This window comes from Lacrimispora sphenoides (genome assembly GCF_900105215.1).
Lineage (GTDB): Bacteria > Bacillota > Clostridia > Lachnospirales > Lachnospiraceae > Lacrimispora > Lacrimispora sphenoides_A.
Window position 1 is genome coordinate 576,714 of sequence record NZ_FOIP01000001.1, and the last position, 115,343, is coordinate 692,056.

Genomic DNA, 115,343 nt, shown 5'->3' on the forward strand with positions numbered 1-115,343 from the left:
CGGTCGGATAACCTTCTTTGTCAATCAACGCCAATACGCAATATCCCTCGTTTCCTCCACCGGTCTTTCTTTCAATAATTTCTCCGGCTCTGGTAATAACTTCTTCATTCATCATATTTGCCTCCTGTTTTTTATTTGAAACAAATATATCACATCAATTAAGACAACAGTATGTCATGTTCCTACTTTAATAATATCATATTGTTAAAAAACTACCAACTATCAATCGCTAATCGGATATTTAAAATTTTCATTATGTTTATAAAGCACACCTTGATGCTGCATACTGTAAGTGATATAATCTCTTCAATGCAAAGAAGGAGACAAATTTATGAGGTTCCATTTGGAGGTATAGATGAAACATATTACTAATGGGCAGAAAGATCTCGTTCATATCAGTTTTGAAATCGGGCTGCTTTTAAAGGGCATTCATGGCCTGATGGAAATTGTTGGTGGGGCATTCCTGATATTTTTAAACCCTACCCGGTTGAACTGGCTGACGCGTTTTTTGACCCGGCATGAATTATCGGAAGACCCTAAGGACATCGTGGCAAATTTCCTGATAAGTTTAAGCAACGGCTTTTCAATCAGTACCCAGCATTTTGCTGTATTTTACTTAATGTCTCACGGGGTTATAAAATGCATCCTGATTCTTTTACTTTGGCGCAAAAAGCGATGGGCATATCCGCTGACCATCATCTCTTTTCTTCTTTTTATGGCATATCAGATATACCGCTATACGCTGACTCAATCTGCATTTCTCATCGTGCTCACCATTTTTGACGCGGTTATGATTGCATTAACCTATTTGGAATACAAGAGAATCAAATCCTGATTTATAAAAGTTTAATTGGAAAGGTGGTTAAATAACATGTGCGGAAGATATTACATTGAAATAGATGACAGCGAATTACGTTCTATTGTTGCCGAAGTAGAGAGAAAAACTGCGGTAAAAACCGGAGAAATATTCCCGACTAACCTTGCACCTGTATTATCCCCGGATGGAATCATGAAAGCAATGCGCTGGGGATTTCCTAAATATGATGGCAAAGGTGAGATAATTAATGCCCGAAGCGAGACGGCAGCAGAGAAAAATATGTTTCGGCGTCCGATGATGGAGGGACGCTGCCTGGTTCCTGCTAGCTGGTATTTTGAATGGGAACGCCGGGGAAAGCAAAAGGAGAAGTATGCCCTGATGGCTCCGGAAAAAAGTCCGGTATGGATGGCGGGATTGTCAAAAACAAACTTACAAACAGGAGACTCCTCTTTCGTTATCCTGACTCGTCCGGCCTGGTCCGGCATTTCATTTATTCATGACAGAATGCCGGTAATTCTCCCCCAAAAAAGTCACGACGAATGGCTTTATGGACATAACCCAGTTAGTACAATGAATCAGGCAATCAGTGAAGTACAGTATAAGGCTATATAAAAGATTGGCTCTCCATAGCAATTTTAAAAATCTATGCATATAATATAACGATTATATAAAATCTCTAAGAGGCCATAAATGTACATGAATGATTTAGGTACAATCACGCAAATGGGACGAATCCTGCAAGTTAATAATGCAATGGTTACAGAGGTTTTTACCCGTAGCAGAGCCACTGGATATATAGACATTATCTATTCTCAGTCTGTACAAAATGAAACGATATCCGAACCATTAAGGCTTAATGCAAGCTTTTACACAGATGTTCTGAATCTATTCGGTCAGCATATATGCTTATGTGACATCGAAGAAGGCATGGTGGTGGATGCATTATTTTCACCGATTATGGAATGGCGCATTCCGCCACAAGCTAACGCTTATTTAATTGTTGCAAAAGAATACGGTCAGCCATCATTTAATTCTACCACAGCTATAATCACAGAAGTGGACATCGATAAGTTTCTTTTCTATACTTACGATCCGGATAACCCCGATAATCAAATAGAATTTCATATTGCCACTAAGGCTACTGTTCGCGATACAAATGGCAACCCTGTTCCTTTCCGTACACTTTACCCTGGTTTATTAGTAAACGTGATCCATTCCGAAATTCAAACCGCGTTTATCCCATATCAAGCGATTGCTTTCCATATTCAAATATTATAGTTTATTGGAACTTGCAAAGCAGGTTTTGATAAAAGGGCTGCTCGCTAATCCAATTATAGAAAGCATCATTTGCTATCGGTAATATAAATTTTACTTAATAATATCAGCAGGTCTCAGTCAGCCTGCTGTTTTTTTGTCTTCCCTTCCCTTTTATTTCCACTATTAATCGAACATATATTCGATTATAATATAGCCGAGGTGATTCCATGAATAATGTCATATTTCATATCGATGTAAACTCCGCCTTTCTAAGCTGGGAAGCAGCATATCGAATCCATCATTTGGGAGGAACTTTAGATTTGCGGGATATACCGTCTGCGGTTGGCGGAGATACTACAAAAAGGCATGGTATTATACTTGCAAAAAGCGTACCGGCAAAGAAGTATCATATAAAAACCGGGGAGTCCGTGACTGAGGCACTAAGAAAGTGCCCTGACCTGGTTTTAGTTCCCCCAAACTACAATCTCTACCAGAAATCTTCATCTGCATTTATTCATATCCTGAAACAATATTCTCCTATTGTGGAGCAGTATTCCATTGATGAGGCGTTTATGGATATGACTGGTACTGAAGTCTTGTTTGGAGATCCTTATCAGGCAGCAAATGATATAAAAGAGCGTATACACAAAGAACTTGGCTTTACCGTAAACATTGGTATTTCAAACAATAAAGTCCTGGCCAAGATGGCATCCGACTTTAAAAAGCCTGACAAAGTGCATACGCTGTGGCTAAGTGAAATAAAAGAAATAATGTGGCCATTATCTGTAAAAGAATTATTTTTCGTGGGCAGGGCTACCTTTCAGAAATTACGGAATCTGGGAATCAAGACCATAGGAGAATTGGCGCAGACTGATTTATCAATCATTAAAAGTCATTTCGGCAAGTATGGGGAGGTCATATGGTCTTTTGCAAACGGAATCGATGTTTCAGCAGTGGAACCTGCTCCCCCGCCTAATAAAGGTTATGGGAATAGTACAACCACTGCATTTGATTTAGTGGATGCAAGTACAGCCAGGTTAGTACTGTTATCATTGGCTGAGACCGTATCTGCCAGATTAAGAGAGGACAATGTGAAAATCAGCGTGATTTCCGTGGGAATAAAGGACTATAACTTTATATATTATGGTCATCAAAGAACCCTTGATACGCCAACAAATATCACTTATGAAATCTATGAAACTGCTTGCCGGATTTTTGATGAGATGTGGAATAAGATTCCTATCCGTCATTTAGGAATCCATACAAGCCATGTAACCACAGAGAACAGCCGTCAATTAAATATATTCGATAAAATAGATTATGAAAAAATGGAGCGGATGGATAAAGCAGTGGATGAAATCAGAAAGCGTTTTGGAATTGACTCAATTAAAAGAGCAAGCTTTTTAAATGATAAAGCAGTCGATCACATGAGCGGCGGAATCAGCCGGGAGAAACGGACCGTAGACTACAGCAAACAACATATATTGTAGGTGAAAGATATGGGAGTATTTGGAATTGGGACTAATGTAAAAGATATTAACAGCGGAGAACTGCAAGGTAGAATGTATCATGTCGCCTGCAAGGTATGGTTTACCGCCAGCTGCAGCCCCAGGCCTTTAAGTCTTAAGTTTGAAGGCGATGATGGTATCATACAAACAGTATCTGATATAATCATAAAATGTTCAGAAGATAAAAATTATAACGGAATTCCATCAAAAGAATTTCAATGTGATGCAATCATTGGGGGCCTGAAAAGAGAATTTAAACTGATCTTTTATATGGAATCCTGTAAATGGGTTATGATAATATAAATAGGTGGGGCCGGAATCCCGGGTACCCACCTGTATTATTTACACTGATAGTCCCGGATCCTGCAGTACCCTGCTATCCTTTAGTAATTATTACCACCACCAGTTACATCTGTTACATCCAAAAAAGCAATTACAAAAATTGCATCTGCAATTTCTACGGCAGCCCCTGTTAAAGCAACACATATATTTCCCTCCCTTCTAAGTAACGTTATACTATACTTTATGGCATCAATAGACAAGATGTGAAAATCGTGTTCCATGCCAGGCCTTATTTAACGGTTTATAAAGAAAGAGGGAGCATTGCACATGGCTAAAACTCAGCCATGGAGCAACCTCCCACAATCAATCAATTATACATGGAGCACTTCCCCGGCATAAAGCCTTTCTCCTTCTTTCCTGTCACTGACATTGAAAACGCAGACATTTCCTGTAGCAAAACATTCCTCTGCTATTACAGCATCTGAAGTATGGAGGACTTCATCGTTGCAGAGAATTACAACATAGCTTCGATTTCCGACCGTGATTTTCACAGCCTGAGCTTCGCTCTCTGTCAGTGGTTTATGAAGTGTATGGCTGTATGTCTCCACAACCTTCACTTTGGCCGGTTCTGCTGCAGAAGAATTCCCTCCATTTATGACTGTAATCATACTGGCAAATCCCTTCTTTTTCAAAACTGCAGTAACTACATCATTTTCTTCCCACTGATTATAATGTCTTGAAGTCACACCTCTGCTGCTTTCAAGTAAGGCATCTTTTGTCAAAAAGTTCAGAAATACTCTGGTTTCTTTTCCCTGGAAAGTCACTGAATTTACTTCTGTGAAAACCTTTCCTTCCGGCGCGAAATGAAAATACTGCCGGTATTCATGTTCTCCTTCTGCATAAAACTGATCATGAATCAGATAAATATCCGGTTTGATCCAGATGATACGCCGGTTCACAAAGATACCCTTTTTCATATATCCCAGATGACCACCCTGGACAAATTCTGCAATCTCTCCGGCTCTGTATGTTCTGTTTACAGGAAGAGAAAGCTTATTTGTATACCAGGAATCTTCAAATGAAGTAAAGGATTCTCCATCTACGGTTGTGGTATTATGGCCTGGATTGTCTTTCAAAGTAAAACGAAGAGGAACGTTCATATAGGTTGCTCTGCCGCCATCAACCAGTACATCTTCTCCATTCACAACTAAATCCACATGCATTTTATCCCCATGGCAATGACCGGTACTCATTGCACCGCAGGTAAAATGAAGAAGATTGGAATCCCGTTTCCAGCTTTCCCTTAAATAATAGTTCCCGCTGTTCTCCAGACATGCCGATATAAAATCCGGTTCTCTTGCAGGAAGAGAGGTATAGTCAGCACAGGCATTGCTTCCAAAGTCCCAGGCTCCTTCATAATCCATAAGCTCATAACCGCTCCATTTTAAGACAGGATCCTGGAACAGCCAGGCTCCCATGGTGATTTTATCCCGTAAATCGGTGTCATCAGAATCTCCATGAGTAAATTGATGGCTGTTTGGCTTTTTCCAGATAACATTTGCCAGTGCCATGCGATGAACCGCATCCTCTAAATCCGGCTTAAGTGGTATCCCGTTCGCTCTTGCAAGGAAAATCACGCAGCACAGGCAATGATATACTTCATTGTGATACATAGGGGATTGCTCCCACTGGCTGCCATCCTTGTAAATCTGCACCTTTACGGACTTATAGATCCTCTCTAGAGCAATGGACGCCCACTCCTTTGTTTCATCGCTCTGAGGAAGTCCCATCGCAATCTCAAAAAGTCCGCTGTTCTCCAGAATGCACCAGTTACTCTGCAGTCTTTCGTCTCCGCCCTTTTCCACCAGTCTTCTGGCATGGAGCCTCAGTGATTCTGCAAATCGGTCTAAAAAGTCCTCTGTTATTAAGCTGCTGTCTTTAAAATAGCGGATCGCTTTCGTCCATGTCTCTCCCCGAAGCCCTGTTTCCAACAGGCGCCACGGTCCCATCACTGTCTTTTCATCAAGTGGAACCCTGTCTATCCAATCATTCACCAGGCGCAGAAAGCATGTTACATACGTTTCATCTTTTGTCATCTGCCAGGCCTGCCCCAGGCAAATGAAAAACCTGTGTCTGTTAAACTGCCAGACAAATTCCGGATCACCGGAAGGCATATAGCTCCAGTCAATTTCCCCGGAAAATACCACAGGTTCATAGGTACGCTCCATATCCCAGTTTAAATCAAACAGAAATGTATTTTCACATACCTCATTTGCTATCCGTAAAATATGCTCCACATCAGCATTCCAATGTTCTTTACAATAACAGGCTGAATTCCCCGGGTCAGGGACAAAATAAAAAGCATCCGGTCTGTCAAAATATTGTTCGATTGTCATTTCCAATTCTCCATTAATACCAATATGGCTCCCAGTCTGTAGAAAGCCGGGTCAATGCCTCCATATAAAAGTAGTCGCCCCAAAGAACACACTCATCAACTCCGTGGTTTGGACATGTGTTATATGGAGAACTCTTTGCATAGGTTCCATGTAATAGAAGACCATTTGATACAGCAGGATCAGTCACCGCGCACTCCGTAACCAGTGCATGCAGAAGCCTTTTCGCCATACCTGTATAATATTCTGCTTTTTCATTTGGAAGATATTTGCTCATCTCAAGCATACCGCAGGCTGCAATTGCGGCTGCAGAAGAATCCCTTGGTTCATCGCTTCCGTCACTAAAATCAAAATCCCAGTAAGGAACCATGTCTTTAGGCAAATGCTCCAGAAAATAATCCGTTACTTTGCAGAAAATATCAGCATATTCCTCATTTCTAAGAAATTTATAAGCAAGTGCAGATCCGTAGATTCCCCATGCCTGCCCTCTTGCCCAGGCAGAACCATCCCGATACCCCTGATGGGTGACGCCCTTCTTTGGTTCTCCTGTCTCAATATCAAAGAAAAAAGTATGATAAGTGGAATGATCTTCTCTAATAATATTTTTCATTACAGTTTTAATATGTGCTTCTGCTTTTTTTATGTAATTTTCCTCTCCAGTCACTTCACCCGCCCAGAAAAGCAGAGGCATATTAAGAAGGCAATCGATAATCATACGGTAATTGTTCTCTTCCCCCAGTTTCCCCCAGGCCTGAAAAAACTGGCCTTTTTCATGAAATCTCGTCATCAGATTATCTGCTGCCATAATAGCAGCTTCCTTACCAGTCGTATTACCCGTAAGTTTGTATGCAGCTACACAGGAGGGGCAGTATAAAAATCCCATGTCATGGTGATTCACCCCTTCCTTTTCTTTGATCCTTCTATAAAAATCCTTTACTTCGATTTCAGCTGTATTTCTTAATGCCCCATCTCCTGTTTTCTCATAAGCCAGCCATACCTCACCAGTCCAGAACCCAGGTGTCCATTCGTAGTTGGTCCCCTGCTGGTAGAAATTATTCACACTGGCCTCCTGGGGAAATTGTTCCGTAAACTGATTCGTCGCTACTTTGATCAGTTCTGCCGCCTTATCATAGGCCGCTTTTAGTATTCCATCATCAATTTCCTTGTGCTGTAATAGTTCTTCTCTTGTTTGCATATACCGTTCCTCCTCAAGTCAAGTAAATAATACCCTTATTCCTTCACTGCTCCGATCATAACTCCCTTTGTAAAGTATTTTTGTAAAAATGGATATACGAATAAAATCGGAACAGTAGCCACCATGATTGTGGCATACTTAATGCTCTGCGCAATGGCCTCCGCATCAGCTCCCGCGCCTCCATTCATCCCCTGTAAATCATTGGATATAAGGATTTCTCTTAAGATAACCTGAAGGGGATATAATTCCCGGTCTCTTAAGATCGCAGAAGCCCAGAACCATGCATTCCATATGGAAACGCCATAATACAGAACCATAACTGCCATAATTGCTTTCGATAGCGGCAAAATAATCTTAAACAAAATGGTAATATGACCAGCCCCGTCAATTCTGGCTGCTTCCGTTAAGCTGTCTGGAATGGACTCAAAGGATGTTCTTAAGATAATCATATTATAAGTACTGATCATAAAAGGAATGATGAGTCCCCATCTGCTGTTAATCAAATGCATATCCTTTAGATTTAAATAAAACGGAATCATTCCTCCTGAGAAAAACATGGTAAACAACACAAACAGCATCAAAGGCTTTTTAAACATAACGCCCTTCCTGGAAAAGAAATAAGCTGCAAGTGCAGTCATTACCAGATCCAGAGCAACACCTACCACCAGAATAAACAGAGTATTTGCATAACCTTTTAAAATCATAGGGTTTTCAAACACCTTCAAATATGCCTGAAGATTAAATCCCAAGGGCTTTAATAAGAAACCTGAATGTGCGATCAGCTGGCTGCTGTCGCTGAACGAAGCCATAGCCACAAACCACATGGGATATAAACAGATTAATGCAACAATAGTCAAAATAATATAATTGACTACATGAAATATTCTCTCTCCGCGGGAAATTTTAACTTTCATCTTTCTCCTCCTTTACCACAGGCTGTTTTCTGTTGTTTTTTTAGAGACCTTATTCGTAATATACAACAGAACACAGTTGATCACAGAATTAAACAGACCAATAGCGGTTGAATAACTCCAATCCTGCTCAATTAAACCTGCACGGTATACATAAGAAGAAATAATATCTGCAGTTTGATAGGTAGACGGATTATATAGCAGAATCGTTTTCTCATATCCCATACTCATCAGGGAACCCATTCTTAAAATCAGCATGATAATAATCGTAGGTGCAATTCCAGGTAACGTTACATTAAGAAGCTGTTTCCATTTCCCTGCACCATCAATAGAGGCTGCTTCATATAACTGACTGTCAACACCAGATAATGCAGAAAGATAGATAATCGATCCCCAGCCAATCTCCTGCCATATACTGGTGGCTGTATATATTGTACGGAAATACGCAGGATTCTGAAGAAGAGGATTCCGCGTTCCCCCAAACAGCGCAACTATATCATTAAAAAGGCCGGTTGTCAGACAGAAATCCTTAATCATACCACAGGCAACTACCAGTGAAATAAAATGAGGCAGATAGGTAATTGTCTGAGAGAATTTTTTAAATTTAGCATTTTTTACTTCATTCAGCAAAAGGGCCAGAATAATAGGAGCCGGGAACCCAAATAGAATACTATAAATACTTAGCAACAGAGTATTTTTCAAAAGCCTTCCAAAATAAGGACTTGTAAAAAATCTGGTGAAATTTTCAAACCCCACCCACTCACTGCCAAATACTCCTTTGGCAGGCGTAAAATCTTTAAATGCAATAATTGCACCATACATCGGTTTATACATAAAAACAGCATAATAAATAAGGACAGGAAGCACCAGCAGATATAACGTCCAGTTTCTCTGTAAATCTTTCCTGATTCTATTGCTCAACGAATTTCCCATCATTCCTTCCATCCCTTCCTTTCATCTGAATACTTGATCCAAAAACTTTGATTTGAAAACAGCCGGGGACTGACTATGCAATCGCCCGGCCATATTTAAATTGGAAATCAACCAGAGTTATCTAGCTTCATAACGCTCTAAAGCTGCGTTTTCAATCTCAAGTGCACGGTCCAGTTTCATATCCTTTAATGTCTGGATATAATTATCCCATTTATCAAAGCTTTCTGTACCAAAGATAAATTTAAGGGACATTTCATCTATATAAGTAGTAAGCTCATTTGTAATAGTGGCCAGTTCCTTAGATTCCTCCTGGGTTGGAGTGATATTTGGAACTGTATGTTTGTTTGCATTTGCAACTTCCCATACCTGTGGGCAATCCTTAACGGTAGGAAGCTGTAAATACTGCTCAAGATAGTTAAGATCCTGTACAAATGGACCGTTATAATTAGCACGGACGTATTTGGATAAAGACTGTGCCAGTGGCCAGCCATCCGGGTTATTCATAACCAGATCGGTATAAACGGCTTTCCCATCCTTCATCTCATAAGATACACCTTCAACACCATAATTAAATAAGTTATGCCCTGCCTCAGAATAACCGTAATCCAATAATCTGGCTGCCAGTTCTACATTTTTACAGCTGGTGGTAATGGCTGCTCCCACATCGGGGAACTTATTTTCCATATAGCCATATTCAGGTGTAGCACCCTTTTCTAACGTTGGAGTTGGAGTCGGAACCAGCAAATAGTCAGGATTGGTCTTCTGTACGCTTGTCATAAACAGCTGCATACGGCTTGCTGCCCAGCCTACAGAAACACCTGATTTATCACTGGTCATCTTAGCCGTTACCTGATCACCGTTAAGAGTAGCAATATCCTTATCAATTAACCCCTCCTGATACCACTGGTTCATAGTCATCAGATAATCCTTATATCCGTCCTGAGCAGGTGCAAAAGCGATCTTGCCCTCATCATCGATGATAAACCATGTAGAGTTTGCAGCTCCTACATGATAGGCGAATGCAAATGGGTTGGACTGTTTGAAGTTGGTCCAGTCAAAACTGATAGGAGCCTCAGCACCCTTCTTTTCCTTAAATGCAGTCAGTACCGTATGCCACTCGTCGATGGTTGTAGGCACTTCAAGTCCCAGTTCATCCAGCCAATCCTGACGGATGAACCCACCTACTGTATAGCGCAGCTTATCTTCGCCGCGGATGAATGGGAATGCAAAATAGTGGCCGTCATCTGTCTTAATCATCTTATCTACATCAGGGTTTTCCGCCAGGTATTTTTTAAGGTTTGGACAATACATATCAAAAACATCATTTAAAGGAATGATAACTCCATCCTTAATTGCTTTTTCCGGACCGCCTGGATACATCTTTACCCATTGCCACTCCATAATATCAGGGAGATTTCCATCAGCAACAATTAAATTAAACTGTTCCTTTGCCTGGTCCGCACCTGCTGCGGGATGCTGGAACTTAATTGTAACACCGGTCTGTTCCTGTAACGCTTTTCCTAATTCAGTTTCACCTAAATTAGTAAAGTTAGCTGATGCGTTAGGATTTAGCGCAAGCCAATAGGTAAGATCCCCTCCCTTTGTCAGAGGATAAGATACCTCTCCCCCTGCTTCCGCATTCGAACTGCTTTCCCCGGTATTTGCTGCTTCCTTTGTCTCCCCTGCCCCTGGGGCTGCCCCTGTTTTACTTCCACACCCTGCCAGCAGAGAGATGGCAGTCGCCGTTGCTACTAATACAGCAATTGGTCTTTTTAAATTTCTCTTCATAATACTTCCTCCTTCTTTTTATGCACATTGCACTTATTTGCTTATATTCTACATGGTACTATGTGCATTTTATATACTCAAATATTGAAAAAGGTTGACAAAATCACATGATCTCATCAACCTTTCTTGACTAAAACTAAAATTCATTTACAATTTATCGAATCTCTACCGTCCATTTTTTAATTGTCCAGGCGTTGCTCCTGTAAATTTCTTAAAGGTTCTGATAAAAGTGGAGCTGTCCCGGAAACCTACTCTCTCCGCTACCTCAACCACATTAATCCCCTCTGCCAAAAGTTTCTCTGCTTCATCGATCCGTGTTTGATTGATGACCTTTAAAAGGCTTTCCCCTGTGTACTTTTTATAAATAGAGGATAGATAAGCAGGGGTCATATGAAAATGAAGTCCTGTCTGAGAAATATTTAAGTCAGGATCGCTGAAATTCTCCCGGATATATATCTGCAGCTTTTCGCACAATTGTTGATTTTGTCCGCACTCTTTGGAGTTATCCGAGGATTTACACAATTTTTCAACGGCTCCTCCAAACGTTTCCTTGATTTTCTCAAGAGGCATTTTTACAGAAATGCGCTTTAGTCCTAAATCTTCACCTGGAATCTCCTCTACTTCCTGTACTCCTTTCATAATTGTTCCCATTAAGTCATACAGAAGGCATTTTAACATATCCAGAGATGCTTTATTTTCCAGAAAATTGACATCTAAAATTTTATTAATATAAGAAGAAGCCAATGCGCTGTTGCGGCTTTTGATTGCCGCTATGATTCGTAGTTCCTGATCAGTTGAATAATCGTATTTTTTATGGGTACTGTTTTTAATTTCCCGGTAACTGATATAATCAGGATCCAGAACAGCCACAAACTCCTCTGCTTCTCTTGCTTCCATATAGGATAAATGAATCCCCTCAAGCCCTTTATGAGCTTCTCCTGCCAATACAACTGTCATAAATCCAAAATTCTCATAGATATATTTCTGCATTGCATCGATAATTTCCTCTAACTTCTCATCATACCCTTCAGAAAGTTCAGGGATATTGACAATCATCGCGACGGCATCTCCCAGCTCCACCTTCTCCAGACTGAAGCTGCCTTCAACTCCTTCTCCAAACACATTTCCAATAATAAACTTTCTCAGACTGTTTATTTGTATGTATTCTTCCTGGTTTTCCTCCCGCCCGGAAGCGTCCTTTCCTGTAATAAGCAGTACAAGGTTGCTTTCTTCCCGGAACTTCTTAACAATTGCATCCCGGTCCGGTGTATCTTTACTTTGTTCAAAGGAATTTATCATCAGATCCGTTAGATAATACTGTTTTACCACTTCCTGGCTCCTGCTCACCATATGTTTAAAATCCGATCGTTCAGCCAGAAGTGAAATGGTTTTTTCCTCCAGATATAAATATTCATTGTCAACAAATATCTCCTGAGTATTATCGTGTTTCCGGAACACTTCCATGAGAACCTTTAAGGGACTGTAGTTGATTTTCATCATCCTGGAGGCTGCTCCGAAACCGGTAAACAGGCAGATAAATATGCCAATAACGAAAATATTCCGCATCTTTCCTGCTGAACCGCTTATCATTTTCTCTGGCATCAGCAGAACATATTTCCAATTAAACGTATCGGAAAATACAGTGCGTATAATATAATCTTCCCCATTCCACCTTATTTTCTGATCCCCATCCTGATTTAGATGGTCATATTGGATTCCAATGCTTGAATAATCCTCAGACCGGTTCATAATCTGATTATCCTCATTTATAATCAGCCAATCCAAGCCCGACTCCCAGGAAGCCATTTCAATGCTGCTGTTTAATGCATCCATATCCAGCCAGATTCCGATCATTGCAGTGGATTCTCCGAATTCTCCTTTTAAGTTGTTCATGGTCAAAAGGAGGGTAGGTCTTCTCTGAGTCCATTTGGAGTTCATTGGAATCGAATCACGAAAGTGATATTCAGACAAATGATTTTTCAAAATCTCAGCTGATTTTGTATCTTCCGCTCCAAAACAATAAAGATCACTATACATGGGAAAATCCATGTTGCCAAAGGAAGAGACCACTTTGTTACAGTTCTTAAAATAAACCATGATATCTTTGCAGTAATCGCCGCTTTTATTGATCGTTACCTTAAGATCCATAATTTCATTCTGAATCGTATAAAGCTGATAGGAATTGTCGGACCGAAATTCTCCCTTCACCACAGACAGCTGCTGTACGTTCTTGTTAAGAGCCAATTGTGTTAAAATATTCTCATAGTATTCCAGCTCTCTGTCACAGGTGTTTTTCACAGTCTGAATCAAACTCCGGTTAGAGGTATCCGCCTGTTCCTTTGCAATATAATAAGCATAAAAATAAAACAAAATCCCCATGGAAATTGGGATTAGAAAAATGAAGCCATAAGATAAATACAGCTTTTTATAAGCTTTACCCTTGTTTATCATACTTTTTACTTCCTTTAATCGTATCTTCTTATGGTATATTTTATCATAAATATGCAATTAAATATAGATGTTATGGTCGTTCTTTATAATTTGGCCAATTCCTTCCTTAAATTCCATCTTTTATATGTTACAATTCTATTACATAAGTGTTACAATGAAGTTGTTCAAAAGACAAATAATAATAAGGAGGTTACGTATCATGTTCTTTGATTTAAGCTCATGTAACTTAAGCGATTTATTAGATTTAATTTCTCAGTTCTGCAAATAATATTACGAAAAGGTTCAGCCGCCCTCACGGTTGAACCTTTTTTCTGCTATTCTTTATTCTTATTTCCTGCACAAGCAGAAAGGATGCCCTGACGGGTCAAACATTGTGATAAAATCATCACCGCCGTATTGATCCTCCGCCATAACGGCCCCTAATTCTTTTGCTGCTTCTGCCATTTCTAAAACATCGTCAACCTGGAAATCAAAATGCATTTGCTTTTGCTGCTTTTCATTTTCTTCCGGCCATATTGGCGGGATATACCCTGGTTCTTCTATGAATAAAAATACAATTCCAGTGGAGCTGCGGACAGCTGGCCGGCCAAATAACTCACACATTTCCCAGCCTAGCAATTCACCATAAAACTTCTGTAACTTTCTTTCATCATCACAATCAACCATTACATTACCTAATAATACTTCCTGTCTCATTTGCCCTCCATAAACTCTCATTTATTTCATTATAGCAAAGGTATGGTTAAAATACAGACCTGGATTTTCCCGTACCTTAAGGTCAAGTTCCGCATATGATATAACAATAGAAAAAGCAAAGGAGTTTCTTATATGTGCAGCCCATGCATTTTTACCCCATACCGCGATGTAAACTGCAAAGACCTGGCGATCTTCTATGAGGCCACAAGGGAATTACGGGGCGCAACCTATAAGCCCTACCTGGTATCCATTCAAGAGGCCAGGGGAATCAACTTCCGTTTTATCTGCAATTCCTTCATTATGACCCGCCCTCCCCAGAATGCCATAACCATGGTATGCATTTTCAAACCCTTTTGCAAAGAGGGGGAAAAGGAGGAGTTAAGGGCGGTTGTAACTAGTATATGTAAAATGGGATGCTATAAAGGTTAGTGAAAATAAGGTGATTTTATGAAAGCGAAAACCAAGATCGGAGATTGGATATATCCTGCCCCGGTTTTCTTTCATTGGAAGCGGCCTGCCAGATCATGATTTGTACTGATCAAAGCAGGCCGCTTAAGCTTTAATAAGCAAGCCGGTATACATCAATCATCTCTGGTTTCCCCAGTGACCGGATTCCGGGCAAAGTTCTGGTTCCGTAAAAGGAGCATTTATCCGCCAGAATTTCTAAATCCGCTTCCTTTATTCCCGCATTCAGCTCTCTAAGGCTGACAGGCATTCCAAGACTCTTAAAAAATCCTTCCAGTCTGTTGATCCCATTAAGAGCCGTTTTTAAAGGCTCTTCAAAGTTCATTTCCTCATTCAATACCCGGACAGCCAGCTGGGCAAACCTCATAGGATCAACTTCGCATACGTACCTGGACCAGGAACAAAACAGGGCAGACAGACCGGCACCATGGGCAATGGCCGGATACATCCCTGACAGCTCGTGCTCCAATTGGTGAACCTGCATCATATATTCCCTTCCCAGACCGGTAAGCTCATTATGAGAGAGGCTTCCTGCCCACATAAGGGTTGCACGTGCCTCATAATCCTCTGGATTTTTATCTGCCACAGCTCCCGCTTCCATAACAGAGGTTAAAAGCCCTTCCGCGATCCGGTCCGTTAAAGGCGTATCCTTTGTCGTCCCTCCCAGATACCGTTCCAGCGTGTGCATCATAATATCTACGGTTCCGCATCCAGTCTGGAATTTGCTGACAGTAAACGTCAGCTCCGGGTTGCAGATGGCAAACAGAGGACGATGGGTCGGGCTGTTAAACCCTCGCTTTAAGTCCCCCTCTTCATTTGTGATAACGCAGGATAAGCTTGTCTCACTCCCTGAAGCAGACAGGGTTAGAATGTTTCCGTGGGGAAGGGCTTTTGCCGGAACCTCTTCCTTTAAAAAGAATTTCCAGGGATCAATTTCAGGATTAAGTGCTCCGTCGGCAATGCACTTGGCTGAGTCAATAACACTTCCGCCACCCACTGCCAGAATGAACTCCACATGTTCCCTTCTGCATAGCTCCATGCCTTCTTTTGCCAGGGATAAAACCGGATTAGGCTGTACTCCGCCAAAAAGAACATATTCGATTCCATGCTCTCTTAAGGATTCTTCCACCAGCCCAAGCAGGCCGCTTTTTCTTACGCTGCCTCCACCATAATGAATCATGATTTTATGAAATCCATATTCAGAAATGATGGCACCTGCCTTTTTGTGGGTATCACGGCCGAATATCACCCTTGTAGGTACATAATACTCAAAATTATTCATTCTGTCCTCACTTTCCGCTGCGGTTTAATCCTCATGTTCCGCATCATTTTTATTCTTAATAGAAATTATACCACGAACATTTCTTTTTTCCAATATGGACTATACTCACCTGTTTCCCTTCATATTTTTTATTATCACAGCATATCTTATAAAGGAAAGCCTTAGTAATCTGCTTTCCTTTTTCATATGTAAGTAGTTCGATTCACCTGGCGGCTTATCGAACGGCTGATCTGCTTTTTTCAGTCCGGGCCTGGCTTGCCTTTATTTAAGTAAATCATGCCATGGAATGACAAGGAGAACGCTTATGAACCTATTAAATAAAGATATCAGATTTTCTCATGTATCCAGACACCATATCATCATTTACATAGAAGTCATTATTCTGACATTTCTGCTGGTCTCCTTGTTTTTCATATCCCCAGGCGGGAAGCTCTCATTTCCGGTAGTCAATCAGGACAGTAACGCCAGTCCCTCGGAGGCAAAAAAATTTATAAAATGGGTGGATTTTGATGTGACCGCAAGGGCCATGCAGGAGGCCTTCCGATACGATGTTAACACCTGCCAGTCTGAGCCCCATTTAAACTGGGTGGATTTACTAGCTTATCTTGGTGCCAAGTACGGGGGGGATTTTTCCAGATATTCCACCAAAGATTTAGATGGGCTGGCGGAGCAGCTTCTATCCGGTAAAACCATGGAAGAACTGACTGCAAAAATGACCCACTATTCCTATTACAGAGAAGCCTATGGAGCGGTGCTTGATGGCCTTGTCGGCCAGTATGATATTCAGATTTCCTCTCAAAATGCACCCCTGTACGCCACTCCTGCCCTCCTTCCCGACGGCACCCAGGATCCGGATAGGGTCTGGGTAAAGAAGTATGGGCTGAAAAGCTTTTCCCCCATTGCCAAGGGCTTCCCCTATAATGATTTTGACGATTTTGGAGTTGCACGCTCTTATGGCTACAGACGACAGCATCTGGGGCATGATATGATGGGCCAGGTAGGGACTCCCATCATTGCAGTGGAAAGCGGCTATGTGGAGGCCATCGGATGGAACCAGTATGGAGGATGGCGTTTGGGAATACGAAGCTTTGATGGAAAGCGGTATTATTATTACGCCCATTTAAGAAAGAATTATCCTTATCATAAATCCTTAAGCCAGGGCAGCATCGTTACGGCAGGAGATGTGATCGGTTATCTGGGACGTACCGGATACAGCCGGAATGAAAACACCAATAATATCAATGAACCTCATCTCCACTTTGGACTTCAACTTATCTTTGATGAGTCTCAAAAGGAAGGCAACAATGAGATCTGGGTCAGCTGCTATGAGCTAACCAAATTTCTTTCCATGAACCGCTCCGAGACTCTTAAGAACCAGGAGACAAAAGAATACAACCGGGTTTATGATATGACGGATCCAGGAATCCCTGATAATTTCATTCCGCCTGAACCTCCTAAAGTAGAAAATTGACCTCTAACTATGACAGGGGCTGTTGCGGCAAGTGCAACAGCCCCTGTATCTGCATACATTCGAGGAGACAATGTGATAACGCTTTATTTTACTTTTGGCTGCTGCTGGGTGATGCAGTGGATATTTCCGCCGCCAAATGCAACCTCTTCCGTACGTACCCCAACCACTTTGCGGTCCGGATACATTTCCTGGATCTGCTGTAAGGCCAATGCATCATTTTCATCGCCATACTGGGGAACGATCACTCCCCCATTTACGACCAGGAAATTCATATAGGAAGCGATGGAAATCTCGCCATCTTCTCTTGGAAGGGTACCCTCTACCATATCAATCGCGCCTGCACCATGAAGCAGAACGGGGTTCTTGGTCAGGCAAAGCTTATGTACCTTTAATTTACGGCCCTTTGCGTCTACTGCTTCGGATAATGTATTATAAGCTTCCTGCGCTTCTCTATAGAAAGGATTCTCTTCATCTTCCGTCCAGATACAGGCAACTTCCCCCGGTCTTACATACTGGGCAACATCATCAACATGTCCATTGGTTTCGTTTGGATCAATGCCATCCTTAATCCAGATAACCTTCTGGCAGTTTAAGTATTGATCCAGCATATCTTCGATTTCTTCTTTTGTCATATGAGGATTTCTTCCCTCACTTAACAGGCACATCTCTGTGGTAATGATGGTTCCCTCTCCATCTACATGGAAGGAACCGCCTTCCAGAACAAAGCCTTCGGTACGATAGGAATCGACACCTTCGATTTCACATACCTTTTGTGCCACAAGATCATCCTGATCCCAAGGGAAATAAAGTCCGTCTACCAGGCCCCCCCATGCGTTAAAGGTCCAGTCACAGCCTCTGATGCCGCCTTTATCATTGATGACAAAGGTCGGTCCACAGTCACGGATCCAGGAATCATTGCTTGTCATCTCAACCACCTTTATTTCAGCTGGAAGATGGGCACGGCAGTTCTGATATTGTGCCGGAGATACACAAACAGTAACCGGCTCAAACTGGAGGATCGCTTTCGCAACCTCAGTAAATACAAGCTGTGCCGGCTTTGCGCCGTTTCTCCAGTTATCCGGCCTTTCCGGCCATAACATCCAAATCTGTTCCTGCTCTTCAAATTCTGCAGGCATACGGTATCCATCCTGCTTTGGTGTTGTGTTCTCAATTCTCTTTGCCATAATTTATCCCTACTCTTTCTTATTTATCTCTTTTTCTGTTTACAATCAGCTCACCAAGTATGAGGAATATCACTGCCCCGATGGTGATCGGAAGGACTCCTGCCAGAGTTTCCGGATCAAAGCTTAAAGGAACTGCGGTGAAGATCAGCGCAACGATGATCAGTGTCATTGGAACGAATGCCAAAACCCTTAAGAAACCATTGCTTCCCGGAACCTTAAAGGGCCGTTCTGTATCCGGGTCTATCATTCGAAGCTTTAAGAAGGCCGGAAATACAGGGATATAGGAAAGCAAAAACATAACCAGATTCAGTGCGAAAAAGCACCAGAACAGATCCTGATTAGGAATAAGGGGAGCGATGATAAGAACTGTGCTGGCTACCAGTCCATTCATAATGGCAGCACCAATGGGCATATCATTCTTTTTGCTTCTTATCTTAAATACCGCCGGCATGTCCCCATTCTCTGCCGAATAAGCCGCTACATTGTTTACTCCAAGTGACCAGGAAACCATATTTCCAAAAAGCGTAAGCAGGAAGCCAATGGCAACCACCGTCACAATGATTCCTCTGGTGCTTCCGGTCAAAAGCTGGACGCTTGCAACCAAACCGGTACTGGTACTGATCTGATCAGCCGGAATCGCAACACCGATTCCAAATGCCATAAAGATATAGATCGCTGCAATGACAATTCCGCCTGCAATAATCGCCTGAGGAATCTGCTTCTTAGGATTCTCCATATCATCCGCAAAGGTACAAACAACTTCAAATCCAAGGCAGTTAAATAAAATAACTGATATGTAGGATAAGCTGTTTAAATTAAAGCTTGGAATCAAGGAGGCTAAGGTGTATTCATTGGCAACTCCGTGAGTGACCGCACCGTAGATGCCAAGGCAGCCCAGGATTACTGCGATGAGGATTTTAATTACTGCCGCTCCGTTTAAGATCCAGGTACTGTCACAAACGGAAAAAAAGCTGATGAAAACAATGATCCATACAAACGTAAGCTCTATGATCAAGGACGGGAAAAATCCCAGTTGTCCTCCGGTCAAAAGATTAATGACCTCGGGGAACATAAGCGCCAAAGAAGCCATCCAAAGCGGAAAGTTGATCCAGTAGTACCAGGACACCCTTCCTCCCCATTTTTTACCAAAGGCTTTTGACACCCAGTCATATAATCCACCGTCACCCTCATAGGTTGTCCCCAGTTCTGAGGAGATCAAGCCATATGGTAGCAAAAATGTTATTAAGAGGAAAATCCACCAAAAATACTGGGAATTACCAATCGCTGCCACCGGACTTGCTGCTTCTGCCACAAATACAACGCATATAACCGTCATTATGGCATCAATTAACCGAAACTTCTTCTTTGGCGCGTCTGACATCATTCTCCTCCTATCTGATATCTCTATCATCCATGAATTTCTCTAACTGTTCCTTTGCTACTGCGATCTGAAGCTCGCTTGGAGCCTGATCTCTCTGATACTGGGTAAAGTAAACAAGCAGACCTCTCATTGCTGTCAGGCGGTTCCCTGCCTCTAAGAATGCAATGGAGCTGTCGCTGTCAAGTACTTCATCGGTCACGTCTTCTCCCCTGGTCGCAGGCAGGCAGTGCATGAATTTGCAGCCGATATTTCCAAGAGACATTAAATCTCTGTTTACCTGATAATCCTTAAATGTAGCAACACGCTCTTCCTTTGGAGTCTCATTTTCATACAGTCCATACCATACGTCTGTGTAAATGAAATCTGCTCCCTTGACGCTGTCACGGTTGTCGGTTACTTCCCATGTACCGCCGGAAATCCTGCAGTTTTCTTCCATGATCTTTTTGTGCTCTTCCAAAAGCTGATTGTTCTTTGGTCCGTAATGAACGAAATGCATACCAAGCTTTGTGGTGATAAATCCGAGAGAAGCGCATACCTGGGTTCCGTCGCCTACGAAAACAACCTTGCAGTCTTCCAGATTTTTGCCTCTTGGAAGATGCTCTACGATTGTACAAAGATCTCCGATTTCCTGGGTCGGGTGATTGTAATCACTCATACCGTTTAATACCGGGATTGTACATGCTTTGGCTAACTCCACCACGGAGTTGTGTTCAACCACTCTGGCCATTACCACATCAATCAGCTGGGAAAGCACTCTTCCGGTATCGCCGATGGTCTCATGACCGCCAAGCTGAATCATGCCAGGTCCTAAATACTGGGCATGTCCGCCAAGCTGTTCCATCGCTGTTTCAAAAGAAACACGGGTTCTTGTGGAAGACTGCTGGAAAATCATTCCCAGTGTTTTTCCTTTTAACAGAGGGGGATTATAACCTGCCTTGATGCTTCTTTTAATTGCCAGAGACAGTTCAATTATGTCTAACAACTGCTCCTTAGTAAAATCGTTGGTGTCAATAAAATGTGTAATTCCGTTTGCTTTCATGGCAAAGTCTCCTTATATAAATTTTTATTGTTAATTAGTTAAATGTGATTATGGTGCCTGTCTTTCCGTCCAGTGCTTCAACTGCATTGTCAAGGGAAGTGATGATCGCCCGTTTTGACGGATTGGATCTTACAAATTTCATGGCTGCCTGAACCTTGGGAAGCATGCTTCCCGGAGCAAACTGTCCTTCCTCACAATACTTGTTCGCTTCCATCAGGCTAAGATGATCCAGATTCTTCTGATCTGGTTTATTGTAATTGACTGCCACCTTTTCCACTTCTGTTAAAATCACCAGGATATCTGCCTCCACCTGTTCTGCCAGGAGTTCAGCTGCAAAATCCTTATCAATTACTGCTGCCGTTCCATGAAGAGCGCCGGCTGGATCTTCAATGACCGGAATTCCTCCTCCTCCGCAGGTGATGACAATTGCCTTTGGCCACAACTCTTTTACCGCCTCAATCTCCACAATCTTTTTAGGAATCGGAGATGCAACCACTCTGCGGTATCCCCGGCCGGCATCTTCTTTCATAACGTATCCTTTTTCCTCTTCCAGAGCGTGAGCCTCTTCTTTGGTATAGAAAGGTCCGATGGGTTTGGTCGGATTGTGAAAAGCCGGATCGTGTTCGTCTACAATCATCTGGGTAGCGATGGTGACAACAGGAAAGTTCTGATTCCTCTTATTCAGCGCATATTTCAGACCCTGCTGCAAATGATATCCGATATAACCCTGGGACATTGCCCCGCACACATCAAATGGCATAGGCGGTGTTACATCTTTTGCAGTTTCAGAGGCAAGCAAAATTCTACCCACCTGAGGTCCGTTCCCATGTACAATAGCCATCTCATAGCCACGTTCATTTAATTCTGCTATATACTCGCAAGTCTTATGAACGACTTCAAGCTGTGCTTTGGCAGTTGCTTCTCCTTTTCCTGACTGCAGTGCATTTCCGCCTAAAGCGAGGACAATTTTCTCTGCCATCAGTAAAACCTCCTTTTGTGATTTTTGATTTGCTGTGATTTGCTTTTGCTGCGTCGTCACAAGATGAAAATAGCAGTTTTCACGCCGGTTGAGAATTCAACCAGGGGGTAGATATTTATAACACTTTTAACTCTAATCCACATAAACTTTCCTAAACTTTTGTGCAACATGCACTAAAAAGTGAGCTTTTCAAGAAAATTAGGAGTTGAAAAAACTTTTTTATTTGCTATACTGATGATGGGCAGCTTGAGGACGAACAAAAGTCAGGAGGAATTATGGGAAAAGGTATCTTATTCATTTACAATCTGGTTTTGATCATGATCTACTCCGGAGTCTTTTGGACGTCTTTTTCGCTCTTTATTAATGGAAAAGAAAAGATCCTGTTATGGATAGGGATTATATTCGGAGCAGTTTTAACGGATGATATTGTGATTTTTGCATCAGAAATGTTTGGGAATTTTGCAGAATCTTATAATAGGATTTTTATGATCGTTCCGACCCATAAGACCATGATCTACCTGATCCTGTCACTGGGATACTTAACCATCTTCAAACGGCTGTTAAACAGGATGATAACCTATCGTGATTATGGAATTTTAGCAGTATACGTGACTTTCATGCTGTTTGTTCCGGCCATGGATAACAGTGCCTGGAAAATATGGCTCTATTTCCTCCCAAGCCAGCTTTACAACGCTTATATAGGAGCGGAATGTCTAAGGATATTAAAAAAGAATCCTGAGGAATATCAGGACCCTTTCTTTAAATGGTGTAAAAGACTTTTTTATATCACTGTTATCATGAATATACTCATCATTGCGGAAGATACCATTGTAATCTTTAATTTTGATACTTATTCAAAATATTATATTAATATGAATAACAGGAGTTTAACCTCTGATATTCTATATCTCATTTATGCCTTATTTTCTGCCGGATATCTTATGTACTACCTGATGATATTGTTAAAGAATAATACCATTGTTTCGGAAGTAACCAGCAATACCAGGGGAAACCTGCCCTCTGATATAGAAGAAAGTGTTCTGTACCGTTTCAGCGAAGCGAACCATCTTACCGCAAGGGAGAGGGAAATACTGAGAGTGCTTCTCATGGATAAAACCAATCAGGAAATAAGTGAGGATTTATACATCTCACTGGGAACAGCGAAAACGCATGTTCATAATATCTTTCAAAAAATCGGGGTTGTAAAACGCCCTCAGCTTCTCGAGGTTTATGCCGCTTACCGGGATGAACAGCTAAATAAAGAACCAGAAAAAGAAACGCCGTCCCCATAGGCTTTTGCCAGCCGGGGACGGCGTGTTTTATTTTAGAAGATGGATAAATAATCCGCTGCGGAGCTTTGGCTCGAACCATGTGGATTTAGGAGGCATCAAAAGCCCTGCATCCGCCACGGCAAACAGCTCCTGAATGGAGGTGGGGTACATGGAAAATGCCACTTTCATATCCTGGCTGCACCGTTTCTCCAGTTCGTTAAGCCCACGGATCCCTCCGATAAAATCAATTCTCTTATCCGTTCTGGGATCTCCGATTCCCAAAACAGGACCAAGCAGATAATCCTGGAGGATGGATACATCCAGGCCCTTTACCGGATCTGTGGATTTTAAGGAATTGAAAGCTTTTAAGCAGTACCACTTCCGGTTTAAGTACATACCAAAGGATCCTTTGTCCATAGGTGCAAAGGCCTCGGTTCCCATACAGGATACTTCAAAGGACTGCCCTGCCTTTTGAAGAAACTCATCTTCTGTAAGGCCGTTTAAATCCTTTACCACCCGGTTATATGGCATGATCATCAGCTGGTCATGGGGAAACAGCACGGAAAGGAAATAGTTAAAGGGTTCTTCTCCTGTATATCCCGGATTTTCCATGCGCCTCTTAAGCCCAACCTTTACAGCGGAAGCCGCCCTGTGATGGCCATCTGCGATATAAGTAGAGGGGATCGTCTGGAAAGCCTTCTCGATCAGGGAGATGCTGTCTTTGTCATGGATCTGCCATACCCTGTGGCTGATCCCGTCTTCTGCCGTAAAATCATACAAAGGCTCAGTGTCTGTTATTAAATTCACAATTTTATTGACCGTTTCATTGGAACGGTAGGCCAGAAAAATGGGGCCTGTCTGTGCATCGGTGGTATCCACATGGCGGATCCGGTCCACTTCCTTTTCCTCTCTGGTGTTTTCGTGTTTTTTTATGACTCCATTCACATAATCATCAATGGAAGAACAAGCCACGATTCCCGTCTGGCGCCTTCCATTCATCGTAAGTTCATAGATATAATAGGCTTCCAAACAATCTTTTTTAAGAGTCCCGTCCTCGATCCAGCTTTTCAGCATTTCCCCGGCTTTTTCATAAACACGGTCATCATAGGTATCCACGTCATCAGAAAACTGGGTCTCCGGCCTGTCAATGTTTAAAAATGACCTTGGGTTGGCTGCCGTTACCTGGCAGGCCTCCTTACGGCTGTATACGTCATAGGGAAGGGCTGCCACCTGACTGGCATACCGTTCATCAGGTCTAACGCATTGAAATGGTTTTACAATTGCCATAGTATCTCCTTTATTTGCTTACAGTTCAGTCATGCAGAAACATGTATGTAATTTGTGCGGCGAGCTAGCTTACTAAGCACAAATCACATACATGTTTCTATAGGGCTGACGCCCGGCATGAATCATTTAGCGGCCCATATCTTTCCCCTTTGGAAATACATCTACCCGCTAAATGATGAATGACATGGCTAAACTCCTACTCTATTTAACTACCCTCACCCGGAGTACGCCCTTGATTTCACTTAGCTTCCGTATGCTCTCTTCATCCGGAACGCTTTCCAAGTCGAGCAGAGTATATGCGTACTTTTCACGGCTTTTGTTGGTCATATCAGAGATGTTCATATCTCCTGCTGCCAGTGTTCCTGTAATCTGCCCGATCATGTTTGGAATATTTAAGTGAAGCACTGCGATACGGCTTGCTGCCTTGCACACTCCCATATCACAGGCAGGAAAGTTTACGGAATTGCGGATATTCCCGTTATCAATGTAATCCACGATCTCTTCTACCGCCATTTTGGCACAGTTATCCTCGGATTCCTCGGTAGAAGCCCCTAAGTGAGGGATAACGATGGCTCCTTCCATATGAACGGATTTTGGATTGGGGAAATCCGTCACATATTTTTTCACCTTGCCGGTTTTTAAGGCATCTGCCATATCATCTTCATTCACCAGGACATCTCTTGAGAAGTTTAAAATCACAACGCCATCCTTCATACGTTCAAGAGCAGCCTTATTCACCATTTCTTTTGTGGAATCAATTAACGGCAGGTGAAGGGTTATGTAATCGCATTCCTGGTAAATGGTATCTACGGATGTGATGTGCTTGATATTTCTGGAAAGCTTCCATGCCGCATTTATGGAAATGTAGGGATCATACCCATAAACCTCCATCCCTAAGGAAGTGCAGGCATTGGCCACTTCCGCGCCAATGGCTCCAAGTCCGATGACGCCCAGCTTCTTTCCTTTAATTTCATATCCTGCAAAGGCTTTTTTAGCTACTTCCGCAGATTTTGCAATATTCTCATCATCCTTATTGTCTTTACACCAGCGGATGCCTCCTTCAATATCCCTTGAAGCCAGCATAAGGCCTGCAACGACCAGCTCCTTGACTCCGTTGGCATTGGCTCCCGGTGTATTGAACACCACGATTCCCTTTGCGGCACACTCATCCAGGGGAATGTTATTGACTCCTGCCCCAGCTCTTGCAATGGCTAAAAGATCCTCAGGGAATTCAAGCTCATGCATGGAAGCGCTTCGGACAAGGACACCATCCGCTTCTTTTATGTCATCTGTTAAGGTATAATCTTCTGTCAGCAATGCGGTTCCGCAGCTGGAAACCGCATTGAGGCAATGAATTTTTCTCATCATGTCTCCTCTCTTAACTGTATGGTCATTTCCCATGCTTTGCTTCAAAATCCTTCATAAAGGAAACCAGCTTCTCCACACCTTCTATGGGCATGGCGTTATAAATGCTGGCACGCATACCGCCTACGCTCCGGTGGCCTTTTAAGTTTTCAAAACCTGCTGCCTTTGATTCCTTTACAAACAGTGCATCCAGTTCCTCGCTTCCGGTCACAAATGGCACATTCATCAGAGAACGGTCTTCCTTTACTACAGTACCGGTAAACATATTGCTCTGGTCCAGATAATCATATAAAATGGCTGCCTTCTTTTCATTGAGTTCTTTCATGGCTTCCAGACCGCCAAGGTTTTTTAACCACTTAAATACCTTTCCGCAGATATAGATTCCATAAGCCGGCGGTGTGTTATAAAGAGATTTCTCATCGGCATGAGTCTTATATCGGAGCATGGTAGGCGTTCCCGGAAGCACATCCTCTGTGATCAAGTCTTCCCGGATGATGGCGATGACCACGCCTGCAGGCCCTACGTTCTTCTGGGCGCCTGCAAAAATCAGGCCGTATTTTGAAATGTCAATAGGTTCCGATAAGAAACAGGAGGAGAGATCGGCAACAAGTGTTTTTCCTTTTGTATTTGGCAATGTTTTATACTTAGTCCCGTAAATTGTGTTATTTTCACAGATATAAACGTAATCCGCATCATCAGAAATCGGCAGATCCGAAACATCCGGGATATAACTGAAGGTCTTGTCGGCGCTTGACGCAACCGCATTGGCCGTACCGTAAAGCTTTGCTTCCTGGTATGCCTTCTTAGCCCACTGTCCCGTAATGATGTAATCCCCTACGCGATTCTTGAATAAGTTCATGGGAACCATAGCAAACTGCTGGGAGGCTCCGCCCTGTAGAAATAATACCTTGTAATTGTCCGGAATCTTCAATAAATCCCGTAAATCCGCTTCTGCATTACCGATGATGGATTCGAACATCTTAGACCTGTGGCTCATCTCCATGACTGACATACCACAACCTCTGTAATCCATCATCTCCTCTGCGGCTTCTCTCAGGACTTCTTCCGGCAGCACAGCAGGCCCTGCGGAAAAATTGTACACTCTGCTCATAATCTTCCTCCTCATACTTTTGTCTTAAATCTTTAAGTCTTCTGCATCAAACGCATCCTGGATGGGCGCTCCCGGTGATACCATTGGGAATACCTTGTCATCACAATGAATCTGACAATCTATAACAACAGGAACGTTTAACTCTATAGCTTCTTTAAGGACAGGCTCAAAATCGTCCTTACTGGTCACACGGTAAGCCTTAGCTCCCAGCCCTTCCGCTACCTTTACAAAATCCACCTGATCATTTAGAACTGTATGTGAATATCTCTTTCCATAGAACAGGGTCTGCCACTGACGGACCATGCCTAACACGTGGTTGTTTAAAACCACCTGAATGATGGGAATATTGTAGCGGGTAGCCGTGGCAATCTCATTCATATTCATACGGAAACATCCGTCTCCTGCCACGTTAATGACTACCTTATCCTTGCAGCCAAGCTTGGCACCCAGGGAAGCCCCCAGGCCATAGCCCATAGTTCCAAGACCACCGGAGGAGAGGAAGCTTCTGGGATATTTATACTGGTAGAACTGGGCAGCCCACATCTGATGCTGGCCTACCTCTGTTGTAATGATGGCGTCTCCCTGTGTGATCTCATAAATCTTTTCAATGATATAGGGACCGGTCAGCGCGCTCTTATCAAAGCGCATGGGATACATATCCTTCAACCGGTCAATGTGGGCCAGCCACTCTTCATGATTGATGGGATCCAAACGGGCATTCAGCTTTCTTAAGATCACTTTTACATCACCGACGACGCTGGCATATGTCTTAACGTTCTTATTTATCTCCGCCGGATCTACATCAAACTGAAGAATCTTTGCCCTCTTGGCAAACTTGGCGGCATTACCAGTCACCCGGTCACTGAACCGGGCACCCACTACGATCAATAAGTCACATTCCGTAATTCCAAAATTAGAGGTCTTGGTCCCGTGCATTCCTACCATTCCGGTATACAATTCATCAGTTCCGTCGAAAGCTCCTTTTCCCATAAGACTGTCCGCCACCGGGGCCTGAATCTTGTGGGCAAAGGAAGAAAGCTCCTCCGAGGCATTGGCAGCAACCGCCCCTCCTCCTACGAAGATATAAGGCTTCTGGGATTTCCGGATCAGCTGCAGCGCTGTCTCTAAATCCTCCTCGGTTATGGTATCCTCCTGCCTTTTTACAAGCTCCGGAGTCTGGGATTCATATTCAAAGGTGCCGGCGGTTACATCCTTTGTGATGTCCACCAGCACAGGTCCCGGTCTTCCGGTCTGTGCGATCTGGAAGGCCCGGCGGATGGTATCAGCCAGCTTTGTTATATCCTTAACAATAAAGTTGTACTTTGTGATAGGCATGGTCACACCAGTGATATCGATCTCCTGGAAGCTGTCTCTTCCCAGGAGGCTCACTGCCACGTTGCACGTAATGGCAACCATTGGGATGGAATCCATAAATGCGGTGGCAATTCCGGTTACCAGGTTGGTGGCTCCAGGCCCTGAGGTGGCCAGACAAACTCCCACCTTGCCGGTGGCTCTTGCATATCCGTCTGCCGCATGGGCTGCGCCCTGTTCATGGGAGGTCAGGATATGGGTAATCTCGTCCTGATGTTTATAAAGTGCATCGTATATATTTAAGATCGTACCGCCCGGATATCCAAAAACAGTATCCACTTCCTGTTCTTTCAGGCATTCGATCACAATCTCTGCTCCTGTCAATGTCTTCATAGGCTGCTCCTTTTTTTATATTTCGAGAATCGCTCCCCGGCTTGCCGGGGCGGCCATGGCCGCATAGCGTGCCAGATATCCAGTGGTCACCTGTGGTTTCCTTGGCTGCCAATTGGCCTTTCTTCTGGCCATTTCTTCATCAGATACCTTCACGTCTAACCGATGGTTATCAATATCAATGGAAATGATGTCTCCCTCTTCCACCAGACCAATGGGACCACCCACCGCTGCCTCCGGACATGCATGCCCGATGGATGCGCCTCTGGAAGCGCCGCTGAAACGTCCGTCGGTAATGAGGGCCACTGAGGAACCTAACCCCATGCCTGCAATGGCTGAGGTGGGATTTAACATCTCCCTCATGCCCGGGCCTCCCTTGGGACCTTCATAACGGATAACAACCACATCTCCTGCCACAATCTTTCCGCCCTTGATGGCTGCTATGGCGTCCTCCTCACAATCAAACACTCTTGCCGGGCCTTCATGCTTTAGCATCTCAGGCGCTACGGCGGATCGCTTTACCACTGCGGAATCAGGGGCCAGGTTTCCCTTTAATATGGCGATTCCGCCAGTCTGGCTGTAAGGATTTTCTAACGGCCGGATCACTTCAGGGTTCTTATTTACACAACTCTTAATATTCTCTCCAACCGTTTTACCTGTTACTGTCATACAGTCTAATTCCAGAAGTCCCAGCTTGCTGACCTCATTCATAACAGCGTAAATGCCGCCTGCTTCATTTAAATCTTCCATATAAGTGGGTCCTGCCGGAGCCAGATGGCAAAGGTTCGGTGTCTTTGCACTGATCTCATTTGCAATTTCCAGATTTAAATCCACTCCTGCCTCATGAGCAATGGCAGGAAGATGAAGCATGCTGTTGGTACTGCATCCCAAAGCCATATCCATGGTCAGGGCATTGCGGAAGGCTTTTTCCGTCATGATGTCACGGGGGCAGATGTTCTTCTTAAGCATCTCCATAACTGCCATTCCCGCATGCTTTGCTAACTTAAGACGTTCCGAATAAACTGCCGGAATGGTTCCGTTTCCTTTCAGTCCCATTCCCAAAACCTCGGTCAGGCAGTTCATGCTGTTGGCCGTATACATACCGGAACAGGATCCGCAGGTAGGGCATGCCTTTTGCTCGTATTCCCTTACATCCTCTTCTGTCATGTTTCCTGCGGTATAAGCACCCACCGCCTCAAACATGCTGGAGAGGCTGGTTTTATGGCCGTGCACACGCCCTGCTAACATTGGTCCGCCACTGACGAACACTGTGGGTATGTTAATGCGGGCTGCTGCCATTAAGAGTCCAGGAACATTCTTATCACAGTTGGGTACCATGACCAGAGCGTCAAAAGCATGGGCTCTTGCAAGGCATTCTGTGGAATCTGCAACCAGGTCCCTGGTAACCAGGGAGTATTTCATGCCAATGTGTCCCATGGCAATTCCATCACATACCGCTATGGCCGGAACCATCACCGGTGTACCGCCTGCCATGGCGACTCCCATTTTAACGGCATCCACTATTTTGTCCAGGTTCATATGGCCTGGTACGATTTCATTATAAGAACTGACAATACCGATCAGAGGTCTATCCATCTCTTCCTCTGTCATTCCCAGTGCGTGAAACAGGGAACGGTGAGGCGCCTGCTGCATCCCTTTTTTTACTGAATCACTTTTCATGTGCTGCACACTCCTTTTCTTTTCCAATCCGTTCCGCAATCAGATCTCCCATCTCTGCGGTTGAGACTTTTTTACACGTTTCCGAATATATGTCTGCCGTCCGGTATCCTTCCTTAAGCACCTGCTCCACGGCTGCCTCCACGGCTGCCGCTTCTGTATCCAGATCAAAGGAATAACGAAGCATCATAGCGGCGGAAAGAACGGTTGCTATAGGATTTGCAATATTTTTACCCGCAATATCCGGGGCAGAGCCATGACTTGGTTCATACATTCCAAATTTGCTTTCATTCATGCTGGCCGAGGATAGCATTCCAATGGAGCCTGTGATCATGCTGGCTTCATCGGATAAGATATCGCCGAACATATTCTCTGTAAGGATCACATCAAACTGTCCCGGATTCATGACGAGCTGCATCGCACAGTTATCCACCAGCATATGGGTTAAGGCCACCTCCGGATAATCCTTTGCCACCTCTTCCACCACGTTTCTCCAAAGTCTGGAGGAATCCAGCACATTTGCCTTATCAACACTGGTTACTTTCTTCCGGCGTTTCATGGCAATATCAAAAGCCTTAACGGCAATTCTTCTTATTTCAATTTCATTGTAGGTAAGGGTATCCACGGCAGTCATAACGCCATCCACCGCTTTGGTATACCGCTCTCCGAAATACAGACCGCCTGTCAGTTCTCTCATGATGACCATGTCAAACCCGTCTCCAATGATCTCCTTCTTTAAAGGACAGGCATCCGATAGCTCTTTATACAGATAGGCCGGGCGGATATTGGCAAATAAATTAAGACCCTTACGGATGGCAAGTAGCCCCGCTTCAGGTCTCAGATTCGGTGCCACATCGTACCATCTTGAATTTCCTACATTTCCGCCAACTGCCCCAAGGAGAACGGAATCACTGTTTTTCGCTGTTTCAAGGGCTTCATCTGTTAGGGGAACTCCATATGCATCAATGGAAATGCCGCCCATCAATACCTCTGTATACTGGAACTTATGACCGTATACACTTCCCACTTTATCAAGGACCTTTCTCGCCTCTCCAATGATTTCAGGCCCGATCCCGTCGCCGGGAATCACTGCAATGTTGTAATTCATCTCTTCCACTCCCTCTATGACACTGTACTATGCTAATATATTTCTTCTCATAATAGAACATTTATCGGGATTTTTCAACTAAAATAAAATAATTTTCGGGAAAAGAATATATGAGATTGGAATCGATACTATAAATTTAAGTTATAAGATAAAAAAATGGGAACCGATTATCCGGTTCCCATTGGCTGTTTTTCTTCCTAAATCTCTTCTGGGCTCAATGCCTCAATTTTCCGGGCAATGTCCATTTCTTCCTGGATCAGTTCCTGGAAATGCCCGCATACTTCCTGGATGATTTCCCGGTTGTTCTGCCTGAAAGAAGCCTTATATAACCCATGTTTCACTGCCGTCCACTTTATGAAGTATTCCTTATGGAAATACCTGTCATATGTTTCTCTGAACAATGGCATGTTTTGAAGATAATGAAGATAGAGAAATCGGTTGTTAATCAAAGCATCTATGTACTTTGCAAGCAGTTCCCCATTCTTCTGTTTTCCATAAGCGCATTCTCTGATTTGCTCAAGGAGATTATCCTGTGTTTTCTGATGAGTGCACAAAATTTCCTGTGCCTCCTGCCGGATTCCCTTACAAAATTGTTTTTCCGAAGCCTTCTGGATCTGGCAAATATCAGAGACGTGGGAAATCATATCTTCCTCTGTTAATTCCATATATTGATTATCATACGTAGGATCAAAACAGGAAAAAACCCCTTTTTCCTCCTTCCGGGCAACAAAATAATGGAAACTGTGTAATGTATGATAATAAGGAACCCAGGGAATGAAAAATGCATCCATTTCAACTACATGATATTGTCCTAAGGTAAGACTGGATATATTTTTCTCCATTTCCTGTTTGGAGCAGCAATTCAAAAATTTCAGGTTTACACCCAAGGCTTCCAGATTCGCAGGCAATCTTCTGGATAAATATAAGTGGTGGATCTGGTCATAGGTAAAGTCTGTTTCCGACCATAAGTCAGCAAGCGCATTCCGGTAATCCACTCCTATGAGAACAGCAGCATTTAACATGCTGCTGGTATAGCAGTTTAATCCCTGAAAATAAATCAGATTCATAGTTGCTCCCCTTTTCTCCTTTCATTTTTTCCAGATACAGTTTTTCTGATCGCATCAACTATTTGAATTTTCCGGGGCTGTTTAAATCCTGACAAATGCACTTTGCAGTAAGCCCTGATTTCTTCCTCGATTTTTTCCTGACTGACCAAAGGATCGGCCGGAACCATATCTGCGCATACGGTTTCAATTCCTAAAGGATCCGTTTCACCATAAACAACACAGTCATTTACTAGCAGACTGTTTAAGATACAGGCTTCCACTTCTTCCGGATATACGTTGAATCCTCTGACAATAATTACGTTTTTCTTCCGCCCGCAGATATACAAATAGCCGTCTTCATCCAGGTAGCCAAGATCACCCGTATACAAATAGCCATGTTTCAGAACCTTCTTTGTTTCCTCTTCATTTCTAAAATATCCCGACATCACATTGGGTCCCTTTACAAGAATTTCCCCATTGGTATATGGAATATCCGTAATCACCCCGCCAGCTTCTATGGATATTTCAATCCCCTTTATCGCCTTTCCTACAGAATCCAGTTTCTCCAAACTGATTTTCGAGCATTTTGTTATTAACGGGGCTGCTTCTGTCATCCCGTAGCCTTGCCACAGCTGGATTCCCGGATAAGCTGTTAATAGCTTTTTCAATGTGGTACCGGAAACTTTGCTTCCTCCAAATCCGAAATATTTTAACAAATGAATATCATAAGGAATGGGCCTGCCCGCTGTCTGCTCCATCAGAAGGGGAACCAATGCCCCACCCTCATAGTGGGTCACTCTATTCTCCTGAACCGCTTTATAAAAGGAGTCCAGCGTAAAATCTTCCTTGAGAAAAACCATAGGGAACGCTTTCATGAGACATGCACACAGGATCATCATTCCGTATGCAGAAGAAAAAGGAGCTACAAGGATGTACCTGATATCCTTCTCATCCATCTCCTCAAAACACATTTTATCGATATATCCCAAAACGGAAGTCTCAACATTCCTTTCTGAAAGAGGTACAATTTTCACCCTGCCGGTAGAACCTGATGTTGTTAAGAGAATTATGGGTTCATCGGGTCCCAGGTTGTTTTCAAAAAGAACCGGCATAGATTCCCCCAGCAGGCATTCTTCAACGTAAGTCACCCGTAAATCAGGTACATCCATGGATTTTATTTCATCAAAAAACGAACGGTATCTTATGGAAGTAATGATTATATCTGTGGATGTCTGGTCCAGGAGAGGAGTAACTTCGTGTTTTGTCAAGCGGACACTTATAGGAAAAGCTGTTTTCCCCAACAGGAATATTCCGAAAAGAGCAGCGATATAATCGCTCCCATCCGGTAAAAATATTGCGGCAATTTTCCAATCATTCTTGGGCAGGGAAGCCTGTATTGCCGCGGCTTTTTGAACCAGGTTCTGGTACGTTATACTTGTTTCTCCGTCAATAATCGCTTGTTTTTCCAGGTTTGTTTGATTCATGAACAAATCTCTGATCATTTTATATCTTTCTCCTTTACTTTCTTCTCAGCCAGTTCAATCATCCGGCCGACTTCCAGACAATATTCCATTTCCGTAATATCAAAGGTAATGGAATACGTATCTTCTATCTTAAGTAAAAGATGGATAAAAGAAAGGGAGTCAAGCCCCAGATCCTTATACAGATTAATCTTTCTGTCAGAAACCGGAAACTGGGCCGCTTCCTCTATCATACGGATAATTTCGTCATTGATCATAACTGCCGGTTTTCCCTCCTTATTCTTCCTGATATTCCTATTTACAAAGCAAGGCCTGTATCATGCTGCAAAGCTGGATACAGGCCTGCTTCTATTGCTTACTCAAGCAAAATCCCGCCGCTTACTGAGAACCTGACGAATAGTTCCGAAGTAACACCTTCTGCTCTGCATCCGACAATAATTCCTACAAGGGAACCCGCCGGGATCGAGGCATTGATGTCTGTCAGGGAACCTCTTTCAAGTGTATATTTGGGAACCTGCCCTCCACCTACCGGCGCTATAAACGGATCCGAAAAAGTCAGGGTATCCTGAAGAATGGTAAATACCATCTCACCTGTCATCTGCCCAGGTATATCTGAAGTTAAAACTGCAAGGGCAGCAAACGGGAACAGCGTAGATCCTTCCGGTAAAAATAGTGACATCTTAGCCCCAAATAGTACATAAATATTTTTTACGACTGCATCATAAGGCATAACAAAACAACTACGGTAAAATTGATCATAGTTAACGAAGTTAAATGTAATCGTTCCAGCTGCCCAGTCACCCTCTTGAAGCTGTGTAGGCCTGCCTGAATTAATTGCATTTGCTTCAAATCCAGCAAATTGAATAATTGACGGATTGCCCAGGTCATCCGTGGAAACCTCGGCATATTCATCGTCAATGGCAAAAGGAATTACTCCTGACATATTGGTGCCCGTTCCTGCAGGCCCAGTAGGTCCGGTAGGCCCAGTTTCTCCTGTAAGACCGGTGGGACCAGTCGGGCCTGTTGCTCCGGTAAGTCCTATGGGGCCAGTAGGTCCGGTCGGGCCGGTGGATCCGGTCGGGCCGGTCGGACCTGTTGCTCCGCTAAGTCCGGTAGGACCAGTCGGGCCTGTTGCTCCGGTGAGCCCTATGGAGCCAGTAGGTCCGGTCGGACCGGTTGCTCCGGCTGCTCCGGTCGGGCCGGTTGCTCCGGTAAGCCCTATGGGGCCTGTCGGGCCAGTAGGGCCGGTTGCTCCAGCAAGACCACTAGATCCGGTGGGTCCAGTAGGACCAGTCGGTCCTTGAGATCCTTGGGCACCAGTCGGGCCGGTCGGGCCAATAAATCCCCGTGGTCCCATTGGTCCCATCGGTCCAACAGGTCCTTGTAGTCCCATCGGGCCTTGAGCGCCAGTTGCTCCGGTTGGTCCAGTAGGTCCGGTAGGCCCTGGTACGCCTTGTGGTCCTGTTGGTCCCACGCAGCATCTGCAGCCTTGCGACCCTGTTGAGTTACAGCAGCGTTTTTCATCAAGGCAGCGATTTTCATTACAATTTCTACAATTATTCATTATAATCCTCTCCTGTTAGAGCGTAAATTACGGTGTTTACTTGTAAGACCTTTGTACAAAGCTGAAGTCATATAAAGGGGTTTTCGCCTCTTTATACATTAATATATGTATCTAACCTCTTACTGTCTAATCCCCTTACTGCGCCCCTTCCATAAAGGTTTTACCGTCAGTCATAGCATTTGGCATATCACAAAAACGATTCTGTTGCAGCAAAAAAGTACCTGCCAATTTGGCAGGTACTTAACCTAAAAATGAAACCATTATTTACTGATGAATCATATCCTGATAGAACTCAAAAGCCTCTTTCGCAGTAAATCCTTCGTGTACAATCTTACGGACTGCCGCACTCATCTCCACAGGGCTCTGACTCTGGAAGATATTTCTTCCCATATCAACCCCTTTTGCCCCCTGGCTGATGGAGTTATATGCAAGCTCCAGAGCTTCTTTCTCCGGAAGTTTCTTACCTCCTGCTACCACAATGGGAACAGGGCAGGCAGATACCACTTCTTCAAAGTTTTCACAGTAGTAGGTTTTTATGATATTGGCACCTAACTCTGCCACAATGCGGGTAGCCAGCTTAAAGAACCGGTCTGTACGCTCCATCTGCTTTCCGACTGCCACAACTCCCATGGTGGGAATGCTGTAACGCATACCCAAATTTACCGCTTTTGACAGATTATCAAGGCTTGAAAGCTGTCCATCCCCTCCAATAAACGTCTGAACCGCCATACAATCCGCATTCATACGAATCACATCCTCTATATCAACGGCAAGGACTTCATGGGACAAGTCCTCGTCGAGCATAGAAGAACCGGAGGTCACACGCAGTGCAATGCCTTTCCTTCCTTCTGCCGGCACACAGCTCCTGATTGCCCCTCTTGTCCCCATTAAAACATCGATATTAGGAAGCAGCTTAGGCACCACTATATCAAGTCTCTCCAGGCCAGATACAGAACCCATAAAATATCCATGATCAAAAGCAAACATCACCGTATTTCCGCTGTTCTCATCAAAAATATTCGATAAATGCTTCTTCATTCCCCAATCCAGATGACCAGCACCCTTTACGTAAAAAGGCTTATTGTTTGCAAATGGTTCATCCAGGTGATAATCATGTTCTACTTTCATTCCATCCAAATCTGCCATATTCTTTCTCCTTTTGCTTCTATATTATTTACTGTCATGATTCCCGGCGTTTCAACCGTACTAGAAATCATAGTTGTTCATGTTATCTTTATTAAATACCGTACGCTCTGGAAGGAGAACAACTCCATTATTTACCTCACCGGTGGTTGCCCCCTCTACCAAACAGTCATTTGGCATTACTTCCACGGTACCAATTTCCGGAATATCAATCTTGTCTCCTACTTTTACCTGATTCCCTGCGGACAGATAGGCGGCAAGATAGCAGCCAATCGCTCCCTGCACCTGGCAGTCCCAGAGCCCCCACTGTTCAATCACACCCGCATTGCAGTAATCCTTAATGGACATGGGGGAAGCAAAACCGGTAATGGTTACATCTTCTTTTGTAAGACCCTTGTTCTGAGCTGCCTTACACTGGCCTGGAAGTGCTGTAGAGTCATTGCAGATAATCAGGTCAATATCCGGGTTGGCTTCCAGAATAGAAGCACCGATCGAAACCGCTTTTTCCGCATCCTGTTCGGAATAATAATTATTAGGAGCCACATTCACCCAGTTAGGATAATTCTCTTTGATATAGGCTTCTCCCGCAACCTGCCAGGAATTCTGATCCGCTACCGTTGCCTGGGAATAATGCCAGCAGTATTTCACCGCATCAGCTTTGACATCCTTCCCACGTTTTGTTAAAGAATCCACTCCCATATCTACCAGCATTTTCCCAAGCATCTCAGGAGTTCCTTGTGAAACCATTAACGTACGCACTGTATCAGAAACATCAGAATCCCATGTGACCACAGTCAGACCTGCGTCAGCCGCTTCCTTTAACGCGGAGTCAAGCCCTGTTGCATCTACGGAAGAAACACAAAGGGCATCCACGCCGCTTGCCACCGCATTGTTGATTACCTGAACCTGGTCTGCTACAGCCGCATTAGCGCTTCCCTGATAGTCAACGGTAATATCCCAGGTCTTTCCATACTTCTGTGCTCCCGCATTGGCGGATTCAAAAAATGCATTTCCCGTCAGCTTAGGAATAAATGCAACTGTTTTTCCAGAAATACCGGAAGAACTGGTATTGTCTTTGCTCTCTTCTGCTTTTGATTCTGTTTTCGTTTCCCCAGCTGGTGCATTAGATGCCGCAGCCGGTTTTCCTGAGCTACCACAAGCAGTCAGCGATGCCGCCATCAGTCCTGCTAATACAAGTGCCATTGCTTTTCTCATAAATAAAATCCTCCTTATATGTTTTGATCGTTTTATATTAATGAGGTTTACACCCCATGTTACCAATCACTTTTGTTCTCTTTTCAGAAAACGTGCTTTGAGAGCCGGATTATTCAGGACAGCCCTGCCCGTCACCACTGCCAGTAATAGAAGCCCTGCCGGAATGTCCAAATACTGCTGGCTCACCTTAAAGCACAGAGGAAGCCCAAATCTCAAAGTACCGATCACTACCGCAGCAAGGGCCGTTCCAGGTACGCTTCCTTTTCCTCCTGTACTTAAAGTACCGCCTAAAACCACCGCAGTGATGATGGGAAGGGTCAGGGTAGAGCCAATATCGCTTTTTGCCGTACCAAGATAAGAAGTCAGGATGATTCCTGCAACCGCCGAACTGATTCCAGAAAGAATATAAGTGCTCATAATAATGAATTTGGCGTGAATACCGGAATATTCCGCTGCATCGGGATTTACCCCTACCAGAAATACCTGTCTGCCATATCTGGTTTTATGTAGAAGAAAATAAGCCAGCACTGCCAGGATAAGAAAAATGATCACCTGACTTGGAATTACACCAAATAGCTTTACTTTAGAAAGCCTTAAAAAACCATCCGGGAAACCGCTGATTCCTTTGTAGCTCTCCGTTGCTGACAAATTGGACACCAGAAGAGCAATCCCCGAGTACAGAAAACTCCCTCCAAGAGTGACCACCATAGGCTGTACGCCGCAGAATGCAATAAAATAGCCGGAAAGGGCGCCGCAAAACCCGGCTGCAATCATAGCGATCAGGGAGGCAACCCAAATGTTCACTCCTCCATCCTGCCAGGCAACTCCCAGAATAATGGAAGAAAGCCCTACAATGGAACCAGCCTGGATATCGATTCCTCCTGTGATCATTACAAAGGTGACAAACAGTGAAATAATACAAATGGAAATGATATCATTCATACTGCCAAACAGCACTCTCGGCATAAGGAACTTACTGTTCTTTGATGCAAAAACAACAATTTCCAGAATTAATATCAAAGAGAGTACAAATTCCCATTTTTTCCAGATATGAGATTTCATTTCTTCTCTCCTCCTTTTTCTGCAGTTCTTGCGGACAGGATCCGGTGACGGTTTTTCTCTACTGCCCGGTTCTGAGATACAGTATTAATTACAACAATGGTCAGCAGCATGACACCTGTGATCGTATTGTCATAATCGGAAGAAAATCCAAGAAAGACAAGAATTCTGCTGATGGAGGACATGATGACCGCACCGATGGAGGCTCCGGCCAGGCTTCCAATCCCGCCGCTTAAACTTAAGCCTCCCAGAACGCAGGCAGCAATTGCCTTCATCTCATATCCATTCCCTGCTGTGGGCGTAATAAAGCCAATGCGGGACGCATAAATCATACCTGCGGCGGAAGCAAACACTCCGCACAGGACATAAGCTGCAATCTTTGTTTTATCTGCCGGTATTCCCACCAAGGTTGCACCAGCCGCATGATCTCCGACTGCGATAAAATATTTTCCCTTTTTCGTTTTCGTCAAAATAAGATGGCCGATCAAGATCACAAGAACTGCCAGCGCATAAAAAACAGTTAAGTTTCCAATCAGGATGCGGTTTGACATTCTGGTAAAATCCGCCGGAAGGTTTTCAACCCAGGCCCCCTTCGTGTATACATAAATCATCCCACGCACAACACCGTTAACACCCAAAGTAAAAATCAGAGAGGGAATGTGAAATACCGCCACGCCGACTCCATTGACCAGTCCGGTAAGAATACCGATGGCCAGAGCAGCTGCCGTAGCCATCACCACCCCATATCCATCTCTTAAGAGAGCGGCTCCTACGGCTGCCGATAAGCCCAGCACAGCCCCAATGGAAACATCGATTTCTCCCGTTAAAATAACAAAGGCAATTCCTGCCGACAGAAGGGTAAATACAACGCTGTCATTAAAGCAGTTCCATATGGCTGCCGGCTGCCAGAAACTCCTGTTCACCAGGCCTACCAGAAAAATCAGTCCTGCCAGAAACAGAAAACTATTTAACTCACGGATTTTTCCAATCTTTTTCATGCTTCCACCTGCTTTCCTTCTGTCACGCCAAAAGATGCCGCCATAAGGCTTGCCTGGGAGATCTCATGTCTGCCTAATTCTCCTCTAAGCCGTCCCTGAAAGACCACAACTGCCCGGTCTGAAAGCTCTACAATCTCTTCCATATCAGAAGAAATCAGCATAACCGCCACTCCCTGTTTTTTCAGTTCGTGGATAATTGCATACACATCTCCCCGTGCCGCCGCATCAATACCACGCGTAGGCTCGTCCAGAATCACCAGCTTTGGATTGGTAGACAGAGACCGGCCGATTACGATCTTCTGCTGGTTGCCTCCGGAAAGGCTTCCCGCAATCTGATCCTGACCAGTGATCTTGATGCGGAAATCCTCCACATATTTCCGGGTGATCAATTGCTCCGCCTTCCTATTTAAAAATATACGCCCAAGGGATTTCCCCGGAACCAGAGCAGAGGTGATATTAGCCGCAACATCACTGATACCAAACAGGCCATTTAAGCGGCGGTCTTCCGGTACATAATTGATACCGGTTTTTAAAACCTCCCTGGTGGAAAGACCTGTCACATCTTTTCCATCCAGAAAAGCCTTCCCTCCAAGAACCTTATCTTTTCCAAAAATCGTAACTGCAAGTTCGGTACGCCCGGCTCCCACAACTCCTGCGACCCCAAGAATCTCTCCAGGATAAATCTTAAGGTTTATGTCCCGGAATCCGTAACCGGAGTAACCTTTCAGTTCAAATACCGGCTCCAGCGCAGAGTAATCCAGATGACTGGATTCTTTTTCCCCAGTTCTCTGCTGCCCATCCATATTGGGAGGAAGCAGCCCCTTAACCAGCATCTCCCTGGTAAAGTCCGAGGTCTTTCCCTTCAATGTAATCACGCCGTCCCTCATAATTGCCACATGAGTAGCGATCTGGAATACCTCAGCCAGACGGTGTGTAATATAGATGATCCCAATGCCCTTCTTCTTTAAATCCTCCACAATCCGGAATAGGCTCTCTACCTCATCAAAGGTCAGTGCACTGGTAGGTTCATCTAAAATCAGAAGCTTCGCCTGCCTTAAGAGCCCTCTTAAAAGCTCCACCAGCTGCTGTTCTGCGATAGAAAGGCTCATTGCCTTCCGGTCCGTATCCAGATGCCAGCCGATCTCATCCATGATGTTTAGCAGCCGCTTCCTAAGAACAGCCGTATTTTCACTAAAACCGATCAGGATATTCTCTTCAACAGTCATATTAGGAAACAGCATGGGTTCCTGGGGAACCATATATATCCCTTTAGAAAGAGCAACAGACGGTTTGAATACCGAAAGCATGTCCCCAATAACCGTTACATTTCCGGCATCCGGTTGGTAGATACCCATAATGATTTTCATCAAGGTGCTTTTTCCCGCTCCGTTTCCGCCAATCAGGGCAAGTACTTCCCCCTCTCCTACGCTTAAATCGATGCCTTTTAAAACAGCATTGGAGCCGAATGATTTGACAATACCTCTGACTGAAAACAGTGTCTGTTCCGAACGGGCTGCTTCTGATTGTTTCATATTTCCTCCCACCCATCATGTTTGATATATTTGTTCGCATAGCTAACTTTTGTTCATGCCCATATCATACATGACGCAAAACACGTTGTCAATAGTTTTTTCAGAAATATATGGTGTTTTTGAACTAATTTAAGTGATATAATATGTATTATTTATGATATTTTACTCATCAATTGCAGGTTTTTATTTTTTAATCCGTCACTATTGACATATGAAATCCCATTTGTTATACTAAAGAAAATTCAAAACATTTGATTCAACTCGAAACATTTGTTTAGAACAACAAAGAACAGGAGACCTAAAAATGAACTATGAAGATTCCCTTATTATTAAAACAGCATGGTATTATTATATAGAAAATATGACCCAGCAAAAAATTTCCGAAAAATTGGGAATATCCCGAATGAAAGTGATTAAGCTTTTGGAGAAAGCCAGGCAGGATGGAGTGATCCAGTTTCAGATTTCCCAGGAACGAAGCCGTCACTTAAAAGTCGAACAGGAATTAATCCGCAGATGGAATTTAAAGGATGCATTTGTAGTTCCTTCTGTACCAGGCAGTTCCTCTCTCAACGATACCATTGCCAAAGCCGCCGCCATGTATATCAGTGACCGGATTACAGAAAACACATACATCAATATAGGATACGGAGATACTCTTGGACGGGTTATCAATCATCTGGCCACCATAACGGAAGCACCTCTGTCTGCCGTATCTTTAACAGGAGGAGTCAGCTATTATCTTCCAAATACATTTTCCAGCAAATTTAATGCAAAACTGTTTCTGTATCCTGCACCGCTCGTTGTTTCAACCAAGGAGCTTTGCAGTGCCATGCAGAACGAGCCTTCCGTACAGGAAATTTCCCGCATGGTGAATCTGGCTTCCATGACCGTCGTAGGCATAGGAGGGATCAGAGAAGATGCAACCATAATCAAGAATGGAATTTTCACAAAGAATGACTTTCTCTATTTGGCCATGCAGGGAGCCGTAGGTGATATCCTGAGCCATTTCATCGATCAGGACGGAAATCCCATTCATACTGATATCGAAGACCGGCTGTTAAGCACATCTCTTGCAACCCTGCGCACCCTGCCCAATGTCATTGGAGTTGCCGCAGGTGACAGCAAAGTAAAAGCTATACGTGCTTCTTTAAAGGGAGGCTACTTAAATGTGTTAATCACAGATGAACAAACGGCAATAAACCTGATGGAGGAAGATCCCGACTCACCGATATGAAAATAGAATGGAGGAATGGAGATGTCATCAAATTACCTTTTAGCAATTGATGCAGGCACCGGCAGCATCCGTGCCGTACTTTTTGACAGCATGGGCAATCAGATCTCTTGTATTCAAGAGGAATGGGAACACAGGGAAGATCCCCGGTATCCGGGGAGTATGGATTTTGACTGGGTACATAACTGGGAGCTTGCCGCATCCTGTATCCGAAGGGTCTTATGCACAAGCTCCATCGATCCTTATGAGGTAGCCGCAATCTCCACCACCTGCATGAGAGAAGGTATCGTTCTTTACGACAAGGAAGGAAAAGAAATCTGGGCCTGTGCCAATGTAGATGCCCGGAGCAATGAGGAAGTTGAAAAACTGATCCGCAGTGATCCGGAGCTTGAACGTCTCCTCTATCAGGAAACAGGACAGTCCTATGCACTGGATGCCCTTCCAAGGCTTCTCTGGGTAAAGAATAAAATGCCTGATATTTATAAACGGGCCGCATACATTGGAATGTTCAATGACTGGCTCATATTTAAGCTGACCGGGATCATTGCCGTAGAGCCAAGCAATGGATCAACCACTGGATTGTTTGATTTAAAAAACCGCTGCTGGAATCCGGAGATTGCCGGACGGTGCGGACTCCGGAAAGATATTTTTCCCCTTGTAAAGGAATGCGGGACCGTAATCGGTAAAACCGCTTCCTGCTGCAAAGACCAGACTGGACTGCCTGAAGGAATTCCCGTCGTCGTTGGCGGAGGAGATGCCCAGCTTGGCTGTATTGGCGTAGGTGTGGTACATGCCGGGGAAGCCGCGGTATTCGGAGGCAGCTTCTGGCAGTACGAGTACAACACTGATAAGCCGGACACGGATCAGGACTGCCGTGTCCGTGTAAACTGTCATGCCATACCAGGTATCTGGCAATTTGAAGCCCTTGCCTTTCAGCCGGGCCTTGTCATGCGATGGTATCGGGACAGCTTCTGCCATGCAGAAAAAAAGCTGGCAGAGGAAGCAGGTATGAGCATCTATGATTTGATGAATGAGGAAGCAGAGAAAATACCGGCAGGGTGCTATGGAATGATGTGCACTTTTTCGGATGTAATGAACTTTATTAACTGGAAACACGCCGCACCGACCTTCTCCAACTTTGGCCTTGATCCCGGGAAATATAACCATTATACCTTCTACCGGGCAATTTTAGAGAATGCGGCTCTGGTTACAAAAGGACATCTGGATCTGGTCCAGGATGCCATCGGCCATCTTCCAAAAGAAATCACTTTTGCCGGCGGAGCCTCTAACAGTTCCCTCTGGGCCCAGATACTGTCTGATGTTCTTGGGCTTCCGGTAAAGGTTCCTAAGGTAAAGGAAGCCACTGCACTGGGCGCTGCGATCCTGGCCGGATATGGAATCGGCATGTATCAGGATATAGCTGAAACTGCAAAAGAGCTGGTAACGATAGAGAGGCAGTTTATGCCTAACATGGAGAATCATAAGATTTATGGGGAAATCTATGGGAAATGGAGAGAATTTTATCAGGTTCAGCTGGCTCTCTGTGACCGTAAGATCACTAAGAATATGTGGATAGCACCCGGTTTATAAGGGAAGAAAAAGGAGAAGAAAATATGTTCATTACCAATGAATCAGAAAAAGAATTCCGTTTTGGCGACAGCGGCCCAAAATATTTGATGAAAGGACCGCGCATGAATTTTGCAGTCGTACAGTTCCAGCCAGGTGAGGATTTCACCGCTCACTATCATAACGTAATGGAAGAAGATTTCTTCATTCTGGAGGGAGAGATCAATATTGTTGTAGATGGAGTTGTCCACCATTTAAAACAGGGAGATTTCATTCACATTGAACCTTCCGAAGTTCACTACTGCTTTAATCCATACAAGAGCAGAGTAAAGATGATATCCACTCTGGCACCGTATCAGCAGGTAGATAAGGTGGAAGTAGAGGACTATTCGTTTTAGATTTCGAAAATGGTACCCTGAAGAATCAGGGTACCATTTACTATTTTTATGAAATGCCTTTGTCTACCGTCAAACACTTATCAATAGAAGCCTTTTCTATTTCATTAATATTGGAAGATCCTTCCGTACGGGTGTAATAGCAGCTGGAATCGCTGTTTAAGGAACCCACAGACAGGGTAAAGGATTCTTCCGAACCATTCTTATCATAAGTATAGGTAATGACCGCAGCAGGCTGATCAAGACCGTAGCCAGCCAGTTCGCTATCCTGTACCTTATAATTGGAGCAGCTCTTTACCTTCAGACCGCTTAAGGAATCTGCTAGGACATTCAGGCCGGAATTATCGGAAAGCTTGTTGTCCGGTAAATCCGCAGAGTCCCTGAACCATTCGATCGTCCCATCTTTCTCATCCAGCTTCTTTTTTACATAATGTTCACTGATGCCTGCCTTTGTTATTGTAATGCTCTTTATGTCAGCTCCGGAAACAGCAGGGAACTCCTCCAGGGCCATCAGATCATTTAGTCCGTTGCCGGTTTCATTGTACAGGTCAGAGCTGATGAGATACGGGGTATCCTGCCCTTCCAGTGCTGCATAATAATCCCCGTCACCGGTAGCATTGCCAAGGAGGATTACGGATTTCGTCCCATCCTCCGCTGCTGCAGCGATCTTTCTTATGGGCTTATCCAGACCATAGGCACTTAGACTGTCTCCGCCTTCCAGCTTCCGCAGGGCTTCAAGCTTTGAAACCGTGGAAGCAAGGGAATCCATTTCCTCCTGTTTTACCGGAAAAAGATCATCTCCGTCATAGCTCCATTTGCTATCCTTTTTTGTAAAGGACAGCTCCTGTCCGTCAATATCATAGGAAAGGCTGGAAACACTTGAAAGGTCGGTGAGATAGACTTTCTCACCCTCCTCCTTCTCCTTCGCCTGTTCTTTGGAGTGGTTCATATACTGGCCCACCCCCACATAGATCACACACAGGGCCGCCAGAGCGGCCGTTCCATATAAAAGGCCCTTTTTCTTTTTCATGTTTCAGCCTCCTTTTACAGACGTCTGCGCTTCAGCCAGATTACCAGTCCTGCTGCCAGTGTCATTACCGGGATAACAAATATAAACAGGATTCCCCACATGCCTCCGTGGGTAACGGTGTTATAGGTCACATCCAGGCTTTTGGCAGGAATGGATACATTGGAAACGTCATCAAAATTAGCCGTAACTGCATTCATGAAAAGATTTAAATTAGTTAAATTGGTAAAGCTGGTGTTCAGCCCCTCATCGATAAGGGAAGGGGTAGTGAATACGGTCAAACGTGCCGTTCCGGAGCTTAAAGTCTTCTCTGATACGGCTCCCAGGATATAGGTTCCTTCTGTCTGCTTATCGGCCGTTACCAGCATACCTCCATCACTGGTCTCCATAAAAGGAGTTACTTCCACGCCTTCCGGCAAAACCTCTTTCTGGGTCATGGCTGCGGACTGAAGGACAAGGGCTGAGCTTTTTCCATCAATGCCGTTCGTCACTTCGCTTCCTGCCTGAATGGTCGGGAAGATATAATAGGGATTGTTCTGATAAAACTTCTTGGTATCTGCTGCAAGTCCGTTTTCCAGGTTCAGGCCGTAATCGCTCATTAGGGCACTTAAGTTCGGGCGGTCCTTTTCCGCATAGCCGGCGAGGATCAGAACCCTTCCCCCTTTATCCAGGTAATCAGAAATCATCTTCTTTTCATCATTCGCCAGGTCTGATGTCGGAGCATTGATAAGCAAAAGTTCACAATCCTCAGGAATGCTTCCTCCTGTCAAAAGATTCAGGGAGTTTACGGTCAGATTGGACTTTTTCAACATATCAGAAGCAGTAGCTCCAAGAGCCGCCTCTCCATGGCCTTCTGTCACGTAAACTGTTTTCTGCACATCGTTAATCACATGGGAGATGGCCCCGGTAAGCTGACCCTCTCCGTCAAATTCGGTCTCCTTAGACTGTCCGTAATAATAGTAGGACATTTCATCCATTTTAATGATATCGGTCAGGGCGATGGATTCTGTCCTTCCTGTGGAATCGCAGCTTACCAAAAGCGTGTTATCCTGTGCCTTGAGCTTTTGTACCTGGTCCGGATGAAGAACGGAGTCCACGGTCACGACCTTGATGTGGCCGGATAAATCCTCGTAACGTTTTATAAAGCTTGTGATCCGCTTATCCACCGAGTCCGGATCTGCCACCACATAAATCGTAACATCCTTATCAAGCGCCTTAAGAAGATCCTTTGTGGTTCCGCCCAGGGTATAGATCTGGCTGCTGCTCATATCCCATTGCCGTACCTTCTCTGGAAGACGGCCTACGATAAGGTTTAATATTACCACGGCTGCTATGACAATCAACGTTAGGATTGCCGTGTAGCCTCCTTTTTTTAATTTTCTGGTCATCTCCATCCTCCTAACTCCATCTGCGTTTCTCTATGGACTGCACGGTCAAGAATACCAGCAGGAATATGATGCTGATATAGTAAACCAGGCCGCCTGCATCAAAGATGTCATGACTGGCAAAGTTCTGAAACACATCGGTCACTGCAATCTTTTCCAGAACATTGGTCAGTGCGCGCTCAAAAAGGCCCTTTTTTACAAGGTACAGCACTGCGATGCAGATGACTCCAGCTGCCTCCAGAACGGCTGCAAGAGGACCATGGCTCGTTATTCGGGATACCGCAAAAACGATCCCAGACCAAAGAATCAGAAAACCTGCTGCAGAGCCGATCGCCGATGTGGGTAAAAATCCCACAAGGCTGGGCCATAAAAGCAGAAGAAGGATGATTCCAAAGGTCCCTACCGCAGCAATGATCTGGCTTTCTGTTAAGGAAGAAATAAACATTCCGATGGCAATATAGACACAGCCCAGCAGGAAAAAGGCCAGTAAAGAAGCATAATCCGCTTTTAAATTTGCATTTCCGTTCAGCTTGATGATGAGAGGACAGATTCCGGAAAGCAGCACCGGGACGGCAAAGACGGTTATCATGGAAAGATACTTTCCAAGAACCATCTGGGCAACGGATACCGGAGAGGTGAGCAGAAGCTGGTCCGTTTTGGTCTTCCGGTCATCTGCAAAGCTTCTCATGGTAAGCACTGGTATGCCGATCATGATTATAGTCACCATGCCAGACAGAGTATAGGAAAAGTAGGGGTATCCGCTCATCATGTTATAAGCCATAAAGTAAATTCCTATGAACAGCACCATAAAGGCGATAAATACATATCCGGTCATGGACTGAAAATAGGCTTTCAGTTCTCTTCTATAAATTGCTGCCATTATTCTTCATCCCCCTCTCCGTCTTCTGTTTCTTCCTTAAGGTCTGCCTCTGAAGGCTCCCCTTCAAAATCATCTGTTTCAAGGTTTTCACTTGTCTCTATCCCCTCTGCCGTTCCTTCCCCTGTCAGTTCAAGGAATACCTCTTCCAGGGACGCCCTTATGGTCTGCATGGAAAGAATGGGAATCCTCTGGTCAGCAAATGCAAAGAAAATAGTTTCCCGGATATCCTCTCCATCTTCTGTCCCTTCCTCTTCTGTGCAGATGCGGAAATCTGCACTGTTTATTCCTTCTTCTCCGCTCTCCCGTACCGACACATTGGCTGCCTGGGGAATGGCTTCCAAAATTTTAAGGATTTGTTCTTCTGTCCCTTTTACTAAAAGCTCCATTCCGGCAGTCCCGGCCATCTGGCGTTCTAGATTCTCCGGCGTATCGCTGGCAATCAGTTTTCCCTTGTCAATGATCATGATATGATCGCATACTGCGCTGACCTCGGAAAGGATATGGGAGCTTAAAATAACCGTATGTTTCTGCCCAAGCCTGCGGATGGTATCCCTGATTTCGATGATCTGCTTAGGATCCAGTCCTACCGTAGGCTCATCCAGAATAATAACCGGCGGAAACCCTAAAACTGCCTGGGCCAGGCCTACACGCTGTCTATAGCCCTTTGATAAGTTGCGGATCAAACGGCCTTTTACATCCACCAGTTTGGCAAGCTCCATGACCTCATAAACAGCCTCATTCCTCTCCTTTTTCGGTATTTTCTTTAATTCCGCAGCAAACTGCAGCTGCTCTTCCACAGTCATATCCACATAAAGCGGCGGAAGCTCCGGCAGATACCCAATACATTTCTTTGCTTCCTCCCCGTCTTCCAGTATATTATGGCCATTGATCAGCACATCGCCCTCCGTAGCTCCGATGTACCCGGTCATAATGTTCATCGTGGTGGATTTTCCGGCCCCGTTTGGTCCTAGAAATCCATAGATCTGTCCATCGTTGATCGTAAAGCTTAAATGGTCCACAGCCAGATGACCGCCGTAATCCTTTACCAGATTTCTGACTTCAATCAACTCTCTCTCCTCCTGTCTATTATGCATTTTGCATCCTTACTTAGGGTAAAAGGGAATTGTGAAAATTGTGTGATATATATTTGTTGATTGTGTGATAAAAGTATGAAATATTTCGACAATCTCAAAAATAAAAAAACCTGGGCAGCTTTTGCTGCACAGGTAATCAAAATTTCGGGTCAAGTTCCCCGCAGTTTGCTGCGAGGTATCTGATTTATCTTATAATAAAACATATACTGCTGGAGGATCCCGGCGTATCCCTGATACCGCTCCAGGGGAAATCCCTGAGGATAGTGAAGCTCCAAGATCTGCTTTACGTGGGTATCCACAGGAAAAGCCCCCACATGGTGAAGCCCGAACAGGCAGATACAGTCTGCCACCTTTCTTCCGATCCCATACTGCTCCATCAGTATGCTGTGGGCGCTTTTATAATCTGCTTCCTTTAAGTGTAAAAGCCATTCCTTTCCTTCTGGACCGCTGCACATTTCCGCGATTGACAGGATGTATTTATCCCGGTAACCCAGACCCAGACCGGACAATCCCTTAAGGCCCGCCAAAGAAAGGCTCTCCGGCTCCGGAAAGGCATCATAGCTTCTTACTGTTTCTTTCAAACTCCCGTCAGGGGACATGGTAAGGCCCATCCCCTTCCTTTTGTCTCCGAACCGTTTACACAGCTCCTTAACACTGCCTGTGATGCGGGTGATGTTGTTATTCTGGGAAATCAAAAAGGTCACCAGCATTTCCCATAGATCCTGATGAAGGATCCGGACACCCCAGCCCCATTCCATGGCTTCTCTAAGATATACATCTTCAGAGTCCACATGTTTTTTATAGCCGCCGTAATCGGTCTGTAAGTCAAAATAGCCGGCCCATGTTTCTTTAAACTCCCTCTCTCCGCAGGAAAATAAGAAATAGTCTCCATCTTTGACTGCCTCCACATATTCTCCCGCAGCTGCGATCGACCAGACTCCGTTTTCGCCCTCCCGGCCTTCCATACGGAAGCACTGGCCGGACCTTGCGATCTGTTCAAAATCCATATCCTTTATCTGAATCCGGTACATAATAAGCGTTTCTCCATTTCATTGCAAAGCTATAAGACCTAATGTTTCCAGGTCATTCTTAGTTATCATTCAAATGGGCCAGAAATTCTTTCAACCGTTTCACATCTCCGTCCTCAAAACAGTACCCATCCATGCCGCAGGCCCTTGCTCCTTCAATATTCATGGGCAAATCATCGATAAAAAAGCATTCCTCCGGCTTTAAGTGAAACCGCTCAAATAAATGGCTGTACATTTCCTTTTGAGGCTTCAAACACTTTACCTCCGCGGAAAATAAGATCCCGTCAAAATGTTCAATTCCCGGAATGATTTTATAACACGTCAGCAGACGAAGGGAAGCATTGGAACAAAGATAGATACCATATCCCCTCTCCTTAAGCTGCCCTACCAGTTCCCCCATCTCCTGATCAGGCCACATATTATATTCATGCCAGTGCTCAAGGCAAAGAGCTGCCATTTCCTTTGCATGGGCAGTATCCAGACGCGCCTGCATCTTCTTTAAGGCATCTTCCTCTGAGATCAGACCCATATCCAGAAACAGCCACTCCTGAGACTCGAATACAGCGATTCTTACTGCCTTCCGCTCTGCCTCATCCTCGATAAAATGCCTGCAGACAATATCTCCATCGTAATGTACCAGCACTCTGCCCATGTCAAATACTATATTTTTAATCATGATTTTTCTCCTGTAATAATTCATTTTTCTTTTTAAACCAGAAATAATAAGGAACCTCATAAAGCAGCATACAAGCCCAGCCGGCCAGGCACGCATATGGAACGCCATTCATTCCCATAGACGGAACCAGCAGGATGACCAATGCCACACGGACGGAAATCTGGATCAGGGTGGAGATTAAGGTGATGGACATATTTCCCATTCCCCGGAAAAAACCCTGAATCCCATTGGTAAATGCCGGCAGCAGATAGAAAAAAGCCATAAGGTGTAAATATTCCGCCCCAATCCTTACCATGGTCCCATCCCCATTGGGCACAAATAATCTCATAACCGGTTCCTTCACCAGCAGGATGACAATGCATATAATCACCCAATAGCCTGCTTCTATAAAAAGTCCGGTCCGAAAACCTTTCTTTACCCGTTCTCCATTACCGGCTCCCCGGTTTTGTGCCACAAAGGTCATCATACCGCTGGAAATACTTTGTTCCGGAGTAAAAGCGAAATCATCCACCCGGTTCACTGCCTGGAACGCGGCTATGGTGCTGACTCCCAGAGGATTTATGACTCCCTGTATCAAAAGCTTGCCAATAGGTTGGCAGGATTGCTGTAATGCCGTGACCGCTCCCTGCTTAACCGTAAGGCTTAAAAGCTCCCGGTCTATACGGAATTCCTTTGGCTTAAGTTTAAGAAGGGGAACCTTTTTATATATGTAGAATATACACAGAAGCGCGGAAACCGCCTCCGCAATGACCGTAGAAAATGCAGCCCCAAAAACTCCCATATGAAACCCTGCCACAAATACCAGATCCAATAATGCATTTAAAACCGAGGCCATAGCCAGGAAGTGAACCGGAGTCTTTGAATCGCCCACACTACGGAGGGCAGAAGCCACTCCGTTATAAAAAAAGGTAAAGGGCGTTCCTATTAATATGACCCTTAAATAAACAGCCGCATCTTCTGAGATTTCCTCCGGTACACGGAGAAGCCTTATGATCCCGCCGGAAAAAAACACCCCCAGGCCCACAATGACCAGGGAAAAATAAAAGCCAAATAAAAGGGTGGTTGCTATCTCCTGCTTTAACTTTTCATGGCTTCCTGCTCCAAAATACTCACTCATCAGCACCGAAGCCCCGATGCAGATCCCTGTAATTCCCAGGATCACAATGTTCATGACCGGGCCTGCGGCACCAACTGCTGCCAGCGCCTCTTCTCCCGCAAACCGTCCTACCACAATGGAATCTACCGCGTTATAAGTGAGCTGGAATAAATTTCCCAAAACAAGCGGAATGGAAAACCGTATCAATTGAGATGAAATATTTCCTCTTGTCATATCCTTCATCATATCATCCTGCCCCTTTGGCGGATCAATAGCTCCTTAGCTTCTCACTGCCATCATCCGTTGTATTTTCCAGGCGTTTTACCACTACGTAGTAGCCTGTATTGTCATTGACCTTTACATAAACCCGGTCGCCTACCTTATGTCCCATAACAGCCTTTCCCAAAGGAGACTCAGAGCTGATAAGGCCTTTCATAGAATTTCCTCGGACGGTTGTTACAAGCTTGTAGGTCTCCTCCTCGTCATCATCCTCAAAATACAAGTCAACCGTATTATAGAGCCCGATCTCATCGTCTTTGGATTCATCGGATATGACCTGGGCCGTCTTTATCATCTTCTCCAGATAACGGATCCTGCTTTCATTCTGGTTCTTATCCTTTTTTGCGGCATGATATTCAAAGTTTTCACTTAAATCCCCATGAGCTCTTGCTTCTTTTACCGCTTCCAGAGCTTCCTTCCGAACGACCAGCTTCCGGTGGTCTATTTCTTCCTGCATTTTCTTAATATCAATTTCCGTTAATTTGTCAAACACGTTGTTCCTTCCCTCTTTCTACATTCTCCTATAGGATCCGTCATTCCTTCTTCTGGGCAATTACTTCAATACGCCCGGAAGCAGTCCCCACATGACGGTATGATCTTATGGAAAGTCCGCATTTTTCCGCCAGAGCCTCTATGCCGCTGTCCGTGAGGCAAACCTCTGCCGCTTCTCCCTTCCACATGGAAGCTCCCTTTTTTTCCAGATTTTTAATGGATTTATCGAGATCCGGACCATCAAACCAGAGAATCCCGTCCTCTGCCAGATACTCCGCCGCCCGGATCAGGATTAGCTTCAAATCCTGAGTACGGGAGATCCGGTCAATGAGGACGATCCGGTACGCCTCCTTACCGCCTTCTATCTGTTCATCGGCTTCCTCTAAGGACATGGCCTGAGGATTATATCCGGCCTTTCTGGCCTCTTTATATAATGGGCTTTTCTCTTCTCCGAAAAACAGCATGGTTCCTTCTGCTGCAACTTCTCCGATGTCGGCTAAAAGCCGCTCGCATCTTGCTTTTGTGCGGTGAGAGCCCTTCTTTCTGTTTACAAACCGGCTTTCTTCCCTTGCAAGATAATAATTCCCGCAATCCATGCACTTCATAAAGACCCTGACAGGCTCCAGCACATATTCATCCGCCTCTCCGCCTTCCATATAGAGAACTGCACCATAATGGGGGACACCCTTTCCTGAGCAGACGGGGCACCGCTCTACTTCTGCCGTCATTAAGTTCCGAAGTTCTTTTAACGCTGAAAAATACCAGCGGTACAGTCTGTTTTTAAATTCCTGGTCGAAAACAAACAGCCGGGTCTTTATGACTTCCGCCATCCATTTCGTTTCATGGATCACCGATTTATCTGCCATAAATCCCTTTAAACTCTCCTCCAGAGTGAGAAGCCCTGTGACAGTATCCTCTTTCAGTCGTTCATTTTCCTTATAGGCCATAAGGTGTTCGATTCCTTCCACAACACTGCTGCATAAATTGACCATTACCAACAGCTGATTCATTCTGCCTGTTGCCATATCATTTCCCTTCTTTCAGTTGCCTGTCTTGTCCATGCATACTCTTTTATATTATCATTTTTAAGGGGTGAAAAGCAAGATGCAAACAAGAAAACCGAAAATCAGTACCCGGGAGCCGCCAGCCATGGTTCCCAGGTACTGATTTTACTGAAATTATAGTCAATCGGATATTCGCAATCCGCGATCCTGCTTGCTTAAGTTAAGCTTTTGAAAACAATTTGCCTTACGTTATATTTCTGCTGAATAAATCGGTTTCTTCCAGCAGGCTTTCAATGCTGTCCAGATTCAGACGGTGCAGCAGCTCGATCACATATGGATTCTCTGCCGGATGCAAATAAGTCGCCTTTTCCCCGTAATCATTGACCAGTTCTGTTCCCTGCTCCACTCCTAAAATGGCCCTTGGTCCGCCGACGCAGCCGCCCTTACAGCCCATGCCTTCGTAAAAGTTTGCTTCTATCTTCCCATCCATAATATCCTGGATCATCTTCCGGCACGCAGGTACCCCATCTGCCTGTTTGGTACGGATTTCTGTTTTTTTATTGGGATTAATGGCTCTTACCGTACTCTCTACCGCTTCACTGACTCCGCCCTTTCTGGCGTAGATCCTTCCGGCCCTTGAAGAATGGTCTTTTTCACTTTCTTCCATGACAGCCGGGTCGATTCCCAGGGCATCAAATATATTCTTTACCTCCTGGAATGTAAGAACAAAGTCAACCGCACCGGCCAGATCCTTTTCCCTGGCTTCCGCCTTTTTGGCAAGGCATGGTCCAATGAATACGGTCAGAGCATCGGGATGGAGTTCTTTTACGACTCTTGCGCAGGCTACCATGGGCGATACCGAGCCAGGCACATGAGGAACCAGCTGGTGATAGACTTTACGGATCATACCGATCCACATGGGACAGCAGCAGCTTGTCAGCTGGTAATCATTGATATCATTGATATTTTTATCAAATTCAAGTGCTTCTTTTAATGTAAGGATGTCCGCAAACAGGGCAACCTCCAGCATTCCATCAAACCCTACGGCTTTTAATGCCGACCTAAGCTTTCCGGGAGTAACCTCCTTTGAAAACTGGCCTAAAAATGCGGGAGCTATCATTGCATATACCAGTCCCTTGGAGCTTCTTATCGCTTTTAAAGCCGGGATAATATCCGTACTGGCTGTCAGCTTTTCCGGTGCGCAACCTTCAATGCAGTTTTCACAACCCAGGCACAGCTCCGGATCAACAGTGACCCCATCCTTTCCGATCCCCAATGCCCCGAAAGGACATCGCTTTAAGCATTCCTCCCGTTCCTCTTTGGAACAGGTGCAGGTTCCGGTACGGATTACTACCGGGTGCTTCGTAGGATTCAAAAGACAGTCCAGATGATGAGGATCGTACGAGGTTTCCAAATTCATCTCCGGATCCAAATTGTCATTTAGTACGGACTTTACCAAACTTTCATACAACTGCTTAAATGTCTGCATAAGATACCTCCCGCAAGTACGTTTTGATTTTCTTTGTAGTACTGATATTTTTATCAATTCCGGTGATTCTATGATAGTTATTATTATAATACTTTTTCTTCTTCCTTACCATACCATACATGGGAAAGATGCTAATTCCAGGAAAATTATGGTTTGGCGGAAAGAATCATTGTTTTATATTCATTTTTTATTTTCACAAAAATTCCTTTTTTATATGCAAATGCTCGATTTTATCCGTAAATTCTCCGTCTACAAAATCAAGCTCTATGATATAAGGCATCCAATCCAGAATCCGCAGGAAAGAATCACAGTCATAGTCTGTATCATAATAATTTAAGATACTGCTAAGTGCTGTTCCATGGGTTCCAATGACAATATTCCTGCCATCATTGTTTCGAAGAATTTCCTTTAATGCCGCCACATTCCTGCCCTGTACCATGGTAATTGATTCTCCGCCCTCCTCATGAAAGTCATGATCTTCCCAACGTTTTCGAAACAATTCATGATGATTCCCGTTTCTCCCGCTTTCACGTTCACGGAGACGTTCATCGGTGATGATTTCCTTACCATAATGCGCTGCCGTTTCCCCTATGGTGTCCAAACTCCGCTTATAAGGACTGCAATAAAACGATTCAATATTTTTATCCTTCAAAAACTCAAGCACCTTCCTGGAGTCTTTTCTGCCTTCCATTGTCAAGGGCCTGGTCCTGTCATCCTCCCAAGCATGGTCCGGCTGTGAGTGACGTACAAAATATACTCTTGTCATTATTCTTTATCCTCCCCCACTGTCTGTTATTTATCATATAAAATCCATTTCATCATTCTATGGAATCAGCCGGTTAATATCTCTTGGAAACAAGGTGGAATACCGCACATTCTCCTGTTCAAGCAGCTTGCTTGTAAAACGTTCCAGACCCAGGCCCAGTCCTCCATGTGGCGGCATCCCATATTTATGCATCATAAGATAACTTTCAAATAATTCAGTATTCATACCTCTGCGTTCCATTTTATCAATCTGTTCCTTATACCCATGAATTCTTTGACCGCCTGTTGTTATTTCCAGTCCACGGAATAAAAGGTCAAAGCTTAAGGTTTCATCCTCATTCTCCATGCTATCCATAGCATAAAAGGGTCTCTTTTTGCTTGGATAATGGGTCACAAATACAAATTCACTTCCTGTTTTCTGCTTTATCAGCTCGCAAAGAAGTTTTTCTTCTTCCGGCTCAAAATCATCAAAATCTTTTATAGGTCTATGATACTCCATTGAAATCAATTCTTTTGCTTCTTTAAATTTAATTGCCGGAATCTCTTTGATTACAGGCAGCTTCACTTTTAACAGCCTTATTTCATCTCCATATTGTTCATTTAAATATTTCATTACATATTTTAGCATCATCGTTTCCATCTGCATAATGTCTTCAAAACTGCAAATGTACCCCATTTCAAAATCTACGCTTGTATATTCATTCAAATGCCTGGAGGTATCATGTTTTTCCGCCCGGAAAACCGGAGCAATTTCATACACTCTTTCAAAAACGCCTACCATCATCTGCTTGTAAAATTGCGGGCTTTGAGCTAAATATGCCTCTCTGCCGAAATAGTCTAAGCGGAAAATATTTGCTCCGCCTTCAGCGCCTGCATAAACGATTTTAGGCGTACGGATTTCTGTAAATCTTCCCCTTTTTAAGAACTCACGTATTCCATAAGTGATCCCTTCCTGCAGCTTAAAAATAGCACGTTCTTTTTCGTTACGAAGCGTAACCGGCCTGAAATTAAGCAGAGTTTCCATAGAAGTATCTACACATTTATTATTTATTACAACTGGGCTTTGCTCTTCCGGCTTTGATAATATCTCTATCTCAATTATCTGAAGGTCATAGCCTGTTCTGGATCTTTCTTCCCCTTTGACACAAGCAGTCACGATTACGCTGCTCTCTTCCTTTATTTCATCAAGAGAAAACCGGGAAATTTCCTTAGAATAAATGCACTGAACCACGTTACGTTTCGTTCTTAATAGTACAAAAGCAAAATCGCTCATTTTCCTGATTTTGTAGATGCTTCCATGAATTCTTATAGTTTCACCAATGTGGTTTATTAATTCCTCCGCCTCAACGGTTATCTCTTTGATTTCTCCAATGATACTCTTCATTGTCTTTCCTCCTGGATTATGATTGTTTTATTTTTATTGCTATAAATATATCCATGAGGACATCATCAATATGTCCCATACGATCACAACCTTTCTCTTTCTCGTATGGGTAAAAAAATAGAACCACACGAGCAAATTAAATTTACCAATGTGGTCCTAAATATTCTATCCACATAGGCGCAACGCTTTTAGCGCTTGCACCTGTGGTTCGTCACAGATACAAGCGCTGTCAATCGTCGTCCCAATTCAACTTTTTAAGTTGTTGATGTTGATTCATAATAGCTGCCTCCATTTATAATTTGATTCAGGTTATCACAAAGAGCGTATATTGTCAAATGAAATATTCAATGGTATCTGCCGGTTTCTTCTGTGTCACTCTGTTAAATATGATGACAGCCTCCCTTGTTTCCTTGGGTCCAAGGGCATAAGTACCCTTTCCCGTGTCATTAAACATTTCCCATGGCACACACCGGTTCCTATGGTAAGGCATATCTGTAATCAGCTCCAATCCCTTTTGCTTAAAAGGTTTCTTTCTGAAATAAGGATCAAATAAATAAACATTCTCCTCATCGGCCCCTGTTACCAGTACATAGTGCCAGCAGCCTAACATCACCCGTGCCACCACAACTCCGTCCTGTTGCAGGCCATACATGATCTTGCTGTTTTCTCCTATAAACACTTCGTCCCCAGTCAGATATTCACTTTGAACCGGGAATTTTTTCATCTTTCCGAATTGGTTGATCCAGTTGCTAAAAAACATCATAGCCATACGTGAGGTTCCATTTTTCCCGAACTCCCCCTTGGCATTATAGGAATCAAGACAAAACAGCATAATATGTTTGATGATATCCGGCGGAATCTGATCCCGGGTGAAGAGATAACTCATTGCATTCAGTAATGTAGTCGGGCCGCAGTCGTATTCCGTGACCTGATAATTTAGCGGATTTTTCATATTGGATTCACTTCCTTCAAAGATTTTCATACACGGTTACCAGTCATATGTTAAAAATACCGGTATACCTATAATGGCTTTTTACCACCACAGGAATCAAACGATATTCTTTAGTCAATCGGATATTCGCAATCCTCGACCCTGCTTGATGAGGTTAAACTCACATACCATATTTATTTCTTATAAGCATTATTTGTATCATTTTAGTACACTATTGTCAATATATTTTCAGATCGTATTATACCTTTTATATTATGCAGTTACAATACGAAAGTTTATGGCAGCTGATGGTTGTTCATTATTATCGGTTCAGCAAAGGTCTGAATCTTTCCTGGCATATAATCTGGGTGGTTCACTATAACATTGTGCCACAAAACTTTAACGTTATTACATAAATTCAATTTAATACGGTGAAATTCGGCATGTAATAAAGACTCCTTGAGAGAAACTCTCAGGAGTCTTTTTCTATCCTGCAATTTGCAGGCAATTCTTATCTTAATATTTTATCACACAGCTCCAGTTAAACCCATAACGCAACAAGCGAATTCACTCGCATTTAAGTTTAGAATTCAGTATCCACCACCACTTTGCATTGTAGTCCGGTAGCAACAGGATCATCAAACCAAAGAGTATAGACTATAAAGACATCTATGTCTAACAATTGATTAAGACCACTTAAGTTCTCGATAACGTATATACCATTCTTCTCCAACAGTCTGTCAGCAGGTTCATGCTCTTTTCCACGGCGTATTCCTGAGCAGTCAATTCCCAAAAAGCGAAGCGGTTGATTCGTAAGCCACTGTATCAACTCATGGGATAACTGCGGATGATCACGAAAATAATCCGCGGTACCATACTTTTCTTTTTCACTTCGACCCGTGTATATGAAAAGAAAAGCATGTTCTGGTATGTGTATATTTTCAATATCAGAGAGGGAGATCTCACGATCTTCTGCAATATCTGATACATCCAAAAGAATACCCGGGCACGTAATGTAGTCTAGCGGGATAACGCTTTTCTCATAGGTATCCAAATGTGTTCCTACATGTCCTGTAGCTATATGGCGGTTTTCCTGTGTGGAGAGCCATTGCTCTATTAAGCACTGATCCACTTGTGTTGTCAAATCATATTTCATAGCGATTCCTCCTGTACTTTGACTTTCAGATAGTTATTGAACTTTTGTAAAAAGTCAAGTATTACTTGTTGCTCCTTTATTGGAACAGAATATAAAAAGGCGATATCTCGTTCTTCCCATTTCGTATGAGCAACCTCATGTTCTTTATACAGAACCTCTCCTTTAGAGGTCAGCCGATAGTAAATTTCTTTTTTATTATCCGGAAGAACATAACGCTCGATAAGACCATCCTGCAGCAAACGCTTAGCCAGCCTTGTAACTGCACCTCGAGTCATAGAAAGAAGCGCAGCGAGTTGCACTCCATTTGGGTGTTCAAGCTTTCCGATCGCTTCAATACAATGCAATTCTGAATTACTATATCGTGAGTTTAAACCACTATTTATAAGATTGCTAAGTATGTCTTGATTGTTATAAAGCTGCGTAAATTGTTGAAGTATTTCCCGCTCCATTTTATATCTCCTTTTTGTTTCCTAGTAAGCAATCTTATAATAACATGTTGAATTATTGTTGTCAAGTCAACAATAATAAATTTAAATGACAAGAACCGTCAGCGCACAAAAACGGGGAACAGGATAAAATATAATCCTGTTCCCCGCTCTCGTCCATTTCATTTTACAATAAAAATGATGCCACTATTTTCTTAAATCCCCATCTCTTCCTTTACACGTCTAAAGCATTCTACTGCAAAATCCAAATCCTCCCTTGTATGGGCGGCGGATATCTGTGTACGGATTCTGGCCTTTCCTTTTGGCACCACCGGATAGCAGAATCCGATGACGTAAACGCCTCGCTCCAGCATCCTTGCTGCAAATTCCACGGCCGTCTTTGCATCATACAGCATAATCGCTACAATCGGATGATCAGTTTCAATAATATCAAAACCTACCTCTTTTATTTTCTCCCTGAAATAACGGGTATTTTCATGAACGCGGTCCCTGTACTCCGTGCTCCGCTCCAGAATTTCAAAAGTCTTTATGGCTCCGCCGGCGATTGCAGGAGCTACGGTATTGGAAAACAGATACGGTCTGCTCTTTTGACGGAGCAAATCCACGATTTCCTGTCTGGCGCTGGTATATCCGCCGCTGGCTCCACCCAGAGCCTTGCCCAGTGTACCGGTGATGATATCCACCCGGCCCATGACGCCGCAGTGTTCCGGTGTACCCTTACCAAGCATTCCCATAAAGCCTACTGCATGGCTGTCATCTACCATCACCAGTGCGTCGTATTTGTCAGCCAGATCACAGATTGCTTTTAAATCAGCCACAATGCCATCCATGGAAAATACACCGTCTGTGGCAATCAGACGTATCCTGGCATCCTGAGAATCCTTTAAGCACTGTTCTAACTCCTCCATATTATTATTGGCATAACGGAAGCGCTTTGCCCTGCATAAACGCACGCCGTCAATGATGCTGGCATGATTTAATGCATCGCTGATCACCGCATCCTCCTCTGTCAGCAATGTTTCAAACAGGCCTCCATTAGCATCGAAACAGGAGGAGTACAAAATCGTATCATCCATGCCCAGGAAGGAAGAGATTTTTGCTTCCAGTTCTTTGTGTATCCCCTGGGTTCCGCAGATGAAACGAACGGAAGACAAGCCGTATCCCCATGTATCATAAGTGGCTTTGGCCGCCTCTATAATCTCCTGGTTGTCTGAAAGTCCAAGATAATTGTTGGCACACATATTGATGACATTTTCTGTCTTCGTAGTATTGATTCTGCTCCTTTGAGGACTTGTGATAATGCGCTCCTCCTTATAAGTTCCGTCTTCTCTCGCCTGTTCCACCGCTTCTTTATAATAGTTTAATGCATTTTTCATATTATCACTTCTCTCCTGTCGTTCATTTTCCATTGTCTGGCTGAATAACCTTATCTATGTTAATTCGTTCGTCCTATCCTCTATTAAATCTTCGTCCAGTCCAGAACTACTTTTCCGCACTGTCCGCTGTTCATTACGTCAAAGCCCTTCTGGAACTCCCGGAAATCAAACTTATGAGTGATGATCTTCTCAATTTCAAGGCCACTGTTTAACATAGCCATCATCTTGTACCAGGTTTCAAATATTTCTCTGCCATAAATTCCCTTTAACTGCAGACAGTTAATCACGATCTTATTCCATGGCACTACGGTATCGCTTCCCTGAAGGCCCAGCACTGCAATCTTGCCGCCGTTGTACATATGGTCAATCATGGAAGTAAACGCCTGGCCATTGCCGGACATCTCTAGTCCGACGTCAAAACCTTCCTCGATATGAAGCTCCCGCATCTTATCATCTAAGTTCTCTCTGGCTACATTGACAGTATGGGCACCGCAGATTTCCCGGGCCAGGTTCAACCGGTAATCATTGACATCGGTGATCACCACATGTTTGGCTCCCACGTGGCGGCAGATCGCTGCAGCCATGATGCCGATAGGACCGGCACCTGTGATCAGCACATCCTCTCCCACCATATCAAAGGACAAAGCGGTATGTACTGCATTGCCCAGAGGATCGAAAGAAGAACATAATTCCTCAGGGATTCCCGGCTCACAGATAATCACATTGGTCTGCGGAATCACCAGATACTGTGCAAATGCACCGTCACGGTTTACCCCTACACCGACGGTATTTTTACAGAGATGACGTTTTCCTGCTTTACAGTTACGGCAGTGTCCACATACGATGTGGCCCTCTCCCGATACGATATCGCCGATTTTATATTCCTTCACAAGACTGCCCACTTCCACGATTTCACCTACAAATTCGTGTCCGATGGTCATCGGCGGTTTTATCGTTTCCTGAGACCACTTATCCCAGTTATGGATATGTAAATCCGTACCGCAGATTGATGTGTAGTGAATCTTGATCTTCACATCATTTTCCCCTGTTTCGGGAATGGGGACCTCTCTAAGCGCCAGCCCACGCGCCGCCTCTTCTTTTACAATTGCATACATCATTCTTTCTTTCATTGTAACCTCCACCTTTCTTATTGCTTTATATGTCTTTGTGAGACGAAAAATGTCTTTTATGCGCAGACATATTTCCATTTAATGTCTCCCCCTCAGGGACATAATAACATGAATGTCGGTAGATTGCAATCCCTTTTCTTATGATTTTCGTTAGGAAATTCAGAGAAAAAAAAGCAAAAAAAATGGCTTCCAAAATGGAAACCATCTCCTTATTTATACGATATCTTTGTACTTATGAGTCATAATCCAGGAAATCTCATGCACATCCAAATTCCTGATATCCAATAGCTTTAAAACGTTCTCAGAAATTCGAAAATTATCGTTTGGAGAACTTAAAAGGATAATTATGAGACATCTCATGCATGCTTGTCAGTTATGTGTTAGTTACCCACAGTTTCTTGCAACAGCCTATAATGCTTCATTGCTCAAATTTCTGTTGAATTAAATAAATTCTTATGATATATTATAGATAGAAAAGGAACAACCGCCCACAAGGGGTTGACCGACTATATGAGGAGCAAAGCCACCCTTAACCGTCCAAAGTTTATAGGGTGGTTTTTGCTATGTACAGCTACTTACAAAACGTAAAAACGAATGTAAGTAATGCCAAAAGGAACAGACCAAAGGTCATTAAATCCTTAAAATCAAAACGATTTTTCATAGGCATCACCCCCATTCTTTTAGAATGAGGTCAACACACCCTGCAACACGATTGTCCTTGTGCATATTCTATCATACGGATTCCTTCCTTACAATCAATAATTTTTCTATTTCGTATATCTTTTTGTTTGTTAGTTACCTGTTAGTAACGTGTAAGTTACCTCTAAATTTTGATACCATTTCAAGCATTCCTTGTTATTTCAGCAAATAAGAAAACCCCGAAAACATAATGTTTTTCGGGGTTCTGCTGTAATTCGATTTTCTGTCTGCTTATCTCTTTGAGAACTGTGGAGCACGACGAGCTGCTTTTAAGCCGTACTTCTTTCTTTCTTTCATTCTTGGATCTCTTGTTAAGAAGCCTGCCTTCTTAAGAATCGGGCGATACTCAACATCTGCCTGAAGCAGAGCTCTTGAAATACCGTGTCTGATTGCACCGGCCTGTCCAGTGAATCCACCGCCGTGAACGTTAACCATAATGTCAAACTTATCAACTGTCTCTGTAGCAACTAACGGCTGACGAACAACAAGCTTTAATGTTTCAAGACCTAAATACTGGTCGATATCTCTCTTATTGATAGTGATCTTACCTGTACCTGGTACTAAATATACTCTAGCGATAGACTTTTTTCTTCTACCTGTTCCGTAAAATTTTGCATTAGCCATGATAACTTCCTCCTTTCAGCACCTCTGATTAAAATTTGAACTCTAAAACTTCTGGTTTCTGAGCTGCATGACTATGCTCTGCACCTGCATATACGTGAAGTTTTGTTATCATGCTTCTTCCTAAAGGTCCCTTGGGAAGCATACCCTTAACAGCCAGTTCAATAACTTTTTCAGGCTTTTTAGCCATCATTTCTCTTAAAGTTGTTTCTCTCATACCACCAACATACTCAGAGTGGTTATAGTAGATCTTCTGATCTAATTTCTTGCCGGTTACGGCAATCTTATCTGCATTTACAACGATCACATAATCACCGCAATCCATATGCGGTGTGTAGATCGGTTTATTCTTACCTCTTAATACTTTAGCTACTTCTGAAGCCAAACGTCCTAATGTATATCCTGTAGCATCAACTACGTACCATTTTCTTTCAATTGTTGCTGGACTAGCCATAAAAGTCTTCATTGGACAACCTCCTGTAAATTATGGTTTTTTAAGCATAACTATATTGCAAAATGCTCACTCCGGGGCTTTGGCTGAACATTTTCGTCTAACGTCACAGTTATACATTATATTACATTCAGCCGGATGTGTCAACCTCTTTTCCCATAAAATCAAGGTTTTTCGGCCTATTTTTGTGTCACGTACCATCCCTTGCTTTCAGGATCAGCCTGAAAAATATAAAATCCATAGGGCTTTCCCAAAATGATCCTTCCATCCATCTCCTCGTCTCGAACAAAAATGGTTTTTGCACCATTTTGAACTGCCTGATGGACCACACGGATCAAAAGTCTTTCAAAATCCTCTTCCCTGCACCGGTGAATGTGAAGCCAGGCTTTTCCTTCCGAAACAATCTTATCCTGGGAAAGAGTATAGCTCCATTCCTTATTCTCTCTCTGGATCTGATTTTTAAGTTCTGTTTCATAATCAAGGCTTATCAGGGAAAGTCCCTTTGCCACAGCCTTTGGCCCTGCCACATTCCGGTCCCTGGCATCAAGAATCTTTTCCACATGTGCCGGCGGATACGCCCCCATGCCGACCTTCATTAACGTACCTGCAATGATCCGCACCATGTTATACAGGAAACCGCTGCCCTTAATGCGGATTGTAATGAGATCCCCGGTCTTTTCAATGTCCAGGCTATAAATGGTACGTACGGTCTCTTCCGCCTGCCCACGGGCCGTACAGAAGCTTTTAAAATCATGTTCTCCCACCAGATAGGCCCCGCCTTCCCGCATCCGCTCCACATCCAGGGGAAAATAGCAGAAATAGCTGTAAAGCCTCATGGTTGGTACTTCAATTTTCCGGTTCATGATTTTATATTCATAAGTTTTAACACAGTTCTGCTTTCTCGGATGATAATCCGGTGCCACCTCCTCAGACTGTAAGATCCGGATATCATCCGGCAGCCTCTGATTTAAGGCAAAGCATATTTTATCGGCAGGCATCCGGTTCTCCGTATCAAAGACCGCCACATTTCCCTCCGAGTGAACCCCGGAATCGGTTCTGCTGGCCCCGATTACGGTTACTGGCTCCTTTAAAAGATCCGTCAGTTTCCTGTTAAGTACCTCCTCTATTGTGATCCCGTTATTCTGAATCTGCCAGCCGCAGTAATTGGTGCCGTCATAGGCCACAATCATTTTAACCCGTTTCATACATCCTCCTATTTTATGGGGGCCTTAACCCATGATTCGAAGTCCAGTGATAGCGGCCAGATATACCAGACACACCAGATAGGCGATCCCGTCCTGTTTTCCATACCGAAGAGGCTTCATTTTAGTCCTTCCTTCTCCGCCCCGGTAGCATCTGGCCTCCATAGCCATTGCCAGGTCCGTAGCACGGCGGAATGCGGAAATAAATAAGGGTACCAGAAGAGGAATCATATTCTTTGCCTTCTGAATCAGATTCCCTGTTTCAAAATCAGCACCCCTGGCCATCTGAGCCTTCATGATCTTATCGGTTTCTTCCACAAGGATCGGAATGAATCTTAAAGCAATGGACATCATCATGGATACCTCATGGACCGGAACTCCCGCCTTCTTTAAAAACCCAAGGCTCTTTTCCAGACCATCGGTCAGCTGGTTCGGTGTGGTGGTGAGAGTCATGATAGAAGAGCCAACCACCAGGTAAATGAGCCGGACTCCCATGAAGGACGCCGTTTTCACACCTTCCCTTGTCAATTTTAAAAATCCCAGCTGGAAGATGGGTTCTCCAGGAGTCAGGAATAAATTAAAGCTGACGCTGATGAGCAGAAGAAACACAATCGCCTTTAACCCGCGTACCATGAATTTAAAGGGAACCTGGCTTAAACGGATCGATGTGATCAGAAAAAAAGTGGCGATCAAATACGCCCATATGTCATTTGCAATAAAGAGGGATATAATAAAAACCATAGTCCCAAACAGCTTTGTCCGGGGATCCAGCCTATGAAGCTTTGAATCCACCGGATAATACTGCCCTAAAGTAATATCTTTCAGCATAATATCTCCCGATCTATTTTTCAAGAAGCCGTAAAATCTCATCTCTGGCTTCTTCTACGGTTGTAACGTTATCATCAACAGGAACTCCGTGGTCCTGCAGCGAATGGACCACATAGGTGATCTTAGGAGCCGCAAGGCCGATCGCTTCCAGCTCCTTGTAATGCTTAAATACTTCCTTCGGAGTATCATCAAACACCTTTTCCCCTTGATTCATAACCAGAATCCGGTCCACATACCGGGCAATGTCCTCCATGCTGTGGGAAACCAGAATGATGGTCATATTCCTTTCCTTATGAAGCCGCGCAATCTGGTCCAGGATTTCGTCTCTTCCCCTTGGATCCAGGCCTGCAGTAGGTTCATCCAGTATGAGCACCTCCGGCTCCATGGCCAGAACTCCTGCAATGGCCACCCGCCTTTTCTGCCCTCCGGAAAGTTCAAAAGGCGAACGGGAATAAAAGCTTTCGTCAAGCCCCACCATTGTGAGTGCTTCCCTTGCCCTTTTCTCGGCATCCTCCCTGGAAAGACCCTGATTCTTTGGACCAAAGCAAACGTCTGTAAACACATTGATCTCAAAAAGCTGATGCTCCGGATACTGGAATACAAGTCCAACCTTGCTTCTTAAGGCCCGCATATTGTATCCTTCCTCATAAATGTTTCTTCCATTATAATAGATGGTGCCATCAGTGGCTTTCATCAATCCGTTTAAGTGCTGGATCAGGGTCGACTTCCCGGAACCTGTATGCCCGATAAGGCCGACAAATTCCCCATCGTTTATTTCCAGATTCACGTCCTTTAGCGCACGCTGCTCAAAGGCTGTTCCAGGCCCATAAACATAATTCAAATGCTCTGCTCTAATTGCCATCCTTTACTCCATTCCCTAGTGTCACCTTTCCAGGAAAACGCTCTGCAAATTTTGGCAGAAGGTTTTCCATCAGTTCTTCCAGTGTCAGTATCCCATCCGGTAAGTCTACCCCATTCTTTTGCAGTTCATAGGCCAGCTCTGTTACCTGGGGAACATCCAGGCGGTAGGATTTAAGCTCCTCGACCCTTGAAAAAATTTCCTTTGGAGTTCCGTCCATGACCACCTTACCGTTATCCATGACAATGACCCGGTCTGCATCTATGACCTCTTCCATATAATGAGTAATCAGCAGGACCGTGATTCCTTCCTTCCTATTTAATTCCCTGACCGTCTTCACAACTTCCTTCCGGCCGTTAGGATCCAGCATGGCTGTAGGCTCGTCCAAAACAATGCACTGGGGCCGCATTGCCATAACGCCGGCTATGGCAACCCTTTGCTTCTGGCCACCGGAAAGCCGATTAGGGGATTTTAAGCGAAATGCAGCCATTCCAACACTCTCCAGACTCTCATTCACCCGCTTCCATATCTCCTCCGTAGGAACTCCCAGATTTTCAGGACCAAACCCTACATCTTCCTCTACGATATTTCCGATAATCTGATTATCCGGGTTCTGGAATACCATTCCGGTCCTTTTCCGAACTTCCCATAAATTATCTTCCACGGAAGTGTCCATTCCCTGAATCCACACGGTTCCCTCCGTAGGTAGGAGAATCGCATCTAACTGCTTTGCAAAGGTTGACTTACCGGAACCGTTGTGTCCAAGAATGGCTACAAACTGCCCCGCCTTAATATCCAAACTGACGCCGTCAATGGCACGTTTAATCTCTTCAATGTTTTCTTCCTCATCTCTTCTGATATAATCAAATATCAGTTTCGAGGTTTTTATTATTCCCATAGTAGACCTTTCTCTGATAAACTCAAACATACATATGCCACATAATTTTAGATGAATATTTCATAACAGTCAAGCATAGACGCAAATCTTTTGTAAATTCAGTGGTGAAAAAGACAGTAAAATGAAGTGATTGAAACCTTTTCTTTATATCCAGAGATAAAAAAATGGCACAGATGCAGTCATCTGTGCCATTTTTTATTACGGAACCCAAAGTCCGGAAGCGTCAATATGGTAAATACCGTCAACCTTCGTATTCACCGCCAGGCTGCCGTCGCTATAAAGATAATACCACTTTCCAGGCTGCGGCTGTATCCAGCCGATAGCCATGTCTCCGTCGGAGTTTAAATAATACCACTTACCGTTTATTTGCTGCCAGCCTGTCATCATCTGGGCGTTAGCTCCCATATAATACCACTTATCGCCTATTAACTGCCAGCCAACAACTGCGTAGCCATCCTTGTTAAAATAATACCATTTTCCGCTGACCATTTTCCATTGACCGACAACGTAATTTCCGTCCTCGCCCCGGTATTTTTTTCCGTTCTGATACTCTGCCCAGGTTCCTGAAGTATCACCAAGCTCCTGTACCACGGAATCATCAGAGGTGGTCACTTCTCCTTCTTTTAAATAATCTTCTTCAGAAGAATCTTTTAGGATCGCCTTTACGGTATAGAAGTATTTATAACCTCCATCCATATACTGCAAAAGATCCACAGAAGTAGATGAGGTAGTCAGGCTCTTGACCCAGATTCCGCCTTCCCGGTACAGGATCACCTGGTACCTGGATGCGAAAGGAACCTTTTTCCAGGAAGCTTTCGTCTTTGCATTGTCGCTCCAACCTGCCTCTTTCGGGCTTTCCAGCATTGCTACCGGAACGTAGGAAACCTTTATTTCGGTTACACCATCTTCTGCCTTTACAGAAACCAGGCCTCCACCATAAATCGTGCAATCAGATCTGGTAAACGTGCCGTCTACTCTTATGATGCCGGTGATCTTCTTACCTGGAACCCAATCGTCTACATCCTCCTTGCTCCATTCCGGATTTACTTCAGAATAGTTGACGGTTACAGTCGGAACCTGAGTCCCTTCCGTCCAGCTGCTTTTACTTCCATTATCCAGGCGGATCTTCAAGCTTCCGGAAGCCGGGACTGTCATCCCAGTTCCCAGAACCATGAAAGCGCATAAAAGCACCAGCCACTTCCTTTTCCCCTGCATCCACTTCATTGTATCTACTTCCTTTCCTGATATTACTTACGCCAGATACCATTGCCGTCTACCGGAAAGCCACTGATGGTAGTATTGACAGCCTTTGAGCCTTCACCTGGATAGAAGTAGTACCAATTTCCATCTACCTGCCTCCAGCCTTCCTGCATAGCTCCGGTGGAATCCGTATAATACCATTTATTATTGTAATTAACCCAGCCAGTGATCATGGCTCCCTCTACTCCACTTGTCGTAGATTGATTTAAATAATACCATTTGTTATTGGAAACAACCCAGCCCGTTGTCATCGCACCATCGCTGTTTAAGAAATACCATATATTATTCCTCTGCTGCCAGCCGGTGACCATACCTCCGTTTGAATCAAATAAATACCACTTATTATTGATTTTAGCCCAGTTGTTCTTCTGATAGGTTCCATCTGGATATCGGTAATACCAGATGTTTCCGGTCTTGATCCAGCCGACTTGGCCGTTTGCTACCGCACTGTTATCCTGGCCGCTACCATCTGATACCTTTTCCTGGGGCAGGTATACTTCGCCAGATTCCGTCCATTCACTGTTCTTACCATATTTCTGCTCGCTCTCCGTATAAGGTACGGTACGAACCTTAAAGCTATAGGTGCCTGCCTTTGTCATATAAGGAAAGAAGTTATAAGTGGTAGCCTTCAGCTTCTCCACCTTTTTTATAATACTGCTTCCCCGGTATAGATAAACATCATAGGCGCCTGAACTATTATCTACAGAGCTCCACTTGGCAGTGCCGTATCCGGAATCTCTCCAATCAGCATCCTGGGGTGATTCATAAGTTCCCTTTACAGGCTTAAAGGTAAATGTGACATACAGAGTATCTGATCCTGAGCGGCTGGAAGAAACATAGGTTCCTCCTTTAATTGATACATTACTGGACTGATAACCACCCTTAAAAGCATACTCATCGGAGTTTGTTGCCCTTAAAGTCACCTTCATCTTTGGTTCAGAACCAACCTTCATTTCCTTCGTATCAGATGTGATCCAGTCCAAATCCGTTACTTCGTATCTATCGTTGTTGGCATAAACGTAATTCCCTGTACCTTCGTTAGTCTTAAAACTGCTCTCTGATGGCAGCGTATCCCCTGAGGCAAGCTCCTCTAATCCTGCGTAAATGGTCACTGATGTTATGGTCTTTACTGCAGCCAGAGATTCAAATGGGATGCTGAGTCCCAGCAGGCTTACCATAGAAGCCATTGCAGCTAACCGTTTAAAAAGTCTCATAAAAAAAACCTCCCACTATAAATTAACGTAATTTGACAAAACAGTCATCTACTTCTACTACTGACATTATATCCCTAAAAGCAATTATCCGTCAACTTACGATATTCTTTCTTTATTCTTGCATTTCTGTATGGATTAGCAGTAAAACAAAAAAATCCCGATATTGGAGGTGCTCCAATACTGGGTTGGGGGGTGCAGTGCAAGCTGGCGGGTCGTTGAGTCCGCAGTGCAAGTTGGCAAAATTTTGGATTTGCCAGCTCACGGGCATTCGCCCTATGAAGAAAGGTTCGATAAGATTTTCTTATGTGCAAGCACAACGAAAATTTTATCGAACCTTTCTTCAGCACTGCTCATTGCTTTCGTGGATTATACCAGTTCAAGCACGACTGCCATAGCTCCGTCACCCTTACGCTGGCCGATCTTAACGATACGTGTGTAACCACCGTTGCGGGATACGTACTTTGGTGCAACTTCTTCAAACAGTTTCTTTGGCAGATCAACAGATTTTGTATTTTTCTTTCTTCCAGCAGCCTGTGCAGGAACTTCTGTTACATCGTAAAGAACCTTTAACATCTGTCTTCTTGCGTGAAGTCTGGAAGGAAGGTCTTTCTTGATCTCTTTCTCTACTTCATCGTATACGGTAACTTTCTTGCCGTTAACAACTTCTTTTACTCTCTTGCCGTCTTTATCTTTACGTGCAACCTTTGCAGTAACCTTAACAGTCTCAAAGTTGTCTTTCTCTTTTACCGCTAAAGCGATGAGGCCTTCAGCCACCTTGCGGATTTCTTTTGCTCTTGCCTCTGTTGTCACGATTTTGCCATTATATAATAATGCAGTTACCTGGCTTCTGATTAATGCTTTTCTCTGGCTGGAAGTTTTTCCCAGCTTTCTATATCCTGCCATTTTAATATTCCTCCATTTGTGGAACACAGGTACATGCTTCTTCGGACTTACTGTACCGGCGCTTAATCTCCATAAATTACATGCTTCAAGCGGTCCAGTTATACACCGGCATCATCGCTTGGGTTAAGCTGCAAGCCTAACTCTTTTAATTTAGCCAACACTTCTTCTAAAGACTTGCGGCCCAGGTTACGAACCTTCATCATATCCTCAGAGGTACGGTTACACAGTTCTTCTACTGTATTGATGCCGGCTCTCTTCAGACAGTTGTATGAACGGACGGAAAGCTCCAGTTCATCAATGTTCATTTCCAGAACCTTTTCCTTTTCATTATCCTCTTTTTCCACCATAACTTCTGCAGTCTTGGCGTTCTCAGATAAATCAATGAACAGGTTTAAGTGCTCGCTGAGCACCTTAGCGGCAAGGCTGACCGCTTCATCCGGTGCCGAAGTACCGTTTGTAAAAACATCTAATGTCAGCTTATCATAATCGGTAACCTGACCTACTCGGGTGTTTTCTACCGTCATGTTGACGCGCTCGACTGGTGTATAGATAGAATCAACGGCAATCACGCCAATCGGTAAATCTTCACTCTTATTCTTGTCTGCGCTTACATAGCCACGGCCCTTAGTGATAGTAAGTTCCATATAGAACTTGCTGTCCGTGCCGCCGCTGAGAGTTGCAATGATCTGTTCCGGATTCATGACCTCAATATCCGGATCCGCCTGAATGTCCGCAGCCGTAATAACGCCTTCGCCTTCAAACTCAATGTATGCAACCTTAGCTTCGTTGGTATCGCTATTATTCTTAATAGATAAGCTCTTGATGTTCATGATGATCTCAGTCACATCTTCCTTAACTCCTGGAATAGAACTGAATTCATGCAAAACGCCGTCGATTTTTACCTGACTTACTGCAGCGCCCGGTAAGGAAGAAAGCATGATTCTTCTCAAGGAATTTCCTAAAGTCGTGCCATAACCTCTTTCAAGCGGTTCAACTACAAATTTGCCATATTTCTTGTCTTCTGAGATTTCAGCAATCTCAATGTTTGGTTTTTCAAAATCGAACACTAATAGCCCCTCCTTTTGGGTATTTTGTATCGAGGGTCTTATACTCAAACCTTGCCCAGGGGGAACCCCTGGGCGAAAGCCGGCTTCAATCAACAGACTTTCAATTATTTGGAGTACAACTCGACGATAAGCATTTCATTCACCGGAACATCAATCTCATCTCTTGTTGGTAACTCTTTAACAGTACCACGTAAATTCTCATGGTCAACATCAAGCCATGCCGGAACCATACGTCCAGCGGTTGATTCCTGAACACTTTTGAATCTTGCATTGGCTTTGCATTTCTCTTTAACTTCGATCACATCTCCAGCCTTAATTAAATAGGAAGGAATGTTTACGCATTTGCCGTTTACAAGAATGCTCTTGTGGTCAACCATCTGTCTGGTCTCTCTTCTTGTTCTTCCGAATCCCATACGGAATACTACATTGTCAAGTCTTCTCTCAAGAAGGATCATCAGGTTTTCACCCACAAGACCATTCATTCTGGAAGCCTTCGCATAGTAGTTACGGAAAGGTTTCTCAAGAACTCCGTAGATGAATTTGGCTTTCTGCTTTTCTCTAAGCTGAATGCCGTACTCACTCATCTTTCTGTTAGCTCTTTTTAATTCTCTGTTTGATTTTTTATCTATTCCTAAATAGATTGGATCAAGACCAAGGGATCTACATCTTTTAAGAACAGGAACTCTATCAACTGCCACTGTAATTACCTCCTAATTAGACTCTTCTACGTTTTGGTGGACGACAACCGTTATGTGGAACCGGGGTTACATCCTTAATGCTGGTTACCTCTAATCCGCATGCCTGAAGTGCGCGAATAGCTGCTTCACGGCCTGAACCAGGACCTTTAACCATAACGTCTACTGATTTTAAACCATGTATAAGAGCTGCCTTAGTAGCAGTTTCTGCCGCCATCTGAGCTGCATATGGAGTAGATTTCCTTGAACCTCTGAAGCCAAGACCACCAGCACTTGCCCAGGATAATGCATTACCCTGTGTATCTGTTAATGTCACGATCGTGTTATTAAAAGATGACTGGATATGTGCTTGTCCGCGTTCAACGTTTTTCTTTACGCGCTTTTTTGTCACTTTTTTAGTAGTGGACACTTTTTTAGCCATTTTAAACTAACCTACTTTCTTTTTACTTGCATCTGAATCCTGTTATTCCTGTTTTTAAAACATGTAACGTGATTCGCTGTTGTTGGATAATGAAGTTCTTTCACACTGATCTGGTGAGATAACTCACTAAATGTTCAATGCTTATTTCTTCTTGTTTGCTACAGTCTTTCTAGGACCCTTACGAGTTCTTGCGTTGGTCTTTGTCTTCTGACCACGAACTGGCAGGCTCTTTCTATGACGGATTCCACGGTAGCATCCGATTTCCTGAAGTCTCTTGATGTTCATAGCGATCTCTCTACGTAAATCACCTTCAACAATCTGAGAATCAGTAATTACTGATGAAATTCTTTTTACTTCGTCGTCTGTTAAGTCCTTAACACGAGTATCAGGACTAACGCCAGCCTCTGTCAGGATGCGGTTTGAACTTGTTCTGCCGATACCGTAGATATAGGTCAAGCCGATCTCAACACGTTTTTCTCTTGGTAAATCAACACCTGAAATACGAGCCATTTGTGTATTACACCTCCATTATTTTTTTTAACCTTGTCTCTGCTTATGCTTAGGATTTTCACAGATTACTCTGATACTGCCTTTTCTCTTAATGATTTTGCATTTTTCGCAAATCGGTTTGACTGATGATCTAACCTTCACAGCAATTCTCCTTTCCGTTATGCGCCCTTTCACATGAAGCACTTGCCGTCTATTAAAAGACGTTTCCGCGCGAAAGCGCTCCCCCGCACCCGGCCGGCTCTGTTACGAGCCTGGTGGCGATGGAGCTCTTTTTGGAAAGAGCCTTCTGAGTATACCCGCAGTGTGTTTTATCGTAAAACCAGTGCTGCCCATAAGGGCATAATACACCCAGTATTTCAACAAAGTCGCTATAGCATTATAACACTGTTTATTTTAAAATGCAAGCACTTTTTCCTATATATTTATTAACCCTTTACCCTGGTGTGTCGCACTAGGGAAACAGGCAGTGTTTAATAAAACAGCGCCTTATTTGTCTCTCCAGATGATCCTTCCCTTGCTTAAATCATAAGGGGACATCTCAATGGTTACTTTATCTCCCGGTAAAATACGAATGTAGTTCATGCGAAGTTTTCCGCTGATGTGAGCAAGTACCTGATGGCCATTCTCCAGTTCTACCTGGAACATGGCGTTGGGAAGCTTCTCCACAACGGTTCCTTCAATTTCAATAACATCTGCTTTTGACATAAAGCTTACCTCCTAACAACCTGTTCTTCTCTTTTGAAACATCTGATGAAATGTTTGATTTCTTCATCGGTGACTAATTTATTTTCCCGGATCTTTACTCCGGGTGAATGCTTCTCCCATAAAAGGGCTTCCACATGCTTTTTCTTTTTCTTCTTCGGGCAGTTTAAACGTCTGCTTTTTCCGTCCACCAGATATATATATTCGCCTTCCTCCCGCAATATGAAGAAATAACCGCCTTTATCATGACCCGCCGCAGATTTTACAAATGCTCCGGTAGTTAATTTCATGGGCATTTCCTCAGCGGTCACAGGAAACCAGACTAAGAATCTCCGGTTCACCCTCTGTAATCAGCACGGTATTTTCATAGTGAGCGGAAAGGCTGCCATCCTCTGTTACTACGGTCCAGTCATCATCAAGCCATACGACCTCCGGTGTTCCCCCATTGATCATGGGTTCGATGGCCAGGGTCATTCCCGGCTTTAATTTGATTCCCCGTCTTTTCTGTGCAAAGTTCGGCACCTCCGGCTCCTCATGGAGATGAGAACCGATTCCATGGCCTACCAGATCCCGTACAACTCCAAATCCAAATTTTTCTGCATGGATCTGGATTGCAGCAGATATATCATTCAGATGATTGCCAGATTTTGCAAATTTAATCCCTTCAAAGAAACATTGTCTTGTCACTTCTATGAGCTGCCCTGCGAAAGGAGTGATCTCCCCGATTCCGTAAGTCCTTGCCGCATCGGAATGATATCCTTTGTAAATAACCCCGGCATCCAGGCTTACGATATCGCCCTCCATTAAAATCCGTTTCTTACTTGGAATCCCATGAACCACTTCATCGTTTACAGAAACGCAGATGGAGGCAGGATATCCGTTATAGTTCAGGAAAGAGGGCTTACAGCCGTAGCTCCTTATGATTTCTTCTCCCAGATGATCAATATCCCAGGTTGTCATTCCCGGCTTCAAGGCTTTTGAAAGCTCTTCATGAGTTTTACTAAGAATCTTTCCTGCCTCTCTCATAAGTTCTATCTCTCTTGCAGATTTAATCGTAACTGACATAAACTATGCTCCTAATAGGTCAGCGATGTCCGAGAACACCTTGTTTAATTCCTGAGTTCCATCAATATTCACCAGCACACCAGCTTCCTTATAATATTCGATCAGAGGCTTTGTCTGATCATGGTAAACCGACAAACGCTTTTTAACAGTTTCCGGCTTATCGTCATCCCGCAAAACAAGCCCTGCTCCACACACGTTGCATACATCGGGAACCCTGCTTGGATTATACACAATATGATATGTAGCTCCGCAGGCAATGCAAGCACGACGGCCTGCCATTCTGTCTATAATTATCTCATCCGGTACATCCACATTAATCGCAAAGTCAATCTTCTGTCCCATATCAGAAAGCGCCTTTTTAAGGCTTTCCGCCTGGGGAATGGTTCTTGGAAAACCATCCAGTACGTATCCGTTTTCACAGTCATCACTTTGAATACGTTCCATCAGCATGCCAATGGTCAGTTCATCCGGCACAAGAGTGCCCTGATCCATGTATTCCTTTGCCTTCCTGCCTAACTCTGTTCCCTCTTTAATATTGGAGCGGAAAATATCTCCAGTAGAAATATGGGGAATCTGATACTTTTCAGCAATTTTTTTTGCCTGGGTACCTTTGCCGGCACCAGGAGCACCTAACATGATAATTCTCATAAACAGTCCCTCCCTTGCTTCCTTAAGGTTAAATAACACAAATTCCAAGAGAAACACGCCGTGCGTGTTTCTCTTGGTTTGTCCTCTAATCGTTTAAAAACCCTTTATAATAGCGCACAAGCATCTGAGATTCAATCGCCTTCAACGTCTCTAAGACTACACTGACGATGATGATTAAAGATGTACCTCCAAAGGATAAACGGCTTACATTAAATAAACCGGAAACCATGATCGGAATAATACAGATGATCGTCAAGCCGCATGCGCCTATAAATACGATATAGTTCAAAATGGAATTGAGATAATCACTGGTTGGTTTTCCTGGACGGATGCCCGGGATAAAGCCACCGGACTTTTTCATGTTATTCGCAACTTCAAGCGGGTTAAACGTAATTGATGTATAAAAATAAGCGAACACAATGATAAGAGCCACGTAGACGAGCATACCGATGGTATATAACGGTCTTTCCGGTTTAAACCAGCTTGAAGAATTCAGTGCCGATAAAATGTGGCCTCCAATGCTGTTGTAGTTAATATTGGCCCCAAAGAACTGGGAAATCACTACCGGGAACGACATAATGGAGGAAGCGAAGATAACCGGGATAACGCCGGCTGTATTCACCTTTAACGGAATGTTGGTGGCTTGACCGCCGACCATCTTCCGTCCCTGCATCTTTTTCGAATACTGAACAGGAATTCTTCTCTCACCATTCTGAAGGATAACAACAAATATTACAATCGCTGCGATAACAGCAACGATAATAATGGCTGCAATTGCAGCTACGGCAACCGATTTTCCAGACATGAATCTGGTATATAAGGTTGACATATCCGAAGGAAAGCTGGAAATGATGTTAAAGGTCAAAACAATGGATATACCATTTCCCACACCTTTTTCCGTAATTCGCTCACCGATCCACATCAGAAGAGCACTTCCTGCAGTCATAGTTGCAACAGCAATAATAATACTTAATACATTAAATTCTCTTAACAGCCCCTGGCCGCCGAATCCAATCGCCATAGCGACGGACTCGATTAAAGCCAGACCAACTGTTACGTAACGGGTGTATTCTGCAATCTTCTTTCTGCCATCTTCCCCATCCCGCTGCATTTCCTCAAGCTTTGGAATCGCTATGGTTAAAAGCTGCATGATGATGGAAGATGTGATGTAAGGGGTAATGCTTAAGGCAAATACGGACATATTGGTAAAAGAGCTACCAGTCATTGCGTTGAAAAATCCAAACGCATCGTTATTCTGCCGAGCAAAAAAATCTTTAAAAAAGCTTGTTTCAACTCCTGGAATCGGCAATTGAGAACCGATTCTAGTAACCACCAGCATCATGAATGTAAAGATAAGTTTCTTTCTTACATCCTTGATCTTGAATGCATTACGGAGTGTTTTTAACATATTAGATCACCTCGCAGGTTCCACCTAAAGCCTCGATTTTGGTTTTTGCGCCTTCGCTGAAAGCATCTACCTTTACTGTAAGCTTTTTGGTTAATTCTCCATTTCCAAGGATCTTAACACCGTCACGCGGATTCTTAACGATACCGCTCTCTAACAAAGTTTCAACAGTAACAACTGTACCATTGTCAAAACACTCTAAAGCGCCTACATTGATACCGATAATAATTTTAGTATTTCTATTGGTAAAGCCTCTCTTAGGAATACGTCTGTATAAAGGCATCTGACCACCTTCAAAACCTGGTCTAGTTGCACCGGAACGTGCTTTCTGTCCTTTATGACCCTTACCTGCTGTCTTGCCGTTTCCTGAACCATGACCGCGGCCTCTTCTGAAGTTGTCGCTGTGTTTGGAACCTAACGCAGGCTGTAAATTTGATAAATCCATCGCTTGCACCTCCTTACTGTATTCTCTTAAATCTCTTCAACTTTTACTAAATGACGCACGTTTGCGATCATACCTCTAACCGCGTTATTATCCGGCATCTCAACTGTTTTATGAAGCTTCTTTAAGCCTAATGCTAAAACGGTTGCTTTATGCTTCGGAACTGCGCCGATCGGGGATTTCACCAATGTGATTTTTAATTTATCTGCCATTTTCATATCCTCCTTAGCCTAAAATCTCTTCTACAGATTTACCGCGAAGCTTTGCAACTTCCTCAGGAGTTTTTAAACGGGTTAATCCCTCAATTGTAGCTAAAACTACATTGGTCTTATTATTAGAACCTAAGGACTTAGAATGGATATTCTTAATACCTGCAAGTTCTAAAACCGCACGTGCAGGACCTCCTGCAATAACTCCTGTACCTTCATTAGCTCTCTTAAGAAGTACAGATGCACTTCCGAATTTTCCGATTAAGTCATGAGGAATACTTTTGTTCTCATCGATAGGAATAGCAACCATATTCTTAACAGCAGCCTCTTTTCCTTTACGGATTGCTTCTGGAACTTCACCGGCTTTGCCAAGACCCGCACCTACGTGGCCATTGCCATCACCTACGACTACTAAAGCAGAGAATCTCATGGTACGTCCACCCTTAACGGTTTTAGATACGCGCTTGATAGCAACTACTCTGTCGTTTAATTCTAACTGATTTGCATCAAAAATTGTACGTTTCACGCTGTCATTCTCCTCTCTACTTAGAATTCCAGACCAGCTTCTCTGGCTGCGTCTGCTAATGCCTGAATCTTACCATGATATATAAAACCGCCTCTGTCAAAGACAACTCCCTTAATTCCTTTTTCAAGGGCTCTCTTTGCTACTACGGTACCTACATATGCTGCAGCATCAACGTTGTTAGTTTTCTCTAATTCTGCCTTTACTTCTTTTTCTACTGTAGAAGCAGCGACTAAAGTCTTACCAACTGTATCGTCAATAATTTGAGCATACACATGATTATTGCTTCTAAACACAGCTAAACGCGGTCTTTCTGCAGTGCCTGCAAAACGGTTACGTATTCTGTTGTGCTTTTTAACGCGAACTTCGCTTCTTGACTGTTTGCTAACCATCTTTACACTCTCCTTAATTATTTCTTACCAGTCTTACCAACTTTACGTCTGATAACTTCGTCAGCATACTTGATACCCTTGCCCTTATACGGTTCAGGTCTTCTCTTATCTCTGATTTCAGCAGCGTACTGGCCAACTTTTTCTTTATCGATACCTTTAATAATGATGACGTTCTGGCCTTCCATGGTAGCTTCGATACCTTCAGGATCTTCCATTTCTACCGGGTGGGAATAGCCAAGAGAAAGAACCAGCTTCTTGCCCTGCTTCTGTGCTCTGTAACCAACACCATTGATTTCCAGCTTCTTCTCATAGCCGTTAGTAACACCAACAACCATGTTGTTTACTAATGTTCTTGTCAGACCGTGTAAAGATTTCATCTTCTTTAAATCGTTCGGTCTTGAAACAACGATATGACCATCTTCTTCTTTGATTGTCATCTCAGATGGTAACACTCTTTCAAGAGTTCCCTTAGGACCTTTTACAGTCACTTTATTATTTTCTGCGATTGTAACAGTTACGCCTGCCGGAATCGCGATAGGCATTCTTCCTATACGTGACATGCCGTTTACCTCCTTAAATTTTCGGAAGAAGCTCTGCGCTTCTTCTGTTTTCAGATGCTTCTCTTAATTACCAAACAAATGCCAGTACTTCTCCGCCGATGCCAATGGTACGTGCATCTTTATCGGTAATAACGCCCTGGTTTGTGGAGATGATAGCAGTTCCTAAACCGCCAAGTACTTTTGGTAACTCTTCCTTGTTTGCGTATACACGTAAACCAGGCTTGGAGATTCTCTTAATTCCTGTAATGATTTTCTCATTTTTATCTTTACCGTATTTTAAGGTGATCCGGATTGTCTGGAATGCACCGTCTTCTACGAGATCGTATTTCTTAATGTAGCCCTCTTTTACAAGGATATCAGCAATAGCTAATTTCATCTTAGATGAAGGTACATCTACTGTATCATGTTTTGCAGTATTTGCATTACGGATTCTTGTAAGCATATCTGCGATTGGATCGCTCATAGTCATTTTGAAATTGCCTCCTTCCTTATTTTACCAGCTTGCTTTTTTAACGCCTGGGATCTGGCCCTTGTATGCTAATTCACGGAAGCAGATTCTGCAGATTCCGTATTTTCTCAAATAAGCATGTGGACGACCACAGATTCTGCAACGATTGTATTCTCTTGAGGAGAACTTTGCAGGTCTCTGCTGTTTGATCTTCATTGAAGTCTTAGCCATGGATTATTCCTCCTACTATTTTGCAAATGGCATATTGAATAATGTCAAAAGTTCACGGGCTTCTTCGTCTGTCTTAGCGGTAGTAACGAAAATAACGTCCATACCTCTTACCTTGTCAACTTTATCGTACTCAATTTCAGGGAAAATAAGCTGTTCCTTGATACCAAGAGCATAGTTCCCTCTGCCGTCAAATGCATTAGGATTTACTCCTCTGAAGTCACGTACACGAGGAAGTGCAAGGTTGATCAGGCGGTCAGCAAATTCATACATTCTCTCACCGCGTAAAGTTACTTTACATCCGATCGCCATACCTTCTCTGAGCTTGAAGTTAGCAATTGATTTTTTAGCCTTTGTTAAAACTGCCTTCTGACCGGAGATGATTTCTAAATCTCTTACTGCAGAGTCTAAAATCTTGGCATTTTCCTTTGCTTCACCAATACCCATATTGATGACAATCTTATTTAACTTTGGCACTTCCATGTTGTTCTTATATCCAAATTTCTTGACCATACCTTCTACGATCTCTGTCTGGTATATCTCTTTTAATCTAGCCAATTTTTATTCCTCCTCTCCGAATTAGTCAATTACTTTACCGGTTGCCTTTGCAACACGGACCTTTTTGCCGTCTTTAACTTCAAAGCCAACTCTGGTTGCTTTTCCGTCAACAACAAGCATAATGTTGGAGATATCAAGTGCAGCTTCTTTCTGTACGATACCACCCTGTGGATTGCCTGCGCCTGGTTTCACATGCTTTGTAATCATGTTAACGCCTTCCACTACCACTTTGCTGTTCTTCGTATCTACGTGAAGAACTTTGCCCTGTTTGTCTTTATCTTTTCCTGCGATAACCTTTACCAGGTCGTCTCTTTTAATTTTATGCACAGTCCGACACCTCCTTATAATACTTCGGGAGCTAAGGAAACAATTTTCATGAACTGTTTCTCTCTTAACTCTCTGGCAACCGGCCCAAAGATACGAGTTCCTTTTGGAGTCTTGTCATCTTTGATAATTACGGCAGCATTCTCATCGAACTTGATATAAGAACCGTCTTTGCGGCGTGCGCCCTTAACGGTGCGTACAACTACGGCCTTAACAACGTCGCCTTTCTTCACAACACCACCAGGCGTTGCATCTTTTACGCTGGCAACGATAACATCACCAATATTAGCATATCTTCTTGTAGAGCCGCCCATAACACGGATACAAAGAATCTCTTTTGCACCGGTATTGTCGGCAACCCTTAATCTGGTTTCCTGCTGAATCATACCTGTTACTCCTTCCTGGAAATAAATTATTTCGCTCTTTCGATAACCTCAACAAGTCTCCATCTCTTGTCTTTGGACAGCGGTCTTGTTTCCATTACTCTTACTGTATCGCCCATGTTGCAGTCGTTGTTCTCGTCATGAGCTTTTAATTTATACGTTCTTTTTACGATCTTGCCGTATAAAGGATGTTCTACATGGTCTTCAATAGCCACAACGATGGTCTTATCCATCTTGCTGCTTACAACCTTACCAGTACGGGTTTTTCTTAAATTTCTATCCACGTTCGGTATTCTCCTTTCGAGTTTTGGCCCTGGCGGCCCAATCTATAAGTTTACACACACTCGTGTGTGTCATGCTTTTTAAAAAACTGCAACTTAAGCTAATTTAGCCTTCTCAGTTATAACAGTCTGAATTCTGGCAATGTTCTTGCGAACCTCTTTGATCCTGCTTGTGTTATCAAGCTGGTTGGTCGCGTTCTGGAACCTTAAGTTGAAAAGTTCTTTCTTTGCAGCTACTAATTCTACATTCAGTTCTGCAGCTGATTTTCCTTTTAATTCTTCAACATACTTATCAATTTTCACTGTCATTCACCGCCTTCTAAATCTGCTTTAGCAGCAATCTTACACTTGCACGGTAACTTATGCATAGCAAGGCGTAAAGCTTCACGTGCTAATTCTTCAGGTACTCCAGCGATTTCGAATAATACACGGCCTGGTTTTACTACTGCTACCCAGTATTCCAGAGCGCCCTTACCGGAACCCATACGGGTTTCTGCTGGCTTTGCTGTTACAGGTTTATCCGGAAAAATCTTGATCCAGACTTTACCGCCACGCTTGATGTAACGGGTCATGGCAACACGGGCTGCCTCGATCTGGTTGGATTTAATCCAGCATGGTTCCATGGAAACTAAACCAAACTCGCCGTTGCTGATAGTATTGCCTCTTAACGCTTTACCAGCCATGGATCCACGGAACTGTTTACGACGTTTAACTCTTTTAGGCATTAACATTATTTTCCGCTCCCTTCCTTGTTTCCTTTAGTTGGAAGTATTTCGCCATTGTAGATCCATACCTTAACACCGATCTTACCGAAGGTTGTATCTGCTTCAGCGAAACCATAGTCAATATCTGCTCTGAGTGTCTGTAACGGAATGGTTCCTTCGCTATAGAACTCGGTACGAGCCATATCAGCACCGCCAAGACGTCCTGCAACTGCAGTTTTGATGCCCTTTATTCCAGACTTCATGGAACGACCCATGGTGGACTTCATAGCCCGGCGGAAGGATACACGGTTCTCTAACTGCTGTGCGATGGATTCAGCTACTAACTGAGCATCTTTATCAGGTCTTTTGATTTCCTTGATGTCAACAAATAACTTTTTATCTGTAAGCTTTTGAGCTTCAGCTTTTAATTTCTCGATCTCAGATCCACCCTTACCGATAACAACACCTGGCTTCGCTGTATGAATCGTAATTTTCACGCGGTCAGATGCTCTCTCAATTTCTATATCAGAAATGCCGGCGCTGTATAATCTTTTCTTAAGGAACTTTCTGATCGCATAATCTTCTACCAGGTTATCTGCGAAATCAGCTTCAGCATACCATTTTGAGTTCCAGTCTTTAATAACACCGACTCTTAAGCCGTGTGGATTAACTTTCTGTCCCATTATTTGCCTCCTTATCTTTCATTAAGCACGACGGTGATGTGGCTCATTCTCTTCTCGATCCTGTAAGCGCGGCCCTGTGCTCTCGGTTTTACTCTTTTCATTGTCGGTCCCTTGTTTGCAAAACATTCCTCTACATAAAGTTTTGCAGGGTCCATACCGTTGTTATTCTCAGCGTTAGCAAGTGCTGATTTTAATAACTTCTCTATTAAAGAAGAAGCATATCTGGGATTGTAAGTCACAATACCAAGTGCTGTCATAACATCTTTGCCTCTGATGGCATCTAATACGAAGCATGCTTTCTGAACAGAAACCCTAGCATAGGATAACTTTGCTGATGGTCTGGTGTCCTTCACGGCATTTCTTTCTCTTTTAATCTGGCTTCTATGTCCCTTAGCCATTGGTGAATCCTCCTTTCAACTTAAACGCCCCTGGGAATCCGGAAGAATGCCCGGAGGAGTTTGTTTCTATCTACTTACGGCCTGATTTTTTCTCGTCCTTACCATGTCCTCTGTAGGTTCTTGTGGCAACGAATTCACCCAGTTTATGTCCAACCATATCTTCTGTAACATATACCGGAACGTGCTTTCTGCCATCGTGAACTGCAATTGTATGTCCAACCATCTGCGGGAAGATTGTAGAACGGCGAGACCAGGTCTTAATTACCTGTTTCTGTCCTGCTGCGTTCATAACATCTACTTTTTTCAGTAAATGAGCATCTGCAAATGGTCCTTTTTTAAGTGAGCGAGCCATAGATTCTAACCTCCTTTAATTATTTAACGGTCTTTCCATCTCTACTTCTAACGATCAGTCTGTTAGACTGTTTGTTTTTCTTTCTGGTCTTTAAGCCAAGTGCCGGTTTGCCCCATGGTGTACTTGGACCTGGGCGTCCGATACCGGTCTTGCCTTCACCACCGCCGTGAGGATGGTCATTCGGGTTCATAACAGAACCACGTACAGTGGGTCTGAAGCCCATGTGACGTTTTCTACCAGCTTTACCGATATTGATTAAGTTGTGATCTCCGTTGCCTACAACGCCGATGGTTGCTCTGCAGTTGATCGGAACCATTCTCATCTCACCGGAAGGTAAACGAAGAGTAGCATATTTGCCTTCTTTTGCCATTAACTGAGCAGAGTTTCCTGCGGAACGAACTAACTGTCCGCCTTTTCCTGGATAAAGCTCAATGTTATGAACCTGAGTACCAACCGGAATCTGGCTTAATGGTAAGCAGTTGCCGACTTTAGCTTCTGCCATCGCTCCGCTCATAACCTTCATGCCGTCTGTTAAACCAGCCGGAGCAAGGATATAAGCCTTTGTACCGTCTTCGTAGCAGATCAGCGCGATGTTGGAAGTTCTGTTTGGATCGTACTCGATACCGATAACAGTTGCTGCAATGCCGTCTTTGCTGTTTCTCTTAAAATCAATGATTCTATATTTTCTCTTAACGCCGCCTCCGCGATGTCTTACCGTGATCTTACCCTGGTTATTACGGCCGGCTGTTTTATTGATTGTTTTGCTGATTAAGGACTTCTCAGGAGTTGACTTTGTGACTTCGCTGAAATCAGAACCAGTCATGTGTCTTCTGGAAGGGGTATATGGGTTATACTTTTTAATTCCCATTATATTTCTCCTTTCTTCTTAATTGTCCAAACTCTTTGGACATAAAGGTATGCCAGTGCTTCAACGCCGCCTGGCGTATCTTAATTATCGTGATATAATGTTCATCACATAGGAAACTGAAAACCGTTTACGCCGGGTTTGAATAAATTCTCACCAAGCGTCCCGATCTTACAGTCCTTCGAAGATTTCGATGTCTTTGCTGTCAGCTGTCAGTTGAACGATAGCTTTCTTTGTCTTAGAGGTCTTTCCAAAAGTCGTTCCTCTTCTTTTAGTCTTTCCATCTAAGTTCATGGTGTTCACGCTGGCAACCTTTGCACCTGGGAACATCTTTTCAACAGCTTCTTTGATCATAGCCTTATTAGCATCTGTGTGCACAATAAATGTGTACTTCTTGGACGCCATAGCGTTCATGCTCTTCTCAGTTACTACAGGCTTCTGGATTACGTCGTAATACTTAATATCTGCCATTATGCGTACACCTCCTCGATTGCTGCAACAGCAGTCTTGGTAGCAACAACTGTGTTGTACTTTAAGATATCGTATACGTTGATGGTGTTAGCAGAAGCAGTCTTAACAGCAGCGATGTTTCTTGCGCTCATTACTGCGTTAGCACTGTCGTCGCCAACAACTACAAGAGCTTTGGATACCTTTAAGTTATTTAAAACAGTCTGGAATTTCTTTGTCTTGATCTCATCAAACTTTAAGTCGTCAACAACAATGAACTTATTTTCATTCACTCTGCTGGTCAGAGCGGACTTAAGAGCAAGTCTTCTTTCCTTCTTGTTAAGTTTAATTGTATAGTCTCTTGGTGTAGGAGCAAATACAACTCCACCGCCTGTCCACTGAGGAGATCTTGTTGAACCCTGTCTTGCATGACCGGTTCCTTTCTGCTTCCACGGTTTTCTTCCGCCGCCAGATACTTCTGCACGTGTCTTTGCTTTCTGTGTGCCCTGGCGCTTATTTGCAAGCTGGCTTACGACTGCCATGTGAACGAGATGCTCATTTACATCTACACCGAACACTGCATCGTTTAACTCTACTGTGCCAACTTCTTTACCTTCCATATTGTAAACAGATACGTTTGCCATCTGTGTGATCCTCCTTTCTGATAAAAGCATTAGTTAGATGCTTTTACTGTTTCCTTGATTGTTACTAAAGACTTCTTAGGTCCTGGTATAGCACCCTTAACTAAAATCAGGTTGTTTTCTGCATCAACCTTAACGATTTCAAGATTCTGGATTGTTACCTTCTTGTTACCCATCTGGCCAGGCATCTTTTTGCCCTTGAATACCTTGCTAGGGTCAGAAGCTGCACCGTTGGAACCAGCATGGCGGTGGAACTTGGAACCATGAGCCATAGGTCCTCTGGACTGTCCGTGTCTCTTAATAGCACCCTGGAAACCTTTACCTTTGGAGATTGCGGTTGCATCGATCTTGTCGCCTGCAGCGAAGATCTCAGCTTTGATTTCATCTTTTACAGAATACTGGTCAGCATTCTCAAGCTTAAACTCTCTTACGTATCTCTTGTAAGATACACCGGCCTTATCAAAATGGCCCTTAATTGGCTTGCTGACAAGCTTTTCTCTCTTATCAACGTAACCAACCTGTACTGCACTGTAACCATCGTTCTCAATAGTCTTAACCTGTGTTACTACACAAGGTCCTGCCTGAAGAACTGTTACCGGAGTTAAGACTCCGTTCTCATTGAAGATCTGTGTCATTCCGACTTTGGTAGCTAAAATACCCTTCTTCATGTTTTTACCTCCTGTTTGTTAATTCTACAGCGGATTGCTTTCGCAATCATCCTAGAACAGTCCAATATACATGGAACACTATGACTCCGCCTGGCGGAGATGTTGATTCCTTACAGGAAAAAGTGTTGCTTCTATATTAAAACCCTTCAGGACATGCATGGAACAATTTCCATAATGGTTCTGATGAAGATTATTTATTCTTCATCTTGATATCGATGTACACACCTGCCGGCATTTCCAGTCTGGACAATGCATCAACAGTCTTCTGGCTGGGTGTAATGATATCAATGAGTCTCTTATGCGTTCTCTGCTCGAACTGCTCTCTGGAATCTTTGTACTTATGAACCGCTCTTAAGATGGTTACCACTTCCTTCTTGGTTGGTAACGGCACCGGTCCACTCACTTTTGATCCTGTCTTTTTTACAGTGTCGATGATTTTGCCCGCAGACTGATCGACCAACTGATGATCATACGCTTTTAATGTGATTCTCATTACTTGACTTGCCATAAAAAAAGTCGCCTCCTTTTCGCACTTAGTAGAAGTACGACAAGCGGTGACTGTACACGTTCCCGTGTGTGTCATTAAAGACCCCACACTGACTTCCCATTTAAATAAACAGGATTTTAAATTGTACAGTGACTTGTCGCCAGTTTCCTAACTTGACATTCGCTCCACGGAAAACCTGCTTATATAAGCAGCAACCTCACGCTTCACAGCTATCATGCCACAGCCTTTGTATAATAACATATTTTTTTTTACATTGCAAGCATTTTTTTCAAAAAAATGGCGCAAAATCTGATTTTCCAGGTTTTGCGCCTTTGGTCACTCTTTTCTTAATTCCAGGCCGGTTCTGTAGGGGTTCTGCCTTCTCCGCTTGGATCGTCATCATTCACCTTTAATAAATTTCCATTGCTTCCAGTCTTGTATCTTGTACCATCAGAGTTCTTTACCGTCGTATTTTTGGATACCTTGCCGGAAGTGTTCACCACATAGGTTGTTTTGGTGCTTCCTGTAGGAATGGCAATGGCTTCATACTTCGTTCCTTCATCCGCACATTGAAGCTTTCCCATATAATAAAGGTAACTGTCCTTAACTCCGGTATAACCACGGCCACTGTCACTGAAGTAATAGGTAGCTTCGTCGCCATCTCCTTCAATCACCTTTATCCTGCCCTTCTGCATGGTGCTGGTCTTCTTATCTCCAAAATAGAATGCCGTATATTCCGATGTACTTCCAATCATCACCTTCTGTAGCCCATATACAGGATTGCCCAGGTTATTAAACAGATAGGTCTTGTCATTAATTTTAGTTATATTCTGAGTGGTGGCATCTCCATCCTTCGGACCGGTCTTTGGAATTCCTGAACTTGAGAAATAAAACCATTCTACACTCTCTTCATAGCCAGATAAATCCTGTGGCGGTTCCACAGAATACCAGCCCACTCTCAGCTTGCCATTGCTGTCATAATATTTATAGTTCTGGATGTCGTACTCCGCGTTATCAACTCCAACGTTCTTCCATCCGGTCTGAAGCGCTCCATCTGAGTCAAAGCAGTAAGCGACACCGTCAATCTTATAGGTCGCGTAATCTCCGGAAATGTTCTTTGGAACATACTTTTTACCGTTGTCGTTAAAATAGTACCAGAACTTTCCGTCATCATTATCCCCCGGAGTAACACGGTCCCCGTCGTTATTGCTGTTTGGTGAGAAAAGCTTCTGCCAGCCGGTACGCATGGCTCCGTCCGTTCCGCAATAATACATGTCATCAAGGACCCAGCCGGTCTGCATCTCACCATTAGGATCAAAATAATACCATTTGTTATTGATCTTGGACCAGTTATCCATAATGGCCTTTCCGCTGCTGCCGAAATAATACCACTTGTACTGGGAACTACTTGAATCCTGAAACTTCATCCATTTATCCGTAACCAGAATTCCGTTGGAGTCCATATAATAAGTATTTTCCACCCAGGTATTAACGGACATATCGCCATTGGTGTTTAAATAACGCCAAAGGTTGTCCGCTCCCTTTTTCCAGGTGTTCGTCACCTTATTTCCGCTTGTATCATAATAAACCCAGGTGCTTCCAGACTGAGCCCAACCTTCTGCGGCATAAGACTCTACAGACACGGCACCAACCGTCAGCATGGCGGTAACAGCCAGCATGATGAGACCTTTTCTTTTCATATCTTCACTCCTTACAAGGATTTCCTTTTTTGCTATAATTTATTTTAACAATTAATCGCAGATTATTCAACTGTTTTAATCTTTCAATTCTATTACGAAATTATTTCCCTTGTCTTTTCTGGGTCTTTATCTAAAAATACATTGCTATAAATATAACAAAATGAGATTAACTATTATATCATTTCGAATGAAAAATAGGCAGACAAACAGGACTGAATCCTGTTAATACAGAATTCAGTCCCAATAAATTCCTTAAGTTTAAAGATTCAGCCATTCTTTTTAAAACCAATTGCAGCGATTGTTACAGCCCCAGTTACCGCAGCATCTATTGCAACGGTTGCAGCAGCCCCGATTGCAGCAACCCTGATTACAGCCATTCGTCCAGCCCCAGTTACAGCCGTTGTTACAGCCCCTATTACATCGATTGCAGCATCCATTATTCCAGCCGCATCCGCAGGCAGAAAAGCCTATATTAAAACAACACATAAATTTGCACCTCATTCTATTAATTTATACTATATTATATAGGACAAAAGACAAGGTGTGAATATGGGCTCTTTTCCATCAATTCTCCCGTACTTGACGCTCCCGGCTCTATCCAGTATAATCAAGGAAGTTCAAATTTGTCTTTGGCTATTGAACGGATTATTTGAGAAAACTACTATTAACTATTTATGGAAAGGGCGGCACCAATTATGTGGATTGCAGACGGCTGGAAAGATTATGAAGTGATAGACTGTTCAGAAGGAGAAAAACTTGAACGCTGGGGAAATTATCTCCTTGTACGTCCTGACCCACAGGTTATCTGGTCCACTCCCAAGACGGAAAAAGGCTGGAAAAGGATGAACGGCCACTATCATCGCAGCGCCAAGGGCGGCGGTGAGTGGGAATTTTTTGACCTTCCGGAACAATGGACAATCAGTTATAAGGATTTAACCTTTCAATTAAAGCCCTTCAGCTTTAAACATACAGGACTCTTTCCGGAACAGGCGGCAAACTGGGATTGGTTCAGTGAAAAAATAAAACAGGCCGGACGGCCTGTAAAAGTGCTTAACTTATTTGCCTATACCGGAGGTGCTACCCTGGCAGCCGCAAAAGCCGGGGCTTCTGTCACTCATGTAGATGCATCCAAGGGTATGGTCGGCTGGGCCAAGGAAAACGCCCACTCTTCCAATCTGGATTCCGCCTCCATCCGCTGGATCGTGGATGACTGCGTAAAATTCGTTGAAAGAGAGATCAGAAGGGGAAACCATTACGATGCAATCATTATGGATCCTCCTTCCTATGGAAGAGGGCCAAAGGGGGAAATCTGGAAAATAGAGGACGCCATTTATCCTTTGGTGAAGCTTTGCGCTCAGCTTCTGTCTGATCAGCCTCTGTTCTTCCTAATCAATTCCTATACCACTGGACTGGCTCCTTCTGTACTTTCCTATATGATGTCTACCGAAATTGGCGTAAAATTCGGAGGTACCGTAAAGTCAGAAGAAGTGGGTCTGCCTGTAACCCGGACCGGACTGGTTCTTCCCTGCGGTGCTTCAGGCAGATGGTGGGCTTAAATATGTTCATCGCCCTCCGTTGAGCAGATTCCACAAAACCGGAAGGTAACGGCGCAGAAAGAGACCGGCCCAGTAACTGAATATCACACATAAAACCGGCATAAACAGGAAAATTCCAAGTGGCAGTGGCGGAAAAGCAGGGAGCAGCAATGCTCCCGTTTTATTTATCAGCCGTACCATGGCGAAATGGACGGCATATAAAAAGAAATTCTGTTTCATCCAATCTTTTGTGTTCTCCAAATGCTGCTCTGGAACCAGAAACCATAAACCCACCGGAATAAATAGCCGGTAGATTACAGTAGTAGCAGCAACCTCTCCCTTAATGCTTCCTGGAAGATCCAGGTCCTTTATGAGAAGCCCTGCAGCTACAATAATAAGACCTGCCAGAAAGCGTCTCCTGTTCCAGGACTTTTCGGCGATCGTTCTTCCTAAAACTGCAGCAAAAGCGCCAAAGCTGTAATAAAACAGGGCATCCAGATTGAGAAGAGGCAAAGAAGCACCGATGTAAATTGCAGCAAGCGTTACGGTCAGAAGCAAAACACCCGTAAGCCACTGCCTGACAAAGAGATAAATTACCGGCGCCAGAACAATCAAAATAATGAGCTGGTTCAAATACCAGAACACATAATTATAGGTATAATAAAGGACCGCATCTGCTGCAACCGTAAAGTGAAAGGGGATTTTTCCCTTTCCAATAATATCAGAAGCCACTGGAAGCCGGCTTCCTATAACATACCCAAGGTAATATAAAAGATTCCATACGATATAGGGAACCAACACACTTCTGATCCTGGAATTCCATTTGATCCAAAGGCGGTCCATGGTAAAATTCCGGAAGAAAAGATAAGAGGATATGAGAAAAAATCCAGGAACGGCGATCTGAGCCACCTGATCACCAAAAAATCGCTCCAGAGCATCAACTTCATAAGCAGTCCTAGTGTTGCCCAGAAAAAGGACTGCATTGTAGGAATGGACCCATATGACCAAAACGCTGAAAAAGAATGTAAACCAGGTTATCTTATTACGGAATCTCCTTTCTTCCATAGGGCCCTCCTTTCTGCGCCTTTACCATCGGAGGCAAAAACGGATATATAGAATTATATTATCATTTGATGTCCAAAATGGCAACTGCTGCTAAAAAGTACCTGCTGATTCCCTGACTGCCTTCAGACTAATTTCAGTAAATAGTGCTATTCTTTTCTTATAAAATTATTTTTATTCATATAACAAAAGGCATCCAACTAAGGGGGTTAGGTAATTACCAAATGCCTGTTATATAATTACAAAGGAGGAAACAATCATGGGAATCTCAGGAATTTCAAATCCTTCATCCTATGAAGAATGGCAGCTCCTTCAAGACCAGAAGGAAAAAGCACAAGCAGCCTCTGCAAAAAGTGGAGCAGCAGAAGCCGCACAGATCGAAGCAATCGGAAATGAAGTCAATGGGCTGATCCAGGAAACCCGTTCCGTAAGCTCAGATCGTATGGATACCATTGAAATCAGCAGCGAAGGCAGAGCCTTCCAGGAAAACCAGGCAGTTTCTGAAAACATACCTGCTCCTTTCGCAAAGCCTGTTTCCGAGGTGAAAGAAACAGAAAACGGTAACAGCAACAATGATCTCACGACTCTGACCGAGGAAGAAATCCAGAAGCTGGTAGATAATGGAACCATCACACAGGCCGAAGCCAATGCAGAACTAGCCAGAAGAGAAGAAAGTAGACCCGAAGAGGCAGAGATGGAAAAAAAATCACAGGAATTAGTTGAATAGCAGCAGATCATGCCCGGTTCCCACCGGGCATTTCTTATATATAAATGTAAAATTTTTCATATTTTATTATCTTATAGCGTAGAGTTTATGATATAATGCTTTAGCGAAGTATCAAATAGGGTGTGGACAAACTTTTGCTGCTCTTGATGGAATTATTCAAATGTATCATGATAAAAAACAGGATATGAAGTGTTAAATGAAAATGTATTAAAGTGCAGGACTAGCCAGTGAGCCCGCACTTTGATATAATAGGAACAATTTCAATGATTGTTCCATATATAAGGAGATAGAAACTATGAAAAAAATAACTCGTGCTGCCTGTCTGATCTTAACCCTCCTTCTTGCAGGCCTGCCCCTTTTTAGCGGCCCGGCTCCCGGAAATGGTACTGAAACGACCTTGACAAGCGCACTTATGGCACAGTCTTCAGACAGTGGACAAGCACTGCAGACTATGGCCCTCGGACCTGGTCTTATTAACTTATCCCCCGCGGATGAATTTTCCACTTATCAGTGGGGGTTAAAAAATGACGGGGAATTCCGCCTTATAGAGTTAAAATCCAAATTTAAATCCATTGATAATATTTACGATGGACGGAAATCAAAAGACGGTACGGCAAAGCCCGGTCCCGGAGACTATGAATCTACAGTGATCGGTGCTGTCACCGGAATCGATATTAATGTACAGCCAGCATGGAAGCTTTACGATCAGGCTGAGAATAAGCGCTCTGTCATTGTCGCCATCATCGATACCGGCATTGATATCAATCACCTGGAGCTTAAAAATGCCATATGGACCAATCCCGGCGAGATTGACGGGGATGGAATCGATAACGACGGCAACGGATATGTGGATGATATTCACGGCTGGAATTTTTACTCCGGTAATAACCAGGTCTTTACCGGCAGCGAGGACAGCCATGGTACCCATGCGGCAGGAACCATCAGCGCCGCCCGGGGAGCCTACGGCATAGCCGGAATCACGGACAATAACTACGTAAAGATCATGCCTTTAAAGGCCCTGGGAGGCGAAGACGGGCTGGGATCCCCGGAAGCGGTGATCCAGGCGATCCATTACGCCGAAGCACACGGTGCTTCCATCTGCAACTTAAGCATGGGCACCACTGCCTACAGCGAAGAGCTGGCTCAGACCATGAAAAATTCCAGCATGCTGTTTGTGGTATCCTGCGGTAACGGCGGAATCTCCGGACTTGGATACGATACAGATATCTACCCTGTTTATCCTGCTTCCCTGCCATATGACAACATAATCTCCGTGGCAAACCTTTTGTTTGACGGAACCTTAAGCAAGGATTCTAACTACGGCGCAACGAGCGTTGATATAGCCGCCCCCGGCAGCTACATATTAAGCACTGTTCCAGGTAATGCCTATGGTTTTATGAGCGGTACTTCCATGGCAGCTCCCATGGTAACAGGTGTGGCTGCTATGCTCTATTCCTACAGGCAGGACATTTCCCTGTCAGATGTAAAAACTATCCTTTTAAATTCCAGCAGGAAACTGGATACCCTTACAGGGAAGATGGTAAGCGGAGGTCTTCTAGATGCCTACGAAGCCCTAACCTGGAATCATACACGATAGCAATGAGCAGTGCGGACTTATACTACAATATAACAAAACGTTGATTTCTACATTCGCAAATAATAATTCTTCCATAAAAAAAGTCTGTAACCCCGGTCTTACCAAAGGTTACAGACTTTTTTAACAGAAGAATTATATCAGTTTCACTCCAAGCCCTTTCTGAATATATGGCAAATATTTCATACAAGAGTCATGTACCTGCCCAATAATATTTACCCTATCCTCTCCAGGCAGATCAACTCTGGCAATTTCAAGTTCTCCCATATACCGTAAATAATTTTCATTGGAAATGCTGATACTTCCCTGCTTCCTTACTTGTGAATGATTCTCATGATCAGGCTTAATTTCCTGCTTATACTGCCTTGATTCCTGGGAACGAATAACGTATTCGCTGGAATCCGGCCTGTCATGATGAATGATATCTCTTACAAATTCATAGGGAGAAAGTATGTCTGCCTTAAGTTCCACATAATCCTGGCTTAAGCATTGGATATCCTTCCAGTCCCTTTCTTCTACATCCACATCGCCGATTAACACCACATCGCAGGAACCATCATAGAAGAGTTCCAGCATGTTCAAAAGTACCTGGTCTTTCCTCCCCCGGTGCTCTTCCACCGTTGGAAGACCTTCAAACAAGGGGCCTCTCAATTCCAGATTCCCAGGCACAAAAGCCATGGTAGTAAAGCCAAGATATTGAAGCCTCAGATTCATTTCCTTTGTTTGTTTCAGTGACAGGGCTGTGAACTGCTTGGGATAAAAGTTATGGCATGCAGTAAATCTGGTAAAATCAGCCCCATACTTTTTCCATTCCATTAGTTCCTCCTCCATAATGGTGGAGGCATTAAATACCACATAAAAATCCTTGGAAATCTCTACCGTCTCTTTTGCATCAAAACCATAATCAAGGCGAACATGGGTGATTCCCAGCTCCTTAAGCTCTGCTATGCTGTCTGTTTCAAACTTTTCCAGGGTTTCCGGGCCCACATCCACAATGAGATTTAACCCGCCTTCCCTGCACATGCTCAGAAGTTTAAGTACATCAGAACGGTAATCGATTCCAGTTTCCTCTGGAATGTGGAGTGAAGTAAACGCATACTTCACTCCGCTCTTTATCGCTTTCTTTATTAAGCGTTCATTCTTTTCCATTCCACTTGAAAAATAGATTGAAATTCCTGTATTCATTTATTCTCCATATACCTCATTGATTCTGTCCTCATCTACCCCGAAGAAATAGGTTACCAGGAATCCTCCTGCATAAGCAATGAGCATTGCAATTATGTAACCAATCTGCTGTCCGGGCTGGACAATCAATAAACCAAACAAACCGGATACACCCTGAGAAACGGTACCGATGTGCATAAGAGCTGCAACAGCTCCTCCGAATCCGGCACCGATGCAGGCGGTGATAAAGGATCTGCCAAGAGGCAGGGTCACAGCATACATCATAGGCTCTCCGATTCCAAGAATACCTACTGGTATGGAATCACGGATATATCTTTTTAATTTTGCGTTCTTTGTCTTTACATACAGTGCAATACCGGCGCCTACCTGTCCGCCGCCAGCCATCATAAGGATTGGAAGAAGGTAGTTGATTCCCTTTGTTGCACCATCTGGGTCATTTAGCAGGGCATGGATCGGGGTCAATGCCTGATGTAAGCCTACTGCTACCAGAGGAAGGAAGCCTGCCGATAAAATATATCCTCCTACAACGCCCATCTTTTCATATACAAAGCTTAAAAGAGCAAAGATCACCTTTGTTAAGCCTGCGCCCAAAGGCTGAATAACCAGCAGGGCAACAATGCCGCCAACAATAAGTACTAAAAGAGGACTTACAAATGTATCAATTAAGTCAGGCATACGCTTTCTGATATTCTTTTCTAGAAAAGCAAAGAATGCGCCTGCGATCAGAGCTGCCAAAAGGCCGCCGGAAGCCGGATTAAAAGCTGTATTAGTAATAGGAAGAAGAATCTGAGCATCCTTTACCGTTGCAAGGAGAGGCATACCCGGGTTGGAAATTGACATGGCACCTGCAATCGCACCAAGTACTCCTGAACCGCCGAACTCCTTTGCAGCATTGTATCCAACCAGGATAGGCAGGTAAGCAAACAGTGCCCAGCCCATGGTCCGGATGCATTGATACCACCATACTCCTAAAAGTGATCCGCCGGTAGAAACATTAATAACATTACAGATACCATTGATCAAACCTGCTGCAATAATGCCTGGAAGCAGCGCTACGAAAATATTGGAGATCTTCTTTAAAAATCTCTGTACCGGTTTATCATATTTTGCCTTTTGAAGCGCTTTGTTTTCCTTTGCAACTTTATTAATGTCCTGATCCGGTCCATTCTCAGCCTGGCCTTTTGCAAGCCCTGTAAGCTTATAAAATTCGTCCAATACCTTATTTACTTTCCCCGGTCCAAATACAATCTGGAGCGTGTCACTCTCAACAACCCCAAGAACTCCCTCTACCTTTTTCACGCCTTCAATATCAGCCTTTGATGTATCCCTTAAGCCGACACGAAGCCTTGTCATGCAGGCAGCATTGGAAGTTATGTTCGCTTTTCCCCCAAGCAGCGTTAATAATTGTTCACTGATTTGCTTGTAATTCACGATAATCCTCCTTTGAAAATATAATTAAGTTATTAAAAAACTTTAAAACTCCTTTCTTTTATTTCAAAGCCTTGCGGATCTTCCCTCCGGCTTGTGATAACTTTTGTCTTGCATCCTCTGGATCACAGTCCAGCAATATCATTGTAATAGCAGTTTTAACATGTCCTTCTGCCTGTTTTAATACCGTTTCGGCTTCTTCTCTGGTACAGCCTGTTGCTGTCATCACAATATTCTGTGATCTTACTACCAGCTTTTCGTTGCTCTGCTTTACATCAACCATAAGATTTTCGTAGGCTTTCCCGATTCCAACCATGCTTCCTGTTGAAATCATATTGAGGATCATCTTTTGTGCTGTTCCTGCCTTTAATCTGGTTGATCCGGTCAATACCTCAGGTCCTGTCACCGGTTCAATGGCCAGCTTTGCTTTTTTTCCTACATCAGATCCTTTATTACATGCAATGGCTACGGTATGGCAGCCTGTTTTATTTGCAAAATCAAGGCCGTAGATTACATAAGGTGTTCGGCCGGACGCCGCCAGTCCGATTACAATATCCTTTGAGGTAAGACCAATCTCCTTTAACTCTGCCTCACATAAGGTCTCACTATCCTCGGCTCCTTCTACTGCCTCTACAAACGCTTTATCTCCGCCTGCGATCAGGCCTACTACCAGTTCCCTGGGAACGCCGAAGGTGGGCGGACATTCTACCGCATCCAGTACTCCAAGACGACCGGATGTTCCTGCGCCAATATATATGATACGGCCTCCTGCTTTCAGGCTGTCTGTTGCCCATTCGATTGCTGTGGCAATCTGTGGGAGCACTTCCTCCACGGCTTTTACGGCCTTTTCATCTTCCTGGTTCATGATAGCCGCAATTTGAAGCGGTGTCATTTCATCCAGGTTCATGGTATCCGGATTGCGGGACTCTGTTGTCAGCACTGACAAATCAATCATGCTCTGTACTTCCTTTCTTCTGTATATAATTTTTCGTAAATTTACTCATACACACATCATAATTTCTATTGACATAAGCAGTAAAAAAAATGTCTATTACATTTAATTGTGAAATTCGGGAAGACATGGCACCGCTTCGGTGTATCAGCTCTGTTGCCGCAACAGGAAGGACGAAATCAGCTTCAGAAGCCAGTTCCGATTCCACTGCCCTTGTTATAGCGATCACCTTTGCCCCATTTCCTTTTGCTTCCTTTACGCACTGAAGTATTTCTTCCGTAAGTCCTGAATAGCTGATGGCGATAGCAAGATCACCTTTTCTTAAATTTCTGGCAGCCAGTAACTGTGTATGCCAGTCGTCGCAGACATTGCATATCACATCAGCCCTAAGGAGCTTTAAGTACAAATCTCTTGCAGCCAGAAGGGAGGTTCCCAGTCCAAACAAGGTGACGGTTCTGCTATTTTCCAACAGCTTCACACATTCTGCTACTACCTTAGGTTCTATCAGCTTTTGAGTAGTTTCCAGGGATTCGATATTTTTCTTTGTAACCTTATAAATAATGTCCTCCATGGAATCTTCCCGTGTGATCTTCTGAAACGCAATGTCCCTGCTCTCCTGGAATAAAGCCACTTCATAAGCAAGGGTATTCTGAAAATCCTTATATCCTTTACAGCCCAGTTTCTTGCAAAGCCTTACGACCGTTGCCGGAGAGGTATAAGTTTCTTTGGCAATCTCTTTAATACTCTTTCGGAGGACTGATTCCGGATTTTTGTGCAGTCTTTTTATCAGCTCTTTTTCCGCTTCTCCGGCATCCTGAAGATAACTATCAATCCTTACAAGTAGACCTTTCATGCATTTCTTCTCCTTTCTTTAAAGCCAGAAGAAATTCTACAATTTTTTAACCTGATACCATTCTAGCTTTGTTGTATTATTTTTTCAAGATATTCGATGATTTATGAAACTTTTTTTCATACTATGATATTTTAAAAGGAATTTAACATACAAAGAACCGCCTTCAAAATTATTTTAAAGGCGGTTCTCATACTTAAAAAGTTAAATATTTATTGTTCTATTGTCGGTTTTTATTTCTCCAGAGATCTCCACCGGAAATTTGGAACGACATCAGACCATTTCTCAATTCCTATAATGGATTTGGCAAACTCCGTTGACTCCAGGGTGTATTTCTTTTTATCAATATCTCTGAATACCTGCCAGATCTTACGGCGCCTTGTGGCTACAATGTCGTCTCCCCGGTCCATGGAACATTCCCAAAGTCCGAAGGATAAACCGCTCCTCACTTCCAGAGGGGCATCCACCTGACGGCTTAAGATATAAGCATCAATATGAGGATTGCTGTCAACCATGTAATAGGAATACGCATAAGCGGCAGCCTGAATCTGAGCAACATTACCTCTTGTCTGGCTTGTTGCTGTAAATCCCTGTTCTGTCAGAATGATGTGACGCACCTGGCCGGTTGGGGATTTTAAAGAATCCTGAGCCATGTAATCCGTCAGAGTGGTAAGGTTCTTAAAGTTAATAACCGGAGAGTTAAAATCATTGGTGATTAATCCAGTCTGCTCATCATCCCAGAATTCCGGTTCTGTCATCGGACAGGGATATGGATGATAGGATAGTCCCCAATCCATCTGCCCCTGTTCATTGGCAATGGCATTAAAGGTATCTACAATCGCTCTTCCGCCATATTTCAGCTTGTTATCAATCTCATTGTTCCAGTTATAATCCAGGGAGTAATATACACGGTCATTGGCACTGGTACTCTTAATAGCTGTGTAGAAAATCCGGAAGGCATCCTGGTAAGCCTGGACGTAACTGTTAATATCCCTTTCCCCCAGATGATTCCACTGCTGGTTGTTGATCTCATTCCCAATGATCCAGTTTGATATCTTTCCATAGTTTGGATTGGAACCGCTGTACCTCTCTGCCAGGAAAGCAGCAATAGCTCTGGTCTGGTCCAGCCCTTCCTGGGTCGCCGGATTGAACATGTAGTAAAATGCATTGGCATTTTTCTTTGTTCCAGGATAGATCAGATTCGGTTCGGCGTCATTCCAGCCATTTAATATAATGGCGGTTACCGTCATCCCTTTCCCGGATAAAGCACTGATCGTCTCATCATAGCTTGTAATGGCATTCTTATCAAAATGATAGGTCTTTCCATCGTACTGGTAGTCAATTCCCTGGCCCAGGATCTGATGAAAAGAGATATTGGTGGCTACGTGCTTCACACCTAATTCAAAGGCATCCCCCAGCATATTAAGCTGAATGTTTAAGCCCTTCTTGGTAAGAGGATCATTAAATGGCTGGGTATTTGCCGCAACCATTTCAGGGTTTGTAATATAATGAGGTTTGCTGATTTCAATATACTTTGTTCCATCCCAGACAGCAATGACGAATTTGCTGTAAAGTCTGTCCTGGACCGTATTACGGTTCAATGGAAATGTAAAGGTAACTTTGTTTCCCGGCGCCGCGGAAGCCGCATAATCCGTCCTGCCGTCAAGATTTTTCTGGTAAGGCTGAAGCTCCACCAGGTAGAGGACACCATCCGTTCCTCCCATATTAGCATTGCTTTCTGCCTGAACCGTCACGCTGTTCTTATCAGAATTGACCAGACAGGACTGAATTGTTGCCTGTACACCGGCCGCGCCTACATCTGCCAGCGCAACAAAGGCAGAGGCACAGCATAAAAATGCAGCGGTAAAAAATCCAGTCATGACCCTGCCTATATTTATTTCCTTCATCTTCGCATCCCTCCATGTTGTCTTAATCAGGTTCCATACAATAATAACCAATTTCCCTGCTTTTTACAATAACGTTTTTATTACGTATTCGTAAAAAAACCGTAAGGACCGGGAGACTTCTTTAATAATGTTGCTTTTAAGCTAATTTAAAAAGGCGAATGCGGCATCTTCCTGCCACATCCGCCTTTTTTATTTTTTTTATTTTTTGGTAACAGTCACCAGGGCTAATTATCGGTTTCTAAGGAAAACATCTCCTTAAGCTTTTTCCCGTCAAAAATGTGGTTATATACCAGATACTCATAGTTCTTAATCAGTTCACTGTATGGATTCTCCGGATTATTTAAGGCCTCCCAGGAATAGTAGTTTCCCTCCTGATCTAAGCATCCAATAGGGTGTACTACAGGGAATGTCTCTTCCATCTTAAGGAGAAACTGCTGATAAGGTGTCATAGTGACCCCGGCTCTCTTTAACACCTCTGAGGAAAGATAAATGGCTCCCATTTCCCCTTTTTCCTCTGCCTGCGTCTCATAATTGGTCCAGATCAAAAACGGGGTCTGGTACCACATCATCCGGTCCTCATTCTTCACAAGGCTACTGGGAGTTCCTGAAATATCATCAAAGAATTCATCTTCCACACTTGGCTGATGATCCCCAAAAAGAACGATCATGGTAGGCTCCGAGCTTTGTTCAAAATAAGAGATCAAATATTCCAGTGCTTCATCTGACCTCTTCATAAGAGACAAGTACTGGTCAGCCTTTGGGTATTTTCCCTTAAGACTTCCGGTCAGCCATACATCCTGATCAAAATCATCAAACAGGGTGTCATAGCCTCCATGGTTCTGCATAGTCACATTAAAAAGAAACAGTTTTTCCTCCGGATTCTCCTTGGATTCCACCCTTTCTATCAGCTTCTCGTAATCTGCGTGGTCACTGATATAGTTTCTAAGCAGCTCACTGCCTTCATAATCTTCTATATCCAGAAATTCATCAAACCCCAAGTTCCGGTAGCACTCCTGACGGTTCCAATTCTCTTTTGGATACGGGTGCATGGCAACGGTATCATAACCCTGGGATTTTAATGTACTTACAAGGCTGTATGTATTGGGCTTAACATTAAACTGGTAGGCAATGCTGTTAGCCGGAAGCTGGGAGATCGAATCTCCTGTCAGAAATTCAAACTCAGAATTACTGGTCAAAGAACCAAACACAGGAACAGTAAGGCTTCCTTTCACCGTATTTTCCTTTAAGCTGTTTAAAAAAGGAAAGTACTCCTGGTTCGTTTTAAAATTTCCTCCTACTTTTAAGTCGGAAAAACTTTCATTCATAATGCATATGATATTGACCGGCGTTATCTTATCTTCGCTTTCCACGTCGACATCTCCGGCAGAAGCCAGAAGAACCTGATTGTCCGCTTTTACAGTATCATAAATCTGTTTTACCTTTGCAAAGCTGTAACCCTTTGGTTTTTTCTTCACTGCATAATTAAAAGAGACAGCCGTAGAAAGCACATATCCATATTCCTGATAGGTCTCATTGACTTCCCACATATTAATTTCCAGGCCTTTATACGGGATCAGGCATGAATAAAACCATAAAATAAAGCTTAGGACAACACCGGTACCTCCTCCGGCAAAGACCAGACGTTTGTTCCTGCCCTTTACCCTTATAGGAAACAGCAAGGCAAAGAGGCAGATTACCTGGACTCCCAGACAAGCAAGGTACATTTCCTTTGTGAAGACAAATTCATAATTTCCTGCCACACTCATAGCAGTCCGCAAAGCCAAAACATCCCATATCATAATAGGCCTTCCTCGAAAGCCTGTAACCAGGTATTCTGCTACGGAAACAATATAAAGAAAAACCGTTGTGAGCGGGATCCCTATCCTGGTGCTGCCGCTGACGGCAAACACTGCAAGATATATTAAGTAGATCCAGCCTATATTTAAAACAGCCATGGACAGGGGAATGGTCAGCAGATTGCCAGTCACATATTCAAATAGAATATAAGATGCGCAGGGAATCAAAAGCATAATGACAGTGGTTATAAACATCCCTGCGATTTTACACCACTTTTGTAGTCGTTCTCTTATCACTTAAAACATCCTCTTTTTCCATTTTTAGATTAATTAAATGGTACCACAAAGAAGCTTTGACAGCAATATACAATTTATGACATTCGTTCTATATTGTACCGTCTATCCTTGCGGGAAGCACTTTTTAACGTAATTATAACAGACCATAATACAGATGGGGGAACTTTATTATAATTTTAATAAATGATACATGTCATCGAGAGTACTTTCTCTTTCCTTCAGATCAGGCCACGCATGAATACCATCGTCGTTTTTTCTTGGAATTATATGAAAATGAAGATGAGGCACAGACTGCTCTGCATCCGTTCCGCTGGCATTTAACAAGTTCACTGCTGTATAGCTACAATGGTCAACATAGTGGTTTGAGATTCGTTTAACAGCGCTCATAACATGTCCAAGAGTTTCATCATCGCAGTCAAGAATATTAACTATATGGGTTTTCGGAATGACAATTGTATGTCCGTCGACTTCTTTTCCGATATCCAGAAACGCCAGCGTATGATCGTCCTCATATATTTTATAGCATGGCAGTTCCCCGTTAATTATTTGACAGAAAATACATCCTTTCATGATATTCCCCCAATTGTTTTTTATTACATGATTCTAACAAAAATGCTGCCAGTTATCAATTCATTTATTTTATAAATCATCCGGATAACAACAGTAAGAGCCAAACCCTTATTAATAAAGTGCTTAGCTCTCAGTTGTAAAGTGATTTTGTATTCTATAAATTTTTCGGCCCAAAGCCCATGGGCAGCAGTTCCTTTAAATAAAATATCTTATATTCTTCTCTTCCTGCCGCTAATATGATCTGAAATGTTTCCGGGTCGCAAAACTCCATCATTACCTGACGGCAGACTCCGCAAGGGGCTGTAAGCCCAGTAGGGATTCCCTCTTTTCCTCCAACAATACAGATTGCCTTAAATTCCTTTTCCCCTTGGCTGACCGCCTTAAAAAATGCCGTGCGTTCCGCGCAGTTGCTTGGAGTATAGGCTGCATTTTCGATGTTGCAGCCCTGATACAAAGTGCCGTCAGCTGATAAAAGCGCCGCTCCCACCTTAAATCCTGAATATGGAGTATACGCTTTTCCCATAGCCTCAAAAGCCTGATCAATCATTTCCTTTACAGGAAGCTCTGTTCCGGCCAAAGCTTCACCCTGACAAACACCTTTCATCGTTTCTTCTTTCATTTCCAACCTCCTGGCTACCACCCTTTCCAAAAACCGGAGCCATGTTTTTCTGTAATCTACAATTCCAGGGCGATTTCTATCATTTTTCCAAATCCAAGCTGCCTCTCCTCTGCGCTCAGTTTTTCCTCTCCAAATACAAGATCGGAAACCGTCAGCAAGCAGAGAGCCTTTTTACCGGCCGCAGCCGCATTCATATATAAAGCCGCTGTTTCCATCTCAACAGCCAGAACTCCCATATTGCGCCACTTGTCATTAACCCCGCTGTCAGCATTATAAAAAATATCGCTGGACAGCACATTGCCCACAACCGCTTTCGTCCCCAACTTTCCGGCCGCTTCTGCCGCTCTGGCCAGGAGCTCATAATCGGCAATAGGCGCAAAGGTACCCGGAAGTCCATACTGGTAAGCATAATTGGAATCCGTACAGGCTCCCATGGCGATCACTACATCCATAAGCTCTACCTTATCCTGCAGGGAACCGGCGGAACCGATGCGGATAATCTGGTCCACATCATAAAAATGGTACAGCTCATAGGAATAAATCCCCATGGACGGCATTCCCATTCCGCCTCCCATAACCGTAATTTCCTTCCCCTTATAGGTTCCGGTAAAACCAAGCATGTTCCGGACCGACGTTACCTGAACCGGATTTTCCAGATACGTTTCCGCAATATACTTTGCCCGTAAAGGATCCCCCGGCATCAAAACTGTTTTTGCTATTTCACCTTTTTTTGCCCCATTATGGGGAGTTGGTGTCATCTCCATTTGAACTCCTCCTCTTTTATGATTCATCCTGCTGTATCATGAGACGAATGGCTTCTACTGCCGTTCGTATGGCCCCATCCGTATCATGGACGATGGGATTTTCAAGACCAAGTCTTGCCCGTTCCTGGTTCGCTAATACAAGGAATATGGAACCGACCCTCACCTTAAGCGCACTGGCTGCAACAAACAGAGCCGCAGACTCCATCTCCGAAGCCTTGCACCCCAGCTTCATCCAGGCTTCCCATTTGTTTAACAATTCATAGGATACCGGCTTTGTTTCCGGAGAGTGCTGCCCATAAAAGGAATCCTTACATTGGACAACTCCTACATGATAGGACTTATTCAGGGCCTTTGCAGCAGCAGCCAATGCACCTGTTACATTAAAATCCGGGACTGCCGGAAACTCAATGGGGGCGTACTCCCGGCTGGTTCCTTCCATGCGGATGGCTCCGTTCGCAATGACTAAATCCCCGCTTTTTACCTCCACATCCATTCCGCCGCAGGTACCCACGCGGATGAAGGTGTCTGCACCGGACATCACCAGTTCCTCCAGGGCAATAGCCGCAGATGGTCCGCCGATTCCAGTAGATGTAACGCTGACTAACTTACCGTCTAACGTACCGGTATAGGTCACGTACTCCCTGCTGTCCGCGATCAGTCTGGGATTGTCAAAATACTTCGCAATAAGGGCACAGCGCTTGGGATCACCTGGCAGAATAACATATCTGCCCACGTCCCCTTTCCCAACCTGGATGTGATACTGCTTTCCTTCTGTTTCTGAATAATTTGTCATACTTAATCCACCCTTCTTTATATCTCATTCTCATCAATCTTTTCTGCAACCACCGCCTTAATCCGCCGGTACTGCTCTTCATCGATAATAATGGTCCTTCCTTCCCGGGAAATATACCCTTTCTCCTCCATTTGGCTGACACACCGGTTCACGGTCTTTATGCAAAGACCGGTGCTGTTTGATAAATCTTTTCTTGCAAGCTGTATGCGGCAGGTCCCCCGATGGGATGATTTCCGGTAAATCTCCATAAAGAGCAGGAACAGCCTGTCACTTCCCTGTAAAAACAAAAACAGACGTTCCTTTCTGACCTGCTCTAAAAGATAGACGCCCATGGCCTTAACCTGTTCTAAAACCGCATGGATATCCGAAAGCATCCAGCGGCTGAACTGATCCTTGGATACACAGAGGAACCGGCAGTCTGTTTCTGTCACCAGAGTCGTCCGGTAAAGCTCAAAGCCCATAAGAAATTCCATAGCTCCAAACACCTCCACCGGATAGAATCTGGTATAGTCGTAGGCGATTTCCTGAACCCGGTAATCCGTAGCTTTAACAACACCTTCTACCAGAATATAAATGGTATCCACGGTTTCATTTTCGTGAATAAAGGTGGTGCCCTTTTTTAGGTTTACTATCTTAAAGGCTTCCAGGAGCCATTTAGGCGCATTGGCCAGATAATTATTTAAGTATTCCCGCGGCTCACTGTGAAGTTCATTGATTAAAGACATAGCATCGTTCACGATCTTGCTCCTTTTCGTTTCTTTCTCTTTGATTTCATCATATCATATTTATGATCCGCCGGGAATCATTACTTGCATCTAAGCACTTACCTCGCATCCTTTTCGTATGGCTGCCCGCTGGCTTTCGGCGCAGAGGATTTTCCCACAAACAGGATCAGGATCACGATAGTAATGAGATACGGAAGCATTGCCAGAATGGACGAAGGAACCGCAAATCTTCCCCCTCCCAGAGTAACGGTAAGGGCCTGGGCTGCTCCGAATAACAGACAGGCACCATAAGCCCCGTGAGGAGTCCATTTTCCAAAAATAACAGCTGCCAGTGCAATAAATCCCTGTCCGCTGATCGCGGTAGGCGTAAACTGAGGGATAATGGCCAGGGTCATGGACGCACCGCCCAGTCCTGCTAAAATGCCGGAAACCAGCACACAGATATACCTGATTTTATAAACGTTAAGTCCCATGGTATCCGCTGCTGCCGGATGCTCTCCTACTGCCCGGATATGAAGCCCCCACTTTGTTTTATAAAGAAAGAACCAGATAAACACAGCCAGTACAAACGCGATGACAACGGTTACATCCACATTTAAATTCTGAAAAGCCTTTGAGTTTAAGCTCCCAAACACCTTTGGAATCTTATGAGGTACCGGGAGCGACATGGTAGCACCGTCAAAAAGCAGGCGGCAGACAAACAGAGCCACACCGGGACCGATCAAATTGATGGCAATACCGGATATCGTCTGGTCCGCCTTGCATGTAATCGACGCAAAGGCATGGAGAAGGGCAATAACGCCTCCTGCCAGACCGGCTGCAAAAAATCCTACCCAGGCACTTCCTGAATAGTAACCCACAGTAGCCCCTGTAACTGCTCCGATGGTCATCATTCCTTCGATGCCGATATTGGTAACGCCGGACCGCTCCGACACCACTCCCCCTAATGCTGCAAATACCAAAGGAGTGGAATACATAAGTGTAATGCCTACAAATAGCATCAGACTGTTAAGCATGTTTCTTACCTCCCTTCGAAAAACGGTCCACCAGCGGCGGAATGATACGGGTCAGCGCCACAAAAAATACGATGACACCAATAACGATGTTGATAATTTCTGATGGAGCTCCCACCTCGTACTGCAAAGACTGGCCGCCATAGATCAAACCGCCAAACAGCAGTCCTGCAAAAATACAGCCGATTGGTGAACTGGCCGCAATCAGACAAACGGATAATCCGTTAAAGCCCGTGTTTTCAAAGGCTGCTAATGTAGCAATGCCATGAGGAGAATTCCCGGTGATATAAAGAGACGCAGCCAGCCCGCAGATAGCCCCGGAAATAAGCATGGAGTGCAGGATGTTTCTGTTTACATAAATTCCGGAAAATTCTGCTGCGCTCTTATTAAAACCTACTGCTCTCAGTTCAAATCCCTTAGCCGTTTTATATAGAAGGAACCAGATAAAAACAGCCAGAATGACTGCTATAATAATTCCAACGTTTACATCTGTTTTCAAAACGGTGCTGCGAAGAAATTCATTCTGTGCAAGTGCCGCCTTTCCCGCCTCCGTGGTCTTGTAATTTCCCAGAATCATCGTGTAGCCGGAACGGTTGATCGGGTACGTTCCAATGGTATCCGGCTTATGGAACCGGTTTAAGGAGCATACATAATTGGAGAAATAAAGTGCAATCCAGTTCAGCATAATACTGGTAAGAACCTCATGGATGCCGAACCTCGCCTTTAAGAAACCAGCAATCCCGCCATACACTGCCCCAGCTGCCACGCCAGCAAGGACAACGAGAGGAATCTGGATCACCGGAGGAAAATCAAACAGAATGCCGACTATGGTAGATGCCACACATCCCATTATAAACTGTCCTTCGGCTCCAATGTTAAAAAGTCCGGTCTTAAACGCAAATGCAACGCCGATTCCCGTGAGAATGATAGGCGTACTTTTAATGATTACATTGGAAATGTGTTTCGGACTGGAAAAGACTCCGTCAAACAAGACGGTTAGTGAATGAACCGGCGGATATCCCGCCGCCGCGAGTATGATCCCCGCTACGATAAATCCGAAGAAAACAGCGATCAAAGTCATTGTTAATGGTTTTTTTAAAATCTTTATCGCTTTATCCATGGTTCTTTCCTCCTGCCATTAACAAACCGATCGTATTTTCATCTACGGTTCCCTGTTGAAACGTATCTTGAATTTTTCCGTCGTAAATGACCGCTATGGTATCGGAAACATTCATGACCTCGTCCAGCTCAAAAGAGATCAAAAGCACCGCTTTTCCTTTATCCCTTTCACGGATAAGAGTCTTATGCACGGTTTCAATGGCTCCTACGTCAAGTCCTCTGGTCGGCTGTACCGCAATCAGTATATCCGGATTCATGGCGACTTCACGTCCGATAATAACCTTCTGCTGGTTTCCACCGGAAAGTTCCCCCACTCTTCTGGAACCGCAGTCATCCGGCCGGACATCATATGCTTCGATGAGGGTTTGGGTAAACTCTTCCATTTTCTTTTTATTTAAGATCCCTTTTCTGGAAAATGGCTCTTTGCGGCAACGCTCCAATACCGCGTTCTCATTTACAGTGAAGTCAAGGACAAGACCCCTTTTCTGCCGGTCCTCAGGGATGATGCTGACACCGCTGTCTATGACCGTCCTTGGGTTTGTGTTAATGATCGGTTTCCCGCAGACCGTTATGCTTCCCTTTTCTGCAGGTACCAGGCTGCTGATCGCTTCCACCAGTTCCTTCTGCCCGTTTCCGTCAATACCGGCGATCCCCACGATTTCTCCTTTGCGGACTGTTAAGTTTAAACCCTTTACTGCTTCAAGCTTTCTCTCGTTTTTCACAACAAGGTCTTTGATTTCCAATACCGTTTCTCCCGGCTTTGCAGGAGTCTTATCCACCACCAGCTTTACTTCATGGCCCACCATAAGCGCAGCCAGTTCTTGTCCGGAAACATTATCTACCGGAACCGTATCAATGTATTCGCCGCGGCGGATGATGGTACAGGTATCGGAAGATGCCTTTATTTCCTTTAATTTATGAGTGATGATGATGATTGCCTTTCCGTCATCTACCAGATTGTGCATAATGGAGAGAAGATCTTCAATTTCCTGAGGGGTCAGAACAGCGGTAGGCTCATCAAGGATTAACAGTTCTGCTCCCCGGTACAACGCCTTTAATATTTCCACCCTCTGCTGCATACCAACAGAAATATCGCATATTCTGGCATCCGGGTCTACTTCCAGCCCATATTTTTCCACGATATCTAAAATCTGTTTCCTGGCCTTCTTCATATCTACAATACCTGCGCGGGAGGTAGTTTCATTTCCTAAAATAATATTCTGTGTGACCGTGAAATCCTCCACCAGCATAAAATGCTGATGAACCATACCGATGCCGTTTGCTATGGCCACATTAGGATTTTTTATGTCCACCTTTTTCCCATTGATAAAGATTTCTCCCTCATCGGCCTGATACAATCCGTACAGTACATTCATCAGCGTCGACTTCCCCGCACCGTTTTCACCCAGAAGAGAATGAATGCTGCCCTTCTTAACATCCAGACTCATATCCTTCAAAGCGTAAAATGCCCCGAACCGTTTTGTGATTCCATGCATCTGGACCGCATAATCGCTGTTTCCCGTGACCATGTCAATACTATCTCCTTTCGGTTTTACACCGCAGGCTCTTTCGATTCCTGCGGTGTAAAATTTTTTCTCTTCTATTTAGCGATAAACGCTTCGTATTCATCTTTTGTGGTCGGCGGTGTCAGTTCTCCGTTTTTAATTTTATCCTTCACCTTTAAGGTATCCTCATAAACACCTTCCGGCATGTTGCCATGTTCTTCAGGAATTCCCACACAGTCTTCCTGTAAGCCGAAGGTAAGGGTTTTACCACCAATATCCTGGCCGTTCATTGCTTCTTCCGATACTTCCTCTACTGCTTTACCAACTAATTTAAGAGCAGATGTCAATACGTTTTCCGGTGCCAGATATGCCTGATCACGGTCTACACCGATTACCCACTTGTCCGCTTCCTTGGCAGCCTCGATAACACCGGTTCCTGTGCCGCCAGCCGCGTGGTAGATCACGTCACAGCCATCAGAATACATTCTAGCAGCAATGGCCTTTCCCTTAGCTGCATCACTAAAGCTTTCTGCATACTGCACAGAAATTTCAATATCTTTTCCAAGCTCTTTTGCCGCATACTTTACGCCGGCTTCATAACCGTACTGGAACTGGTCGATTAAGCCTGAGGAGATTCCGCCTACAAAACCTACTTTTCCGGTCTGTGTGGTCCGTCCTGCCACATATCCAACCAGGAAGGAGGGTTCCTGGGCACGGAACATAACTCCAGTCACATTGGAAGGTGTATCCTCATAAGCATTGTCAATAATCGCATACTGGATATCAGGATTGCTGTCGGCTGCCTCCAGCACTGCATCAGCACAGGCGTAGCCTACGCCCCATAACAGATTGGCACCGCTGTCTCCCAGCCTTTCTAAATTCGTTACGAAATCCGATGCCTGCTTTGACTCGATGTAGTTAACCTCTGCACCGGTCTTGTTCTTTAACTCAGTAAGGCCTTCCCATGCGGACTGGTTAAAGGACTGGTCATTGATTCCGCCTGTATCCGTAATCATTGCAACGGAAAAGCTGCTCTTTCCTCCGGAAGTTTCCTCCTGGGTTTTTGTGGTCTCCGTTTTTCCGCCTCCGCAAGCCGTAAGTGACAGCACCATTGCCGCTGTTAAACCAAATACAATACCTTTTCTCATCATAACCTGATTCCTCCATTTTTCATTCTATACAATTTGTATTTCTTTAAACCCACATTGAACCGCCAGTTCCTTTAATTTCTCCATTTGGTCCTGAGTAGGGCTTTTTCTATGTTCCATTTTACCTCTCACCCCATAATTGCGGAATGTAATAAGCTTTAATCTGAAATCCTCCAGATAAGGGGTTACTTCGGCGGCCACTCCTTTGATGACCTCCTCCATGTCCACATCTTTATCTTCTGCCAGACCGGAAGAAGATTCTCCCTCCAGACATACAAGCCTTACCTCATATAATTTACCTGCCTGGGCCAGATAGTTCAGATTCTTTTTAACAATACCATTATCTCCGCCTGTCAGCCTGTGAAACACCTGGGAGTCCCACGCTTTCACATCCAGCATGACTTTATCCGTCACAGCCATGAGCTCCGGATGCTTTGTGAAATCCACGCAGCCATTGCTGTCCAGAAAACAAGATATCCCGGCTTTCCCTGCAAGTGTGAACAATTCTGTGAGAAATTCCGGATACAGGCCGCATTCACCGCCGGATACTGTGATCCCCTGAATAAACGGTATATTTTTTGAAATCTGTTCCCAGACGTCCATAGCCTCCATCCACCGAACCTTTGGAGATGCGTAATTGGGACAGACCCGTATGCAATGATCGCACTGGGTACAGACTGCCTCATCCCATATGACCTGTTTCCCTGATAGGGATAAGGCGCCTGCCGGACACTGGCTGACACAAACGCCGCAGCCATTGCACAGCCGCTGTGTCTCCGGGTTATGGCAGTAAGCGCAGGCGATATTGCAGCCCTGGACAAACACCGCAGTCCGGCAGCCCGGCCCGTCTACTACACTTAAGGGAATCATTTTGTTAATAGCGGCTCTCACTGCAGCCCCCTTACCTTCCGGTTCTCAAGATGGGCATTGCGGTAATTGTCTCCGCCCAGATGCACCGTATTCTGGAGTACGGCTTCGCCTTCATAATATTTTTCCATTTCGCTCCGTTTGACCAGATATCCCGTGATACGGACCAGATCGCTGTCAGAAGCATAGAAGCTTATATATTTGTCCCCCAGAGAAAACGCTCCTTTTACGATATCCAGCATGGCGGCCGGATTGTTTCTTCCTGTGGGATCAAAGGAGAAGATATCCGCGCAGCCAGTCGGGAAAAACTTGTGGAACCTGGCGCTGTGACGAAGGTGATCATACATGAGTTCCGGCTCCATCCCTACCGGGATCCGCACGCCTGAGGTAATGCCATGGTCCGAATCGATGCCGACCTGGGCGTGAAGGGCAAAGTGATTGTCAAAAACCTCTGAATATAAGGCATTTGCAGTACCAGCATAATCCGCAATCACCTTCATGATCTGCTCTGCTAAGTCATCTGCTTCTGCATTGTGACCATATGTTTTCTCCGGATCTTGCATCAGCATGTTTGTACATTCCGCCAGCCCAACGACTCCGAACATTGCAAGGAACTTTTCCCTGGAAATAAAGCCTTCCTTAGAGAGGAAAGAGGTCTCAAAGAAATTGGATTCTTCTACAAGGAAACGGATTCTTTCATTCATATAGTCCCCCATGCGGGAAAGACAATCAGGCAATAGCTCTGTTAAAAACTGTTCCCTGTTCCTTGCTTCCGCAGCAAGCCTGGGAAGGACGATTCTCGATAATGTGTAGGAACCTCCGCCAATGGGAAGGATATTATAACAACTTGATATCCCGTAATCACCGTAAGTGTCATTGTGCATCTTGTGATTGCAGATCGCCGGGTTTGCACAATACAGAGAGGTATAAAGGGCAAGCTCTGCATAAGAATCAGGCGTAATGTCCTTATCATATTTCAGCGTTAAATTAGGAACCGCATTTTGAAGTTCTTTTTCAAGTTTTAAAATCAGGCGGCCTGCTCTTGTCTCTTCCGGTCCCAAATTAGCATGGCAGAAGCCATCGGTTATGGTCCGGTCCAAATAAACGAGGAAGAGCCTCAGCTTTTTTTCCGCTTCCTCATCCGTAACCCCTTCAAGAAACGGCTCTATCAGTTTATCAATATTGCCAAGATAAACAGGATAGCTGGTGATAGAGGGAACGTGGCGGTACAGAATCGTCAGAAACTGCAATACTTCGTCCAGGTCCTTAGGCGCCTCAAGCTGTAAAAATTCACAGCCGTTTTTTACTGCTTTTTCATAGTCCGGCATCACATATCTGGGACGGTAAGGCGCGTGTCCTTCATCCAGATCGCAAATCGCACCGGTGTCCTTGTAATGACGGGTTGCTTCCGGTATGGAAAGCACCTCCAGACTATTTTCCGCCGCATGGGCCAGAGCCACAACTTTCTGCTCATAAGTCAGGTTCTTTGATGTTACAATGTCTAAAATTTTATTCATCCATCCTACCTCTTTCATTTCAAGTCTTATCCATCATAAAAGGACTTATATCTCTGATACCCCTGAAATATTCACATTATAGCAATAACTTTTCACTATCTAAAGGACTTATGTCCTTTTTCGAATAAATATAATACGATTTGTACATTAGTAACATTTTTACATGTATAATTTTAGTAAAAAACACAACAAACATTGAGTGAATTTGTGCATTCTGCAGTAAAATATTTGTATGATTAAAAGCTTTAATTGTCATATAGTTCCACCTCGAACGCAAAAAGGGAGCAATTATCACTCTTTTTAAACACAAAAAGTAGCGCCCTCGTCCTGGTAAGATAAGGCGCTACTTAAAACAGTAAATTATTTTGCCAGCGACTGGAATTCCCCCAGCTTCCGGCTCTCTCGTAAAGATGAAGTTTCCAAAAGTTCGATTCATTAAAATAGTACCATTTTAATACCGCAAGACAAAAAGAAAAAGCCGAACCCCTTATAAATAAAGGGCTCGGCTTTAATTTTTAATTATTCAACGATAGTAGCAACTCTACCGGAACCTACTGTACGGCCGCCTTCACGGATAGCGAAACGAAGACCCTGCTCCATAGCTACCGGATGAATCAGCTCTACAGACATTTCTACGTTATCTCCAGGCATACACATCTCTGTGCCAGCTGGTAAATCGCAAACGCCAGTAACGTCAGTTGTTCTGAAGTAGAACTGAGGTCTGTAGTTGTTGAAGAAAGGAGTATGACGTCCACCTTCATCTTTTGTTAAAACGTAAACCTGAGCGGTAAACTTCTTGTGGCACTTTACAGAACCTGGCTTAACCAGACACTGACCTCTTTCGATATCAGTTCTCTGAACACCACGAAGTAATGCACCGATGTTATCACCAGCCTGAGCTTCGTCAAGCAGCTTACGGAACATCTCAATACCGGTTACGACAACCTTACGTGTCTCTTCATGGATACCAACGATTTCAACTTCATCAGATACGTGTAAGGTACCACGCTCTACTCTACCAGTAGCAACGGTACCACGGCCTGTGATGGAGAAAACGTCCTCAACTGGCATTAAGAATGGCTTATCTGTTTCACGTACAGGATCTGGAATCCACTCATCTACTGACTTCATTAATTCAAGAACCTTGTCGCCCCAAGAGCTGGTAGGATCTTCAAGAGCCTTTAAAGCAGAACCCTGGATGATTGGTGTATCATCGCCTGGGAATTCATACTCGTTTAACAGCTCACGGATTTCCATGTCTACTAATTCAAGTAATTCTGCATCGTCAACCATATCGCACTTGTTCATGAATACAACGATGTAAGGAACGCCTACCTGACGGGAAAGCAGGATGTGCTCTCTTGTCTGAGCCATAACACCATCGGTAGCAGCTACAACTAAGATAGCGCCGTCCATCTGAGCAGCACCAGTGATCATGTTCTTAACGTAGTCAGCATGTCCTGGGCAGTCAACGTGTGCATAGTGTCTCTTCTCTGTCTCATACTCAACGTGAGAAGTAGAAATTGTGATACCACGCTCTCTCTCTTCTGGAGCCTTATCGATATTCTCGAAAGCTACTGCCTGTCCAGTACCTAATCTTTCATGAAGAGTCTTTGTGATTGCAGCTGTTAAAGTAGTTTTGCCGTGGTCAACGTGACCAATAGTACCGATGTTACAATGGGTTTTATTTCTTTCAAACTTAGCTTTAGCCATTTTATAACGTCCTCCTTAATTTATGCTCTATTTGAGCTTTAATTTTTATGTTAGGCTGTTTTTTATTATATGCTATTTGTGCACTATTTTCAAGCCTATTTGACGGATTCCAGGCAGTCAAAGCTGCCTGAAACCCAGTGGAACCTGTTAGGAATTATTTTCCCTTTTTCTCTGCAAGAACTTTTTCCTGTACGCTCTTCGGTACCTGCTCATATTTCTCAAAGAACATAGAGTAGTTACCACGTCCCTGTGTTTTGGAGCGTAAATCTGTAGAATAACCGAACATCTCCGCTAACGGAACATATGCTTTTACCATCTTTCCGCCGCCGATGTCTTCCATACCTTCGATACGGCCACGACGGGAGTTGATATCACCGATAACATCGCCCATATAATCCTCTGGCATGGTTACTTCTACTTTCATGATCGGCTCAAGAAGAATGGCGCCGCCCTTGTTCATAGCATCCTTAAACGCCATGGAACCAGCGATGTGGAA

At 43.9% G+C, this 115,343-nt stretch carries 122 protein-coding genes (2 of these 122 cut by a window edge); 14 read left to right on the forward strand and 108 right to left on the reverse strand.

The features are described from left to right. Positions 1 to 115 carry the 5' portion of a pyridoxamine 5'-phosphate oxidase family protein gene (locus BMW45_RS02545; RefSeq protein ID WP_242882881.1) on the reverse strand. It extends 314 nt beyond the left edge of the window, so 115 of the gene's 429 nt are visible here — the first part of the coding sequence; it begins with the start codon at positions 113 to 115; its stop codon lies off the left edge, out of view. Positions 116 to 355: 240 nt separating this feature from the next. Between BMW45_RS02545 and BMW45_RS02550 the strand changes: the two genes are divergently transcribed. The 5 genes from BMW45_RS02550 (at position 356) to BMW45_RS02570 (ending at position 3,885) form a co-directional block, all read left to right on the forward strand. Next, complete coding sequence (locus BMW45_RS02550; protein ID WP_092240405.1) at positions 356 to 835, forward strand: DUF2127 domain-containing protein; 480 nt, start codon at positions 356 to 358, stop codon at positions 833 to 835. Between the two features lie 36 nt (positions 836 to 871). Then, positions 872 to 1,429, forward strand: coding sequence for an SOS response-associated peptidase (locus BMW45_RS02555; RefSeq protein WP_092240406.1), 558 nt, complete (start codon positions 872 to 874; stop codon positions 1,427 to 1,429). Positions 1,430 to 1,507: 78 nt separating this feature from the next. Beyond that, on the forward strand, positions 1,508 to 2,095 hold the full coding sequence (locus BMW45_RS02560; RefSeq protein WP_092240407.1) for a hypothetical protein: 588 nt from the start codon (positions 1,508 to 1,510) through the stop codon (positions 2,093 to 2,095). A 206-nt stretch (positions 2,096 to 2,301) separates the two neighbouring features. Continuing rightward, positions 2,302 to 3,564, forward strand: a complete 1,263-nt coding sequence (locus BMW45_RS02565; protein WP_092240408.1) for a Y-family DNA polymerase — start codon at positions 2,302 to 2,304, stop codon at positions 3,562 to 3,564. A 9-nt stretch (positions 3,565 to 3,573) separates the two neighbouring features. After that, positions 3,574 to 3,885, forward strand: a complete 312-nt coding sequence (locus BMW45_RS02570; protein ID WP_092240409.1) for a hypothetical protein — start codon at positions 3,574 to 3,576, stop codon at positions 3,883 to 3,885. A gap of 80 nt (positions 3,886 to 3,965) precedes the next feature. Here the strand turns inward: BMW45_RS02570 and BMW45_RS27395 are convergent, their stop codons facing one another. The 8 genes from BMW45_RS27395 to BMW45_RS02605 form a co-directional block, all read right to left on the reverse strand. After that, positions 3,966 to 4,145 carry a hypothetical protein gene (locus BMW45_RS27395; protein WP_143057004.1) on the reverse strand — a complete coding sequence of 60 codons (180 nt, stop codon included), beginning with the start codon at positions 4,143 to 4,145 and terminating at the stop codon, positions 3,966 to 3,968. Positions 4,146 to 4,235: 90 nt separating this feature from the next. Next, positions 4,236 to 6,260 carry a heparinase II/III family protein gene (locus BMW45_RS02575; RefSeq protein WP_092240410.1) on the reverse strand — a complete coding sequence of 675 codons (2,025 nt, stop codon included), beginning with the start codon at positions 6,258 to 6,260 and terminating at the stop codon, positions 4,236 to 4,238. Between the two features lie 13 nt (positions 6,261 to 6,273). Beyond that, positions 6,274 to 7,452, reverse strand: coding sequence for a glycoside hydrolase family 88 protein (locus BMW45_RS02580; protein ID WP_092240411.1), 1,179 nt, complete (start codon positions 7,450 to 7,452; stop codon positions 6,274 to 6,276). A gap of 35 nt (positions 7,453 to 7,487) precedes the next feature. Beyond that, a complete protein-coding gene (locus BMW45_RS02585; protein WP_092240412.1) occupies positions 7,488 to 8,366 on the reverse strand; it encodes a carbohydrate ABC transporter permease in 879 nt (292 codons plus the stop codon). Positions 8,367 to 8,378: 12 nt separating this feature from the next. After that, on the reverse strand, positions 8,379 to 9,299 hold the full coding sequence (locus BMW45_RS02590; protein WP_092246112.1) for an ABC transporter permease: 921 nt from the start codon (positions 9,297 to 9,299) through the stop codon (positions 8,379 to 8,381). Positions 9,300 to 9,413: 114 nt separating this feature from the next. Beyond that, on the reverse strand, positions 9,414 to 11,084 hold the full coding sequence (locus BMW45_RS02595) for a type 2 periplasmic-binding domain-containing protein (protein WP_092240413.1): 1,671 nt from the start codon (positions 11,082 to 11,084) through the stop codon (positions 9,414 to 9,416). 165 nt (positions 11,085 to 11,249) lie between these two features. Next, positions 11,250 to 13,535 (reverse strand): helix-turn-helix domain-containing protein, encoded by a 2,286-nt coding sequence (locus BMW45_RS02600; RefSeq protein ID WP_092240414.1) that lies wholly within the window; start codon positions 13,533 to 13,535, stop codon positions 11,250 to 11,252. A gap of 327 nt (positions 13,536 to 13,862) precedes the next feature. Beyond that, on the reverse strand, positions 13,863 to 14,231 hold the full coding sequence (locus tag BMW45_RS02605; RefSeq protein ID WP_092240415.1) for a VOC family protein: 369 nt from the start codon (positions 14,229 to 14,231) through the stop codon (positions 13,863 to 13,865). A 132-nt stretch (positions 14,232 to 14,363) separates the two neighbouring features. On the opposite strand from BMW45_RS02605, the gene BMW45_RS02610 reads away from it, so the two are divergent. After that, entirely contained in the window at positions 14,364 to 14,660 is a 297-nt protein-coding gene (locus BMW45_RS02610; protein ID WP_025231402.1) for a hypothetical protein, read from the forward strand. Between the two features lie 130 nt (positions 14,661 to 14,790). Here the strand turns inward: BMW45_RS02610 and BMW45_RS02615 are convergent, their stop codons facing one another. Next, positions 14,791 to 15,978 carry an iron-containing alcohol dehydrogenase gene (locus tag BMW45_RS02615; protein WP_092240416.1) on the reverse strand — a complete coding sequence of 396 codons (1,188 nt, stop codon included), beginning with the start codon at positions 15,976 to 15,978 and terminating at the stop codon, positions 14,791 to 14,793. Positions 15,979 to 16,282: 304 nt separating this feature from the next. On the opposite strand from BMW45_RS02615, the gene BMW45_RS02620 reads away from it, so the two are divergent. Then, positions 16,283 to 17,449, forward strand: coding sequence for a M23 family metallopeptidase (locus BMW45_RS02620; RefSeq protein WP_092240417.1), 1,167 nt, complete (start codon positions 16,283 to 16,285; stop codon positions 17,447 to 17,449). Positions 17,450 to 17,532: 83 nt separating this feature from the next. Here the strand turns inward: BMW45_RS02620 and aguA are convergent, their stop codons facing one another. From aguA to arcC, 4 genes are read right to left on the reverse strand one after another with little or no spacing between them, the layout of a single operon-like run. Continuing rightward, positions 17,533 to 18,633: an agmatine deiminase gene (gene aguA / locus BMW45_RS02625; RefSeq protein WP_092240418.1), complete on the reverse strand. Its 1,101-nt coding sequence runs from the start codon at positions 18,631 to 18,633 to the stop codon at positions 17,533 to 17,535. Positions 18,634 to 18,652: 19 nt separating this feature from the next. Continuing rightward, positions 18,653 to 20,017: an APC family permease gene (locus BMW45_RS02630; protein WP_242882883.1), complete on the reverse strand. Its 1,365-nt coding sequence runs from the start codon at positions 20,015 to 20,017 to the stop codon at positions 18,653 to 18,655. Between the two features lie 7 nt (positions 20,018 to 20,024). Next, positions 20,025 to 21,053 (reverse strand): putrescine carbamoyltransferase, encoded by a 1,029-nt coding sequence (ptcA, locus tag BMW45_RS02635; RefSeq protein WP_092240420.1) that lies wholly within the window; start codon positions 21,051 to 21,053, stop codon positions 20,025 to 20,027. Positions 21,054 to 21,087: 34 nt separating this feature from the next. Beyond that, the gene (arcC, locus tag BMW45_RS02640; protein WP_092240421.1) at positions 21,088 to 22,032 is read right to left on the reverse strand and encodes a carbamate kinase; all 945 of its coding nucleotides are present in this window, start codon (positions 22,030 to 22,032) and stop codon (positions 21,088 to 21,090) included. A 275-nt stretch (positions 22,033 to 22,307) separates the two neighbouring features. Here arcC and BMW45_RS02645 point away from each other — a divergent pair, with 275 nt between their 5' ends. Next, a complete protein-coding gene (locus BMW45_RS02645) occupies positions 22,308 to 23,324 on the forward strand; it encodes a helix-turn-helix domain-containing protein (RefSeq protein WP_092240422.1) in 1,017 nt (338 codons plus the stop codon). A 27-nt stretch (positions 23,325 to 23,351) separates the two neighbouring features. On the opposite strand, the gene BMW45_RS02650 is transcribed toward BMW45_RS02645, so the two are convergent. The 15 genes from BMW45_RS02650 to BMW45_RS02720 all read right to left on the reverse strand — a co-directional run bounded on the left by BMW45_RS02650 (position 23,352) and on the right by BMW45_RS02720 (position 41,590). Beyond that, positions 23,352 to 24,590, reverse strand: a complete 1,239-nt coding sequence (locus BMW45_RS02650; RefSeq protein WP_092240423.1) for a DUF1015 domain-containing protein — start codon at positions 24,588 to 24,590, stop codon at positions 23,352 to 23,354. Between the two features lie 201 nt (positions 24,591 to 24,791). Beyond that, on the reverse strand, positions 24,792 to 25,955 hold the full coding sequence (locus tag BMW45_RS02655) for a phosphoglycerate dehydrogenase (protein ID WP_092240424.1): 1,164 nt from the start codon (positions 25,953 to 25,955) through the stop codon (positions 24,792 to 24,794). 25 nt (positions 25,956 to 25,980) lie between these two features. Next, entirely contained in the window at positions 25,981 to 27,066 is a 1,086-nt protein-coding gene (serC, locus tag BMW45_RS02660; RefSeq protein WP_092240425.1) for a 3-phosphoserine/phosphohydroxythreonine transaminase, read from the reverse strand. A gap of 24 nt (positions 27,067 to 27,090) precedes the next feature. After that, positions 27,091 to 28,770: a biosynthetic-type acetolactate synthase large subunit gene (ilvB, locus tag BMW45_RS02665; RefSeq protein WP_092240426.1), complete on the reverse strand. Its 1,680-nt coding sequence runs from the start codon at positions 28,768 to 28,770 to the stop codon at positions 27,091 to 27,093. A 15-nt stretch (positions 28,771 to 28,785) separates the two neighbouring features. After that, positions 28,786 to 30,447 carry a dihydroxy-acid dehydratase gene (gene ilvD, locus BMW45_RS02670; protein ID WP_092240427.1) on the reverse strand — a complete coding sequence of 554 codons (1,662 nt, stop codon included), beginning with the start codon at positions 30,445 to 30,447 and terminating at the stop codon, positions 28,786 to 28,788. Next, a complete protein-coding gene (leuB, locus tag BMW45_RS02675) occupies positions 30,437 to 31,552 on the reverse strand; it encodes a 3-isopropylmalate dehydrogenase (protein ID WP_092240428.1) in 1,116 nt (371 codons plus the stop codon). The genes ilvD and leuB overlap by 11 nt, the downstream gene beginning before the upstream one ends. Positions 31,553 to 31,749: 197 nt before the next feature. Then, positions 31,750 to 32,619: a hypothetical protein gene (locus tag BMW45_RS02680; RefSeq protein ID WP_092240429.1), complete on the reverse strand. Its 870-nt coding sequence runs from the start codon at positions 32,617 to 32,619 to the stop codon at positions 31,750 to 31,752. Then, positions 32,616 to 34,100, reverse strand: a complete 1,485-nt coding sequence (locus tag BMW45_RS02685) for a class I adenylate-forming enzyme family protein (RefSeq protein ID WP_092240430.1) — start codon at positions 34,098 to 34,100, stop codon at positions 32,616 to 32,618. The genes BMW45_RS02680 and BMW45_RS02685 overlap by 4 nt, the downstream gene beginning before the upstream one ends. Further along, complete coding sequence (locus tag BMW45_RS02690) at positions 34,097 to 34,336, reverse strand: acyl carrier protein (protein ID WP_092240431.1); 240 nt, start codon at positions 34,334 to 34,336, stop codon at positions 34,097 to 34,099. The genes BMW45_RS02685 and BMW45_RS02690 overlap by 4 nt, the downstream gene beginning before the upstream one ends. A gap of 98 nt (positions 34,337 to 34,434) precedes the next feature. After that, positions 34,435 to 35,643, reverse strand: a complete 1,209-nt coding sequence (locus BMW45_RS28695) for a collagen-like domain-containing protein (RefSeq protein WP_092240432.1) — start codon at positions 35,641 to 35,643, stop codon at positions 34,435 to 34,437. A gap of 264 nt (positions 35,644 to 35,907) precedes the next feature. Continuing rightward, positions 35,908 to 36,789 carry a 3-hydroxy-5-phosphonooxypentane-2,4-dione thiolase gene (gene lsrF / locus BMW45_RS02700; protein WP_092240433.1) on the reverse strand — a complete coding sequence of 294 codons (882 nt, stop codon included), beginning with the start codon at positions 36,787 to 36,789 and terminating at the stop codon, positions 35,908 to 35,910. 60 nt (positions 36,790 to 36,849) lie between these two features. Continuing rightward, complete coding sequence (locus BMW45_RS02705) at positions 36,850 to 38,001, reverse strand: substrate-binding domain-containing protein (RefSeq protein ID WP_092240434.1); 1,152 nt, start codon at positions 37,999 to 38,001, stop codon at positions 36,850 to 36,852. Positions 38,002 to 38,067: 66 nt separating this feature from the next. Beyond that, entirely contained in the window at positions 38,068 to 39,063 is a 996-nt protein-coding gene (locus BMW45_RS02710) for an ABC transporter permease (RefSeq protein ID WP_092240435.1), read from the reverse strand. Beyond that, the gene (locus tag BMW45_RS02715; RefSeq protein WP_025231381.1) at positions 39,060 to 40,058 is read right to left on the reverse strand and encodes an ABC transporter permease; all 999 of its coding nucleotides are present in this window, start codon (positions 40,056 to 40,058) and stop codon (positions 39,060 to 39,062) included. Before BMW45_RS02715 ends, BMW45_RS02710 begins: the two co-directional genes overlap by 4 nt. Next, a complete protein-coding gene (locus tag BMW45_RS02720) occupies positions 40,055 to 41,590 on the reverse strand; it encodes a sugar ABC transporter ATP-binding protein (protein WP_092240436.1) in 1,536 nt (511 codons plus the stop codon). The genes BMW45_RS02715 and BMW45_RS02720 overlap by 4 nt, the downstream gene beginning before the upstream one ends. Positions 41,591 to 41,894: 304 nt before the next feature. On the opposite strand from BMW45_RS02720, the gene BMW45_RS02725 reads away from it, so the two are divergent. The 3 genes from BMW45_RS02725 to BMW45_RS02735 are packed head-to-tail and all read left to right on the forward strand — an operon-like array spanning position 41,895 to position 44,785. Then, on the forward strand, positions 41,895 to 42,824 hold the full coding sequence (locus BMW45_RS02725) for a sugar-binding transcriptional regulator (protein WP_092240437.1): 930 nt from the start codon (positions 41,895 to 41,897) through the stop codon (positions 42,822 to 42,824). A gap of 21 nt (positions 42,825 to 42,845) precedes the next feature. Further along, entirely contained in the window at positions 42,846 to 44,411 is a 1,566-nt protein-coding gene (gene lsrK, locus BMW45_RS02730) for an autoinducer-2 kinase (RefSeq protein WP_092240438.1), read from the forward strand. Positions 44,412 to 44,434: 23 nt separating this feature from the next. Continuing rightward, positions 44,435 to 44,785 (forward strand): cupin domain-containing protein, encoded by a 351-nt coding sequence (locus BMW45_RS02735; RefSeq protein WP_025231377.1) that lies wholly within the window; start codon positions 44,435 to 44,437, stop codon positions 44,783 to 44,785. Between the two features lie 46 nt (positions 44,786 to 44,831). On the opposite strand, the gene BMW45_RS02740 is transcribed toward BMW45_RS02735, so the two are convergent. The 59 genes from BMW45_RS02740 to BMW45_RS27700 all read right to left on the reverse strand — a co-directional run bounded on the left by BMW45_RS02740 (position 44,832) and on the right by BMW45_RS27700 (position 89,598). Next, the gene (locus BMW45_RS02740; protein ID WP_092240439.1) at positions 44,832 to 45,812 is read right to left on the reverse strand and encodes a DUF4340 domain-containing protein; all 981 of its coding nucleotides are present in this window, start codon (positions 45,810 to 45,812) and stop codon (positions 44,832 to 44,834) included. A 14-nt stretch (positions 45,813 to 45,826) separates the two neighbouring features. After that, positions 45,827 to 47,197, reverse strand: a complete 1,371-nt coding sequence (locus BMW45_RS02745; protein WP_092240440.1) for a GldG family protein — start codon at positions 47,195 to 47,197, stop codon at positions 45,827 to 45,829. A 10-nt stretch (positions 47,198 to 47,207) separates the two neighbouring features. Further along, positions 47,208 to 48,074, reverse strand: coding sequence for an ABC transporter permease (locus tag BMW45_RS02750; protein WP_025231374.1), 867 nt, complete (start codon positions 48,072 to 48,074; stop codon positions 47,208 to 47,210). Then, positions 48,074 to 49,141: an ABC transporter ATP-binding protein gene (locus tag BMW45_RS02755; RefSeq protein ID WP_092240441.1), complete on the reverse strand. Its 1,068-nt coding sequence runs from the start codon at positions 49,139 to 49,141 to the stop codon at positions 48,074 to 48,076. Before BMW45_RS02755 ends, BMW45_RS02750 begins: the two co-directional genes overlap by 1 nt. A 176-nt stretch (positions 49,142 to 49,317) precedes the next feature. Continuing rightward, on the reverse strand, positions 49,318 to 50,199 hold the full coding sequence (locus tag BMW45_RS02760) for a DNA glycosylase (RefSeq protein WP_092240442.1): 882 nt from the start codon (positions 50,197 to 50,199) through the stop codon (positions 49,318 to 49,320). A gap of 58 nt (positions 50,200 to 50,257) precedes the next feature. Next, positions 50,258 to 50,872, reverse strand: coding sequence for an HAD family hydrolase (locus BMW45_RS02765; RefSeq protein ID WP_092240443.1), 615 nt, complete (start codon positions 50,870 to 50,872; stop codon positions 50,258 to 50,260). Next, positions 50,865 to 52,214: an MATE family efflux transporter gene (locus BMW45_RS02770; protein WP_092240444.1), complete on the reverse strand. Its 1,350-nt coding sequence runs from the start codon at positions 52,212 to 52,214 to the stop codon at positions 50,865 to 50,867. Before BMW45_RS02770 ends, BMW45_RS02765 begins: the two co-directional genes overlap by 8 nt. A gap of 22 nt (positions 52,215 to 52,236) precedes the next feature. Next, complete coding sequence (gene greA / locus BMW45_RS02775; protein ID WP_092240445.1) at positions 52,237 to 52,740, reverse strand: transcription elongation factor GreA; 504 nt, start codon at positions 52,738 to 52,740, stop codon at positions 52,237 to 52,239. 40 nt (positions 52,741 to 52,780) lie between these two features. Continuing rightward, the gene (locus BMW45_RS02780; protein WP_092240446.1) at positions 52,781 to 53,764 is read right to left on the reverse strand and encodes a hypothetical protein; all 984 of its coding nucleotides are present in this window, start codon (positions 53,762 to 53,764) and stop codon (positions 52,781 to 52,783) included. A 223-nt stretch (positions 53,765 to 53,987) separates the two neighbouring features. Then, complete coding sequence (locus BMW45_RS02785) at positions 53,988 to 55,232, reverse strand: [Fe-Fe] hydrogenase large subunit C-terminal domain-containing protein (RefSeq protein ID WP_092240447.1); 1,245 nt, start codon at positions 55,230 to 55,232, stop codon at positions 53,988 to 53,990. A gap of 193 nt (positions 55,233 to 55,425) precedes the next feature. Beyond that, positions 55,426 to 55,998, reverse strand: a complete 573-nt coding sequence (locus BMW45_RS02790) for a histidine phosphatase family protein (RefSeq protein ID WP_092240448.1) — start codon at positions 55,996 to 55,998, stop codon at positions 55,426 to 55,428. Positions 55,999 to 56,055: 57 nt separating this feature from the next. Then, positions 56,056 to 57,381, reverse strand: coding sequence for an aspartate--tRNA(Asn) ligase (aspS, locus tag BMW45_RS02795; RefSeq protein ID WP_092240449.1), 1,326 nt, complete (start codon positions 57,379 to 57,381; stop codon positions 56,056 to 56,058). Positions 57,382 to 57,712: 331 nt separating this feature from the next. Then, positions 57,713 to 58,333 carry a hypothetical protein gene (locus BMW45_RS02800; RefSeq protein WP_025231363.1) on the reverse strand — a complete coding sequence of 207 codons (621 nt, stop codon included), beginning with the start codon at positions 58,331 to 58,333 and terminating at the stop codon, positions 57,713 to 57,715. 562 nt (positions 58,334 to 58,895) lie between these two features. After that, on the reverse strand, positions 58,896 to 59,468 hold the full coding sequence (locus BMW45_RS02805; RefSeq protein WP_092240450.1) for a cyclase family protein: 573 nt from the start codon (positions 59,466 to 59,468) through the stop codon (positions 58,896 to 58,898). Further along, positions 59,465 to 59,917, reverse strand: coding sequence for a MarR family winged helix-turn-helix transcriptional regulator (locus tag BMW45_RS02810; RefSeq protein WP_092240451.1), 453 nt, complete (start codon positions 59,915 to 59,917; stop codon positions 59,465 to 59,467). The genes BMW45_RS02805 and BMW45_RS02810 overlap by 4 nt, the downstream gene beginning before the upstream one ends. A gap of 191 nt (positions 59,918 to 60,108) precedes the next feature. After that, on the reverse strand, positions 60,109 to 61,290 hold the full coding sequence (locus BMW45_RS02815; RefSeq protein ID WP_092240452.1) for a glycine C-acetyltransferase: 1,182 nt from the start codon (positions 61,288 to 61,290) through the stop codon (positions 60,109 to 60,111). An 83-nt stretch (positions 61,291 to 61,373) separates the two neighbouring features. Then, positions 61,374 to 62,420, reverse strand: a complete 1,047-nt coding sequence (gene tdh / locus BMW45_RS02820) for an L-threonine 3-dehydrogenase (protein ID WP_207641642.1) — start codon at positions 62,418 to 62,420, stop codon at positions 61,374 to 61,376. A gap of 930 nt (positions 62,421 to 63,350) precedes the next feature. Beyond that, entirely contained in the window at positions 63,351 to 63,743 is a 393-nt protein-coding gene (rpsI, locus tag BMW45_RS02825) for a 30S ribosomal protein S9 (protein ID WP_025231356.1), read from the reverse strand. A 28-nt stretch (positions 63,744 to 63,771) separates the two neighbouring features. Beyond that, positions 63,772 to 64,206 carry a 50S ribosomal protein L13 gene (gene rplM / locus BMW45_RS02830; protein ID WP_025231355.1) on the reverse strand — a complete coding sequence of 145 codons (435 nt, stop codon included), beginning with the start codon at positions 64,204 to 64,206 and terminating at the stop codon, positions 63,772 to 63,774. 164 nt (positions 64,207 to 64,370) lie between these two features. After that, the gene (gene truA / locus BMW45_RS02835) at positions 64,371 to 65,396 is read right to left on the reverse strand and encodes a tRNA pseudouridine(38-40) synthase TruA (RefSeq protein ID WP_092240453.1); all 1,026 of its coding nucleotides are present in this window, start codon (positions 65,394 to 65,396) and stop codon (positions 64,371 to 64,373) included. 24 nt (positions 65,397 to 65,420) lie between these two features. After that, positions 65,421 to 66,221, reverse strand: coding sequence for an energy-coupling factor transporter transmembrane component T family protein (locus BMW45_RS02840; RefSeq protein ID WP_092240454.1), 801 nt, complete (start codon positions 66,219 to 66,221; stop codon positions 65,421 to 65,423). Positions 66,222 to 66,234: 13 nt separating this feature from the next. Continuing rightward, on the reverse strand, positions 66,235 to 67,083 hold the full coding sequence (locus tag BMW45_RS02845) for an energy-coupling factor transporter ATPase (RefSeq protein ID WP_092240455.1): 849 nt from the start codon (positions 67,081 to 67,083) through the stop codon (positions 66,235 to 66,237). After that, positions 67,073 to 67,978, reverse strand: coding sequence for an energy-coupling factor transporter ATPase (locus BMW45_RS02850; RefSeq protein ID WP_092246115.1), 906 nt, complete (start codon positions 67,976 to 67,978; stop codon positions 67,073 to 67,075). The genes BMW45_RS02845 and BMW45_RS02850 overlap by 11 nt, the downstream gene beginning before the upstream one ends. A 198-nt stretch (positions 67,979 to 68,176) precedes the next feature. Then, positions 68,177 to 69,202, reverse strand: coding sequence for an N-acetylmuramoyl-L-alanine amidase family protein (locus BMW45_RS02855; RefSeq protein ID WP_092240456.1), 1,026 nt, complete (start codon positions 69,200 to 69,202; stop codon positions 68,177 to 68,179). 23 nt (positions 69,203 to 69,225) lie between these two features. Beyond that, the gene (locus tag BMW45_RS02860) at positions 69,226 to 70,452 is read right to left on the reverse strand and encodes an N-acetylmuramoyl-L-alanine amidase family protein (RefSeq protein WP_025231349.1); all 1,227 of its coding nucleotides are present in this window, start codon (positions 70,450 to 70,452) and stop codon (positions 69,226 to 69,228) included. Positions 70,453 to 70,818: 366 nt separating this feature from the next. Further along, entirely contained in the window at positions 70,819 to 71,355 is a 537-nt protein-coding gene (locus BMW45_RS02865) for a bL17 family ribosomal protein (protein ID WP_025231348.1), read from the reverse strand. Between the two features lie 98 nt (positions 71,356 to 71,453). Beyond that, a complete protein-coding gene (locus BMW45_RS02870; protein ID WP_025231347.1) occupies positions 71,454 to 72,422 on the reverse strand; it encodes a DNA-directed RNA polymerase subunit alpha in 969 nt (322 codons plus the stop codon). Between the two features lie 104 nt (positions 72,423 to 72,526). Next, complete coding sequence (gene rpsD / locus BMW45_RS02875) at positions 72,527 to 73,120, reverse strand: 30S ribosomal protein S4 (protein WP_092240457.1); 594 nt, start codon at positions 73,118 to 73,120, stop codon at positions 72,527 to 72,529. 16 nt (positions 73,121 to 73,136) lie between these two features. Next, a complete protein-coding gene (rpsK, locus tag BMW45_RS02880; protein ID WP_024834894.1) occupies positions 73,137 to 73,538 on the reverse strand; it encodes a 30S ribosomal protein S11 in 402 nt (133 codons plus the stop codon). A gap of 141 nt (positions 73,539 to 73,679) precedes the next feature. Then, the gene (gene rpsM, locus BMW45_RS02885) at positions 73,680 to 74,048 is read right to left on the reverse strand and encodes a 30S ribosomal protein S13 (protein ID WP_025231345.1); all 369 of its coding nucleotides are present in this window, start codon (positions 74,046 to 74,048) and stop codon (positions 73,680 to 73,682) included. 27 nt (positions 74,049 to 74,075) lie between these two features. Further along, positions 74,076 to 74,189, reverse strand: coding sequence for a 50S ribosomal protein L36 (gene rpmJ / locus BMW45_RS02890; protein ID WP_003497809.1), 114 nt, complete (start codon positions 74,187 to 74,189; stop codon positions 74,076 to 74,078). 345 nt (positions 74,190 to 74,534) lie between these two features. Then, positions 74,535 to 74,753 carry a translation initiation factor IF-1 gene (gene infA / locus BMW45_RS02895; protein ID WP_013274317.1) on the reverse strand — a complete coding sequence of 73 codons (219 nt, stop codon included), beginning with the start codon at positions 74,751 to 74,753 and terminating at the stop codon, positions 74,535 to 74,537. Between the two features lie 5 nt (positions 74,754 to 74,758). Continuing rightward, positions 74,759 to 75,040 carry a KOW domain-containing RNA-binding protein gene (locus BMW45_RS02900; protein WP_242882886.1) on the reverse strand — a complete coding sequence of 94 codons (282 nt, stop codon included), beginning with the start codon at positions 75,038 to 75,040 and terminating at the stop codon, positions 74,759 to 74,761. Positions 75,041 to 75,050: 10 nt separating this feature from the next. Then, positions 75,051 to 75,815, reverse strand: a complete 765-nt coding sequence (map, locus tag BMW45_RS02905) for a type I methionyl aminopeptidase (RefSeq protein ID WP_092240459.1) — start codon at positions 75,813 to 75,815, stop codon at positions 75,051 to 75,053. A gap of 3 nt (positions 75,816 to 75,818) precedes the next feature. Continuing rightward, the gene (locus BMW45_RS02910; RefSeq protein WP_092240460.1) at positions 75,819 to 76,463 is read right to left on the reverse strand and encodes an adenylate kinase; all 645 of its coding nucleotides are present in this window, start codon (positions 76,461 to 76,463) and stop codon (positions 75,819 to 75,821) included. 85 nt (positions 76,464 to 76,548) lie between these two features. Beyond that, positions 76,549 to 77,871 carry a preprotein translocase subunit SecY gene (secY, locus tag BMW45_RS02915; protein ID WP_025231341.1) on the reverse strand — a complete coding sequence of 441 codons (1,323 nt, stop codon included), beginning with the start codon at positions 77,869 to 77,871 and terminating at the stop codon, positions 76,549 to 76,551. 1 nt (position 77,872) lies between these two features. After that, positions 77,873 to 78,313, reverse strand: a complete 441-nt coding sequence (gene rplO, locus BMW45_RS02920; protein WP_025231340.1) for a 50S ribosomal protein L15 — start codon at positions 78,311 to 78,313, stop codon at positions 77,873 to 77,875. Between the two features lie 26 nt (positions 78,314 to 78,339). Continuing rightward, complete coding sequence (gene rpmD, locus BMW45_RS02925) at positions 78,340 to 78,522, reverse strand: 50S ribosomal protein L30 (protein ID WP_092240461.1); 183 nt, start codon at positions 78,520 to 78,522, stop codon at positions 78,340 to 78,342. A gap of 13 nt (positions 78,523 to 78,535) precedes the next feature. After that, positions 78,536 to 79,045 carry a 30S ribosomal protein S5 gene (rpsE, locus tag BMW45_RS02930; protein WP_092240462.1) on the reverse strand — a complete coding sequence of 170 codons (510 nt, stop codon included), beginning with the start codon at positions 79,043 to 79,045 and terminating at the stop codon, positions 78,536 to 78,538. 20 nt (positions 79,046 to 79,065) lie between these two features. Beyond that, positions 79,066 to 79,434: a 50S ribosomal protein L18 gene (gene rplR / locus BMW45_RS02935; protein WP_025231338.1), complete on the reverse strand. Its 369-nt coding sequence runs from the start codon at positions 79,432 to 79,434 to the stop codon at positions 79,066 to 79,068. A 17-nt stretch (positions 79,435 to 79,451) separates the two neighbouring features. Continuing rightward, complete coding sequence (gene rplF, locus BMW45_RS02940) at positions 79,452 to 79,994, reverse strand: 50S ribosomal protein L6 (RefSeq protein WP_025231337.1); 543 nt, start codon at positions 79,992 to 79,994, stop codon at positions 79,452 to 79,454. 67 nt (positions 79,995 to 80,061) lie between these two features. After that, on the reverse strand, positions 80,062 to 80,463 hold the full coding sequence (gene rpsH, locus BMW45_RS02945; protein ID WP_025231336.1) for a 30S ribosomal protein S8: 402 nt from the start codon (positions 80,461 to 80,463) through the stop codon (positions 80,062 to 80,064). Between the two features lie 24 nt (positions 80,464 to 80,487). Continuing rightward, the gene (locus BMW45_RS02950; RefSeq protein ID WP_002604691.1) at positions 80,488 to 80,673 is read right to left on the reverse strand and encodes a type Z 30S ribosomal protein S14; all 186 of its coding nucleotides are present in this window, start codon (positions 80,671 to 80,673) and stop codon (positions 80,488 to 80,490) included. Between the two features lie 15 nt (positions 80,674 to 80,688). Next, complete coding sequence (rplE, locus tag BMW45_RS02955) at positions 80,689 to 81,228, reverse strand: 50S ribosomal protein L5 (RefSeq protein WP_092240463.1); 540 nt, start codon at positions 81,226 to 81,228, stop codon at positions 80,689 to 80,691. A gap of 21 nt (positions 81,229 to 81,249) precedes the next feature. After that, positions 81,250 to 81,555, reverse strand: coding sequence for a 50S ribosomal protein L24 (rplX, locus tag BMW45_RS02960; protein ID WP_025231334.1), 306 nt, complete (start codon positions 81,553 to 81,555; stop codon positions 81,250 to 81,252). 14 nt (positions 81,556 to 81,569) lie between these two features. Then, complete coding sequence (rplN, locus tag BMW45_RS02965) at positions 81,570 to 81,938, reverse strand: 50S ribosomal protein L14 (RefSeq protein ID WP_024291900.1); 369 nt, start codon at positions 81,936 to 81,938, stop codon at positions 81,570 to 81,572. A gap of 26 nt (positions 81,939 to 81,964) precedes the next feature. Continuing rightward, positions 81,965 to 82,219: a 30S ribosomal protein S17 gene (gene rpsQ / locus BMW45_RS02970; protein ID WP_092240464.1), complete on the reverse strand. Its 255-nt coding sequence runs from the start codon at positions 82,217 to 82,219 to the stop codon at positions 81,965 to 81,967. 93 nt (positions 82,220 to 82,312) lie between these two features. Then, the gene (gene rpmC / locus BMW45_RS02975; protein ID WP_025231332.1) at positions 82,313 to 82,519 is read right to left on the reverse strand and encodes a 50S ribosomal protein L29; all 207 of its coding nucleotides are present in this window, start codon (positions 82,517 to 82,519) and stop codon (positions 82,313 to 82,315) included. 2 nt (positions 82,520 to 82,521) lie between these two features. Further along, on the reverse strand, positions 82,522 to 82,947 hold the full coding sequence (rplP, locus tag BMW45_RS02980) for a 50S ribosomal protein L16 (protein WP_025231331.1): 426 nt from the start codon (positions 82,945 to 82,947) through the stop codon (positions 82,522 to 82,524). After that, entirely contained in the window at positions 82,947 to 83,603 is a 657-nt protein-coding gene (gene rpsC, locus BMW45_RS02985; RefSeq protein ID WP_092240465.1) for a 30S ribosomal protein S3, read from the reverse strand. Before rpsC ends, rplP begins: the two co-directional genes overlap by 1 nt. 11 nt (positions 83,604 to 83,614) lie before the next feature. Then, positions 83,615 to 84,001 (reverse strand): 50S ribosomal protein L22, encoded by a 387-nt coding sequence (rplV, locus tag BMW45_RS02990; RefSeq protein ID WP_092240466.1) that lies wholly within the window; start codon positions 83,999 to 84,001, stop codon positions 83,615 to 83,617. A gap of 70 nt (positions 84,002 to 84,071) precedes the next feature. Next, positions 84,072 to 84,353, reverse strand: coding sequence for a 30S ribosomal protein S19 (gene rpsS / locus BMW45_RS02995; protein ID WP_013274336.1), 282 nt, complete (start codon positions 84,351 to 84,353; stop codon positions 84,072 to 84,074). 19 nt (positions 84,354 to 84,372) lie between these two features. Then, positions 84,373 to 85,221, reverse strand: a complete 849-nt coding sequence (gene rplB, locus BMW45_RS03000) for a 50S ribosomal protein L2 (protein WP_038281355.1) — start codon at positions 85,219 to 85,221, stop codon at positions 84,373 to 84,375. Positions 85,222 to 85,389: 168 nt separating this feature from the next. Continuing rightward, complete coding sequence (gene rplW, locus BMW45_RS03005) at positions 85,390 to 85,689, reverse strand: 50S ribosomal protein L23 (RefSeq protein ID WP_025231327.1); 300 nt, start codon at positions 85,687 to 85,689, stop codon at positions 85,390 to 85,392. After that, on the reverse strand, positions 85,689 to 86,309 hold the full coding sequence (rplD, locus tag BMW45_RS03010; protein WP_092240467.1) for a 50S ribosomal protein L4: 621 nt from the start codon (positions 86,307 to 86,309) through the stop codon (positions 85,689 to 85,691). The genes rplW and rplD overlap by 1 nt, the downstream gene beginning before the upstream one ends. A gap of 29 nt (positions 86,310 to 86,338) precedes the next feature. Next, positions 86,339 to 86,974: a 50S ribosomal protein L3 gene (gene rplC, locus BMW45_RS03015; protein WP_092240468.1), complete on the reverse strand. Its 636-nt coding sequence runs from the start codon at positions 86,972 to 86,974 to the stop codon at positions 86,339 to 86,341. A 190-nt stretch (positions 86,975 to 87,164) separates the two neighbouring features. Then, complete coding sequence (gene rpsJ / locus BMW45_RS03020) at positions 87,165 to 87,482, reverse strand: 30S ribosomal protein S10 (RefSeq protein WP_013274341.1); 318 nt, start codon at positions 87,480 to 87,482, stop codon at positions 87,165 to 87,167. A gap of 326 nt (positions 87,483 to 87,808) precedes the next feature. Further along, positions 87,809 to 89,161 (reverse strand): PspC-like choline-binding domain-containing protein, encoded by a 1,353-nt coding sequence (locus BMW45_RS03025; protein ID WP_092240469.1) that lies wholly within the window; start codon positions 89,159 to 89,161, stop codon positions 87,809 to 87,811. A gap of 266 nt (positions 89,162 to 89,427) precedes the next feature. Beyond that, the gene (locus BMW45_RS27700; protein ID WP_166433266.1) at positions 89,428 to 89,598 is read right to left on the reverse strand and encodes a hypothetical protein; all 171 of its coding nucleotides are present in this window, start codon (positions 89,596 to 89,598) and stop codon (positions 89,428 to 89,430) included. 258 nt (positions 89,599 to 89,856) lie between these two features. Between BMW45_RS27700 and BMW45_RS03030 the strand changes: the two genes are divergently transcribed. Continuing rightward, positions 89,857 to 90,717, forward strand: coding sequence for a class I SAM-dependent methyltransferase (locus BMW45_RS03030; protein WP_025231323.1), 861 nt, complete (start codon positions 89,857 to 89,859; stop codon positions 90,715 to 90,717). Between the two features lie 6 nt (positions 90,718 to 90,723). Here BMW45_RS03030 and BMW45_RS03035 read toward each other — a convergent pair whose 3' ends face one another. After that, positions 90,724 to 91,761, reverse strand: a complete 1,038-nt coding sequence (locus tag BMW45_RS03035; protein WP_092240470.1) for an acyltransferase family protein — start codon at positions 91,759 to 91,761, stop codon at positions 90,724 to 90,726. Between the two features lie 256 nt (positions 91,762 to 92,017). Here BMW45_RS03035 and BMW45_RS03040 point away from each other — a divergent pair, with 256 nt between their 5' ends. Then, positions 92,018 to 92,485: a hypothetical protein gene (locus tag BMW45_RS03040; RefSeq protein WP_092240471.1), complete on the forward strand. Its 468-nt coding sequence runs from the start codon at positions 92,018 to 92,020 to the stop codon at positions 92,483 to 92,485. A gap of 295 nt (positions 92,486 to 92,780) precedes the next feature. Beyond that, positions 92,781 to 94,082 carry a S8 family peptidase gene (locus BMW45_RS03045; RefSeq protein ID WP_092240472.1) on the forward strand — a complete coding sequence of 434 codons (1,302 nt, stop codon included), beginning with the start codon at positions 92,781 to 92,783 and terminating at the stop codon, positions 94,080 to 94,082. A 132-nt stretch (positions 94,083 to 94,214) separates the two neighbouring features. Here BMW45_RS03045 and BMW45_RS03050 read toward each other — a convergent pair whose 3' ends face one another. From BMW45_RS03050 to fusA, 19 genes are all read right to left on the reverse strand, one after another. Further along, complete coding sequence (locus BMW45_RS03050; protein WP_092240473.1) at positions 94,215 to 95,264, reverse strand: MupG family TIM beta-alpha barrel fold protein; 1,050 nt, start codon at positions 95,262 to 95,264, stop codon at positions 94,215 to 94,217. Beyond that, a complete protein-coding gene (locus BMW45_RS03055; protein WP_092240474.1) occupies positions 95,265 to 96,695 on the reverse strand; it encodes a PTS transporter subunit EIIC in 1,431 nt (476 codons plus the stop codon). A 58-nt stretch (positions 96,696 to 96,753) separates the two neighbouring features. Then, positions 96,754 to 97,647 carry an N-acetylmuramic acid 6-phosphate etherase gene (gene murQ, locus BMW45_RS03060; protein ID WP_092240475.1) on the reverse strand — a complete coding sequence of 298 codons (894 nt, stop codon included), beginning with the start codon at positions 97,645 to 97,647 and terminating at the stop codon, positions 96,754 to 96,756. Then, positions 97,640 to 98,497, reverse strand: a complete 858-nt coding sequence (locus BMW45_RS03065) for a MurR/RpiR family transcriptional regulator (RefSeq protein WP_025231316.1) — start codon at positions 98,495 to 98,497, stop codon at positions 97,640 to 97,642. The genes murQ and BMW45_RS03065 overlap by 8 nt, the downstream gene beginning before the upstream one ends. 230 nt (positions 98,498 to 98,727) lie before the next feature. Beyond that, on the reverse strand, positions 98,728 to 100,401 hold the full coding sequence (locus BMW45_RS03070) for a DUF5722 domain-containing protein (RefSeq protein WP_025231315.1): 1,674 nt from the start codon (positions 100,399 to 100,401) through the stop codon (positions 98,728 to 98,730). Between the two features lie 224 nt (positions 100,402 to 100,625). Continuing rightward, positions 100,626 to 102,452, reverse strand: a complete 1,827-nt coding sequence (locus BMW45_RS03075) for an LTA synthase family protein (protein ID WP_092240476.1) — start codon at positions 102,450 to 102,452, stop codon at positions 100,626 to 100,628. A 210-nt stretch (positions 102,453 to 102,662) separates the two neighbouring features. After that, positions 102,663 to 103,064 carry an HIT family protein gene (locus BMW45_RS03080; protein ID WP_092240477.1) on the reverse strand — a complete coding sequence of 134 codons (402 nt, stop codon included), beginning with the start codon at positions 103,062 to 103,064 and terminating at the stop codon, positions 102,663 to 102,665. A 154-nt stretch (positions 103,065 to 103,218) separates the two neighbouring features. Further along, on the reverse strand, positions 103,219 to 103,683 hold the full coding sequence (locus BMW45_RS03085) for a cytidine deaminase (protein ID WP_092240478.1): 465 nt from the start codon (positions 103,681 to 103,683) through the stop codon (positions 103,219 to 103,221). A gap of 56 nt (positions 103,684 to 103,739) precedes the next feature. Beyond that, positions 103,740 to 104,447, reverse strand: coding sequence for a purine-nucleoside phosphorylase (gene deoD, locus BMW45_RS03090; RefSeq protein ID WP_092240479.1), 708 nt, complete (start codon positions 104,445 to 104,447; stop codon positions 103,740 to 103,742). 16 nt (positions 104,448 to 104,463) lie between these two features. Further along, the gene (udp, locus tag BMW45_RS03095) at positions 104,464 to 105,240 is read right to left on the reverse strand and encodes a uridine phosphorylase (protein ID WP_092240480.1); all 777 of its coding nucleotides are present in this window, start codon (positions 105,238 to 105,240) and stop codon (positions 104,464 to 104,466) included. A gap of 17 nt (positions 105,241 to 105,257) precedes the next feature. Then, positions 105,258 to 105,977 carry a Crp/Fnr family transcriptional regulator gene (locus BMW45_RS03100; protein WP_025231309.1) on the reverse strand — a complete coding sequence of 240 codons (720 nt, stop codon included), beginning with the start codon at positions 105,975 to 105,977 and terminating at the stop codon, positions 105,258 to 105,260. Between the two features lie 86 nt (positions 105,978 to 106,063). Then, positions 106,064 to 106,981, reverse strand: a complete 918-nt coding sequence (locus tag BMW45_RS03105) for an ABC transporter permease (RefSeq protein ID WP_092240481.1) — start codon at positions 106,979 to 106,981, stop codon at positions 106,064 to 106,066. Next, entirely contained in the window at positions 106,974 to 108,098 is a 1,125-nt protein-coding gene (locus BMW45_RS03110) for an ABC transporter permease (protein WP_025231307.1), read from the reverse strand. The genes BMW45_RS03105 and BMW45_RS03110 overlap by 8 nt, the downstream gene beginning before the upstream one ends. Further along, a complete protein-coding gene (locus BMW45_RS03115) occupies positions 108,091 to 109,626 on the reverse strand; it encodes an ABC transporter ATP-binding protein (RefSeq protein WP_092240482.1) in 1,536 nt (511 codons plus the stop codon). Before BMW45_RS03115 ends, BMW45_RS03110 begins: the two co-directional genes overlap by 8 nt. A 71-nt stretch (positions 109,627 to 109,697) precedes the next feature. Beyond that, a complete protein-coding gene (locus BMW45_RS03120; RefSeq protein WP_330390658.1) occupies positions 109,698 to 110,753 on the reverse strand; it encodes a BMP family lipoprotein in 1,056 nt (351 codons plus the stop codon). A 24-nt stretch (positions 110,754 to 110,777) separates the two neighbouring features. After that, a complete protein-coding gene (locus tag BMW45_RS03125; RefSeq protein WP_242882889.1) occupies positions 110,778 to 111,641 on the reverse strand; it encodes a YjjW family glycine radical enzyme activase in 864 nt (287 codons plus the stop codon). Then, positions 111,638 to 113,134: a YjjI family glycine radical enzyme gene (locus BMW45_RS03130; RefSeq protein ID WP_092240483.1), complete on the reverse strand. Its 1,497-nt coding sequence runs from the start codon at positions 113,132 to 113,134 to the stop codon at positions 111,638 to 111,640. Before BMW45_RS03130 ends, BMW45_RS03125 begins: the two co-directional genes overlap by 4 nt. A 519-nt stretch (positions 113,135 to 113,653) precedes the next feature. After that, the gene (gene tuf, locus BMW45_RS03140; RefSeq protein WP_025231301.1) at positions 113,654 to 114,847 is read right to left on the reverse strand and encodes an elongation factor Tu; all 1,194 of its coding nucleotides are present in this window, start codon (positions 114,845 to 114,847) and stop codon (positions 113,654 to 113,656) included. A 154-nt stretch (positions 114,848 to 115,001) separates the two neighbouring features. Continuing rightward, positions 115,002 to 115,343, reverse strand: the end of a protein-coding gene (gene fusA / locus BMW45_RS03145) for an elongation factor G (RefSeq protein WP_092240485.1). Its footprint extends 1,779 nt past the window's final position; only the last 342 of its 2,121 coding nucleotides appear in the window; its start codon lies off the right edge, out of view — the gene reads right to left on this strand; the stop codon is at positions 115,002 to 115,004.

Excerpts from the sequence above, each read along its gene's own strand:
- BMW45_RS02550 (WP_092240405.1), top strand. The coding sequence starts at position 356 with ATGAAACATATTACTAATGGGCAGAAAGATCTCGTTCATATCAGTTTT.
- BMW45_RS02555 (WP_092240406.1), top strand. The coding sequence starts at position 872 with ATGTGCGGAAGATATTACATTGAAATAGATGACAGCGAATTACGTTCT.
- BMW45_RS02560 (WP_092240407.1), top strand. The coding sequence starts at position 1,508 with ATGTACATGAATGATTTAGGTACAATCACGCAAATGGGACGAATCCTG.
- BMW45_RS02565 (WP_092240408.1), top strand. The coding sequence starts at position 2,302 with ATGAATAATGTCATATTTCATATCGATGTAAACTCCGCCTTTCTAAGC.
- BMW45_RS02570 (WP_092240409.1), top strand. The coding sequence starts at position 3,574 with ATGGGAGTATTTGGAATTGGGACTAATGTAAAAGATATTAACAGCGGA.
- BMW45_RS27395 (WP_143057004.1), bottom strand. The coding sequence starts at position 4,145 with ATGGAACACGATTTTCACATCTTGTCTATTGATGCCATAAAGTATAGT.
- BMW45_RS02575 (WP_092240410.1), bottom strand. The coding sequence starts at position 6,260 with ATGACAATCGAACAATATTTTGACAGACCGGATGCTTTTTATTTTGTC.
- BMW45_RS02580 (WP_092240411.1), bottom strand. The coding sequence starts at position 7,452 with ATGCAAACAAGAGAAGAACTATTACAGCACAAGGAAATTGATGATGGA.
- BMW45_RS02585 (WP_092240412.1), bottom strand. The coding sequence starts at position 8,366 with ATGAAAGTTAAAATTTCCCGCGGAGAGAGAATATTTCATGTAGTCAAT.
- BMW45_RS02590 (WP_092246112.1), bottom strand. The coding sequence starts at position 9,299 with ATGATGGGAAATTCGTTGAGCAATAGAATCAGGAAAGATTTACAGAGA.
- BMW45_RS02595 (WP_092240413.1), bottom strand. The coding sequence starts at position 11,084 with ATGAAGAGAAATTTAAAAAGACCAATTGCTGTATTAGTAGCAACGGCG.
- BMW45_RS02600 (WP_092240414.1), bottom strand. The coding sequence starts at position 13,535 with ATGATAAACAAGGGTAAAGCTTATAAAAAGCTGTATTTATCTTATGGC.
- BMW45_RS02605 (WP_092240415.1), bottom strand. The coding sequence starts at position 14,231 with ATGAGACAGGAAGTATTATTAGGTAATGTAATGGTTGATTGTGATGAT.
- BMW45_RS02610 (WP_025231402.1), top strand. The coding sequence starts at position 14,364 with ATGTGCAGCCCATGCATTTTTACCCCATACCGCGATGTAAACTGCAAA.
- BMW45_RS02615 (WP_092240416.1), bottom strand. The coding sequence starts at position 15,978 with ATGAATAATTTTGAGTATTATGTACCTACAAGGGTGATATTCGGCCGT.
- BMW45_RS02620 (WP_092240417.1), top strand. The coding sequence starts at position 16,283 with ATGAACCTATTAAATAAAGATATCAGATTTTCTCATGTATCCAGACAC.
- aguA (WP_092240418.1), bottom strand. The coding sequence starts at position 18,633 with ATGGCAAAGAGAATTGAGAACACAACACCAAAGCAGGATGGATACCGT.
- BMW45_RS02630 (WP_242882883.1), bottom strand. The coding sequence starts at position 20,017 with ATGATGTCAGACGCGCCAAAGAAGAAGTTTCGGTTAATTGATGCCATA.
- ptcA (WP_092240420.1), bottom strand. The coding sequence starts at position 21,053 with ATGAAAGCAAACGGAATTACACATTTTATTGACACCAACGATTTTACT.
- arcC (WP_092240421.1), bottom strand. The coding sequence starts at position 22,032 with ATGGCAGAGAAAATTGTCCTCGCTTTAGGCGGAAATGCACTGCAGTCA.
- BMW45_RS02645 (WP_092240422.1), top strand. The coding sequence starts at position 22,308 with ATGGGAAAAGGTATCTTATTCATTTACAATCTGGTTTTGATCATGATC.
- BMW45_RS02650 (WP_092240423.1), bottom strand. The coding sequence starts at position 24,590 with ATGGCAATTGTAAAACCATTTCAATGCGTTAGACCTGATGAACGGTAT.
- BMW45_RS02655 (WP_092240424.1), bottom strand. The coding sequence starts at position 25,955 with ATGAGAAAAATTCATTGCCTCAATGCGGTTTCCAGCTGCGGAACCGCA.
- serC (WP_092240425.1), bottom strand. The coding sequence starts at position 27,066 with ATGAGCAGAGTGTACAATTTTTCCGCAGGGCCTGCTGTGCTGCCGGAA.
- ilvB (WP_092240426.1), bottom strand. The coding sequence starts at position 28,770 with ATGAAGACATTGACAGGAGCAGAGATTGTGATCGAATGCCTGAAAGAA.
- ilvD (WP_092240427.1), bottom strand. The coding sequence starts at position 30,447 with ATGAAAAGTGATTCAGTAAAAAAAGGGATGCAGCAGGCGCCTCACCGT.
- leuB (WP_092240428.1), bottom strand. The coding sequence starts at position 31,552 with ATGAATTACAACATTGCAGTGATTCCCGGCGACGGGATCGGGCCTGAA.
- BMW45_RS02680 (WP_092240429.1), bottom strand. The coding sequence starts at position 32,619 with ATGAATCTGATTTATTTTCAGGGATTAAACTGCTATACCAGCAGCATG.
- BMW45_RS02685 (WP_092240430.1), bottom strand. The coding sequence starts at position 34,100 with ATGATCAGAGATTTGTTCATGAATCAAACAAACCTGGAAAAACAAGCG.
- BMW45_RS02690 (WP_092240431.1), bottom strand. The coding sequence starts at position 34,336 with ATGATCAATGACGAAATTATCCGTATGATAGAGGAAGCGGCCCAGTTT.
- BMW45_RS28695 (WP_092240432.1), bottom strand. The coding sequence starts at position 35,643 with ATGAATAATTGTAGAAATTGTAATGAAAATCGCTGCCTTGATGAAAAA.
- lsrF (WP_092240433.1), bottom strand. The coding sequence starts at position 36,789 with ATGGCAGATTTGGATGGAATGAAAGTAGAACATGATTATCACCTGGAT.
- BMW45_RS02705 (WP_092240434.1), bottom strand. The coding sequence starts at position 38,001 with ATGAGAAAAGCAATGGCACTTGTATTAGCAGGACTGATGGCGGCATCG.
- BMW45_RS02710 (WP_092240435.1), bottom strand. The coding sequence starts at position 39,063 with ATGAAATCTCATATCTGGAAAAAATGGGAATTTGTACTCTCTTTGATA.
- BMW45_RS02715 (WP_025231381.1), bottom strand. The coding sequence starts at position 40,058 with ATGAAAAAGATTGGAAAAATCCGTGAGTTAAATAGTTTTCTGTTTCTG.
- BMW45_RS02720 (WP_092240436.1), bottom strand. The coding sequence starts at position 41,590 with ATGAAACAATCAGAAGCAGCCCGTTCGGAACAGACACTGTTTTCAGTC.
- BMW45_RS02725 (WP_092240437.1), top strand. The coding sequence starts at position 41,895 with ATGAACTATGAAGATTCCCTTATTATTAAAACAGCATGGTATTATTAT.
- lsrK (WP_092240438.1), top strand. The coding sequence starts at position 42,846 with ATGTCATCAAATTACCTTTTAGCAATTGATGCAGGCACCGGCAGCATC.
- BMW45_RS02735 (WP_025231377.1), top strand. The coding sequence starts at position 44,435 with ATGTTCATTACCAATGAATCAGAAAAAGAATTCCGTTTTGGCGACAGC.
- BMW45_RS02740 (WP_092240439.1), bottom strand. The coding sequence starts at position 45,812 with ATGAAAAAGAAAAAGGGCCTTTTATATGGAACGGCCGCTCTGGCGGCC.
- BMW45_RS02745 (WP_092240440.1), bottom strand. The coding sequence starts at position 47,197 with ATGACCAGAAAATTAAAAAAAGGAGGCTACACGGCAATCCTAACGTTG.
- BMW45_RS02750 (WP_025231374.1), bottom strand. The coding sequence starts at position 48,074 with ATGGCAGCAATTTATAGAAGAGAACTGAAAGCCTATTTTCAGTCCATG.
- BMW45_RS02760 (WP_092240442.1), bottom strand. The coding sequence starts at position 50,199 with ATGTACCGGATTCAGATAAAGGATATGGATTTTGAACAGATCGCAAGG.
- BMW45_RS02765 (WP_092240443.1), bottom strand. The coding sequence starts at position 50,872 with ATGATTAAAAATATAGTATTTGACATGGGCAGAGTGCTGGTACATTAC.
- BMW45_RS02770 (WP_092240444.1), bottom strand. The coding sequence starts at position 52,214 with ATGATGAAGGATATGACAAGAGGAAATATTTCATCTCAATTGATACGG.
- BMW45_RS02780 (WP_092240446.1), bottom strand. The coding sequence starts at position 53,764 with ATGGCAACAGGCAGAATGAATCAGCTGTTGGTAATGGTCAATTTATGC.
- BMW45_RS02785 (WP_092240447.1), bottom strand. The coding sequence starts at position 55,232 with ATGCAGACATTTAAGCAGTTGTATGAAAGTTTGGTAAAGTCCGTACTA.
- BMW45_RS02790 (WP_092240448.1), bottom strand. The coding sequence starts at position 55,998 with ATGACAAGAGTATATTTTGTACGTCACTCACAGCCGGACCATGCTTGG.
- aspS (WP_092240449.1), bottom strand. The coding sequence starts at position 57,381 with ATGAAGAGTATCATTGGAGAAATCAAAGAGATAACCGTTGAGGCGGAG.
- BMW45_RS02800 (WP_025231363.1), bottom strand. The coding sequence starts at position 58,333 with ATGAAAAATCCGCTAAATTATCAGGTCACGGAATACGACTGCGGCCCG.
- BMW45_RS02805 (WP_092240450.1), bottom strand. The coding sequence starts at position 59,468 with ATGAAATATGATTTGACAACACAAGTGGATCAGTGCTTAATAGAGCAA.
- BMW45_RS02810 (WP_092240451.1), bottom strand. The coding sequence starts at position 59,917 with ATGGAGCGGGAAATACTTCAACAATTTACGCAGCTTTATAACAATCAA.
- BMW45_RS02815 (WP_092240452.1), bottom strand. The coding sequence starts at position 61,290 with ATGAAAAATGCATTAAACTATTATAAAGAAGCGGTGGAACAGGCGAGA.
- tdh (WP_207641642.1), bottom strand. The coding sequence starts at position 62,420 with ATGAAAGAAAGAATGATGTATGCAATTGTAAAAGAAGAGGCGGCGCGT.
- rpsI (WP_025231356.1), bottom strand. The coding sequence starts at position 63,743 with ATGGCTAATGCAAAATTTTACGGAACAGGTAGAAGAAAAAAGTCTATC.
- rplM (WP_025231355.1), bottom strand. The coding sequence starts at position 64,206 with ATGAAGACTTTTATGGCTAGTCCAGCAACAATTGAAAGAAAATGGTAC.
- truA (WP_092240453.1), bottom strand. The coding sequence starts at position 65,396 with ATGAAACGGGTTAAAATGATTGTGGCCTATGACGGCACCAATTACTGC.
- BMW45_RS02840 (WP_092240454.1), bottom strand. The coding sequence starts at position 66,221 with ATGCTGAAAGATATTACTTTAGGGCAGTATTATCCGGTGGATTCAAAG.
- BMW45_RS02845 (WP_092240455.1), bottom strand. The coding sequence starts at position 67,083 with ATGGCAATTAGAGCAGAGCATTTGAATTATGTTTATGGGCCTGGAACA.
- BMW45_RS02850 (WP_092246115.1), bottom strand. The coding sequence starts at position 67,978 with ATGGGAATAATAAAAACCTCGAAACTGATATTTGATTATATCAGAAGA.
- BMW45_RS02855 (WP_092240456.1), bottom strand. The coding sequence starts at position 69,202 with ATGAAGTGGATGCAGGGGAAAAGGAAGTGGCTGGTGCTTTTATGCGCT.
- BMW45_RS02860 (WP_025231349.1), bottom strand. The coding sequence starts at position 70,452 with ATGAGACTTTTTAAACGGTTAGCTGCAATGGCTTCTATGGTAAGCCTG.
- BMW45_RS02865 (WP_025231348.1), bottom strand. The coding sequence starts at position 71,355 with ATGGCAGGATATAGAAAGCTGGGAAAAACTTCCAGCCAGAGAAAAGCA.
- rpsK (WP_024834894.1), bottom strand. The coding sequence starts at position 73,538 with ATGGCTAAAAAAGTGTCCACTACTAAAAAAGTGACAAAAAAGCGCGTA.
- rpsM (WP_025231345.1), bottom strand. The coding sequence starts at position 74,048 with ATGGCTCGTATTTCAGGTGTTGATTTACCAAGAGAAAAACGTGTTGAG.
- infA (WP_013274317.1), bottom strand. The coding sequence starts at position 74,753 with ATGTCAAAAGCAGATGTTATTGAAATTGAAGGAACCGTTGTGGAGAAG.
- BMW45_RS02900 (WP_242882886.1), bottom strand. The coding sequence starts at position 75,040 with ATGAAATTAACTACCGGAGCATTTGTAAAATCTGCGGCGGGTCATGAT.
- map (WP_092240459.1), bottom strand. The coding sequence starts at position 75,815 with ATGTCAGTTACGATTAAATCTGCAAGAGAGATAGAACTTATGAGAGAG.
- BMW45_RS02910 (WP_092240460.1), bottom strand. The coding sequence starts at position 76,463 with ATGAGAATTATCATGTTAGGTGCTCCTGGTGCCGGCAAAGGTACCCAG.
- secY (WP_025231341.1), bottom strand. The coding sequence starts at position 77,871 with ATGTTAAAAACACTCCGTAATGCATTCAAGATCAAGGATGTAAGAAAG.
- rplO (WP_025231340.1), bottom strand. The coding sequence starts at position 78,313 with ATGGATTTATCAAATTTACAGCCTGCGTTAGGTTCCAAACACAGCGAC.
- rpmD (WP_092240461.1), bottom strand. The coding sequence starts at position 78,522 with ATGGCAGATAAATTAAAAATCACATTGGTGAAATCCCCGATCGGCGCA.
- rplR (WP_025231338.1), bottom strand. The coding sequence starts at position 79,434 with ATGGTTAGCAAACAGTCAAGAAGCGAAGTTCGCGTTAAAAAGCACAAC.
- rplF (WP_025231337.1), bottom strand. The coding sequence starts at position 79,994 with ATGTCACGTATAGGAAGAATGCCTATCGCGATTCCGGCAGGCGTAACT.
- rpsH (WP_025231336.1), bottom strand. The coding sequence starts at position 80,463 with ATGACTATGAGCGATCCAATCGCAGATATGCTTACAAGAATCCGTAAT.
- BMW45_RS02950 (WP_002604691.1), bottom strand. The coding sequence starts at position 80,673 with ATGGCTAAGACTTCAATGAAGATCAAACAGCAGAGACCTGCAAAGTTC.
- rplN (WP_024291900.1), bottom strand. The coding sequence starts at position 81,938 with ATGATTCAGCAGGAAACCAGATTAAGGGTTGCCGACAATACCGGTGCA.
- rplP (WP_025231331.1), bottom strand. The coding sequence starts at position 82,947 with ATGTTAATGCCTAAAAGAGTTAAACGTCGTAAACAGTTCCGTGGATCC.
- rpsC (WP_092240465.1), bottom strand. The coding sequence starts at position 83,603 with ATGGGACAGAAAGTTAATCCACACGGCTTAAGAGTCGGTGTTATTAAA.
- rplV (WP_092240466.1), bottom strand. The coding sequence starts at position 84,001 with ATGGCTAAGGGACATAGAAGCCAGATTAAAAGAGAAAGAAATGCCGTG.
- rpsS (WP_013274336.1), bottom strand. The coding sequence starts at position 84,353 with ATGGCTCGCTCACTTAAAAAAGGACCATTTGCAGATGCTCATTTACTG.
- rplB (WP_038281355.1), bottom strand. The coding sequence starts at position 85,221 with ATGGGAATTAAAAAGTATAACCCATATACCCCTTCCAGAAGACACATG.
- rplW (WP_025231327.1), bottom strand. The coding sequence starts at position 85,689 with ATGGCAGATATTAAGTATTACGACGTAATCCAGAAGCCTGTAGTAACT.
- rplD (WP_092240467.1), bottom strand. The coding sequence starts at position 86,309 with ATGGCAAACGTATCTGTTTACAATATGGAAGGTAAAGAAGTTGGCACA.
- rplC (WP_092240468.1), bottom strand. The coding sequence starts at position 86,974 with ATGAAGAAGGGTATTTTAGCTACCAAAGTCGGAATGACACAGATCTTC.
- rpsJ (WP_013274341.1), bottom strand. The coding sequence starts at position 87,482 with ATGGCAAGTCAAGTAATGAGAATCACATTAAAAGCGTATGATCATCAG.
- BMW45_RS03025 (WP_092240469.1), bottom strand. The coding sequence starts at position 89,161 with ATGAAAAGAAAAGGTCTCATCATGCTGGCTGTTACCGCCATGCTGACG.
- BMW45_RS27700 (WP_166433266.1), bottom strand. The coding sequence starts at position 89,598 with ATGGATGCTGCAATCGATGTAATAGGGGCTGTAACAACGGCTGTAACT.
- BMW45_RS03030 (WP_025231323.1), top strand. The coding sequence starts at position 89,857 with ATGTGGATTGCAGACGGCTGGAAAGATTATGAAGTGATAGACTGTTCA.
- BMW45_RS03035 (WP_092240470.1), bottom strand. The coding sequence starts at position 91,761 with ATGGAAGAAAGGAGATTCCGTAATAAGATAACCTGGTTTACATTCTTT.
- BMW45_RS03040 (WP_092240471.1), top strand. The coding sequence starts at position 92,018 with ATGGGAATCTCAGGAATTTCAAATCCTTCATCCTATGAAGAATGGCAG.
- BMW45_RS03045 (WP_092240472.1), top strand. The coding sequence starts at position 92,781 with ATGAAAAAAATAACTCGTGCTGCCTGTCTGATCTTAACCCTCCTTCTT.
- BMW45_RS03050 (WP_092240473.1), bottom strand. The coding sequence starts at position 95,264 with ATGAATACAGGAATTTCAATCTATTTTTCAAGTGGAATGGAAAAGAAT.
- murQ (WP_092240475.1), bottom strand. The coding sequence starts at position 97,647 with ATGATTGATTTGTCAGTGCTGACAACAGAGTCCCGCAATCCGGATACC.
- BMW45_RS03065 (WP_025231316.1), bottom strand. The coding sequence starts at position 98,497 with ATGAAAGGTCTACTTGTAAGGATTGATAGTTATCTTCAGGATGCCGGA.
- BMW45_RS03070 (WP_025231315.1), bottom strand. The coding sequence starts at position 100,401 with ATGAAGGAAATAAATATAGGCAGGGTCATGACTGGATTTTTTACCGCT.
- BMW45_RS03075 (WP_092240476.1), bottom strand. The coding sequence starts at position 102,452 with ATGTTTATAACCACTGTCATTATGCTTTTGATTCCCTGCGCATCTTAT.
- BMW45_RS03080 (WP_092240477.1), bottom strand. The coding sequence starts at position 103,064 with ATGAAAGGATGTATTTTCTGTCAAATAATTAACGGGGAACTGCCATGC.
- BMW45_RS03085 (WP_092240478.1), bottom strand. The coding sequence starts at position 103,683 with ATGAAAGAAGAAACGATGAAAGGTGTTTGTCAGGGTGAAGCTTTGGCC.
- deoD (WP_092240479.1), bottom strand. The coding sequence starts at position 104,447 with ATGGAGATGACACCAACTCCCCATAATGGGGCAAAAAAAGGTGAAATA.
- udp (WP_092240480.1), bottom strand. The coding sequence starts at position 105,240 with ATGACAAATTATTCAGAAACAGAAGGAAAGCAGTATCACATCCAGGTT.
- BMW45_RS03105 (WP_092240481.1), bottom strand. The coding sequence starts at position 106,981 with ATGCTTAACAGTCTGATGCTATTTGTAGGCATTACACTTATGTATTCC.
- BMW45_RS03110 (WP_025231307.1), bottom strand. The coding sequence starts at position 108,098 with ATGGATAAAGCGATAAAGATTTTAAAAAAACCATTAACAATGACTTTG.
- BMW45_RS03115 (WP_092240482.1), bottom strand. The coding sequence starts at position 109,626 with ATGGTCACGGGAAACAGCGATTATGCGGTCCAGATGCATGGAATCACA.
- BMW45_RS03120 (WP_330390658.1), bottom strand. The coding sequence starts at position 110,753 with ATGATGAGAAAAGGTATTGTATTTGGTTTAACAGCGGCAATGGTGCTG.
- BMW45_RS03130 (WP_092240483.1), bottom strand. The coding sequence starts at position 113,134 with ATGAATAAAATTTTAGACATTGTAACATCAAAGAACCTGACTTATGAG.
- tuf (WP_025231301.1), bottom strand. The coding sequence starts at position 114,847 with ATGGCTAAAGCTAAGTTTGAAAGAAATAAAACCCATTGTAACATCGGT.